The 115,343-nt window shown below is 31.4% G+C and carries 88 protein-coding genes (1 of these 88 running past the window's edge); 44 read left to right on the top strand and 44 right to left on the bottom strand.

Features of this window, described 5'->3' with window-relative positions:
• Both DIS18_RS14750 and rplS read right to left on the bottom strand, forming a co-directional pair.
• Positions 1–1,334: the 5' portion of an NADP-dependent isocitrate dehydrogenase gene (locus tag DIS18_RS14750; RefSeq protein WP_109353853.1), read on the bottom strand. Its footprint begins 877 nt before the window's first position; only the first 1,334 of its 2,211 coding nucleotides appear in the window; it begins with the start codon at positions 1,332–1,334; the stop codon falls past the left edge of the window.
• Between the two features lie 859 nt (positions 1,335–2,193).
• Complete coding sequence (gene rplS, locus DIS18_RS14745; RefSeq protein ID WP_109353852.1) at positions 2,194–2,544, bottom strand: 50S ribosomal protein L19; 351 nt, start codon at positions 2,542–2,544, stop codon at positions 2,194–2,196.
• A gap of 386 nt (positions 2,545–2,930) precedes the next feature.
• Here rplS and DIS18_RS14985 point away from each other — a divergent pair, with 386 nt between their 5' ends.
• Positions 2,931–3,098 (top strand): hypothetical protein, encoded by a 168-nt coding sequence (locus DIS18_RS14985; RefSeq protein WP_181364064.1) that lies wholly within the window; start codon positions 2,931–2,933, stop codon positions 3,096–3,098.
• Positions 3,099–3,143: 45 nt separating this feature from the next.
• Here the strand turns inward: DIS18_RS14985 and DIS18_RS14740 are convergent, their stop codons facing one another.
• The 3 genes from DIS18_RS14740 to pepT form a co-directional block, all read right to left on the bottom strand.
• Complete coding sequence (locus DIS18_RS14740) at positions 3,144–3,638, bottom strand: GyrI-like domain-containing protein (protein ID WP_109353851.1); 495 nt, start codon at positions 3,636–3,638, stop codon at positions 3,144–3,146.
• Positions 3,639–4,319: a tRNA (guanosine(37)-N1)-methyltransferase TrmD gene (gene trmD, locus DIS18_RS14735; protein ID WP_109353850.1), complete on the bottom strand. Its 681-nt coding sequence runs from the start codon at positions 4,317–4,319 to the stop codon at positions 3,639–3,641.
• A 155-nt stretch (positions 4,320–4,474) separates the two neighbouring features.
• Positions 4,475–5,722, bottom strand: coding sequence for a peptidase T (gene pepT, locus DIS18_RS14730; RefSeq protein WP_109353849.1), 1,248 nt, complete (start codon positions 5,720–5,722; stop codon positions 4,475–4,477).
• Between the two features lie 119 nt (positions 5,723–5,841).
• Here pepT and DIS18_RS14725 point away from each other — a divergent pair, with 119 nt between their 5' ends.
• A complete protein-coding gene (locus tag DIS18_RS14725; protein WP_109353848.1) occupies positions 5,842–6,873 on the top strand; it encodes a quinone-dependent dihydroorotate dehydrogenase in 1,032 nt (343 codons plus the stop codon).
• Between the two features lie 4 nt (positions 6,874–6,877).
• On the opposite strand, the gene DIS18_RS14720 is transcribed toward DIS18_RS14725, so the two are convergent.
• Positions 6,878–8,806 (bottom strand): T9SS-dependent choice-of-anchor J family protein, encoded by a 1,929-nt coding sequence (locus DIS18_RS14720; RefSeq protein WP_181364063.1) that lies wholly within the window; start codon positions 8,804–8,806, stop codon positions 6,878–6,880.
• 152 nt (positions 8,807–8,958) lie between these two features.
• The gene (locus tag DIS18_RS14715; protein WP_109353846.1) at positions 8,959–9,876 is read right to left on the bottom strand and encodes a T9SS type A sorting domain-containing protein; all 918 of its coding nucleotides are present in this window, start codon (positions 9,874–9,876) and stop codon (positions 8,959–8,961) included.
• Between the two features lie 110 nt (positions 9,877–9,986).
• Here DIS18_RS14715 and DIS18_RS14710 point away from each other — a divergent pair, with 110 nt between their 5' ends.
• The 6 genes from DIS18_RS14710 (at position 9,987) to DIS18_RS14685 (ending at position 15,809) form a co-directional block, all read left to right on the top strand.
• The gene (locus DIS18_RS14710; protein WP_109353845.1) at positions 9,987–10,850 is read left to right on the top strand and encodes a hydroxymethylglutaryl-CoA lyase; all 864 of its coding nucleotides are present in this window, start codon (positions 9,987–9,989) and stop codon (positions 10,848–10,850) included.
• Positions 10,851–11,052: 202 nt separating this feature from the next.
• Complete coding sequence (locus tag DIS18_RS14705) at positions 11,053–12,231, top strand: porin family protein (RefSeq protein ID WP_109353864.1); 1,179 nt, start codon at positions 11,053–11,055, stop codon at positions 12,229–12,231.
• Positions 12,232–12,417: 186 nt separating this feature from the next.
• Positions 12,418–12,945, top strand: a complete 528-nt coding sequence (locus tag DIS18_RS14700) for an FMN-binding protein (RefSeq protein ID WP_109353844.1) — start codon at positions 12,418–12,420, stop codon at positions 12,943–12,945.
• The gene (locus DIS18_RS14695) at positions 12,946–13,434 is read left to right on the top strand and encodes a hypothetical protein (protein ID WP_109353843.1); all 489 of its coding nucleotides are present in this window, start codon (positions 12,946–12,948) and stop codon (positions 13,432–13,434) included. It begins immediately after the preceding gene.
• An 87-nt stretch (positions 13,435–13,521) separates the two neighbouring features.
• Positions 13,522–14,994 carry an IMP dehydrogenase gene (guaB, locus tag DIS18_RS14690; protein ID WP_109353842.1) on the top strand — a complete coding sequence of 491 codons (1,473 nt, stop codon included), beginning with the start codon at positions 13,522–13,524 and terminating at the stop codon, positions 14,992–14,994.
• Between the two features lie 50 nt (positions 14,995–15,044).
• Positions 15,045–15,809 (top strand): DUF481 domain-containing protein, encoded by a 765-nt coding sequence (locus tag DIS18_RS14685; protein ID WP_109353841.1) that lies wholly within the window; start codon positions 15,045–15,047, stop codon positions 15,807–15,809.
• A 111-nt stretch (positions 15,810–15,920) separates the two neighbouring features.
• On the opposite strand, the gene DIS18_RS14680 is transcribed toward DIS18_RS14685, so the two are convergent.
• The 9 genes from DIS18_RS14680 to DIS18_RS14640 all read right to left on the bottom strand — a co-directional run bounded on the left by DIS18_RS14680 (position 15,921) and on the right by DIS18_RS14640 (position 24,274).
• Positions 15,921–16,478: a type 1 periplasmic binding fold superfamily protein gene (locus tag DIS18_RS14680; RefSeq protein ID WP_109353863.1), complete on the bottom strand. Its 558-nt coding sequence runs from the start codon at positions 16,476–16,478 to the stop codon at positions 15,921–15,923.
• A gap of 36 nt (positions 16,479–16,514) precedes the next feature.
• Positions 16,515–18,914, bottom strand: coding sequence for a TonB-dependent receptor (locus tag DIS18_RS14675; RefSeq protein ID WP_109353840.1), 2,400 nt, complete (start codon positions 18,912–18,914; stop codon positions 16,515–16,517).
• A gap of 30 nt (positions 18,915–18,944) precedes the next feature.
• Entirely contained in the window at positions 18,945–19,277 is a 333-nt protein-coding gene (locus DIS18_RS14670) for a hypothetical protein (RefSeq protein WP_109353839.1), read from the bottom strand.
• Positions 19,277–19,579 (bottom strand): DUF6787 family protein, encoded by a 303-nt coding sequence (locus DIS18_RS14665; RefSeq protein WP_109353838.1) that lies wholly within the window; start codon positions 19,577–19,579, stop codon positions 19,277–19,279. The genes DIS18_RS14670 and DIS18_RS14665 overlap by 1 nt, the downstream gene beginning before the upstream one ends.
• 35 nt (positions 19,580–19,614) lie before the next feature.
• Entirely contained in the window at positions 19,615–20,052 is a 438-nt protein-coding gene (locus DIS18_RS14660) for a DUF6146 family protein (RefSeq protein WP_109353837.1), read from the bottom strand.
• Between the two features lie 207 nt (positions 20,053–20,259).
• The gene (locus tag DIS18_RS14655) at positions 20,260–20,913 is read right to left on the bottom strand and encodes a DUF937 domain-containing protein (protein ID WP_109353836.1); all 654 of its coding nucleotides are present in this window, start codon (positions 20,911–20,913) and stop codon (positions 20,260–20,262) included.
• A 120-nt stretch (positions 20,914–21,033) separates the two neighbouring features.
• Complete coding sequence (locus DIS18_RS14650) at positions 21,034–21,984, bottom strand: D-2-hydroxyacid dehydrogenase (RefSeq protein ID WP_109353835.1); 951 nt, start codon at positions 21,982–21,984, stop codon at positions 21,034–21,036.
• A 91-nt stretch (positions 21,985–22,075) separates the two neighbouring features.
• Positions 22,076–23,140 (bottom strand): 3-phosphoserine/phosphohydroxythreonine transaminase, encoded by a 1,065-nt coding sequence (serC, locus tag DIS18_RS14645; RefSeq protein ID WP_109353834.1) that lies wholly within the window; start codon positions 23,138–23,140, stop codon positions 22,076–22,078.
• Between the two features lie 75 nt (positions 23,141–23,215).
• Complete coding sequence (locus tag DIS18_RS14640; RefSeq protein ID WP_109353862.1) at positions 23,216–24,274, bottom strand: acyl-CoA reductase; 1,059 nt, start codon at positions 24,272–24,274, stop codon at positions 23,216–23,218.
• Between the two features lie 98 nt (positions 24,275–24,372).
• Here DIS18_RS14640 and DIS18_RS14635 point away from each other — a divergent pair, with 98 nt between their 5' ends.
• Complete coding sequence (locus DIS18_RS14635; protein WP_109353833.1) at positions 24,373–24,726, top strand: 4Fe-4S dicluster domain-containing protein; 354 nt, start codon at positions 24,373–24,375, stop codon at positions 24,724–24,726.
• A gap of 53 nt (positions 24,727–24,779) precedes the next feature.
• Here DIS18_RS14635 and DIS18_RS14630 read toward each other — a convergent pair whose 3' ends face one another.
• Complete coding sequence (locus tag DIS18_RS14630; protein WP_109353832.1) at positions 24,780–26,321, bottom strand: hypothetical protein; 1,542 nt, start codon at positions 26,319–26,321, stop codon at positions 24,780–24,782.
• Between the two features lie 72 nt (positions 26,322–26,393).
• Positions 26,394–27,866, bottom strand: a complete 1,473-nt coding sequence (locus DIS18_RS14625) for a carboxypeptidase-like regulatory domain-containing protein (RefSeq protein WP_109353831.1) — start codon at positions 27,864–27,866, stop codon at positions 26,394–26,396.
• Between the two features lie 98 nt (positions 27,867–27,964).
• Between DIS18_RS14625 and ychF the strand changes: the two genes are divergently transcribed.
• The 7 genes from ychF (at position 27,965) to DIS18_RS14595 (ending at position 36,459) form a co-directional block, all read left to right on the top strand.
• Complete coding sequence (gene ychF, locus DIS18_RS14620) at positions 27,965–29,059, top strand: redox-regulated ATPase YchF (RefSeq protein WP_109353830.1); 1,095 nt, start codon at positions 27,965–27,967, stop codon at positions 29,057–29,059.
• Between the two features lie 100 nt (positions 29,060–29,159).
• Positions 29,160–29,612, top strand: coding sequence for an SRPBCC family protein (locus tag DIS18_RS14615; RefSeq protein WP_109353829.1), 453 nt, complete (start codon positions 29,160–29,162; stop codon positions 29,610–29,612).
• A gap of 84 nt (positions 29,613–29,696) precedes the next feature.
• Entirely contained in the window at positions 29,697–30,602 is a 906-nt protein-coding gene (locus tag DIS18_RS14610; protein ID WP_109353828.1) for a DMT family transporter, read from the top strand.
• A gap of 139 nt (positions 30,603–30,741) precedes the next feature.
• Positions 30,742–32,601 carry a DNA topoisomerase IV subunit B gene (locus tag DIS18_RS14605; protein ID WP_109353827.1) on the top strand — a complete coding sequence of 620 codons (1,860 nt, stop codon included), beginning with the start codon at positions 30,742–30,744 and terminating at the stop codon, positions 32,599–32,601.
• Positions 32,602–32,618: 17 nt separating this feature from the next.
• Entirely contained in the window at positions 32,619–32,750 is a 132-nt protein-coding gene (locus tag DIS18_RS15115; protein ID WP_281261091.1) for a hypothetical protein, read from the top strand.
• Between the two features lie 9 nt (positions 32,751–32,759).
• The gene (locus tag DIS18_RS14600) at positions 32,760–35,417 is read left to right on the top strand and encodes a DNA gyrase/topoisomerase IV subunit A (RefSeq protein ID WP_109353826.1); all 2,658 of its coding nucleotides are present in this window, start codon (positions 32,760–32,762) and stop codon (positions 35,415–35,417) included.
• 13 nt (positions 35,418–35,430) lie between these two features.
• The gene (locus tag DIS18_RS14595; protein ID WP_109353825.1) at positions 35,431–36,459 is read left to right on the top strand and encodes an endonuclease/exonuclease/phosphatase family protein; all 1,029 of its coding nucleotides are present in this window, start codon (positions 35,431–35,433) and stop codon (positions 36,457–36,459) included.
• Between the two features lie 6 nt (positions 36,460–36,465).
• On the opposite strand, the gene DIS18_RS14590 is transcribed toward DIS18_RS14595, so the two are convergent.
• The 3 genes from DIS18_RS14590 to DIS18_RS14580 all read right to left on the bottom strand — a co-directional run bounded on the left by DIS18_RS14590 (position 36,466) and on the right by DIS18_RS14580 (position 39,594).
• A complete protein-coding gene (locus DIS18_RS14590) occupies positions 36,466–36,807 on the bottom strand; it encodes a P-II family nitrogen regulator (protein ID WP_109353824.1) in 342 nt (113 codons plus the stop codon).
• A gap of 31 nt (positions 36,808–36,838) precedes the next feature.
• On the bottom strand, positions 36,839–38,092 hold the full coding sequence (locus tag DIS18_RS14585) for an ammonium transporter (RefSeq protein WP_109353823.1): 1,254 nt from the start codon (positions 38,090–38,092) through the stop codon (positions 36,839–36,841).
• A gap of 242 nt (positions 38,093–38,334) precedes the next feature.
• Positions 38,335–39,594: a carboxypeptidase-like regulatory domain-containing protein gene (locus tag DIS18_RS14580; protein ID WP_109353822.1), complete on the bottom strand. Its 1,260-nt coding sequence runs from the start codon at positions 39,592–39,594 to the stop codon at positions 38,335–38,337.
• Between the two features lie 355 nt (positions 39,595–39,949).
• On the opposite strand from DIS18_RS14580, the gene DIS18_RS14575 reads away from it, so the two are divergent.
• The 5 genes from DIS18_RS14575 (at position 39,950) to DIS18_RS14555 (ending at position 49,666) form a co-directional block, all read left to right on the top strand.
• Positions 39,950–40,594: a hypothetical protein gene (locus DIS18_RS14575; RefSeq protein ID WP_146191841.1), complete on the top strand. Its 645-nt coding sequence runs from the start codon at positions 39,950–39,952 to the stop codon at positions 40,592–40,594.
• Between the two features lie 121 nt (positions 40,595–40,715).
• On the top strand, positions 40,716–41,222 hold the full coding sequence (locus DIS18_RS14570; protein ID WP_181364062.1) for a T9SS type A sorting domain-containing protein: 507 nt from the start codon (positions 40,716–40,718) through the stop codon (positions 41,220–41,222).
• A 23-nt stretch (positions 41,223–41,245) separates the two neighbouring features.
• Entirely contained in the window at positions 41,246–43,471 is a 2,226-nt protein-coding gene (locus DIS18_RS14565; RefSeq protein ID WP_109353819.1) for an EMAP trimerization domain-containing protein, read from the top strand.
• A 25-nt stretch (positions 43,472–43,496) separates the two neighbouring features.
• A complete protein-coding gene (locus DIS18_RS14560; RefSeq protein WP_109353818.1) occupies positions 43,497–48,962 on the top strand; it encodes a T9SS type A sorting domain-containing protein in 5,466 nt (1,821 codons plus the stop codon).
• Complete coding sequence (locus tag DIS18_RS14555; RefSeq protein WP_109353817.1) at positions 48,959–49,666, top strand: hypothetical protein; 708 nt, start codon at positions 48,959–48,961, stop codon at positions 49,664–49,666. The genes DIS18_RS14560 and DIS18_RS14555 overlap by 4 nt, the downstream gene beginning before the upstream one ends.
• Before the next feature lies 1 nt (position 49,667).
• On the opposite strand, the gene DIS18_RS14550 is transcribed toward DIS18_RS14555, so the two are convergent.
• Positions 49,668–50,447, bottom strand: a complete 780-nt coding sequence (locus tag DIS18_RS14550) for a carboxylesterase family protein (protein WP_181364061.1) — start codon at positions 50,445–50,447, stop codon at positions 49,668–49,670.
• A gap of 133 nt (positions 50,448–50,580) precedes the next feature.
• Between DIS18_RS14550 and bshC the strand changes: the two genes are divergently transcribed.
• Entirely contained in the window at positions 50,581–52,182 is a 1,602-nt protein-coding gene (gene bshC / locus DIS18_RS14545; protein WP_109353815.1) for a bacillithiol biosynthesis cysteine-adding enzyme BshC, read from the top strand.
• 8 nt (positions 52,183–52,190) lie between these two features.
• On the opposite strand, the gene DIS18_RS14540 is transcribed toward bshC, so the two are convergent.
• Positions 52,191–54,038 carry a tetratricopeptide repeat protein gene (locus tag DIS18_RS14540; protein ID WP_109353814.1) on the bottom strand — a complete coding sequence of 616 codons (1,848 nt, stop codon included), beginning with the start codon at positions 54,036–54,038 and terminating at the stop codon, positions 52,191–52,193.
• Positions 54,039–54,385: 347 nt separating this feature from the next.
• Between DIS18_RS14540 and guaA the strand changes: the two genes are divergently transcribed.
• The 4 genes from guaA to DIS18_RS14520 all read left to right on the top strand — a co-directional run bounded on the left by guaA (position 54,386) and on the right by DIS18_RS14520 (position 58,952).
• Positions 54,386–55,921: a glutamine-hydrolyzing GMP synthase gene (guaA, locus tag DIS18_RS14535; protein WP_109353813.1), complete on the top strand. Its 1,536-nt coding sequence runs from the start codon at positions 54,386–54,388 to the stop codon at positions 55,919–55,921.
• A 278-nt stretch (positions 55,922–56,199) separates the two neighbouring features.
• Positions 56,200–58,134, top strand: coding sequence for an amino acid ABC transporter substrate-binding protein (locus DIS18_RS14530; RefSeq protein ID WP_109353812.1), 1,935 nt, complete (start codon positions 56,200–56,202; stop codon positions 58,132–58,134).
• Between the two features lie 41 nt (positions 58,135–58,175).
• Positions 58,176–58,718, top strand: coding sequence for a DUF922 domain-containing protein (locus tag DIS18_RS14525; protein WP_109353811.1), 543 nt, complete (start codon positions 58,176–58,178; stop codon positions 58,716–58,718).
• Positions 58,719–58,721: 3 nt separating this feature from the next.
• Positions 58,722–58,952 (top strand): DUF3820 family protein, encoded by a 231-nt coding sequence (locus DIS18_RS14520; RefSeq protein WP_109353810.1) that lies wholly within the window; start codon positions 58,722–58,724, stop codon positions 58,950–58,952.
• A gap of 48 nt (positions 58,953–59,000) precedes the next feature.
• On the opposite strand, the gene DIS18_RS14515 is transcribed toward DIS18_RS14520, so the two are convergent.
• Entirely contained in the window at positions 59,001–59,795 is a 795-nt protein-coding gene (locus DIS18_RS14515) for an energy transducer TonB (RefSeq protein ID WP_109353809.1), read from the bottom strand.
• A 183-nt stretch (positions 59,796–59,978) separates the two neighbouring features.
• Between DIS18_RS14515 and DIS18_RS14510 the strand changes: the two genes are divergently transcribed.
• On the top strand, positions 59,979–60,830 hold the full coding sequence (locus DIS18_RS14510) for a winged helix-turn-helix domain-containing protein (RefSeq protein WP_245925727.1): 852 nt from the start codon (positions 59,979–59,981) through the stop codon (positions 60,828–60,830).
• Between the two features lie 12 nt (positions 60,831–60,842).
• Here DIS18_RS14510 and DIS18_RS14505 read toward each other — a convergent pair whose 3' ends face one another.
• Both DIS18_RS14505 and DIS18_RS14500 read right to left on the bottom strand, forming a co-directional pair.
• On the bottom strand, positions 60,843–61,625 hold the full coding sequence (locus DIS18_RS14505) for a class I SAM-dependent methyltransferase (protein WP_109353808.1): 783 nt from the start codon (positions 61,623–61,625) through the stop codon (positions 60,843–60,845).
• 3 nt (positions 61,626–61,628) lie between these two features.
• A complete protein-coding gene (locus DIS18_RS14500; RefSeq protein ID WP_109353807.1) occupies positions 61,629–61,865 on the bottom strand; it encodes a hypothetical protein in 237 nt (78 codons plus the stop codon).
• A 251-nt stretch (positions 61,866–62,116) separates the two neighbouring features.
• Here DIS18_RS14500 and DIS18_RS14495 point away from each other — a divergent pair, with 251 nt between their 5' ends.
• The 6 genes from DIS18_RS14495 to DIS18_RS14470 all read left to right on the top strand — a co-directional run bounded on the left by DIS18_RS14495 (position 62,117) and on the right by DIS18_RS14470 (position 70,181).
• Positions 62,117–64,069 (top strand): peptidylprolyl isomerase, encoded by a 1,953-nt coding sequence (locus DIS18_RS14495; protein WP_109353806.1) that lies wholly within the window; start codon positions 62,117–62,119, stop codon positions 64,067–64,069.
• 3 nt (positions 64,070–64,072) lie between these two features.
• Positions 64,073–64,924 (top strand): peptidylprolyl isomerase, encoded by an 852-nt coding sequence (locus DIS18_RS14490; RefSeq protein WP_109353805.1) that lies wholly within the window; start codon positions 64,073–64,075, stop codon positions 64,922–64,924.
• Complete coding sequence (locus DIS18_RS14485; protein ID WP_109353804.1) at positions 64,887–66,338, top strand: peptidylprolyl isomerase; 1,452 nt, start codon at positions 64,887–64,889, stop codon at positions 66,336–66,338. Before DIS18_RS14490 ends, DIS18_RS14485 begins: the two co-directional genes overlap by 38 nt.
• Positions 66,339–66,344: 6 nt before the next feature.
• Positions 66,345–67,298: an AAA family ATPase gene (locus tag DIS18_RS14480; protein WP_109353803.1), complete on the top strand. Its 954-nt coding sequence runs from the start codon at positions 66,345–66,347 to the stop codon at positions 67,296–67,298.
• Positions 67,298–67,501 carry a hypothetical protein gene (locus DIS18_RS14475; RefSeq protein WP_109353802.1) on the top strand — a complete coding sequence of 68 codons (204 nt, stop codon included), beginning with the start codon at positions 67,298–67,300 and terminating at the stop codon, positions 67,499–67,501. Before DIS18_RS14480 ends, DIS18_RS14475 begins: the two co-directional genes overlap by 1 nt.
• 412 nt (positions 67,502–67,913) lie before the next feature.
• Positions 67,914–70,181 carry an aconitate hydratase gene (locus DIS18_RS14470; protein WP_109353801.1) on the top strand — a complete coding sequence of 756 codons (2,268 nt, stop codon included), beginning with the start codon at positions 67,914–67,916 and terminating at the stop codon, positions 70,179–70,181.
• Positions 70,182–70,765: 584 nt separating this feature from the next.
• On the opposite strand, the gene DIS18_RS14465 is transcribed toward DIS18_RS14470, so the two are convergent.
• Complete coding sequence (locus DIS18_RS14465; RefSeq protein ID WP_109353800.1) at positions 70,766–71,353, bottom strand: hypothetical protein; 588 nt, start codon at positions 71,351–71,353, stop codon at positions 70,766–70,768.
• A 179-nt stretch (positions 71,354–71,532) separates the two neighbouring features.
• Between DIS18_RS14465 and mazG the strand changes: the two genes are divergently transcribed.
• The gene (gene mazG, locus DIS18_RS14460; RefSeq protein ID WP_109353799.1) at positions 71,533–72,306 is read left to right on the top strand and encodes a nucleoside triphosphate pyrophosphohydrolase; all 774 of its coding nucleotides are present in this window, start codon (positions 71,533–71,535) and stop codon (positions 72,304–72,306) included.
• 241 nt (positions 72,307–72,547) lie between these two features.
• Positions 72,548–75,829, top strand: coding sequence for an Ig-like domain-containing protein (locus DIS18_RS14455; protein WP_109353798.1), 3,282 nt, complete (start codon positions 72,548–72,550; stop codon positions 75,827–75,829).
• A 26-nt stretch (positions 75,830–75,855) separates the two neighbouring features.
• On the opposite strand, the gene DIS18_RS14450 is transcribed toward DIS18_RS14455, so the two are convergent.
• From DIS18_RS14450 to DIS18_RS14400, 11 genes are all read right to left on the bottom strand, one after another.
• Positions 75,856–77,847 carry a DUF349 domain-containing protein gene (locus tag DIS18_RS14450; RefSeq protein WP_245925726.1) on the bottom strand — a complete coding sequence of 664 codons (1,992 nt, stop codon included), beginning with the start codon at positions 77,845–77,847 and terminating at the stop codon, positions 75,856–75,858.
• Positions 77,848–77,950: 103 nt separating this feature from the next.
• Entirely contained in the window at positions 77,951–78,691 is a 741-nt protein-coding gene (locus tag DIS18_RS14445; protein WP_109353860.1) for a shikimate dehydrogenase family protein, read from the bottom strand.
• Positions 78,688–79,704 carry a DUF368 domain-containing protein gene (locus tag DIS18_RS14440; RefSeq protein WP_109353796.1) on the bottom strand — a complete coding sequence of 339 codons (1,017 nt, stop codon included), beginning with the start codon at positions 79,702–79,704 and terminating at the stop codon, positions 78,688–78,690. Before DIS18_RS14440 ends, DIS18_RS14445 begins: the two co-directional genes overlap by 4 nt.
• Before the next feature lie 2 nt (positions 79,705–79,706).
• The gene (locus tag DIS18_RS14435; RefSeq protein ID WP_109353795.1) at positions 79,707–80,624 is read right to left on the bottom strand and encodes a polyprenyl-phosphate transporter; all 918 of its coding nucleotides are present in this window, start codon (positions 80,622–80,624) and stop codon (positions 79,707–79,709) included.
• A gap of 74 nt (positions 80,625–80,698) precedes the next feature.
• Entirely contained in the window at positions 80,699–82,090 is a 1,392-nt protein-coding gene (locus tag DIS18_RS14430) for a tetratricopeptide repeat protein (protein ID WP_109353794.1), read from the bottom strand.
• A gap of 157 nt (positions 82,091–82,247) precedes the next feature.
• Complete coding sequence (locus tag DIS18_RS14425; RefSeq protein ID WP_109353793.1) at positions 82,248–83,432, bottom strand: aspartate aminotransferase family protein; 1,185 nt, start codon at positions 83,430–83,432, stop codon at positions 82,248–82,250.
• 5 nt (positions 83,433–83,437) lie between these two features.
• A complete protein-coding gene (locus DIS18_RS14420; RefSeq protein WP_109353792.1) occupies positions 83,438–85,273 on the bottom strand; it encodes an OstA-like protein in 1,836 nt (611 codons plus the stop codon).
• A 113-nt stretch (positions 85,274–85,386) separates the two neighbouring features.
• Entirely contained in the window at positions 85,387–86,661 is a 1,275-nt protein-coding gene (locus tag DIS18_RS14415) for an adenylosuccinate synthase (protein WP_109353791.1), read from the bottom strand.
• Positions 86,662–86,669: 8 nt separating this feature from the next.
• Positions 86,670–87,128, bottom strand: a complete 459-nt coding sequence (locus tag DIS18_RS14410; protein WP_109353790.1) for a Fur family transcriptional regulator — start codon at positions 87,126–87,128, stop codon at positions 86,670–86,672.
• A 26-nt stretch (positions 87,129–87,154) separates the two neighbouring features.
• Entirely contained in the window at positions 87,155–89,380 is a 2,226-nt protein-coding gene (locus DIS18_RS14405) for a RelA/SpoT family protein (protein WP_109353789.1), read from the bottom strand.
• A gap of 57 nt (positions 89,381–89,437) precedes the next feature.
• Positions 89,438–90,025, bottom strand: coding sequence for a non-canonical purine NTP diphosphatase (locus DIS18_RS14400; protein WP_109353788.1), 588 nt, complete (start codon positions 90,023–90,025; stop codon positions 89,438–89,440).
• Positions 90,026–90,187: 162 nt separating this feature from the next.
• Between DIS18_RS14400 and DIS18_RS14395 the strand changes: the two genes are divergently transcribed.
• Positions 90,188–90,487 (top strand): HPF/RaiA family ribosome-associated protein, encoded by a 300-nt coding sequence (locus DIS18_RS14395; RefSeq protein ID WP_109353787.1) that lies wholly within the window; start codon positions 90,188–90,190, stop codon positions 90,485–90,487.
• Here the strand turns inward: DIS18_RS14395 and rlmH are convergent.
• Positions 90,484–90,957: a 23S rRNA (pseudouridine(1915)-N(3))-methyltransferase RlmH gene (gene rlmH / locus DIS18_RS14390; protein WP_109353786.1), complete on the bottom strand. Its 474-nt coding sequence runs from the start codon at positions 90,955–90,957 to the stop codon at positions 90,484–90,486. The two genes, DIS18_RS14395 and rlmH, sit on opposite strands and share 4 nt — an antisense overlap.
• Before the next feature lie 131 nt (positions 90,958–91,088).
• On the opposite strand from rlmH, the gene nadC reads away from it, so the two are divergent.
• The 3 genes from nadC to priA all read left to right on the top strand — a co-directional run bounded on the left by nadC (position 91,089) and on the right by priA (position 95,464).
• Positions 91,089–91,949 (top strand): carboxylating nicotinate-nucleotide diphosphorylase, encoded by an 861-nt coding sequence (gene nadC / locus DIS18_RS14385; RefSeq protein ID WP_109353785.1) that lies wholly within the window; start codon positions 91,089–91,091, stop codon positions 91,947–91,949.
• Positions 91,950–92,033: 84 nt separating this feature from the next.
• Complete coding sequence (locus DIS18_RS14380; protein WP_109353784.1) at positions 92,034–92,987, top strand: YihY/virulence factor BrkB family protein; 954 nt, start codon at positions 92,034–92,036, stop codon at positions 92,985–92,987.
• A gap of 23 nt (positions 92,988–93,010) precedes the next feature.
• Positions 93,011–95,464: a replication restart helicase PriA gene (priA, locus tag DIS18_RS14375; protein ID WP_109353783.1), complete on the top strand. Its 2,454-nt coding sequence runs from the start codon at positions 93,011–93,013 to the stop codon at positions 95,462–95,464.
• Positions 95,465–95,486: 22 nt separating this feature from the next.
• Here priA and DIS18_RS14370 read toward each other — a convergent pair whose 3' ends face one another.
• The gene (locus tag DIS18_RS14370; protein ID WP_019388305.1) at positions 95,487–96,182 is read right to left on the bottom strand and encodes a LytR/AlgR family response regulator transcription factor; all 696 of its coding nucleotides are present in this window, start codon (positions 96,180–96,182) and stop codon (positions 95,487–95,489) included.
• A gap of 199 nt (positions 96,183–96,381) precedes the next feature.
• Between DIS18_RS14370 and rpsF the strand changes: the two genes are divergently transcribed.
• The 5 genes from rpsF to hisS all read left to right on the top strand — a co-directional run bounded on the left by rpsF (position 96,382) and on the right by hisS (position 99,874).
• Positions 96,382–96,720 carry a 30S ribosomal protein S6 gene (rpsF, locus tag DIS18_RS14365; protein ID WP_109353782.1) on the top strand — a complete coding sequence of 113 codons (339 nt, stop codon included), beginning with the start codon at positions 96,382–96,384 and terminating at the stop codon, positions 96,718–96,720.
• A complete protein-coding gene (gene rpsR, locus DIS18_RS14360; RefSeq protein ID WP_181364065.1) occupies positions 96,720–97,019 on the top strand; it encodes a 30S ribosomal protein S18 in 300 nt (99 codons plus the stop codon). The genes rpsF and rpsR overlap by 1 nt, the downstream gene beginning before the upstream one ends.
• Before the next feature lie 13 nt (positions 97,020–97,032).
• Positions 97,033–97,479 carry a 50S ribosomal protein L9 gene (rplI, locus tag DIS18_RS14355; protein WP_109353780.1) on the top strand — a complete coding sequence of 149 codons (447 nt, stop codon included), beginning with the start codon at positions 97,033–97,035 and terminating at the stop codon, positions 97,477–97,479.
• Positions 97,480–97,552: 73 nt separating this feature from the next.
• Positions 97,553–98,023 carry a DUF6495 family protein gene (locus DIS18_RS14350; RefSeq protein ID WP_109353779.1) on the top strand — a complete coding sequence of 157 codons (471 nt, stop codon included), beginning with the start codon at positions 97,553–97,555 and terminating at the stop codon, positions 98,021–98,023.
• 198 nt (positions 98,024–98,221) lie between these two features.
• Positions 98,222–99,874 carry a histidine--tRNA ligase gene (hisS, locus tag DIS18_RS14345; protein WP_109353778.1) on the top strand — a complete coding sequence of 551 codons (1,653 nt, stop codon included), beginning with the start codon at positions 98,222–98,224 and terminating at the stop codon, positions 99,872–99,874.
• A 93-nt stretch (positions 99,875–99,967) separates the two neighbouring features.
• Here hisS and DIS18_RS14340 read toward each other — a convergent pair whose 3' ends face one another.
• From DIS18_RS14340 to DIS18_RS14325, 4 genes are all read right to left on the bottom strand, one after another.
• Complete coding sequence (locus tag DIS18_RS14340) at positions 99,968–103,180, bottom strand: LamG-like jellyroll fold domain-containing protein (protein ID WP_109353777.1); 3,213 nt, start codon at positions 103,178–103,180, stop codon at positions 99,968–99,970.
• A 150-nt stretch (positions 103,181–103,330) separates the two neighbouring features.
• A complete protein-coding gene (locus tag DIS18_RS14335; protein ID WP_109353776.1) occupies positions 103,331–106,540 on the bottom strand; it encodes a LamG-like jellyroll fold domain-containing protein in 3,210 nt (1,069 codons plus the stop codon).
• Between the two features lie 183 nt (positions 106,541–106,723).
• A complete protein-coding gene (locus tag DIS18_RS14330) occupies positions 106,724–114,517 on the bottom strand; it encodes a choice-of-anchor D domain-containing protein (RefSeq protein WP_109353775.1) in 7,794 nt (2,597 codons plus the stop codon).
• Between the two features lie 216 nt (positions 114,518–114,733).
• Positions 114,734–115,343: T9SS type A sorting domain-containing protein (locus DIS18_RS14325; protein ID WP_146191839.1), on the bottom strand; the 610-nt coding region annotated here is incomplete at its 5' end.

Here is a 115,343-nt window from a genome sequence, read left to right as displayed (position 1 = left end):
TGCATTAATACTTCACCAGATGCATCAATAACTTTTACTGTACCATTAGATGGAATTTCGAAAGTTTTATCATGAGATCCGTATTCTTCAGCTTTTTGAGCCATTAAACCAACATTAGGAACAGTTCCCATAGTTGTAGGATCAAAAGCACCATTTTCTTTACAGAAGTCTATTGTTGCAGCGTAAATTCCAGCATAACTACTATCAGGAATCACAGCTTTTGTATCTTGAAGTTTGCCTTCAGCATTCCACATTTGACCAGATGTACGAATCATGGCTGGCATAGAAGCATCAATAATAACGTCACTTGGTACGTGTAAATTAGTAATTCCTTTGTCAGAATTTACCATAGCTACTCCAGGGCCATTTTTGTAAGTTGCATCAATATCTGCTTCAATTTCAGTACGTTTTGCTTCTGGTAATTCTTGAATACGTTCTAATAAATTGCCTAAGCCAGAATTTACATTTACACCAAGTTCTTCAAGAGTTGCACCATGTTTAGAAAAAACATCTTTAAAGAATGCTTTTACTGCATGTCCAAAAATAATTGGGTCGCTCACTTTCATCATAGTACCTTTCATGTGTAACGAAAACAAAATACCTTTGTCTCTGGCATCAGCAACTTGCTTATCTAAAAAGCTAACTAAAGCTTTTTTATTCATCACTGTAGCATCAATAATTTCACCTTTAAGTAAAGCTAAATTATCTTTTAAAGTTGTAGTATTACCGTTAGCATCAGTATGTGTTATTTTAATTGTATTAGCATTAGGAAGCGTAACAGATTTTTCATTATGAGCAAAATCCCCATTACTCATAGTTGCTACATGTGTTTTAGAATCGCTAGACCATGCACCCATAGAATGTGGGTTCTTTTTAGCATAATTTTTAACTGCTTTAGGAGCACGTCTATCACTATTACCTTCACGTAAAACAGGATTTACAGCACTACCTTTGATTTTATCGTAACGCGCTTTAATGTCTTTATCAGTATCATTTTCAGCTTCATTTGGATAATCAGGAATATTAAAACCTTTTTCTTGTAATTCTTTTATGGCACTTTTTAATTGAGGTATAGAAGCACTAATATTAGGAAGCTTTACAATATTAGCCTCAGGTTTCTTAGCCAATTCACCAAGAATAGCTAAATCGTCTGGAACGCGTTGATCTTCAGTTAAAAAATCAGGAAAAACAGCTAAAATTCTTGCTGCTAATGAGATATCTTTAGTTTCAATATTAATCCCAGAAGATTTTACAAAAGATTGTACAATAGGTAATAAAGAACGCGTAGCTAAAGCTGGAGCTTCATCGGTTTTAGTATAAATGATTTTTGACATTAGTATTGCTTTTCGTATTAAGATTAAAGTGCTAAAAACTGTAAAAATCAGTAGATTGATTTTTAGCGATGCGAATATACAAAATTAGACTATGATAATAGCGTTTTTAAGTCTTCGAAAACGTTTTCGTTGGTTTAATTTGTTAGAATTGTAAAAAATTGGTAAACCAATAAGAATTTGATAAAAAATAACCTTTGAAGTTATAAAAAACAAAAGCCATATCCCTGCAGAATTTAATCTACTTTGATATGGCTTTCTTGAAATAACGCTGCGTGACCTAACTAGTATTTCTACTAGTGTTTGATTAGAATTTTCATCTAACCCTTTTCAGTTCAAGCTTTGTGCTACTTCAACGAAATATAATGGTAATTTTCAAAATGTATTGACTTATTACTATTACATTTCAGTTTAATTGTTTTCTTGATGCTAGTCACTCCCTCTTCACTTTCGTGTCAAAATTGCTATTAGCATTGCTCGCATTACAACATGCACTTTCGTTTCTGTTGCTTTTTTAAGCTTTCCATTATACTAGATTTCACCTGCTTGCGCATGTGACACTTTTTATAATGTCTTGGTTTCCTGATATCACACGCATACACGTGGCACATTGCAACCTCAAAAACAATTATATAAAGAACGTTACCTTATTTAGAAAATCATGTAAATTCGTTTTAAAGCGAAACCAACCAAAGGCTGTCATCATTTCTTTTGTAAATATAGCATCTCATTCTAAAAAAACAAATTTTTCAACCACTTAGATATCAACCACTTATAAACCATACTTATTAACTTTTGTTAATAAAAAAAGCCTTGAGAGATCTCAAGGCTTTTAAATACTGCAATTGCAGATATAATGTTATTAACGCATACGCTCAGTAATTCTGGCTTTTTTACCAGTAAGACCTCTAAAGTAGTAGATACGAGCTCTACGTACTTTACCACGTTTGTTAACTTCTATTTTTTGTAATGCAGGTAAATTAACTGGGAAGATACGCTCTACACCAATTGATCCTGACATTTTTCTAATTGTAAAAGTTTCTGAAGAACCAGATCCTCTTCTTTGAATAACTACACCTCTAAAAAACTGAGTACGTGTTTTATTACCCTCTTTAATTTCGTAAAATACAGTAATGGTATCACCAGCTGCAAATTCAGGTAAATCTTTTCTTGTTACAAATTCGTCTTGTACAAATTTTACTAAAGATTCCATATCTTTAAATTTAATTATAATTAATTCAGAACAACATTCACGATTCTCGCCAGAGGTTAACCCGAAATTGGGTGCAAAAATAACTATTAATTAATAATCTGCAACGTTTTATTTGTATTTTTTTGGGTGTTTCTTTTTGCTGGAATAAGTATAAGTTGTTTCATGTAAAGTGCAAGCAAAAAGTCAGGCTATCCGCTATATCTTTCTGCGAAGCAGTCCCGAACTTGTTTCAGGATCTATCTTATTAAATTAACATTAAGTTTCAATTAAAGTTAAATCTATATAAGGCTTCACACAAAGGATGCCGCTTCTATCCTTAACACAAATTTATATCATGTATCTTTAATATATTTAAATAAACAATTTAATTTGAGCTTAAAGTAGTAATGTACAATCCTACAGTTGAAGAATGGTTAGTTCTTGCAGCTGGTGTTTTTATTATTTTCTTAGTAGCTTTTTTAGTAACAAGATTTACTAAATATGGAGGAGGAAGTAATTATGGAATGACTGGTGATTTTGATGACGATTATCACGATTTTGATGACTTCGATTAATCATCCAAATAATCATAACGTCTTTCCTTAGTTCTCAATAAATATTTAATTCTTAACACGTGGCTTTATAGGTATCCAAACAGTTTCTTCAGAATCTGGATTATTGTTTTTGTATTTGGCTCCTAAAACATTAAAATGAGGTCTGTCATCCAATTCATATTCAGATTTTGGTAACCAATCCGAGTAAATATAAGTCATTAATGTGCCAATATTTTTTGCTAAACCTTTATATGTAAATACAGCATAGAGTCCAGATTCAACAGATAATTTTTTCATATTATCTGGAGCGTTTTCAAAATCAGAAACTTCTAAACATGCCCATTTAATGAATTCATTATTAGGATTGAAACTTTTAAAATAATGTTTCCCGTATATTAAAACTTCAAAAACATCATCAGTTATTTTTTTGCTTATATCGTTTCGCTTTGGCATAAAATCAGAAAACAAATCAAAAGTCTTATTATTGATTAAAGACATTGATATCGATTTTCCAACTAATTTTTTAGCTGTAATTTCTTTTAAAATTGGTTTTTCAGTCATTTAATTTTCGTCTAATAAATCTGGTCGTCTTTCTTTAGTTCTTAAATAAGCTTGCTCTTCACGCCACTTTTCAATTTCTGGTAAGTTGCCACCAAATAATAATTCAGGCACTTTCCATCCTTTGTATTCTCTAGGTTTAGTATAAATAGGAGGTGCTAATAAACCGTCTTGAAAAGAATCGGTTAGGGCAGAAGTTTCATTTCCTAACACGCCAGGTATTAACCTAATAACAGCATCACAAAGAACAGCGGCACCTAATTCGCCACCAGATAACACATAATCACCAATAGAAATTTCTCGGGTTATAAAATGATCCCGTACACGTTGGTCTACACCTTTATAATGCCCACATAAAATAATAATGTTTTCTTTTAAAGATATTTGGTTTGCAATACCTTGCTTTAAGGTTTCCCCATCTGGTGTCATATAAATTACTTCGTCATAGTTACGTTCTGCTTTTAAGGCAGAAATACATTTATCAATAGGCTCAACCATCATCACCATACCCGCGCCGCCACCAAATTGGGTGTCGTCAATAGACTTGTAATTATCAGAAGTATAATCTCTTAAGTTATGGAAATGGACTTCAACCAAACCTGCATCAATAGCACGTTTTAAAATAGATGCTTCAAATGGGCTTTTTAGTAATTCTGGTAAAACGGTTATAATATCTATGCGCATGTTATGTTTTTGTGATTATGAATTGCTATTTGGGAAATTTGAGGAATATTTTGAGAGGTTCGTTTAATGTTTTTATGGATATGCTTCGTTTTAATGACTTATATCCGACGTTAAACGAAGGTAGCTGAAAATTTTTACAAAGTCAAGTTTTTAAATTACTCCTTATCATCTTTTAAAGCCGTCAACTCCGCAATCTTACAAATAACTTCGGTGGCTTTAATCATACTTTCCACAGGAACATATTCATACCGCCCATGAAAATTATGCCCGCCAGCAAATATATTTGGACAAGGTAATCCCATATAACTGAGTTGAGATCCATCAGTACCACCTCTAATTGCCTTAATTAGTGGTTTAATACCTAATTGTTTCATAGCTTCTTCAGCAATATCAACAATATGCATTACAGGCTCTATTTTTTCACGCATATTAAAGTATTGATCTTTAATTTCTGTAGTTATCACTTCTCGACCGTATTGTCTGTTAAGTTCATTTGTCAACTTAATCATCACCTCTTTTCGGGCTTCAAAATGTTCCATATCATGGTCACGAATAATATATTCTAAAGTGGTTTCTTCAACATCACCATTTATATTATGCAAATGGAAAAAACCTTGATAACCTTCAGTATGCTCAGGAGTTTCCATTCTAGGTATAGAGTTAATAAACTCTGTTGCGATGTACATAGAATTAATCATTTTGTCTTTAGCGTAACCAGGATGGACTATTTTTCCTTTTACTTTAACTACAGCACCAGCAGCATTAAAATTTTCATATTCTAATTCTCCAATTTGACTACCATCCATAGTATAGGCCCAATCTGCTCCAAATTTTTCAACATCAAATTTATGTGCGCCCCTACCTATTTCTTCATCAGGTGTGAAACCCATTTTAATAGTACCGTGTTTAATTTCAGGATGGTTAATTAAATATTCCATAGCAGAAACAATCTCGCAAATACCTGCTTTATCATCGGCTCCTAAAAGCGTTGTACCATCTGTAGTAATTAAGGTTTGTCCTTTATATAATAGTAAGTCTTCAAAATAATCTGGTGATAGCACAATATTTTCCGCTTCATTTAGAATAATATCTTCTCCATTATATTCTTCAATAATTTGAGGTTTTACATTTGCTCCCGTAAAATCTGGAGAAGTATCAAAATGAGAAATAAAACCAATAGTTGGTACTTGGTGTTCAACATTACTAGGTAAAGTTGCCATAATATATGCGTTGCCATCAATACTTACATCTAGCATGCCAATAGCTTTTAGTTCTTCAGCTAACTTATTTGCTAAATCCCATTGCTTTTTTGTACTAGGAGTAGTATCTGAATTTGGATCGGATTCCGTATCTATAGTAACGTAACTTATAAAACGTTTTATAATGTGTTCTTTTGAAATCATATTAAAAGAATTGATAGCTATAATTGGTTGTAATTTACAATTATTAAGCGTTAACAAGTAAGCGCAACACAATTTTTTATTTACAAGATTTCAACTTATTTTTGCATGAAATAATACTGATGTACAAATCACTCCTTCGCCCTTTATTTTTTTCTTTCGATCCTGAAAAAATTCATCATTTTACATTTTCATTAGTAAAGTTTACATCAAAAATTCCAGGATTTAAAAATCTTTTTAGAAGCTTATATGTTGTTGAAGATGACAAACTAGAAAGAGAACTTTTTGGGCTCAAGTTTAAAAATCCAGTAGGTCTTGCTGCTGGTTTTGATAAAAATGCAGTATTGTATAACGAATTAGCAAATTTTGGGTTCGGTTTTATTGAAATAGGAACGGTAACACCAAAAGGGCAAGCAGGAAATCCTAAAAAACGCTTATTTAGATTAAAAGACGATAAGGGAATAATAAACCGAATGGGGTTTAACAATGATGGATTAGAATCGGCGATTGAGCAATTAAAGGCTAATAAAAGGAAATTGGTTATTGGTGGTAATATTGGAAAAAACACCAATACAAAACCAGAAGATTATACCAAAGATTATTTAGAGTGTTTTAAAGCATTACATCCTTATGTAGATTATTTTGTATTGAATGTAAGTTGCCCAAATGTTGGAAGTCACGCTAAATTGAATGATAAGGATTATCTTGAAGAGTTGATTGGTGCTGTACAAGAAGCAAATAATACTTTTGAAAAGCAAAAACCAATTCTCTTAAAAATAGCTCCAGATTTAAATAACAACCAATTAGATGAAATTATTGAGTTGGTCAAGGATACTAATCTTGATGGTGTTATAGCTAGTAATACATCTACTGATAGAACAGATTTAAAAGCCTCAAAAGAGCAACTAGAAACTATTGGTAATGGTGGTTTAAGTGGACAACCAATAAAAAATAAAAGTACCAAAGTAATCAAGTATCTTTCTGAAAAAAGCAATAAAGCATTCCCAATAATTGGAGTAGGAGGTATTCATTCTGCTGAGGATGCGTTAGAAAAACTTAATGCAGGAGCAGATTTAGTTCAAATTTATACTGGGTTTATTTATGAAGGACCAAGTTTAATTAAATCTATAAATAAGGCAATTCTAAATAACTAAGCGTTTACTTTATAATCTTTTTAATAACGCTTCTTTTGCCATTTGTTAACCTAAGTAAGTAAGTGCCTGAAGGAAGACTGCTAAAATCAATAGCATTATTTGTTAAGGTTCCGGCAGAAAAAGCTTGACCATATATATTAGAAATTTGATAAGTAGAAGGATTCTCTAAATCAATATTTTTCACATAAAGAATATCACCTTTAATAGGGTTTGGATATACTTTGTAAATATCATCAGATATAGCAGTATGGATCGTTTTTACTAAAATATTATCTATAGCAATATCACCTTCCCATCCATTACCTCTTACAGCTCTGAAACGCACTTTTATAGTCTCGTTTGCATAAGATGATAAATTAACAGATTTAGTTATAAAGTCATCACTTTGATTATTTTGTTGACTACCGTAAATAGGATCAATAACATCATTAACATAACCAGAGTCTGTTTTAATATCTACATGTAATTCTCCAATGTCTTTTCCAAACATATGGTATGCGAATTCCAATTCACTATTTTGATAGTTAACATCAATACAAGGCGAAATAAATTCAGTAACATCACCTGGTTGAGCACCAGAAGCCTCAGCGAATATGTATGTATTCAATTTGTTATCAGAATTCATGTAATTTAATGGACCAGTTTCTCCTGATTGTGTATTTCCAAAATTTGAATACCAATGGTAACCATGTCCTGAAACATCTTTACTTGTCCATCCATGTTTTTCAAGCATGTTAAAATCTTCAAAATTTTCATCTAAAAGATCCGTATGTGTACCCACTTTTATAAAGTTTGTAAACTTTTTTCTTATGGTTCTTGATTTGTTAGATACTGTCAGAACAACATCATATATACCAGAATCAAAAGTATGAGAAGGTTTTGCTGATGTATAATCTATATTTCCATCTCCATCAACATCCCATTTCCACTCTGTTACATTTTCACATGAGTTTTCAAAATTAACTGTTAACGATCCATCACAGGTTTCACTTTCATTTACAGTTATATTTGCGTTGAAAGATGGGCAAGACAAATAATTTTTTGTTGTCATATAAAACGCATACATTCTAGCTAATTGTTGTTCAGAAAAATGTGTTCTACAACTTTTTCTAGAGTACGACATCATATTATTTGTGTCTGGATTGTAAACATCACCATTAGCATCTGTTTCATTTCCAGTATAATCACAAGATGTATTAACTGTAGAGCTTTTTAATCTTGGGTCTGCTGGTGTATCACAAATACCATCACCATCAGTATCACAATTGCTACCATCAACTAATTCGGTAGTCATTTGATTGTTATCTGCTCCATGAGTATGTAATAATGAGAAAAAATGACCTAATTCGTGTGGTAAAGATGAACCATTGGTAGCACAGTTATTTTTCATAACAACTATATCGTTTCTACCAACATTATCACTGTATCCACAAATACTTTGATTAGATTCATTTTCTATGTAATCAGTGAAATACATATTGATTAGACCAGGAACGTAATGTGTTTCAGTAAAACTTTTTTCATCACCTCTTTGGAAATGACATAACTTGTCATCATTAATATATTCAACACCATCACACATAAAAAATTCTAGAAAAGCACCTTCGTAAATTGAATTTAAATTTGAAAAAGCTGCATCCAATTCAGACATACTTAAACCACCCGAACCATCAGAATTTCTGATAATATAAACTTTTACAGGTATAGAATTTAAAACATTAGTTGGTACTGTTCCTCTTGCTGATTTTGCTGCAAAAAAATCATTTTCGAATTTTTTTAATTGAGGCTTAATATTTTGGTAAAATGCTATTGATTTTGAAGATGTAGTATTACCACAAACAGATTCTTCTTTATTTTGAGAAAACGATGTGAATGCTATTGATAAAAATACCAATAACATGAAGAATTTAGGTTTGTAGGTTAATATATTCATTTGGGATGAAAACATTTATAATCAAATGTATACCGAAATGAACCTCTACTATAAAAAAAACGTTAAAATGTTAATTTAGTCGATTATTTAACATTTTAACGCCTTTAAAATTTACAATTTGATAATTGAATGCTTTGCAGCCTATTGTAAAATTAGTTGATTACAAGTTTTTGAGTATGGCTTGCTCCATTGTTATCTAGTAACTTAATTAGGTACATGCCTTTGTTCAAATTAGATAAATCTAAATCTAGTTTTGAAACATTATCGCTAACTGAAATTTGCTCCACAAGTTTTCCTAAAACACTAAAAACTTCAACAGTTTTAAGCTCTGTATTTTGAAGGTTTGAAATTGTAATATTACCACGAGTTGGATTAGGGTATATTTTTAAATTTTCAATGGATTTAATGTTTTCAGCACTTAAAGTAGAAGAATTATAAGTAAAAGTAACAGTAGCCATTCTATTTCCGTTTATTGGAAACCCTGAAACCATAGAAATTGGGTCTCTTGGAGTTGTAGGTGTATTAGTATGACTATAATTTGTTGCTGAATCTGTACCAGCATCGTAAGCAAACATATCCATGGAGAATGTCTCTTTCCAGCCGTTATTTATAGATGGGTTACCAGATCTCATATTAACACTATTTACAGCTATAAACCAATCTGGACTAGGTGCAACCATAGAAACTATTGTAACATAAGGAAATACCTCATTAATTACAACTCCATTAAGTGAAGCGCTACTATTGTTTCCTGCAAAAGGAGAAAAGGACTGTTTGGGTATTAATATAGCATTTGGGTTAGTGTTTATTTCATTTTCAAATGCAGTAGTACTTCCAGTTTCGGCAATATTTTTTATACCATCAGTCATTGGGGCGGCAACTCCAAATTCTAAAACTTCGTTTACATTTTCGTGGCTAGCACCAATTAAGGGAGACCAATGGGCATTAGAAGGTACTGATGTATGGTCAGTAGAGTTCCAAATAGTTGTTACTGAAATGTCATAACTAGCTGTTTGCCCAAAAGAAAAGGTACAAACAATCAATGACAAAAGAAATGTAATTTTTTTCATGTTATTTTTTTTGATGGATTAATATTATTAATACTATGTCGTAAATATTTTTTAAAACTTACAGTGATAAAAAATAATAGTATTTTTATCCTCATATTTAGTCTTAATGTATGTCAAAACCAATAAAAATTATTGAGTGTCCACGTGATGCTATGCAAGGTATAAAGCAATTTATTCCTTCTGATCAAAAGGTGCAATACATTCAGTCTTTATTAAGAGTTGGTTTTGATACAATTGATTTTGGAAGTTTTGTGTCTCCAAAAGCTATTCCTCAAATGGTTGATACAGCAGAGGTATTGTCAAAATTAGATTTAAGTAAAACGTCAAGTAAACTTTTAGCAATTATAGCAAATACTAGAGGAGCTAATGATGCATCAAAGCACAAAGAAATTGATTATTTAGGATATCCGTTTTCAATATCTGAAAACTTTCAAATGCGTAATACACACAAAACTATTGCACAATCTGTAATTACACTTTCAAAGATATTAGAAATAGCAGATAAATCCAATAAAGAAGTAGTTGTTTATATTTCCATGGGATTTGGTAACCCGTATGGAGACCCTTGGAATGTAGATATAGTAGGAGAGTGGACAGAAAAGCTGGCCAATATGGGCGTTAAAATATTATCACTTAGTGATACTGTTGGAACATCAAACCCCGAAAGTATTGATTATTTGTTTTCAAACTTAATCCCAAAATACCCAAATATCGAATTTGGAGCGCATCTACATACCACACCAACTACTTGGTTTGAAAAAGTGAAAGCCGCATATAAAGCAGGTTGTCATCGATTTGATGGTGCCATTCAAGGTTTTGGTGGCTGTCCTATGGCAAAAGACGAATTAACTGGAAATATGCCTACAGAAAAGCTGTTATCTTACTTTACTTCACAGCATAAAAACAATTTAAATGCTCTTAGTTTCGAAAGTGCTTATAATGAAGCTTCTAAAATTTTCAATCATTACCATTAAACTTTTCTTTTTTATTAATGTTAAATTTTCAGTTTTATTTAGAAATAAATAGTTGAAAAACAACACATTGTAAAACTCATAAATTCTTTATTTAAATTTAATCTAAATAAACTTTGTGTATTTAATTATGCGTTTTATATTTGCAACTTCAATTGAAATATTATTTATAATAAGTCTAAATAAAAACAACAAATCAAAAAAAATGAAGAAATTAACCTTACTTTTTTCAATCTTATTAGTATCACTTGCTAGTGCCCAAACTGTGCAAGATTCTATCACTTTCGATCCCCAAAAACAATTAAATGCCGCACAACGTATTCTTTCAGGAAACTATGGTAAAGCAGTTACTGTAGGTGCTTATGGCGAGTTAACTTATAATCAGCCAGAAGCTTTAAATGGCGAATTAGACATTCAACGTTTAGTATTGCTTTTTGGTTATAAATTTAACGACAAAACACAGTTTGTAACAGAACTAGAAGTAGAACATACCGTAGAACTTTTTGTAGAACAAGCTTTTGTAAATTATAATGTAGCACCAAATGTTAGTCTTCGTGGTGGTTTAATGCTAGTTCCTTTTGGTATTATAAATGAGTTTCATGAACCAACAACATTCAATGGAGTAGAAAGACCATCTGTAGATAATGTTATTATCCCAACCACTTGGAGAGAATTGGGTGTTGGTGTAACGGGGCGTTTTAATGAATTATCACTTGGGTATCAAGCCTATATTTTCAATGGTTTTAAATCTACATCTTTTGATGGAGAAGGTGGTGTAAACGGTGTTTTAAAAGGCTCAAACGGATTGCGTTCTGGCCGTCAAAAAGCTATTCAATCTACTGTAGATAGTCCAACACTTTCAATGAAATTTGATTATTATGGTATTCCAGGTCTGCGTTTAGGGCTTTCAGGATATTTTGGAGATACTCAAGCTGAAGATGATGTAGAAGAAATCGATGGTGCCAATATAGGTATCTCAATGGTAGGTATAGATGCGCGTTATGCATACCAACGTTTCACGGCACGTGGGCAGTATGTTCACGGTTCTTTATCGGGTACAGAAGCATATAATAATTTAACTGGTAGAGATTTAGGTAGTCAGCTACAAGGTTGGTATTTAGAGGCTGCATACAATTTGTTGCCTCAAGGTAAATCTCAACGTTTATTTGCCTTCGCTAGGTACGAGGAGTATGATACCCACGCAAAAACAGCAGGTAGTTTAGCAAGAAATGATGCCTATAACCGTAACGATTTAACAACAGGTTTAAGCTACCATATAGCACCAGGTGTTGTCTTAAAAGGAGATTATCAATTTAGAGACAATGCAGCTTCTGGAGGTGATGTAGCTAATAGATTAAACTTCGGAATCGGAGTTTGGTTCTAATATAATTTGGGCGTTACCCAAGGGTCGGGCTTTCGGCAGTCGCTCCCTCCTTAAGGTCGGGGAGCTTCAACAAATGCCTCAATCCCTAACGCACAAGTACAAAATGGCTTATTCGTAAATAATTATTACCAATAAGCTATTTGGCATTTTAATTGTTTAAAGAATAAAAAACAATACTTTTGCAACATGAATTTAAAACACGTTTCAATATTTATTCTAGCTTTAATTATGATGTCTTTTGGTTTGCCAAAAAATATCCAAAAAAAGGTAAATAAAGAAATTGTAAAAACTTATGGCATTGAAACCTTCGATTTTACCGAAGTTGTTATAGATTCAGAAGTAGCAAAAGATTTACCAGCAAAATTTGAAACTAATAATTTATTCAAAATTGAGGTAAATGGTAGTCTTTTAGGTTATGCCTATTTATCTAAAGCACCAAGTAAAACAGCACTCTTCGATTATTTAATATTGTTAGATAAAGATTTAATCGTCTTAAAATCAAAAGTTTTAATATACAGAGAAGAATATGGTGGAGAAATAGGAAGTACACGTTGGCTAAAACAATTTATAGGTAAAAAAGGAGGCGATGAGCTTAAACATGGCGAAAATATTATGGCCATATCTGGAGCAACCATTTCAGTGCGGTCTATGACAAATGCCATGAATGATTTTTTAAAGTCTTTAAAAATACTTCAAAGTAAAAATATTTTATAAATGCAGTTAAACGGATTAATATTTACGCTTCCTAGAGAGATTAAATTATTAATCGGTGCATTTGTAATCGTATTAAGTATAGGGTTTTATTCTGGTTTGTTATTTGTTGGCGAAACATCTTCTGCCAATCCAAATGGTATAGAAGAACATTATTTAGGCAATGAAGATGATGAAGATGCAGAGGTTATGCGTTTTAAAAAAAGTGACCAAGAAATGCTCACTTTAGTACATAATCATATTCTGTCAATGTCCATTATTTTCTTTTTGGTAGGCTTATTAGTTTCAATAACAAAACTCTCAAGGAAACTTAAAAATTTTTTAATAGTAGAGCCATTTGTATCAGTTATTCTAACATTTGGTGGACTTTATTTACTTTGGACTGGTGTTCTTTGGATGAAATATATAGTCATGATTTCTGGAATATTAATGACATTTACTTTTACAACATCTACATTTATAATTTTGAAACAATTATTTCAAAGAGAATAGTTTCCTTGTGGATTTCTTAACAAAAAAGAAACACTTTTATCTATTTTAAAATCGTATATTTGCACGCAATTATAATTGTAATTGCAAATGACTGCACACGAAAACAAAATAGTTGGAGAAGGTTTAACCTACGACGACGTTCTATTAGTCCCAGCTTTTTCTGAAGTTCTTCCAAGAGAAGTAAATATTCAAACAAAATTTACACGTAACATTACTATTAATGTACCCATTATATCCGCTGCTATGGATACGGTAACTGAAAGTAAAATGGCTATTGCCATGGCCCAAGAAGGAGGTATTGGTGTGTTACATAAAAATATGTCAATTGAAGCTCAGGCACAAAAAGTAAAAAAGGTTAAGCGTGCAGAAAGCGGTATGATTATAGATCCAGTTACTTTACCATTAAAAGCTAAGGTTAAACATGCCAAAAAGTATATGGCTGAGTATAGCATTGGAGGTATTCCAATAGTTGATGAAGAAGGAACTTTAAAAGGTATTGTTACTAATAGAGATTTACGTTTTGAGCATGATAATAAACGCCCAATTACGGAGGTGATGACCAGTGAAAATTTGGTTACTGCAGCAGTAGGAACGTCTTTAAAAGATGCAGAAACTATACTTCAACAGCATAAAATTGAAAAACTATTAATTGTAGATGATAATTTCAAATTATCTGGTTTAATAACGTTTAGAGATATAACTAAGCTTAGCCAAAAGCCAAATGCAAATAAAGATAAGTACGGGCGTTTAAGAGTTGCAGCAGCTATTGGAGTTACTGGTGATGCTGTAGATAGAGCAGAAGCGTTAGTGAAATCTGGTGTTGACGCTGTTATTATAGACACTGCTCATGGACACACTAAAGGTGTGGTTGAAGTTTTAAAGGAAGTGAAATCTAAATTTCCTAAGCTAGATGTTATAGTCGGAAATATTGCAACAGGAACAGCTGCTAAATATTTAGTTGAGGCTGGAGCGGATGCTGTAAAAGTGGGTATTGGTCCAGGTTCAATATGTACAACACGTGTAGTTGCGGGTGTTGGATTTCCGCAATTTTCTGCAGTGTTAGAAGTTGCTGCGGCTATAAAAGGTACTGGAGTTCCAGTAATTGCAGATGGAGGTATTCGTTATACAGGAGATATTCCAAAGGCCATTGCAGCTGGTGCAGATACGGTTATGTTAGGATCACTTTTAGCTGGAACTAAAGAGTCACCCGGAGAAACCATAATTTATGAAGGACGAAAGTTTAAGTCTTATCGTGGTATGGGTTCTGTTGAAGCTATGAAACAAGGTAGTAAAGACCGTTATTTTCAAGATGTTGAAGATGATATTAAAAAATTAGTACCCGAAGGTATTGTAGGTAGAGTGCCTTATAAAGGTGAATTAAATGAAAGTATTCATCAATTTGTTGGAGGCCTACGTGCAGGTATGGGCTATTGTGGAGCAAAAGATATCGAAGCACTTAAAGAAACCGGACAGTTTGTTAAGATTACTGCAAGCGGTATTAACGAAAGTCATCCACACGATGTAACCATTACTAAAGAATCGCCTAACTATTCTAGGTAAAAAGTATTTTCAGTTTTTTTATAAGCCGTAAATTTCGCATCAAAAATAGAATGAAAAAGTTTTTTCAGATATTTTTCTTGTTTCCTCTTTTGCTATCAGCTCAAATTAACGAAAGCGAAAACGATTCGCTTAATTTGAAAGCAAAACTTTCCCTAACTGGGTTTTGGCAGGATGGAAATGTAGAAACTTTAATTTTCAGAGCAAAATCTGATTTGAGTTTTAAGCCTTGGAAAAAATGGGTTTTCAAAACGCAAAATTCATATGTTTATCAAGAATTCGGAAAGGAAAAGGCTGATGAGGATATATTGAGCCTAAACTTTTTATATTTTAATCCTGAGAAGAAAATATATCCATTTGTTTTAGGTTTTGTAAGTACCAATTTTCGTAGAGAAATTGATTTGCGTTCTCTTTTAGGAGCAGGTATTAGTTTTCAAGTCATGAAAAATAAAAAAGATTGGCTTAAACTTTCTGTTTCAAGTGAATATGAGCAAACTAATTTTGAAAAGGTTAACTTTAATAAGTCAGAATATAATGGAGATTCCTCCATTAATACATTTCGTTCTACCATTTGGATTAATGGAAAATACTATTTATTTAAAAGCAAAGTCATATTAAGTCACGAAAATTACTTTCAGCCTTCTTTAGAAAAGGGTGATAATTTTAGATGGCGAGCTGATGTAGGTTTAGAATTGCCACTTTGGAAGTATTTAAACTTTAAAATAAACTATCTTCAGTCATTTGAAAGTTTAGTTATAGAAAACCAAAAACAACAAGATAGATTTTTAACTTTTGGTTTTACTTTAAAAAGCTATTAGGTATTCAAGGCATAAAAAATTCATGGTTTTTAACCTGAAAAATTTTAAAATAAAAAAACAACTAAATTAATTTAGTTGCTTTTTTATTAAACTGTATTACAAAATTAGATTCTACTGAACTTCAATTGAAAAAGTTACTTCAACATCTGTACTTCCTCCAGCATCAGAAGATGTGCCATTATTAGGTTTAGTAGGTTCATGCTTAAGTATTACTGTTATACTACCTGTTGCTGCAGATCCTGTGGCTATAGTAGTTTCTATACCAACAGGGTTTCCATTTCCATCAACGTCAGTTTTAGTAATAGTTAACCCAGCAGTATTTGAATAGAAGAACTCGTGCTCATCTGCTTCACCTTCAACTTCTTCGGTAATATCTTCAGCAGGATTTTCTGTAGCATTCCATAGTTTAATACCTCCAGTATATGTGGCATTTGCTGTAAGAGGTCCAGAAATATCATAAGTTCCATCTGCACCACCTTCACCATCTAAATCTGTAAAGGTTAGCGTAACTACATCAGTATTATCTGCATTATTGGTTAAAGTGTAAACTACTGTAGTAATTAATTCTTCTTCGCTGTCATGGTCATCACCATGTCCATCGTCGTCATTAGAGCAGCTTATAGCTAAGGTTGAAATAAAAAGTAAGGCTAATAATTTTATTGTTTTCATATTTTTTAATTTATAAGTATTCATGGTTTTTTTGTTTTAATAATTTATTTTAAGTTTTATGTTAAAATTTCTACCTAACTCATCAGCAAAATAGCGTAGTCTGTTTAAATGCTCTCTATATGAAACATTAAACAGATTTTCTACATTAAATGCTACGCTTAAGGTTTTTGTTTTAAATACCTTAAACTTAGCTGAGCTATTAAAATTGAAGAGGGTATAGGTAGCAGGTGTTGAGCTAATATTTACAAAAACATCTTGTTGTAGTGTAGCATCAAACGTGAAAAAATTATAATCTGGAAATCTATTTTGTTGTAATACAGTTTTTTGTGTTAAACCAATTGATAGTTGGTTTAGTTTTTCATTTGTATATGTTAATGAATTTGAAAAATTTGTAGCTGGCATATTAATAAGTGGAATATCATCTGATAAATTATCACCTCTTAATAAGCTTAAGCTACCAATGTAATATAAATTATTGGTAATTGTTTTGTTTACATCTACATCAACGCCAAAAATTTGCGCGTTGGTTTGATTGTATTCCCATACAGGAAATGCACCTCTAACTGTTGTTGTTGTACCTATTGGAATTAGCTGTATGAAATTAGAAATATATTTATAGTAAGGACTGATTGTAAAACCAAAATTTTGATTGCTTCGCTCCAAAGAAACTATAAACTTATTTGCTACTTCTTTTTCCATAGTTAATTGCCCAATTTCTATTCGGGCAGCACTATGGTGTAGCCCTTCACTAAATAATTCTGAAGGATTTGGCATTCTAGAAGCTAATCCATAGTTAAAAGTAAACTCAAAGTCGTTTCTCATGTGTCTTAAATACCCTAAGCTTGCCGATATATTATGAAATGAAAATTCAGGATTTGTTAAATACTCTGAAGATTCAATAATTCCAGAGTTAAATTCTGGGAATAATTCGTCGTAATTGTAAGTTTCATCCCAATCAGTAACTCTATACCTTTTAGAAGCTTCAATACGAGAAAAATCATATCTAAAACCAGTACTTATTTCTGAAAATAAATTTAAATTATAAGTTCCAATTGCATAAATGCCAAAGTCATATTTATCATAATCTGGAATTAAAGGACTCGTTCCTGTTCCAGAAATGGCATCATTTTGTTGATAACGCAATAGAAACCCAGTATTTAGTTTTAGATTTTCATAAGCATCTATTTTCAGATTAGGCTGAAATGATGTTGTAAATAACCTAAGGTCAACAACAGGTGTATTTGCTCTCTCACCACGTCTTAAATCAAACTCTTTACGTCTATTTATTTGAAAATCATACTGAAGTGTTAATTTCCCAAATTCTTTAAAACGCTTATAAGCTTCTATTTTTCCCAAATGGTGAAAAATGGATTGCTTAGGGTTGTCAATACTATGCGAAAAATTTGCAACATATTGAGGTTCGCCACTATTTATTGCTCTAACTAAATCATTAGTGTTGCCAATATGAGATGCTCTAAGAATACCCAATGTATTGTCTACAAAGCTATAATAAGCATCAAAACCTTTTTCAAAAGATTTAAAGCCAACTCTTACAGAAGTATTTATGCTTTTTAAACCGGTATTGCTTAGGTTGAATTTAGGAGACTTAAAATCGCCAAAGGTTTTGTAACTGCCTTGAAATTTAGTGTAAAAACCATTTTTATAGGTTTTTATAAGCTCCGAATTTATATTCCCTCCCCATCCGTTAGTGTTTAAAGACACAGAAGTACTTCCAAACAAACTGTCTTTTACAGCATAATTTTCTGGTCGAATTAAAATTAGTCCGCCAATGGCATCACTTCCATACATCAGTGAATTAGCACCTTTGATAACATCAATACGACCACTAGAATTTATATCAATATTTGGGGCATGTTCATCTCCCCATTCCTGATCAAAAAGGCGCACATTATTGTTAACAATTAAAAGTCTGCTGCTGTGTAACCCATGAATCATGGGTTTTACAATAGTATTTCCAGTATTTAAAGATGATACGCCACTAACAGTGTTTAAAACATCTCCTAATGATTTATCAGTAAAAGTTTCTATTTGTTTTTTTGAAACTGTTTGCTGAATTGAGGTTTTCTCATCTTTAGTATCTGCAGTTACTGTAATCTCTTTCAGTTCTTCTAAATGATGTTCCATATTAACCTCTTTGTAGGTGTCTCCATTAATGCCTACTTCTAAACGCTTAGTTTCACACCCAACGTGTGATATTACTAATACTAGTTTTCCATTACACAGGTTTTCAATGGTGAATTTACCATTAATATCTGCTGATGTATACGTGTTAGAAGTTTCATTATAAATGGTTGCACCAGACATAGGCGTGCCATCATGAAAGTCTTTTATTTCACCTAAAAGAGTATATGTACAATTTTGAGTATGGGCTAAGTTAAAAAAGCAAAGCGCCACAACCAATAAATAGTGTTTCATCGAATCGTGTTTTAATTTAAAATTTGAATTTTAAACTAAAACTGGTGGGCCCCTTAAAGAAAATGATAATGGTCGATGATTATTAAGAAATTTGTATGTTAAATAAGATACTTTATATGTATAATCAACTACTGTTGAATCATAATTGCTTAATACAGGTGTAAAATAATTGGTTATTTGAAATTTTTGAAATTCACAATCTAAATCGACTTTGTGGATATGAGTTGAATCATCACCAATACAAACTACATGTTCATGATGCTCAAAAACGTGAATTAATTTAACCGTTGAAGGAATCAATAGAGCAGAAACTAACAAGAATGTTAATAGTCTAAAAGCAATATGTTCCTTGTTCAAAGTCATTAATTTAAAAATCGTTTAAAACCAATTCTACGAAGCATTTTCTTTTCAAAATTCCAGAAAAATTTATGTTGACCAAATAGCCAACCAAAAAAAACAAGCAAAAATTGATAAACCACAAATAATAAGAGGATTCTAATAGTCCAATATCCGAAACTTGAGAAAGCTTCAGGAGTGATATTTAAAAAAGCGAGTATAGGTTTTCCTATATAGGATGCAGTTGATCCAGTTACAGCAAAAACAATTAGAATTACAACAATTTGCCAGTTGTGTTCTATGTTCCAACGCGCCTTTAATTTATCCACTTTTGCAATTTTTAAACAAAAATAAGTAAAGTCAATTAAATACGTGGTACAAATGGCCCTAATCTTTGATTATAGGTTAATTGAAAATAAATAAAATAGTTGTAAAGTACATAATTAACCTCGTAGCCATAATCTATATTCTGCTGATAGTCAATTTGTAGTTCATACAAATTTGTATTAAAGCGTTGTGGTTGTAAAACACGTTGATTCCATTCTATAACATATTGAAAATTTCTATTTTCTAAGAACGATTGAGAATAAAAACCTCTGGGTTGCGCTCTACTAGCTAACCAAAAATTAAACCCTGGTTCTATAATTATAATTTCGTATTCTACTTCTTCATTTACAATTTTAACTGTATCATTTTGCTTTAAACTTTCTAAACGTTCATCTTTTTTTGATGCTGTGTTTTTTGATGTATTACAATTGAATATAAAAACTGAAACGAGTAAGATGTAAATTAATTTTTTCATAATTGTTATTTTCTTTTTCAAATGTATATTACATCATCAATTTTAAAAATGAAGAATGAGTTAACTGTTAATTTCAATGAGTAAAATTGATTACTTACTTAATAAATTTACAAAAACCATTCCTTAAATATTGATTTAGAGCTAGTTTTAACAAAAAAAGCGTTGCATATATATACGCAACGCTTTTAAATTTATAATGGATAAGATTTATTTTCCTCCGAAAAGTCCACCTAGTAATCCTCCAAGACCACCTTTTCCTTTTGTTGCTTGACCTAATACCATTCCTGCAACATCATCAATAACGCTACCATCTCCATCACTATCTAACATTTTTTCAAGAAAGGTTTGCTCTTGAGTAACTGGACCGCTTTGACTAGCTCCTCCAAGTAATCCTCCAAGTAATCCACTTAAATCTCCTGCAGAACTAACATTATTTTGGCTAGCTTGTTTTCCTAAAACACCCATTAATATTGGAGCGGCAACTTTTAATACGTCTGCAACAGCACCAGTATCCATGCCAGATTTTTGTCCCAATACTTGCTCAACACCAGATCTTTTATTTCCTAATATATGACCTAATATTTTGCTGCCATCTTGTTTTACATTATCATCAACGCCACCACCAAATAAACCACCAAGATTATCCAAGATACTTCCGTTGTGTTTACCACTAATAGCTCCCATTAATCCTTCTGCTCCTTGAGGTGTAGAAGCATTACGTTCCATAGCTTTCATCAAAACTGGTAAAGCCATACTTAATAAGCCTCCCGTTTTTGCTTGGTCTTGTCCTGTTGAACCCGCTACTCCGCTAATAATAGTTTTTCCTAGGTCGCTGTTTAATAAATCTAAAATTCCTGACATGTTTTTTTTATGAATTAATTAATAATATTTATAAAAATTTGGAAGCTTAATGTACAAAAAAAGTCCCAACTTCTATAGTTAGGACTCGTTAATTCTATTTAGGTCACAATTTGCTTTATCTTATCCTAAGATGCTGATAATTTGTGATGCTAATTCTGTACCAATTCTATCTTGCGCTTCGTTAGTTGCTGCACCTGTATGAGGTGTTAGCGATAAAGCAGGATTCATTAATAATTGCATTTCCGGTTTTGGCTCTTTTTCAAAAACATCAAGAGCAGCTCTTGCTACTTTTCCACTTTCAATAGCTTTTACTAATGCAACTTCATTAAGAACACCACCACGCGCTGCGTTAGCTAAAATAACACCATCTTTCATCATGTTAAATTCAGCTTCATCAATAACATATTCTTTTTGAGCAGGAACGTGAAGTGTAATAAAATCTGCTTGTTTTAAAACGTCTTCTTTAGAAATTGTTTTAATATCAAAGCTTACTTTTTGCCCATCAAAGAAGTCTAATTCTAAATTAGCAGTTTCTAAAAACGGATCAAAAGCAACTACTTTCATACCAGCTCCAAGTGCTACTTTAGCTGTAGCTTGACCTATACGACCAAAACCTAAAACACCTAAAGTTTTTCCTTTAAGTTCGGTTCCTTTTGCGTAAGCTTTCTTTAAACCTTTAAAATTGCTATCTCCTTCAAGAGGCATTTCTCTATTAGCATTGTGTAGAAAACGCGCTAAACCGTATAAGTGCCCAAATACTAATTCTGCAACCGAATGCGAAGAAGCAGCAGGTGTATTAATTACACTGCGTCCTTGTTCTCTGGCGTATTCAACATCTATATTATCCATACCAACACCACCACGACCAATAATTTTTAATCCTGGGCAAGCATCAATCAAATCTTTACGAACTGTAGTTGCGCTACGAACCAATAAAACTGAAATATCATTTTCATTGATGTAGTTAATTAATTGTTCTTGCGCTACTGTTGTTGTACTTACGTTATAACCTGCCTTTTCTAAGGCATCAATACCGCTTTGAGAAATTCCGTCGTTTGCTAATACTTTCATTATATAAGTTAAAAGGTAAAAGTTAAAAGGTAAAAGTTTTGAAAACGATTAATATTTCAACTTTAAATTAAATTTTTATTTTATTTATTTTCTAAGCTTTACTTTCTAATTCACTCATTACTTCAACTAAAGCTTTTACACTATCAAGTGGTAAAGCATTATACATTGAAGCTCTATAACCACCAACACTTCTGTGTCCGTTTACACCACTAATACCAGCTTCTTTAAGCATAGCTTCAAAAGTGTCTTTTAAGTTTTCGTTTTCTAAAGTAAATGTTGCATTCATATTAGAACGGTCTTCTTTACTAGCAAAACCTTTGAATAATGGGTTTAAATCTACTTCAGAGTACATTAAGCGTGCTTTCTTTTCGTTTTCTTTTTCAATAGCTTGTATACCGCCTAGTCCTTTTAACCATTCTAAAGTTAACATAGTTGTATATACAGGAAATACCGGAGGCGTGTTAAACATACTTCCTTTACTAATGTGTACTTTATAATCCATCATTGATGGAATTTTACGAGATACTTTCCCTAAAATATCTTCTTTAACTACTACTAACGTAGTACCTGCTGGCCCCATGTTTTTTTGAGCTCCTGCATAGATTAAATCAAATTGAGAAAAATCTAATGAACGTGAAAAAATATCACTACTCATATCACAAACCAAAGGAATATTAGTTTGTGGAAATGATTTCATTTGAGTACCATAAATCGTATTGTTAGAAGTACAGTGGAAGTAATCATAATCCTCAGGAATTTCGTAACCTTTTGGAATATAATTATAGTTAGCGTTTTTTGAAGAACCTACTTCATAAACGTCATCATAAATTTTAGCTTCTTTGATGGCTTTATCTGCCCAAGCACCAGTATTTAAATAACCAGCTCTTTTTTCTAAAAGGTTTAATGCTACCATTAAGAATTGTGTACTTGCACCACCTTGTAAAAACAAAGCTTTATAGCCTTTGCCTTCTAAACCAAGAAGCTCTAAAGCCAAAGCTCTAGCGTTTTCCATAATATCAACAAAAGCTTTGCTTCTATGCGATATTTCTATTAGAGATAACCCGCTATTGTCCAAATCAACAACTGCTTGAGAAGCTTTTAATAATACTTCTGGTGGTAAAATACATGGTCCTGCACTAAAGTTATGTTTCTTCATTTTATAGTAAAATTTAAAGATGCAAAGTTCTTAATTAATTAAAGATTTATCGTTAAGAATTCAATAATTTTTTCGTCAAATTGATAATAAAAATTTAATGGAATCAACATCATCTGCATAATCCCAAAGTTGAGGTTTTTGAGTTGCCCCAAATGCGATTTCATTTTCTGTGAACCCATTTGAAACAATACATTGAATTTGGTCTTTTTTCGAATTTAAAACATCTTTTAATTCTGAATCATCTTCATAGTATTCATAAAAGAGTGTTGCAATAGGCGAAGCAAAGCTTTCATCTTCTTTAATCATGAAAAATCCATTTTCAAGCATGTCAAATTCACTCATTAAATACACTGCCTTGTTATAATCGTAATTGTTAGCATATTTTGCTTTTTCTACAATAGGATGCCAATGGTAAATAGCTTCAAAAAATTTATCAAACTTGTAGCCTTTTGGAACAAAGAGTTTAGACACATTTCTGCACCCTAATCCGTAGTATCTAAAAATATCTTCAGATAGGTTTTTTAAATCCTCATTAGTTTCATTTCCAGAAAGAATAGCAACTGAATTTCTGTTATTTCTTATTATAGAAGGTTTCCCTTTAAAGTAATATTCAAAATATCGTGCTGTATTATTACTTCCAGTAGCTATTACTGCATCAAAATTCTTGACTTTTTCTTCAGTAAATTCTATAGTTTCTTTAAATTGTGGTTCAACATATTTAAGATACTTAGCCAAAAAAGGTAAAAGATGTTTATCGTTGGAAGATTGTTTTACTAAAACATGATGACCTGAAATGAGCACCGATAAAAAATCATGAAAGCCTACCAAAGGTATATTACCTGCCATTATAATTGCTACATTCCTGGGATTTAAATCTTTAATAGAATATGGCTTTAACCAAGTTCTTAAATTATCAGTAGTTAAAGCATCAGACCACGATTTTAAAGCAAACGTAATATTATCATCAGTAAACCAGCCATTATGTTCTTTTGCAAGTTTTAGTTGGTGTTTAAAGCCATTGAAGAATATCTCGTTATGTTCAATATTATCTGCTTTTTGTATAACTTCATTAGAAAATTGCCTTAAAAAATCTCCTAATTTTACAAAAGCATCAATTCTTTCTTGTAAATGCATTCTGAATTTGGTTATGAATGGTTTTGGCTTTATTTTTGCAACTGCAAATTTAAGGAAACTCAAATAGAGTTCTTGAATTTTAAAAATAAAAAATTACTATGGCAATTATAATAACAGACGAATGTATAAATTGTGGTGCTTGCGAACCTGAGTGCCCAAATACAGCAATATATGAAGGTGCAGATGATTGGCGCTATAAAGACGGTACAAGCTTAGAAGGAACTGTAGTGCTTACTAATGGAACAGAGGTTGATGCTGATGAAGCACAAGAGCCTGTAAGTGATGAGCTTTACTACATTGTACCAGATAAATGTACAGAATGTAAAGGGTTTCATGATGAGCCACAATGTGCAGCTGTATGTCCAGTTGATTGTTGTGTACCAGATGAAGATGTTGTTGAAACAGAAGAAGAACTTCTAGCAAAACAACGTTTTATGCACCCAGACGGATAGATTGATAAAAACATTAATTTATAATTAAATCCTGAGCTTTAGCTCGGGATTTTTTATTCAAACTTTATTTTCACAAATCTCTGGTTCTTCAGGTTATCAATATCCTGACCAAACATTAAAAGCGTATTATCATCAATCCAATTATATAGCGAAGGTCTAATTGTAATACCTTCTAATTGATCATTTTTAATTAATAGTTGCCTATTATAATCACCTGTATTTAAATCAACATGGGTTGCCATAAATGCTCTGTCAAAATCTGTAAAATAATTAGCTAGTCTTCCTTTACTATGGTTAATATTTTTAGCATTGCAATTGTATAACAAAAACAATTTATCTTTTTTACAAACAGGATAGTAAGAGTTATATATTGGTACATTAGGTTTATCATTTCTTTTACCAATTTTATTGGCCCAAATTATATTTCCTTCATGGTCTAATCTAATAGCAGCTATATCATGATGATAATAGGTTATGGCGTAGTTATATGAGTAAGACCATACCTGTTCTGCAAGTACTAAAAGCTCATCGTTATCAAGTTTAATTGTTTGCTTAAGAATATAATTTTGGTCTGCACGTTTGCCTTCATTGTATTTAGCAATGGCCTTATTTTTCTTTTTCCCGTCTTCCATGAGTTTAGAGAAAAAATCTGAAGTATATTTATTATATTTTGATGATGTAACCTCGCCGTTACTAAGGTTGATTTTTGATGCATAAATACCATTCATAGCATATAAATCTTTCTCTGAATATAAGCCTGTTAAAGCTAATTCTTCATCATTAATAAGTGTTGTGTTTAAACTTCTTAAATGAACATTATCTGGTCTTATAGTAGTAAGTAAACCTAATTGATCATTTTTAATTTGATAAAGTTGAAATTCATATCGATGATTATTTTCATCATTTAAAACTTTATAAGAATCATATTTTTTACAAAGTATAAAAAGTTCATTTTTACTATTTGTGAATATCCTTCTATACGAAAGCACATCATTATTGTAAGGAAAACTGTAATAAGTACTTGTTTTTTCATTAAAGTCAGAATCGAAAGTTTGAATTCTTATTTTGGCTGTTTCTTTATTTTTATTAGGAATAGTATAAAAAAGAGTAATGGTGTTTTCATCATCACTAATCAAAAATCTACTCAATGAATTCCTTGCGTTTTTAGAATCATTTAAAACGGTAGTTATTATTTTTTTGGGACTAAGAGAGAAAGTCGTTAAATCAATATTTTGATAATAGTAAGTTTTTCCAGTATCAGTCAATAAATAAAAAACATGAACGATTTTATTTTTTAGTTTAGTTAAACCTAACGAGTTAAATTTTCCTTCGTAAGTTTCATTTTTTAAATTTATTTCTTTGTCAGAGGGTGTTAGGTCTAAGTTGAACTTCCTTAAAAACATATCATCACCTTGCCCAAATTTCCCTTCCGAGTATAAAATGTAATATCCATTTTCATCTTGCCCAATAATATCGACAGGAATTTGTCTTTTCTCATTTTTGAATATAGAACCGAATTCAACTTCTAGATTATTTTGCGCATTTATTATAAGGTTGCTTAAAATGACAAAGCATAAAAAAAGAGTTTTTTTCATAATCAAAGAAGAAAATTTATCAAAATTAGAGGCGTAAATATACTAACTTATACTGAATGAATATTATGCTTTTTAATCACTTTGAAACGTTTTCATTTCAGAGGATGGTTCAATAATTTGTTCATTATCCCAAATGGTTTTCTCAAATTTGCTTAGTTGTTTGTAAGGCACTACTTTTTTTTGTTTTATAGATTCAAAATCTGCTAAACTCAATTTGTTATTAGCGGTAAATAAAAGTTCTTCTTTATTTCTGTTATCACCCTCAATTTTAAAGCTGAAACTCACTTTATTTCTTGCTTTGCTGTTTTCAATAAATTTCACATCTCTATTTACATAGAAGTAACTTCCTGTTGTGCGTTTTAAGTATTTTGGATGGTAAATATTGCTGCTGTCTTTTTCAAATAAAAACGTTCCAGAGCATATGTTTTCAATGTATTTTATACCTAATATTAACCTTAAATTTAGTTTTTCGCCATGTCTGTTTTTATAGTATTTGTAATCAACGCGGGTTATGGCATAGGTGTCATCACTAATAAATAGTTTTCCTGTGTATTTAGCTTTTCCTTTTTTAGGTGTAAAGCTAATAATGTGTGTAAGCTCATTATTGTTATACGCCACATCTACATAAGTGTATTCGTAATAATCAAAAAGAAGTAATTTATTTAAAAATGAATTTTTATAAAACTGCGAGCGTTTAAAGAAAGACCGTGTTTCCTTATTTAAATAAGATGTTTCATATTCTTTTTTATTGTTTTCTTCAGAATTTTCATCTTTAAGCGACAAAGAGTCTTCAATTTTAAAAAGACCAGATTTTAATTTATATGTTTTAGTAGTATCAAGATATTTTAAAACAATTTTTTGTGATTTCTCTTGTATTTGTTCAATCGAAAAATCATTTTTATAATCTAATAACTGCGTTGCTTTATTTACTACAAGTTTACTGCTGTCCTTGTTAAACGTATAAAACTCACCTTTAAAATCTTCAAATTGAACGATGTCGCTTTCTCGGACTTTGTTTGAAAGTGCTTGTAAATCATTGTTTACAGATTCAAGATTCCTTTTTTTAACGTGTGAAGCTTTTTCAATTTCGAATTTTAAATTCTTAAAGTCTACATAATCTGTCGTCCTTCTAAATATATTGTATTTATTTAGGGTGCTTTTATAGTTTGAAGTAAGTCTGCTTTTTACTTTTGAGATTATAGAATCTGCGTTTGGGTTTTTGTTACTAATGTAAACCTCACCAAGTTCGTTAATGGCTTCATCAAGTTTTATTATAAAGTTTAAAGTTTTTATGTCTTCTAAACTCAATTCTTTGTTTTGATAGCCTAAGCAAGAGACGGATATTGTTTTAAGCGTTTCATTTTCAGTATTTATAGTGAAGTAGCCTTCTTCATTTGAAATCACACCACTATATTTTCCAGTTTTTATAGATGCATATTGAATAGGCACCCCTGTATTTTTATCAACAAGTTTTGCTGTTATATTTTGTGCATCTATATAAAAACAAGTGAGGCAGATAAATGTTAGGGTAAAAATATTTTTCATTCTAAATGGTTTATGTCTATCTAACGATTAAAGCATAAAATTGTTACAAAAAATAATAATGGAAATGACTACATTTGCACTCGCAAAATTAATTAATTATGAAAGCAGGTATCGTAGGATTACCAAACGTAGGAAAATCAACGTTGTTTAATTGTTTATCAAATGCAAAAGCGCAAAGTGCAAACTTTCCGTTTTGTACAATTGAACCAAACATAGGTGTAGTAAATGTTCCAGATCCACGATTAGAAAAGTTAGAAAGCTTAGTAAATCCAGAAAAAGTAATTCCAGCAACTGTTGAAATAGTTGATATTGCAGGATTAGTAAAAGGTGCAAGTAAAGGGGAAGGTTTAGGAAATCAATTCTTAGCTAATATTCGCGAGACTGATGCTATTCTTCATGTTTTAAGATGTTTTGATAATGATAATATTGTGCACGTAGATGGTAATGTAGATCCAATCAGGGATAAGGAAACTATCGATATGGAATTGCAACTTAAAGATTTAGAAACTACTGAAAAGAAGTTGGATAAAGTTAAGCGAGCTGCAAAAACAGGAAATAAAGAAGCTCAAAAAGAAGAGGCTGTCTTACTAAAAATAAAGACAGGATTAGAAGCTGGAACTTCAGTAAGAGCTTTAGAGTTTAGTGAAGATGATTATACTGATTTTGTTGTACCATCGCAATTCATAACAGATAAACCTGTCATGTATGTTTGTAATGTGGACGAAGGTGCCGCGGTTTCAGGAAACGATTATGTAGAGCAAGTAAAAGAAACTGTTAAAGACGAAAATGCAGAGGTTTTAGTATTGGCAGTAGGAACAGAAGCCGATATTAACGAGCTTGATGATTATGAAGAGCGCCAAATGTTTCTTCAAGATATTGGTTTAGAAGAGCCAGGATCTGCTAAATTAATTCGTTCAGCATATAAATTACTCAATCAGCAAACGTATTTTACTGCTGGTGTTAAAGAGGTTCGCGCTTGGACTGTAGATATAGGTGCAACGGCACCTCAAGCGGCAGGTGTTATCCATACCGATTTTGAAAAAGGATTTATTCGCGCTGAAGTTATTGGGTACGATGATTACGTATCTTTCGGAAGCGAAGCCAAAGTAAAAGAAGCCGGTAAAATGCGTGTAGAAGGTAAAAATTACATCGTGAAAGATGGTGACGTGATGCACTTCTTATTTAACGTTTAAGATTTCTAAAAATTTTATTTTTTTTGTGACTATCTGTTTTTTAGTGTGTCTTAATTTGAATAAAAGGCCCTAACCAACAACCACAATTATTTTAAAAGCTATGCCTTTAATACAAGTCCAAACGCATATTAATGCGGACTTACAAGTGTGCTTTGATTTGGCACGTAATATTGACTTTCATAAAGAATCTTTAAAACATACTGATGAATTACCTGTAGCTGGAAAAATTAGTGGCTTAATAGGAAAAGACGAATGGGTGAGTTGGGAAGCTAGACATCTAGGTTTTGTTCAACATTTAACATCTAAAATAACTGAGTTTGATAGCCCTAATTATTTTGTAGATGAAATGGTTTTTGGTGCTTTTAAATCATTTAGACATGAGCATATTTTTAAGAAAACTAAAGAAGGGACTTTAATGATTGATAAATTTTATTTTGAATCGCCTCTTGGGGTTTTAGGAAAGTTTGCAAATGTTATATTTCTTAAGCGTTATATGAGAAAACTTCTTGAAACAAGAAGTAAAGCACTTAAGACTAAAGCGGAATTAATTTAAGAAAAGCATTCTACTTCACTTTGGACATCGTAATTTTCATTTTTTAGTTCTGTTAAACTAAAAAGACCTGCCTAAATTCGTTTTATGCAAACGAATAAACAATTTTGGTATGGAATTCTAATAGGTGTATTGGGTATTGTTCTATTCTCGTCTAAAGCAGTAATGGTAAAACTAGCATATAATTATAAGGTTGATGCTATTAGTATTCTGCTTTTGCGCATGTTGTTTTCTTTTCCATTTTATATTGTTATTGCATTCATATACAGAAATCAAGAATCAGTAGATAAGCCAAATTCAAAGGATTATCTCTGGCTTTTGTTTTTCGGATTTGTAGGTTACTATTTAGCAAGCTATTTCGATTTTGTAGGGCTTATTTATATAAAAGCAAGTTTAGAGCGCATCATTTTATTTTTATATCCAACCATTGTACTTATTTTAAATAGACTCTTTTTAAAACAGCCCATAACAAAAAATCAAGCCTTTGCTATAGGTCTAACGTATTTAGGAATTGTTATTGCATTCTCAAACGAAGTTACCATTTCTGGAAAAGATACGTATTTAGGAGGATTCTTTATATTACTAAGTGCTATAACCTATGCATCCTATTTGGTAGGGAGCGGTTGGTTAATTCCAAAGTTTGGTATTATGAAATTTACAGCATATGCAATGATTATTTCATGTATTTGTGTGTTTATTCATTACAGCATGATAAGTAAAGTAAATCTTTTTAGTTTTTCATGGGAAGTTTACACATTAGGTTTTTTAATTGCTGTATTTGCAACTGTAATTCCCTCGTTTTTAGTTTCAGCTTCTATTAAAATGATTAGTTCTTCAAACTTTGCAATTGTAGCTGGTATTGGACCAATATCTACTATAATTTTAGCTGCAATTTTTCTAAATGAAAGGTTAACTTTATTGCAACTATTTGGTGCTTTGGTAGTTATATTGGGAATACTGTTAGTTTCTTTAAAGAAGACTGATAAGTGCTAGTTATATGTTCTCAACAAAATAGATTTATCATTGTTAATTACTTTGTAGGCTAGCTGTTTTATTTTTTCAAAGGTTGTACTATATTAGCGTGCTATCTTGTATTTTCACTAATAGAAAGCATAAAACCACTCTCTTTTTTATGGCTGAACAAACCAAATATACCGAAGATAATATCCGTTCATTAGATTGGAAAGAGCATATTCGTATGCGTCCTGGAATGTATATTGGCAAACTCGGAGATGGGTCTTCACCTGATGATGGTATCTATATTCTTCTTAAAGAGGTTTTAGATAACTCAATTGATGAGTTTGTAATGGGCGCTGGAAAAACCATTGAGATTTCTATACAAGGGAATAAAGTTATTGTTCGAGATTATGGGCGTGGTATTCCTTTAGGAAAAGTTGTAGATGTGGTTTCTAAAATGAATACAGGTGGGAAATACGATTCCAAAGCCTTTAAAAAATCTGTTGGTTTAAATGGTGTTGGTACAAAAGCTGTAAATGCGCTTTCAAATTATTTTAGAGTTGAATCAAATAGAGATGGTAAATCTGCTTCTGCCGAATTTGAGCAAGGTAACTTGACCAACCAAGATATGCTTGATGATACTACTCGAAGAAAAGGTACCAAAGTATCATTTGTTCCAGATGAAACCATATTTAAAAACTATAAGTATAGAAGTGAGTATGTTGTAAAAATGCTCAAAAACTATGTGTATTTAAACCCTGGTTTAACCATAGTTTTTAATGGTGAAAAATATTATAGCGAAAACGGTTTAAAAGATTTATTAGCAGAAAAAATAGCTGAAACGGATTTATTATACCCAATTATTCACTTACGTGGGGATGATATTGAAGTAGCTTTAACACACAGTAAAACACAATACAGCGAAGAGTATAATAGTTTTGTAAACGGACAAAATACTACGCAAGGAGGGACGCATTTAAATGCTTTTAGAGAATCTCTAGTTAGAACAATTCGAGAGTTCTATGGTAAAAATTATGATGCTTCAGATATAAGGAAATCTGTTGTAAGTGCTATTGCTATAAAAGTGATGGAGCCTGTTTTTGAAAGTCAAACAAAAACCAAATTAGGGTCAACAGATATGGGTGGTAACTTACCAACTGTTAGAACTTATATTAATGATTTCTTAAAAACGAATCTAGACAACTACTTACATAAAAATGCAGATACAGCAGAAAAAATTCAACGTAAAATACTGCAAGCAGAGCGAGAGAGAAAGGAGTTATCTGGAATTAGAAAACTAGCAAAAGATAGAGCAAAAAAGGCAAGCCTTCATAATAAAAAATTACGCGATTGCCGTGTGCATTTTGGAGATACTAAAAACGAAAGAAATTTAGAAACCACTTTATTTATTACTGAGGGAGATTCAGCTTCAGGTAGTATTACAAAATCACGAGATGTAAATACACAAGCAGTATTCAGTCTAAAAGGAAAACCATTAAATTGTTACGGACTAACAAAGAAAATAGTTTACGAAAACGAAGAGTTTAATTTATTACAGGCAGCTCTTAATATTGAAGAATCTCTTGAAGATTTACGCTATAACAATGTAGTAATAGCTACTGATGCCGATGTAGATGGGATGCACATTCGTTTATTGTTAATCACGTTCTTTTTACAGTTTTTTCCAGAAGTTATAAAAGAAGGGCATTTATATATTTTGCAAACCCCACTTTTTAGAGTTCGAAATAAAAAGGAAACTATATATTGTTATTCAGAGCAAGAAAGGAGAGATGCTATAGAAAAGTTAAAACCAAAACCAGAAATAACACGATTTAAAGGTTTAGGTGAAATATCCCCTGATGAATTCAAACATTTTATAGGAGATGATATTAGGTTAGATCCCATTATGTTGGATGATAATATGTCTATCGAAGAATTATTATCGTTCTACATGGGAAAAAACACACCAACACGTCAAGAATTTATAATTGATAACTTGAAGGTTGAGTTGGATTTAATAGAAGAAGACAAGTAAAACTAAACTAGATTATTATGTTATACACCAAAAACAAAAAGCTAAAGCAAAGGTCTTATGACTATTTGCACAAGCATGATGTAACATCTAAGGCAAAAAAACGTAGAAAAAAAGGAAGAACTTACCTTAACGGAAAACCAAAAAACTAAGAATCTTTAATGATTGAAGACCAAAACGACGATTTAACAAACGAACAAAACGAGCCTCAAGAAACCATTACCAGAGTTACTGGTATGTACAAAGATTGGTTTTTAGATTACGCATCGTATGTTATTTTAGAGCGTGCTGTACCAGCTATAGAAGATGGTTTTAAACCTGTACAACGCCGTATAATGCATTCTATGAAAGACCTTGATGATGGACGCTATAATAAAGTAGCAAACATTGTTGGTCATACTATGCAGTATCATCCACATGGTGATGCAAGTATAGCAGATGCTATGGTGCAAATTGGTCAGAAAGATTTATTAATTGATACCCAGGGAAACTGGGGGAATATCTTAACAGGAGATCGTGCTGCGGCCTCTCGTTATATTGAAGCGCGTATTTCAAAATTTGGACTAGATGTTGTTTACAATCCTAAAATTACAGAATGGCAAGCCAGTTATGATGGTCGTAGAAAAGAGCCTGTAAACCTTCCAGTAATGTTTCCTTTGCTTTTAGCACAAGGAGGCGAGGGTATTGCAGTAGGGTTATCAACTAAAATATTACCACATAATTTTATTGAACTTATTGATGCTTCAATAAAACATTTACAAGGAAAGCGTTTTATAATTTTGCCAGATTTCCCAACTGCTGGAATAGCTGATTTTTCAAATTATAATGATGGTAATAGAGGTGGTAAAGTTCGAGTTCGGGCTAAAATTTCTCAACTAGATAAAAACACTTTAGTGATTACTGAATTGCCTTTTGGAACAACAACATCTTCGTTAATTGATTCTATTTTAAAGGCGAATGATAAAGGTAAAATTAAAGTTAAAAAAATTGAAGATAATACTGCCGCTGAGGTTGAAATTTTAGTGCATCTTCCTTCAGGGTTATCACCAGATAAAACGATAGATGCATTATATGCTTTTACAAGTTGTGAATCGTCAATTTCGCCATTAGGATGTGTTATTGAAGATAATAAACCATTGTTTATTGGTGTATCTGAAATGTTACGTCGTTCAACAGATAATACGGTTCAGTTATTAAAACAAGAGCTTGAAATAAAACTTGGTGAACTTGAAGAACAATGGCATTTTGCTTCTTTAGAGCGTATTTTTATTGAAAATAGAATTTACCGAGATATTGAAGAAGAAGAAACTTGGGAAGGAGTAATTTCAGCAATTGATAAAGGTTTAAAACCTCATATAAAACATTTAAAACGTGCCATAACTACTGAAGATATTACACGTTTAACAGAAATACGAATCAAACGTATTTCTAAATTTGATATCGATAAAGCACAACAAAAAATTGATGCACTAGAAGAGCAAATAGCAGAAGTAAAACATCACTTAGCAAATCTTATTGATTACGCTATTGCTTACTTCCAAAGGCTTAAAAAAGAATATGGAGAAGGTAGAGAGCGTAAAACTGAAATTAGAACTTTTGATGATGTAGATGCAACAAAAGTGGTAATTAGAAATACTAAGTTATACGTAAACCGCGAAGAAGGTTTTATTGGTACATCTTTACGTAGAAACGAATATGTATGTGATTGTAGTGATATTGATGATATTATTGTGTTTACCAAAGAAGGTAAAATGATGGTTACTAAAGTGGGTTCTAAAACATTTATTGGTAAAGATATTATTCATGTTGCTGTGTTTAAGAAAAAAGATAAGCGTACTATTTATAATTTAATTTATCGTGATGGAAAAAAAGGACCTTCATATATAAAGCGTTTTGCTGTTACTAGTATGACTAGAGATAGAGAGTATGATTTAACCAATGGAAATAAAGGATCATTAAGTTTATATTTTTCAGCAAACCCTAATGGAGAAGCAGAAGTTGTTTCGATTAATTTAAGACAAGCAGGAAGTATTAAAAAGCTAAAATGGGATATTGATTTTGCTGATATTTTAATTAAAGCGCGTACGTCAAAAGGAAATTTAGTTACCAAATACCCTGTTAAGCGTGTTGAACTTAAAGAAAAAGGTGTATCTACCTTAAAGCCACGAAAAATTTGGTTTGATGATACGGTTCAGCGTTTAAATGTTGATGGTAGAGGAGAACTTATTGGCGAATTTAGAGGAGAAGATAAATTGTTGATAATTAATCAATCTGGAATACTTAAAACGGTTACACCAGAGGTAACGATGCATTTTGATGATGATATGATTGTTATGGAGAAATGGATTCCTAAAAAACCTATATCAGCTATTTATTTTAATGGTGAAAAAGAATTGTATTACGTAAAACGCTTTTTGATAGAGCAGGAAGGTAAAGAAGAATCTTTTATTTCAGATCATCCAAATTCGCAATTAGAAATTGTTTCTACCGATTGGAAACCTATGGCTGAAGTTATTTTTGCCAAGGAACGTGGGAAGGATAGAAAAGAAAACCTTGAAGTAAATCTCGAAGAGTTTATTGATATTAAAGGTGTTTCAGCACAAGGTAATCAACTTACAAAAGAAAGGGTCAATCAAGTCAATTTATTAGACCCTCTTCCGTTTGAAGCTCCAGAAGAAGTTCATGCAGATGAATTAGAAGTTGTTGATGAAAAAGAAGTTTCCACAGAAACTGCTAAAGGAGAAGCTAATAATTCTTCAGAAATAAATACTGACACAATTGATGATTCAGATGATGAAGGCCAAATAACATTATTCTAAAATAGCATTTAAGTTGTTCAATATAACTAAACTTAAAAAAAAGATAAGAAGTTTTTGTAGAGTTATTTCGGTTATACCTACTATTCTTTTAATACTAGGTTCTTTTTATATTATTGTTTCTGATGACCTTTTATCATTCATATTCTCTGTTATATTTCCCTTACTATTTATTTTAAATTTAATTTTTGGAATTTATTGGTTATTCAAAAAAAGTAAATACTCTGTTCTTGCATTAATTGGATTAATAATTTTCTTTTTTAAGTTTGATTCGTTTTTTCAGTTTAATAATGAAAATACAGATTCAGATAAAGAAAGTATATCTATAATGACATTTAATACCGAAAATTTCGGACTTGTAAGTGGTAATATTGTTAATGATAGATATAAACAAGTAATTGATTTTATTAATGCTCAAGATGTTGATGTTTTTGTTATTCAAGAGTTTTGGAATAAAGGCATGAAACCTTTTACTAAGTATCCATACTATTTTTTAGCTTACAGACAAGATATTGAAAAATCAACCCAGATAATATTTTCTAAATATCCTATTATAAATAAGCAATACATTGATTTTGATGGTACTAATAATAATGCCATGTATGCAGATATAGCATATAATGGAGAAATAATACGAATTTATAATTTACATCTAGAATCATATAGATTGGATGCTATTCATCAATTGAATAATCCTAAAAGTTATTCTGCTTTAGTTAAAAGGATAGGTAAAGCTGAAAAAACTAGAAAAGAACAAGCAATATTGGTTAAAAACCATATTGATAATTTTAATGGTAAAGCTATAATATGTGGTGATTTTAATGCAACACAATTTTCAACTTCCTACAATTTAATAAAAGGATCAAGAAAAGATTCTTTTATAGAATCGGGAAAAGGTTTTGGAACTACTTTTGAATTATATAAATACCCGTTTAGGTTGGATTATATTCTAGCAGATGACAATTTTGAAATAACATCTCACCAGAATTTTGAAGTAAAACTATCAGACCATGAACCAGTAATTGTAAAATTAACTCTAAATTAAGTTAATCTATTTAATTGCCTCACTTCCCCTAGTTCTAGTTCTAATTCTTATAGCTTCTTCAACATTGTATATAAAGATTTTACCATCACCAACACTAGCTTCAGAACTATTGTCTAAAATAGTATTGATACATGTTTCTAAATTATCATCACTTACAATACACATAATCATAATACGTGTTTTTAAGATCATTGATTGTTCTGTACCTCTATAACGTTCAGAGTAACTTTTTTGTAACCCAGTCCCTTTTACAGGTACAACTGTTAAACATGGTATTCCAGCTTCTTTTAACCCACGTTGAACAGCTTTTAATTTTGATGGTCTTATAATGGCTTCTACTTTTTTCATCTCAGTAATTTTAAAGTTTTATCTCAAATTTTTATTCAAAAGTGGTGTATGCTTCAACACCAAAAGAAACGGCATCAATTCCTGCATTTTCTTCTGATCTATTAACACGAATACCTATTGTTTTCTTCATAATTTTCATTACGATATATGTGACTACAAAAGAGAAAGTACCTATTACTAATACGCCAATAGTTTGAGTTATTAATAAATCTGTACCACCTCCAAAAAACAGACCATCTTCTGAAGCAAATAAACCTACAGCAATAGTTCCAAATAAGCCATTAACACCATGTACAGCAATGGCACCAACAGGATCATCAATTCTTATTTTATCAATAAATATTACCGCTACATCAACTAAAACTCCAGCAATCAAACCAATAATTATGGCTGAACCAGGTTCGAAAACATTACACCCAGCAGTAATTGCTACTAAACCAGCTAATACACCATTTATAGTCATTGTAATATCAATTTGCCCATATTTAAAGTAAGTGTAAATAATAGTTGAAATTCCACCAGCAGCTGAAGCTAAAAATGTATTTGTAGCTATATCACCAATTAATTCCCAATTACCTACAGCCCCTAGTGTAGATCCAGGGTTAAAAGCAAACCAACCAAACCATAATATAAAGCCACCAACAGCTGCAAGAGGTAAATTATGACCTGGAATAGCTACAGGTTTTCCATCTTGATCATACTTACCAAGACGAGCGCCTAAAACAATGGCAGCTGCCAATGCAGCAAAACCTCCCATAGCATGAACTGCAGCAGAACCTGCAAAATCATTAAAACCTCTTATAGCAAGCCACCCATTTGGGTTCCAAACCCAATTAGCAGCTAATGGATACATAATAGCGCAAAAAATGATAACATAAATAGCATAAGGCCAGACTTTCATTCGTTCTGCTACGGCCCCAGAAACTATTGATATTGCTGCAATAGCAAACCCTAATTGAATAAACCAAAATAGCTTGTTAGAAACGGTAAGTCCCAAACCTAAGTCACTTTCAATAATTCCCATATCAAAAGCAAACCACCCATTAGATGTTCCGTATGCTATTCCAAAACCAACAGCGTAAAATGCTAATCCACCAAATGTAATATCTATAATTACTTTGGCAATAATACTCATTGCATTTTTAGATCGAACAAAACCTGCCTCTAATAGAGCAAAGCCTCCTTCCATTAAAAATATAATTGCTGCACAAATTGAAACCCAAACGGTGTCAATTGCTGATATGAGCTCTTTTTGTTCAATTACAATTGCTGTTACTTCTTCCATTAATCTAGTGTTTTGTGGTTATTTAGTTTAGTTTTTTCTTGAAAAGATTGAGCAATATATGGAATATTAATAGGCATTTTTTTAGGTTTTCGCAAAAAATAAAGATGATATTTTATTTATGTGAATTTTAGAGGGATATGTATTATTGATTGAAAATAATTTAAAAAAAAACTCGAATCAGTATATAATTTCTACTGACTCGAGTTTGGAATATTGTTTAGCTTTCTTAAAAGAAAAGATGCTTAAGTACGCTTAAGTTGTTTCTGTATTTTTTTTATTGCAGATTCAATTGATTTTTCTGGCTCAATAATATTGTATGCGCCCCAGAATCTAGGGTCAGAAAAGCCAGAAGCTTTTTCGCTTAGTATAGTGGAAGGTCTAATTAGTTTGCTTCTTATTTTAGCAAGTTTAGCATCATGGATTTCCCAATCTGTAATTGCCATTTCGCTATTTAAAGTGTATGTATTATTAAATAATTTACCTTTCCAATTTACTTTAAATGTTAGAGAGATATTACTGTAGGCATAGTGCCATTTCCCATTGGTAGTTCTGTAGTTTACTCTATATGTGGCTTCAGTTGGATATACATCAACTTTTCTTGGTTTTTTTCTAACATACATCTGACTTGATAATTCTTTATTTGAAACATTTAAGCTGTAAACTGCATTAGTTAAAGCTAAAGTTCCTGCATCAATATATAGTTTGCCATAATAAAGAGGTTTCCCATTATCTTCTTTTTGTTTGAAATTAATAACATAAATTTGCCTGTTATTGATTTTAGTTGAATTACCAAAACTAAATGTATACAAAGGGATATCTTCTGCTGTAAAAATGAATTCAGGGTATTTTATAATATCTGTATATAAGTTACTAAATGGACCACCTTGTAATTTTAAAGCTAAAGTATCTAGCTTTGAATAGTCAGTATTCTTACGTGCCTTAATTAATTCAATATGATCATTTCTTAAATTATTATAGGGTTGTTTATGGATTTTAACAACAGCTTCAGAAAGCGATGCGTTTCTTCTTCTTTTTTTTATCGTCTCTCTATAAAAAGCAGTCATTAAAGTATTATTATTGTTGTAAATACTACTTTTCTTTTTGAGCGTTTCTTCAACAATTTCTTTAGCACCTTTTGTAGTTGTTGTAATACTAACTTCGTTTAACTTTGTAATAGCGGGTGAGAGAAGTATTTTTTCATGATTTTTAATTGAGGATAGTTTAACTTCTCTTTTTTTATACCCTAAATGAGAGATTGTAATACTGCCTTCTAAAAAAGTGTTTGGTATTTTTAAAAGAAAGTCTCCATCACTATTAGTTACTGTGCTTATATTAGAATCATTAATAACAATATCTGTAAAAACTAAAGGTGTTTTCGTGTCGCTATCAATAACCTTTCCTTCTAATTCTGTAAAGGTAGCATTTTGGGCTAAGGTTGAATTAAAGCAAAAACTAGAAAAGATTAAACACAACAGGATTCTGTAAAAGGCTGATTTTTTCATAACTTAAAGATTAATACAATTTAAGCTATAATATACTAAAAATAGTTTAATTAATTAATATACAGAGGGTTATTTTTTGTTCTTTAGTTAAAATGATATCGTCTTTTTACTCTTAGCATCCATAAATGCTAAACAATTTAAATGGACAAATGGTGGACATTAACGGTTTTATTTTTTTTATAAGGACTATATCAATACATTAGTATTGCCTAATAAAATAATATGCCAACCAACCCTTATATTGTTTTCATAGCTGTCTTGCTATGTTTTAAAGTCTTTTCTAAGCCTTTTTGTAGAATAGCTTCTGTTACTGGAAATAGCCTCAATTTTAATTTTAAAAATTATAAATCGTAATATGAAAAAACATTTACTTTTCGTCCTTTTTGTATTTACTTCTTTGTTTGGAATTTCTCAACAACTATATATGGAGTATGGTTCTACAATTTCTTCGTTTGATTATGAAAACTCTCAAGGACAACCTCTAGACAATTTACTTTCTAAGTCTAAATCCTATTTTGGGATGGGATATAGGCATACGTTAAATAAGGCTAAAACGATATTCTTAAGAGGTGGTGTTAATTATAATAATTATGGGGCTATTGGCAGTGAAAATAGTGTAGATAACTATTTTGAATGGGATGTAAGCTATTTAGGGATTAAAGGAGGAGCAGATATTAAATTATTCGAATATAATGATTTTAGATTTTTTGCTAACGGTTCAGTGGCATATGAGTTTTTAGTAAGAGGCACCCAAACCATTAATAACGATGTGTTCAATTTGGTAGGCGAACCTGAGTTTAACAACAACATTTTGTTTCTTAGAGCAGGAGTAAGTATGCAATACCCTATTTCTACAGGTACGGCTATTGTTGCAGGCTATAATTATGGGAGTTCAATATTGATAAATAGTGGGATTAGTGCAGAGAAATTAAATATTAATGCACATCAATTTGGTATTGGTTTTATTATCAATCTTCCTACATGTTATTGTGACTTTTAAGTAGATTATAGAGGCGGACAAATAATGGACACTCTAGTATATAAAGATTAATTACTCTAGTTTAGAGTATTGTAAAGTAACATTTGTTAAAATGATAAAAGAAAATTTGATAAAAAAAATTATGCTTTTGCTACTTATGATTTGTATTGTTCCGGTAATTCATGGACAATCAAAGACAAAAGGGAAGGCCTATAAAATCATACGCTCTAATGTTGGTGTTGGAGGCTCTAGTAAGACATTTCAAACCTCAAAAGGTACGTATGTTATAAGCCAGAGTATTGGTCAATCTAGTGTTATAGGAACATATACAAGTAATGGCTATTATTTAAGACAAGGGTTCCAGCAACCACACAAACGTATTAAAGTTATTAAAAGCACTTATAGTAGTTTGAGGGCCAAAGTTTATCCAAATCCTTTTGATTACAATATTCAAATTTCATTTAAGGAAAATGTATCTGAAGATATTAATATTGATGTTTACGATATTTCAGGAAAACTAGTCTTTTCAAAGAGTTTTTTACCTTCAAGAAAAATACAAATGAATCTCGAAAATTTGTCTTCGGGGGCATATACATTGAAAGCTATTTCAAACGGAAAGTTATTCAATTCAAAACTTATAAAAATATAGTACCAATTTAAAACCCAGCTGTTATGAAACGCATAATTACCCTAATTTTATTTTTATTTATTACTACAGGTGCCTTTGCACAAACTGATGGTATAACATATCAAGCTATAATTATTGGTCCCGATGCTTTAGAGTTGCCAGGAGTAGATTCAGAAGGAAATTATTTACCAACTACGGACGTAACAATTAAGTTTTCAATTATAGCACCAGGAAGTGGAGTGGTAGAATTTACAGAAATACAAAATACAACTACAGATGATTTTGGTAGAATAAATTTAATTATTGGTGCTGAAAATCATGATGATTTTGAGAAGATTGATTGGAATGGAGACCCTAAATCCTTAAAAGTTGAAGTTGACTTTAATAATGGCGATGGCTTTACGGATATGAGTATTGAGAAATTAACCTATGTGCCCTATGTAGCACATCGAGACATAACAGCTAGCGGTACTTTAGAGGTTGATGATAATACACTTCTAAATGGTGAGTTACAGGTTAACGGAGTTACTAACCTAGGAAGTACACTTAACGTACTTGGAAATAATACCTCTAACTTAACTGGAGACTTAAATGTTGATGGTGAAACCAACCTAAATAACACATTAAATGTTACAGGGCAGAGTGTTACAAATTTATCTGGTGCTTTAAATGTTGGAGATCCTTTGGTAGGGCCTCCAGATGGAGATCCTTTGGCGCCTACTACATTAAATGGATCGTTAACTGTTGTTGGAGAATCTACGTTTACGGGATTGGTTGCTGATGATTTGACCATTAATAACTCGACCGAGTTAAACGGAAGTGTGGATATTATTTCTGAAACTCAGGTTACAATTACTTCTAGTGTTCATACAGGTGACATTAGTTACACTAGTACAAATAATCGAAAAGATCAAGTAATTGGAGATGACCCAGGGGAAGAAAAAAATAATTATCCATTATTGGTTAAGGGTAGTACGCAGGGAATAGCAATTGAGGTTATTGGAACTAGGAGAAATGGAAATAATTTTGTCTCATTCTGGGATAAAGATGGTCAATGGGGAAGAATTGAAGGAGAAATACCATCAGAGTTTGGTAATAATGCAGATTATTTATTTGATCAAACATCATTAATATACGATACTGCTGATGCTACTATGGATTTAGTATTTCAGGGTTGGGATACAACTGTTGCAATTGCAGAAAATGTTGCTGCAGCTACTGCCTTTGCGCCTTGTGTTGGACCAATTCCTTGTGTAATGGGACCTCCTCCATCTTGGATTGTAAGTACCAAAGCTAAGTTGATTGCGGAAGGAATTAAAACAGCTATTGCGATTGCAAATGAAGTAGTGGCAATAAGGAATCTGGTAGTATATAATGAAAATAAGGATGAATTTAAAGGGGTTACATATGCTTCTGGCGCTGGAGATTATGCCGAATATTTAATGAGAGCAGATAATGGTGAAAAAATGACATATGGTGATATAATTGGTGTTAAGGGTGGTAAAATATCTAAAAACTTAGAGGGTGCAGAAAGAATTATGGTGGTTTCATACAAGCCTATTGTTTTGGGGAATATGCCTCAGCAAAATAAAGAGACAGACTATGAAAAAGTGGCGTTTATGGGGCAGGTACCTGTTAAGGTTTATGGGAAAGCTAATATTGGAGATTATATTATCCCTAGTGGTAAAAACGATGGTATTGGAATCGCAATACACCCATCTAAAATTAAAGTTAATCAAATTAAAGATATAGTAGGAACTGCATGGGGAGAAAATGGAATAGGATTTAATTTAATTAATGTTGCAGTTGGTTTAAATAGAAATGATAGTAGTTTAATTCTTGAAAACTTAGAGGCTAAAGTTAATGAACAAGCTGATGAGATTAATCATTTAAAAAGTCAAATTGAAGATATTTTGTCTAGTATTTCTAATTTAGAACAAGGCGGAACGATTGTAAGCAAAACAACCTCTGTTAACAATACAGATGGAGTTGTTAATTATCAAGATTATAGTAGTAGAAAACTTTCGGTTGTTGAGGCTCCAGAAACGGATATTATCTATTTTGAAATAACTAAACAAGATTTAGAAGAGGGGTTGGTACTAGCAGAAAAAATGATGAAAGATTCTGGACAGTATGAAAAGAATAAAGAGATTTTTGATAAACTTAAAAATGATAGCGCGTTTAAAGAACGTTTTATTACTGATTTACAAATAAAATTAGATAAGCAAATACATTATCATAAAGAAATAGATAAGAAAGGAGACCATTAAAAATTAGTTGATTTAAACTAACATTATGAAAAACAAAGTTTTACTTTCTCTATTTACTATGGTCTTTACAGTATCTGCTGTTTGGGCTCAAACAACAGCGATACCTGATGTTGCCTTTGAAAATTATCTTGAAACCCATGATGCTAATGGAAATATTGTTGATCTTGGTGATGATACTAGTTTAGGAGATGGTGTTGAAGCTAATGGTTTTGTACTAACCGATAGAATTAATGCAGCACTTGTATTAAGTATAGATAATTTAGGAATAAATAACCTTTCTGGGATTGAGTTTTTTTCTAGTTTAGAAACCTTAATTTGTAATGGTAATAATTTAACGAGTCTTGATGTTTCTAATAGTGCAAATTTAAAATCTTTGCTATGTGGTTCTAATCAATTATTAAGTATAAATGTAGCAGCAAATACTAATTTAGAAGATTTCGATTGTTCCGATAATCAGATTTCAATATTAAATATTACTAGTAATAGACAATTAACGAGTTTAGATTGTTCTAACAATAGAATCGCTGCGATAGATGTTAGTCAAAATACAGATTTAACATCATTGTCTATTTCAAATAACAGGATAAATACTTTAAATGTTGGTGTAAATACGAAATTAGAAAGTTTGTTTTCAACATCAAATCAAATAACCACATTAGATTTATCATCTAATACGAATTTAAAAATATTAGATGTCTCAAATAATTTCATTTCTAATTTAGATTTAAGTTCAATTAATGCTACAGTATGTCCCGACCCACAAACTGACCCTATTACTGCTTGCCAAGGACCTTCTTCAATTAATGTTTCAAATAATCAACTGGTATCATTAATTGTTGCGAATGGTTTCAATGATTTAGTTTCAATATTTACTTCTGAAAGAAATCCAGATTTGTTTTGTATTCAGATTGATGCAGGTTTTAGTCCAAATGCTAATTGGGCCAAAGATGATTGGACATATTATGCAGAAACTGTTTGTGATGATATTTATACCTATGTCCCCGATGATAATTTTGAAGATTATCTTGAAACCAATGGTTTGGGTGATGGAATTCCAAATAATAATTTTGCTTTAACATCTCAAATTGTGGGTGCAATAACTTTAAATATTGCTGGAGAAAATATAAAAGACCTAACAGGACTTGAGGGCTTTGAAAATCTAGAAGCATTGTATTGTTCTAATAACATTTTGCCTTCTCTGGATGTAACAGCAAATACAAAACTTACTATATTAGATTGTTCTTCGCAAGTACCTTATGTAGATACTGATGATGCTTCTAATAACTATTCATTCAATAGTTTGAATATAAGTAATAATGTAAACCTTTTAAATCTTAATTGTTCGGGAAATACTTTATCAACACTTGATATCTCTAATAATTTACTTTTAACAGATTTAGATTGTTCTGATAACGACATTGAAATATTAAATATTAGCTTACATCCAAACCTTGTAAATTTTTATTGTAATGATAATTCATTATTAACGCTAAATATTAACAACGGAAACAATGGTGTGTTAAATAATTTTAATGCAACTAATAATCCACAATTCTTATGTATTCAGGTTGATGATGAAAATAATATAGGAGCAAATTGGTTTAAAGACGGTAACGCATCGTATAGTGAAGGTTGTGGAACATATGTTCCAGACGATGCTTTTGAAAACTATCTTGAAAGCCTTGTTCCATCTTTAGGAGACGGTATAGCAAATAATAACTTTGTATCTACATTAGATGTTAATGCGTTTACTGGAACTTTAAATATAGCGAATCTAGGAATTTCAGATTTAACTGGAATTGAAGCATTTATAGCTTTGCAAGCATTAGATTGTTCTAATAATAACATAGAAAAATTAGATTTAACAACAAATGTAGGCTTAACAAGTGTAATTTGTAACGATAATGTATTAGAATTTGTAGATGTTAGAAATGGGAATAATACCAATATAGCCGTATTTAATGCTACAAATAATTCAAATTTGTTTTGCTTAAATGTTGATAGCCCAAATTATTCACAAAATGCAGCAGGATGGACGATTGATTCTATAGCAAATTATAATGATGATTGCGAAAACAATAGGTTTACAGCTATTCCTGATGATAATTTTGAGCAAGCTTTAATTGATTTAGGTTTAGATATAGCGCCTTTAGACGATCAAGTACTAACTGCCAATATAGAATACCTAACTTCATTAAATGTTAGTGGAAAAAGCATTGAAAGTCTTGAAGGTATTAAAGCATTTAGCTCTTTAACTGCGTTAGATTGTAGCGATAACTACTTAGATGAGTTGGATGTAAGTGGTATGCTTAACTTACAAGAACTGTATTGTGGTTCAAATTATTTTCTAACCAATAATATTGCCAATGTAAATGGGGTTTTGAATACTACTACAACGCCAAATTTAACAAAACTATTTTGTGCAGATAATAACCTAGCGGATTTGGATATCTCTCTAAATGCAAATTTAGAAATTCTTGATTGCTCTAATAATAGTTTAGATGTATTAGATATAAGCAATAACAATGATTTAATTGAAGTTAATTGTGATAATAATAGTATCTCAAACTTTATAAGTTACGCTACAGATAATTTTACATTGCAATTATTAAGTTGTAGTAATAATGAGTTATCAACTTTAGTAGCTAGTAGAAGTTTAGCATTGACTAATTTAAATTGTAGGTCTAATAGTTTAACCTCGCTAGATGTAATATCAAACGCTAATTTAGAGGTTCTTGATTTTTCTGATAACAAACTAACTGATGTAAATTTGTCTGCTACCATAGCTTTAATAGCACTTTCTGGATCTAATAATGAATTAACAGAGATAGACGATTTGTCCTCGGTAATTTTAGAGAGTTTAGTTTTAGATAATAATCAAATTAGTCAATTATCTTCGGTATTAAATAATTTGCCTTCCCTAAAATATCTATCAATCAACGATAATCAATTATCGGATTTGGATGCAAGTTTAAATATGAATTTAATTGAATTAAATGTTAGTAATAACGATTTAGCTAATTTACAAATACCTAATAATTTAAATCAACTTAAAACATTTAATTGTAGTAATAATGATATTGTTGGAGCTTTAGATTTAACCAGCATGGGTATTGGTGCTTGTCCTGAAAAAAATGCAAGAAATCCGTTAGATTTTTGTCCAGATGATATCACAATAAACGTATCAGGAAATCAACTAGAGTTTGTAAATATTCAAAATGGAATAAATAACGAGATATTAAGTTTTTCAGCAACTAATAACCCAAACCTAACCTGTATACAAGTAGATGATGTAAATAGTGTTCCAGCAAGTTGGCTGAAAGATGCAATAACCATGTACAGTTTAGATTGTAGATTTGGAGAAACCTACGTTCCTGATGATAATTTTGAACAAGCATTGATTAACTTGGGTTATGATACTGGTGCTCTAGATGATTATGTGCCTACAATAAATATAGAAGTCGTAACAATTTTGGATGTTAGCGCAAATGCCATTTCAGATTTTACAGGTATTGAGGATTTTACTGCTTTAGAAAATCTAGATTGCTCAAATAATGCTTTGAGTAACATAGATATTAGCAATAATGTAAACTTAACAGAAATCAATTGTTCTAATAATACACTATCAAGTTTAGATGTAACAGAAAACCCAAATATTATAAATCTATATATTTCCAATAACCAATTTACTGAATTTGACACGAGTTTAATCCCCTTGCTAGAGCGTTTTAATTGTGATGGGAATAGTATTCTAGCACTAAACTTTACAACAAATACTGCTCTTATAGATTTAAGTTGTGCATCAAACGTATTAGAAGTTTTAAACCTTCAGAATGGGCAAAATTCAAACATTTCAAATTTAAATGCTCAAAACAATCCCGATTTAAGTTGCATACAAACTGACGATGGTACAGCTCCAGCAGGTGTAACGTGGTTAAAAGATGCTACTACGGCATATAGTTTAGACTGTAGGTTTGGTGAAACCTATGTGCCCGATGATAATTTTGAACAGGCGTTAATTGATTTAGGTTTTGATACAGCGCCGTTAAATGATTATGTGCCAACTTCAAATATTAAAAATTTAACTTCTTTAAGTATAGTAGAAAAAGGTATTTCAGATTTAACAGGTATTGAAGATTTTGAATCACTTACAAGTCTGAATATTGAAGGTAATATTTTGTCAACCGTAGATTTAATTGAGAACGTATTATTAAATAATTTAAATGCATCAAACAATCAGTTTGCAACCATAGACATTTCTAATCTAACGGAATTGCGTGTTTTGGATGTATCAAATAATAGCTTATTAAGTATTAACACAAACTCCAATTTAGGTCTTACGACATTGAATATTTCATCTAATTTATTTACAACATTAGATGTAAGTTTGTTATTAGATTTAGAAAGACTTAATTGTTCTTCGAATCAGTTAGAAGCCTTAGATGTTACAGTTAATAATAAATTAGTAGAATTGTTTTGTTCGTCCAATGCGTTTACCCAAGATAAACTGAATATACAAAATGGCACAAATACAATATTGAGAAGGTTTAATGCATCAAATAACCCAGATTTAAGCTGTATTTTGGTAGATGACCCAGTTGCCGTGGTATCAAATATAAACGGATTTTATGATGATTGGTATAAAGATGCAACTACAAATTATCAATTAGTTTGTGATGATGCAGATAATGATGGTGTAGCCAATGAAGATGATTTATGTCCAGGAACTCCATTTGGTGAAGCTGTAGATTTATTTGGATGCCCTTTTTCGGTATTACCAAACGATAACTTTACTATTTTGATTACTGGGGAAACATGCTTAAACAATAACGATGGTAAAATAAATATAACTACTAAAGAATTTTATGAATATAAAGCGAGTTTAATAGGTGATGATTTTGATAGAAATTATGCGTTTACCAATGAAATAGATATTCTTAATCTGCTTGCAGGAACATACAGATTGTGTTTAACTTCTGATGAATTACCAAGCTTTGAACGTTGTTTTGATATTGTAATTAATCATCCAGAAAATTTAGAGGTTATTACAAGTAAAAGTGTAAACGGAAAGGTTTTAAGTATAAACATGTCTGGTAGCTCTAATTATAAAATAAACTTTAACGGCTTAGAATTTAAAACTTCTGAATCTCAAATGACTTTGCAGTTAGAAAGCGGTAAGAATACCATTAAAATTTCAACCGATAAACCCTGTCAGGGTTCATACAAAGAAAGCATTTTATTATCAAATAAAATGTTTGTACATCCTAACCCTTTTCAAAATGAATTTAATATTTACTTAGGCGCATTACAAGATGATATTGTTAATATTAGTGTATACTCTTATCTGGGGCAATTAGTTTATAATGAAGAAATTAAAAGAAAAGATGCAAGAAGTTTATCAGTTGATACTAATGATTTTAGTATTGGCCTTTACACTGTTTTTTTAACATCAAAATCATCAGTATCCATTTTTAAAATTGTTAAGAAATGAAAAAGATAGTTTATATATTTTGCTTAATTTTTTTAGTAATTTCTTGTAGTAATCCTTCTACTGTTGATCCGGACCCTAATAGTCTAGATCCAGAAGAACCTAGTCAAATAGACAGACTAACAGTGAACTTGCAGTTTCCTCACAAGGATGGATTATGTAATATTGGTGCTGATATTACACCAACAACAAGTACTGTTTTTTTTGAATGGGAAGCGAGTGATATTGCTGATAAATATAAAATTTTTATTACAAATTTAGTTAATGGAGCAACCATTGAAGATGAAACCACAGAGGATAAAATTGGTATTTTACTTGATAGAGCAACTCCATATTCGTGGTATGTAGAATCTGAACGCGGTTCCACAATCGCAGAAAGCGAAACTTGGAAATTCTACAACGCAGGCCCTGGAGTTCAAACCTATGCGCCTTTTTCTGCAGTTTTGAATGCGCCACAAATGGCAGCATCATTTATCGCTACTAGTGTTACATTGCAATGGACTGGGAGTGATGTTGATAATGATATTGAAGCTTATGATGTGTATTTTGGCACCAATAACAATCCAGATATTTTTGCAAGCGAAGTAATAAATAACCAAATAGATGTTTCTGTATCTTCAGGAACAACTTATTACTGGAAAATAGTAACTAAAGACTCAGTTGGTAATACTTCAGATTCTGAAATTTTTCAATTTAGAACTTTATAGGTTAATTCCAAATATCATTAACCAACCAATCAGCAGCGTCTTCAATATAACTCACATAACTACAAGGTTGAAGGTGAGTTAAATTAGGAGCAACAACAAATGTAATATCCGCACCAGCATCAATAGCTTGGTTTACCCAACCTTCAGTTAATTCTAAAGAAAACAGTTCATCATTTTCACCATGAATCACATACATAGGTGTTTCAATAAGTCTAGCAACGCCATTAGTAGTTGTGTTATATGAACTTGCAATTGGTATTGCTGCAGAAAAGACATTAGGTTGAACTTCTCCAGAGAACCAACTACCATTTCCACCAGCGCTATAACCCGTTACTACAATTTTATTTGGGTCAACAGGTAAATACGTTACTGCTAAATCAACAAGAGATAGAATTTGTTGTTGATTTATAAGGTCTTCCCAGAAAAAGCTACCAGCATTTGGACTTATAATTATAGCATCTAAGCTAGCGTATCCAGGTTCTATATAGCATGCTGTGGCTTTGTGGGCATCTGTATTATCTCCAGAGAAACCATGTAGAGCAATAATTAAAGGTCTGTTCCCCGAGGAATTATTAGGCATGATGACTCTAAAATCCCAAAGGAAATTACCAGTATTTAGTAATGAAACATCATTAATTCCTGCAGAAAGATTTAAGTTTTGGAAATCTGTTCTTACATCATCATATGTTCTATTAGTTGTATCATCAGAGCTATCATTACTACAGTTCATTACAAAAACTGAAAAGCATATTATGATTAATTTGATTTTAGTTGTATTCATAGTCATAGTTTGTTTAAGTAGAGTTTTAGTAAATTTAATCAAAATAATATAAAGTTATTTTAAGACTCTTAACGTAATTTTTAGATTTCTAAAAATAGAATAGCTGTATATTTACATGATTTTTAATTAAGGCATGAAACAAAATCATATAGCATTTAATAAAACTGGGTATTTCTCACCATTAATTTGTGATTATTTAGATGAGAAGTCTGAATTAAAATCGTTTTATAATCACTTTCCTAAGCTTGATAATTTTCAAAATCAGATTACTCAAAAAACAGAATCTTTTTCTTTGGAAAATAGAAGTATTTTAGTTTCTGCTTTAAGTAAACAATATCAAAATATAGATCTTTCAGATAAAACCAATCAAAATATCAAAAGTTTATCGTCAAAAAATACATTTACAATAGTTACAGGTCATCAACTCAATTTATTTACAGGTCCACTTTATTTTCTTTATAAAATAATATCAGCAATAAATTTATCTAATCAACTAAAACAACAATATCCACAACATAATTTTGTTCCAGTATATTGGATGGCTACTGAAGACCATGATTTTGAGGAGATTAATTATTTTAATTTTAAGGGCAAAAAATTTCAATGGAATAAAGAAGTAAGTGGAGCAGTTGGAGAACTTTCTACTGATGGTTTAGAAGAAGTTTTAGAGTTATTTTCTCAAGATTTAGGGAATAGTACAAATGCAAAAACATTAAAAAAACTTTTTAATCAGGCTTATGTAGAGCATGATAATCTTACAGATGCTACTCGTTTTTTAGCAAATGAATTATTTAAAGATTATGGTTTAGTTATAATCGATGGTAATGATAAAACTCTGAAGCGATTATTTGTTCCTTTTATTGAAACTGAATTGCTTAATAAAACATCTTTTAAAGCAGTTTCAGAAGCAAACGAGAAATTAGCTAGTATTTCTGAAGATTATAAGATTCAAGTTAACCCCAGAGAAATTAATCTTTTTTATTTAAATGAAGGTTTACGAGAACGCATTGTTTTTGAAACAGACACTTTTAAAGTATTAAATACCAATATTTCTTGGAGTAAAAATGAAATAAAGCAAGAACTGTCTGAGCACCCAGAAAGGTTCTCGCCAAATGTGATTATGCGTCCTTTGTATCAAGAAGTAATTTTGCCCAATTTATGCTATATAGGAGGCGGAGGAGAATTAGCTTATTGGATGCAATTAAAAGATTATTTTGATAAAGTTAAAATTGTATTTCCAATGTTATTATTAAGGAATTCAGTTTTGATTAAAAGTGAAAATCAATCAAAAAAACTTAAAAAATTAAATATTTCTGATAATGATATTTTTTTGAAAAGAGATGCTTTTATTAACAAGAAGGTTAGAGAAATTTCAAATATTGATATAGATTTTTCTAAACAAAAGAAGTATTTGACACAACAATTTGAAGATTTACATAAATTATCAGAACAAACAGATAAATCTTTTTTAGGAGCTGTAAAAGCTCAAGAAGTTAAACAACTAAAAGGTTTAGCTAATCTTGAAAAGCGATTATTAAAAGCACAAAAAAGGAAACTTCGTGATGAGGTTGAAAGAATGACAAAGATTAAGGATGAATTGTTTCCTAATGGTAGCCTCCAGGAAAGAAATATAAATTTTTCAGAACTATATTTAGAATATGGAGATAGCCTTATTGAAAACCTTATTGAAAGTTTAGAACCTCTAAATTCAGAATTCTTAATTTTAACTTGTTAAATATTAAATTAGAGATTTAAAACTAAATCTTGTAAAGAGTCTTCAGTAGAAATTCCGAGTTTTTTCCTTAGTCTGTAGCGAGCCTTTTTTATGCCTTCTGGCGAGATATTTAGAATATTAGCTATTTCTTTAGAAGATAAATTCATTTTCAACAATGCCATTAATCTAAGTTCATTTGAGGTTACATCAGGAAATTTGTGCTTTACATTGCTATTAAAATCTTTATGAACTTGTTCAAAATATTTGCTGAAGTTCTCCCAGTTATTATCATCTTTTAAGTCAAAATTAATTGTTCTTATAAGTTGATTAAAACCTTTTTGTGAATTATCTGATGTTTTAAATGCTTTAGCTTTTTGTTTTAAATCTTCTAAAACTTCATTCTTTTTAGCAAGATGTAAGGCATGTGTTGTTAGTTCTTTCTTTTTAAAATCTAGCTCTAAGTCTAGCTTTTCTTTTTCTATTTTACTCCGCTTTAGTTTTTGTCTTAGTGCGTATAGACCAATAAGAGTTAATAAAAAGCCTATTCCAAGAAGTACCTTGTATAAGGTGTCTATTTCTCCTTTTTGTTTTAAAAGATCAATTTCATTTTCTTGAAGCAAAATTTGTTGTTCTTTTTTTTCTGTTTCATAAACAGCTCTTAATTCTTCAATTTGCTTTGATTTTGTATCATTAAATACTGAGTCTTTAAGTTTCTTGTATTTTTTATAATCGTTAAGAGATAGTTTATATTTATTTAGTTTTTCATAAGTCAGAGAACGTTCATAATAGCCATCAGATAAATTATCAATAGACTTTATAGAATCTGCTAAATTGATTGTTTGCGTGTAGTAGTCTAATGCTTTTTTGTAATCTTTTTTACCATAATAAGCTGATCCTACATCGTTTAAATAAACTATATGATTATTTATAGAACCATATTTAGGATAAAATTTATTTGATTCAAAAAAATACTCCAAAGCTTTATCATAGTCTTTTTTTTCCAAATAAAGTGCTCCTATGTTTTCTAAAAAAAGCCCATTAACTCTTTCCATTCCTTCATTTTCGCTAATGTTTAAACCTTCTTTATAATAGAATAATGCCTTTTCATAATCCTCTAAATCATAGTATGTATTTCCTATTTCCATGTATGAAATAGACAGCCATCTTGGGTTATTTACCTCTTTAAACATTTCAATTCCTTTCTCTAGATAAGGAATAGCTTCTTTATAATTGTTTCTTAAAGTTTCTGTCCTACCAATTCCAATATTTATTATAGCTCTTTTTTGAATGTTTTTATTTTCTAGAGTATCTAAAGCTCTTAATGCATTAAATAATTGTATTGTAGCATTTTTATAATCCCCCTTATCCAAGTGTATAGTTGATTGTAATTGATGTACATCACTAATTCTTAGTCCGCTTTTTAACTCTTTTGCAATTTCAATTGATTGATTTGAAAGCTCTAGAGCTTTATCAAAATTGCCTTCTAAATTCTCAGCTTTTTGCCATCTATATAAAACACTAAAAACCCCTTCATTATCTTTTAACTCTGTATAAACTCTCTCTGATTTATCGTAGTAAAATTTAACTGAATCAATATTTCTATTTAAAGAATAGTAATAGCCTATATTTTTCAAAAAATTTGCTGCATCCTTTTTTGAGTTTATCAGCTTAGAAATAGTTAGCCCTTGATGTAAATAATAAAGTGTTTTTTTTGGATCAGTATCTTTGTAATAGAAGAACAAATTATGAGCAGTTTTTACTTTATCAATACTATTTTTCTGAATTTTAAAAACATTAATTAGGCTATCTATATTTTCTTCAGTTTGAGAGTATAAAATGCAAGGAAAAATGAGTAAAGATAATATGAGCTTTTTCATATTTGATTTTAGTTGGTTGATGTTAAAAATAACCAATTATTATTTCGAAATCAAGTACATGAAAATAAAATTATGATAATTATTATTTCATTTATTTTGGATAATAATATATAACTCTATGTTAGAAAATATTATGTGTGTCATGATTATCAAATTTAGTTAACGAGTTATTTATTGGTTTTCTTTATGATTTTTAGTTACCCATGTAACTGTAAGAAATAATGAAGTAGTTGGGAGAGGTAATGAGAGTTTTTGGTTTGAAGTTATTCACAAAAATATGTTTAAAATTAAGCTAAAAAAGAATGGTTCCTAATTCCTCATTATAAAATCAATTCCTATTTTTGCGCATGCAACATGACAAGGTATTAATTTTAGACTTCGGATCGCAATATACACAGCTTATTGCCCGTAGAGTTAGAGAACTCAACATTTACTCCGAAATACATCCATTTAATAAAATCCCAAAAAACATAGAAGAATACAAGGCAGTAATTCTTTCTGGTAGCCCAAACTCTGTAAGAGGAGAAGATGCTTTGCATCCAGACTTATCAGAGATTAGAGGAAAAAAACCAATGCTTGCCGTCTGTTACGGTGCACAGTATTTGGCTCATTTTTCGGGAGGCGAGGTTGCACCATCAAATACTAGAGAGTATGGGCGTGCTAATTTGTCTTTTATTCAAAAAGGAGAACCGTTTTTTGCAAGTATTTCTGAAGGTAGCCAAGTTTGGATGAGTCATAGTGATACTATAAAAGCACTGCCATCGCAAGCCACTTTATTAGCTAGTACAAACGACGTTGAAAATGCTGCTTACAAAATACAAGGAGAAACTACTTATGCAATACAATTTCACCCAGAAGTTTATCATTCTACTGACGGGAAACAATTACTAGAAAACTTTTTAGTAAGTATTGCTGGAATACATCAAGACTGGACACCAGATTCTTTTGTTGAAGAAACGGTTGAAGCCATTCAAAATAAAGTTGGAAACGATAAGGTTGTTTTAGGGCTTTCTGGAGGCGTAGATTCTACAGTTGCGGCGGTGTTGCTTAACAAGGCTATTGGGAAAAACTTATACTGCATTTTTGTAAATAATGGTTTGTTACGTAAGAATGAATTTGAAAGCGTACTGAATCAATACGAAGGTATGGGGCTTAATGTAAAAGGGGTTGATGCTTCAGATAGATTTTTAGATGCGTTAAAAGGTGTTGAAGATCCTGAGAAAAAACGTAAAGCTATTGGAAACGCTTTTATTGAAGTTTTTGATGATGAAGCGCACAAATTAGAAGATGTAAAATGGTTAGCACAGGGTACTATTTACCCTGATGTTATTGAGAGTGTTTCGGCAACTGGTGGTCCGTCAGCAACTATTAAGAGTCATCATAATGTGGGTGGATTACCTGACTTTATGAAACTTAAAATTGTAGAACCACTACGTGCTATTTTTAAAGATGAAGTAAGACGCGTTGGTGCTACTTTGGGTATTGATCCAGAATTGCTTGGTCGTCATCCATTTCCTGGTCCTGGATTAGGAATTCGTATTTTAGGAGATATTACAGCTGAAAAAGTGCGTATGCTCCAAGAGGTTGATTATATTTTTATTAAAGGGTTAAAAGACTGGGGATTATACGATAAGGTTTGGCAAGCAGGTGCTATGTTATTACCTGTAAACAGTGTAGGGGTAATGGGAGATGAGCGTACCTATGAGAAATGTGTTGCGTTAAGAGCTGTTGAAAGTACTGATGGTATGACTGCTGATTGGGTAAACTTACCTTATGAGTTTTTACAAAAGACATCTAACGATATAATAAACAAGGTGAAAGGCGTTAATAGAGTAGTATATGACATTAGTTCTAAGCCACCTGCCACCATAGAATGGGAATAGAAGCTTGAAATTTATAAGCGGATATTTAGATTGTGACTAAAAACTAATTTAGCGGATATGCCCGCGTTAGGGATAGCAGTGGATAGCCCACAGCCCGACGAAGGAGGTGCGAGGACTTGTAACGGATAGCCCGACCCTTTAGGGTAACGCCCAAATTTTTGGCATGTTATGTGCTTATGTTTAGAAAAATGATTTCGTTTTAGTCTTTTAATGAAGAATAGAACGTATATGATTTAGTAAGTAGGTTTTATTATATTTATACAGCAGATTACAACAACATGAAGAAATTTTTATTAGTACTTGTTTTAACTTTATTTTTTGGTTTTACTCAGGTTAATGCCCAAAATTTTAGCACACACCAAGTTAAACAAGGAGAAACTATTGAAGGTATTGCAAAGCGTTATTTTGTTACACCTTTTGATATTTATAAGTTGAATCCTGATGCTAAAAAAGAGTTAAAACCAAATACGGTTTTGATTATTCCAATTTCTAAATCAAAAAAGCCAAAAGTCACGGTAAATAAAGAGCTTCAAGGTTTTAAAGAGCACAAAACTAAGCGTAAAGAGACTCTTTATAGCTTAGCAAAAAAGTATAAAGTTACAGAGGATGATATAAAAAAATATAACAAGTTTTTGTATGCAAATCCGTTAAGAAAAGGTGATAAACTTCAAATCCCAAAATATAAAATTACTGAAATTATTGAGGAAGTTGCTACAACTAAAACCTACACGGTTTTGCCTAAAGAAGGGAAGTGGCGTATTGCTTATAAATTTGGTATTACTGTTGAGGAGCTTGAGGTTTTAAATCCGGATATGGCTGCCATTTTGAAGGAAGGAGACGTTGTTAATGTACCGAATTTAGAAGATGAAGCACAAAAAGAATTTGACGAACAATATAGTTATTATGAGGTTTTACCTAAAGAAGGTTTTTACCGTTTGAAACTAAAACTGGGGTTAGAGCAAGAAGCATTAGAAGCTTTGAATCCAGGTTTAAAAGAAACAGGTTTAAAGTCAGGTATGATTTTAAAAATACCGCTTTCTAATCCTATTGAAGGTTTGATTGATGATGAGTTTGAAGCAATAAACTTAACAAGTAAAATAGCAGATTACGATACTAAACATATTGTGGTAATGTTACCTTTTAGAATGCATCGTGTTGATTTTGATTCTATTAGTGATGCAAAAAAGAGTTTAAAGAAAGACCCTTATTTAAATGTTTCTTTGGATTTTCATTCGGGTGTTTTAATGGCTTTAGACTCTTTGAAATCTTTAGGTGTCTCTTTAAAAGTTGATGTTTATGATACGCGCTATGAAGTTAGTGAGGTTTCTAGAATTTTAAGAGAGAATGATTTTGAAAATGTTGATGCAGTTATTGGACCTTTAACACCAGCGAGTTTTAATAAAGTTGCTACAGAGTTAAGAAAATATAATGTTCCAGTAATTTCTCCTATTGGTACCAAATTGAAATTGCATGACAATGTTTTCCAGTCGAGGCCATCTAGTGATTTATTGAAGGATAGAGTTGTTAATTTTGTAAAATCTGATTCTTTAGTTGAAAACGTTATAATTATAGCTGACACCAAAACGGCCACTATTGCTAATTCGCTTAAACGTGATTTTAATTCAGCAAAATTAGTGCTTTCAAGAAAAAACAAAGATGGAAAGGATGAATTCTTTGTTACAAAAGAAGATATTGAGGGTGCATTAAAACCAGGAAAAAACATGGTTTTTTTAGAAACCAAAAATGAAGGTTACGCATCAAATGTAACAAGCGTTTTAGCATCTTTAAATAATAAGATTGATCCAGAATCTAATGAGAAAGCGCCAGAAATTATTTTGGTTACTACTAACAAAAATTCTGCTTTTGAAGGCGATCAAGTAAATAATACGCATTTATCAAACTTACAATTTCATTTTGCTACTGCTGCAAGAGAGTATAGTGAAAATGATAATAATGCTTTTGTTAAAAAATATGATAAACTTTATAATATAACCCCGAATAAAAGGGCTGTAAAAGGTTTTGATTTAACTATGGATGTGGTTTTAAGGTTGGTGTCTTCTGAAGATTTATACGCTTCGGTAATAAGTGCACCATTAACTGAATATGTTGAGAATAAGTTTGCTTACAAAAAGAAAATGTTTGGCGGTTATTATAACGATTCAGTTTATCTAGTGAGATTTCAAGATTTAACTATTGTTGAAGTAAAACAATAAGGTTTAAGGCTTTCCGTTTTACATGTTATAGCTTTTAATCTGTGGTTAGAATTCTTCTATTATTATGTTTTTTAGTTTTTGTTCAAAATGATGAACCTGTTCTTTCTTGGGATGCATCATATAAATTATCATGGTCTGATTTTAAAGCTGAACCGCCAGTTAGTGATAATGCTGCTGCTGTAACAGCATCTGGTATTACATTTGGGTTTTCAATTAGGCAAACTGACAAAAACCAAGTAGTTAGCTTTACTTCAGATGTTCATGCGCATTTTTATCCAGAACAATCATGGTATAAAATTGAAGTTGCAGATGATCATATTCTAGGTCATGAGCAATTGCATTTCGATATTACTGAATTATATGCTAGAAAATTTCGTTATCGCATTAGTCAATTAAATGTTTCTAATAGTATTAGAAAACAGTTAAAAAAGATTCATAATGATATAAATAAAGAATTGTCTCAATTACAAAACAAATATGATGATGAAACCGATTATTCTAGAAATTATGAATCTCAGGCTAAATGGAGAATTTTTATAGAAGCACAGCTTGAAAAGTTTTCAAAATTTAAATCATTAAATTGATTTATGCTTCCTGATAAACAATTTTTAATAGACTTGGCACATACAAAAATGCCATACGGAAAATATAAAGACCGTTACTTAATTGATTTACCTGAATATTACGTAGTGTGGTATCATAACAAAGGGTTTCCTAAAGGAAAGCTCGGAACCATGTTAGAGCAGGTTTATGAATTGAAATTGAATGGTTTGGAGGATTTAATCAGAAATATTAAGAAACAATATCCAAAAAGATAACAAATAAAAAGCCTTCATAATTTAAATATAAAGGCTTTTTGTTTTTAACTAACAACCCATTAAACCAAACGAGACTACTAATTCTTGATCTACTGTCTCACCTTCAGAATTTAAAGCAGGTATCCAACCTCCAGGAGTTTTAGTAATCAACCCTATCATTAATTCATCAATATTTGGATAACCTGAAGATCTATCTAGTCTAACATTATTAACAGCTCCATCTTTTGTGACATTAAAATATAATTTTGCTGGTTTTAACTTGTCTTCTGGTATGTTAGCTGTTGCATATTTAGTATGTTCTTTAAAATACTTAATAAGAGCATCTTTACCATAAATATACTGAGCTTGTGTTTCAGGTATAATAGTATAGTGTGGTGTTGAAATTCTTTCTATTAAATCAGATTTTAAACGATAATCCATTTCCATAACAAAGCTAGTTGAGTAATCAAGAGATTTTAGAAAGTTAATTTGATTATCAGTAAATGAGGCACCATTTCCGATTTCACTTTTATCTGTTCGTTTATCATTTTCAACTTTAATAAACTTTATAGAATTGATAGATTCTATATCGTTTATTTTGTTTTCATTAAAAATACTATTGATTGATGTAGCATTAATTAAATCTGCTTTTTTTATAGGGCTAAATCTTGGACTTATTTCATAGATGAAATCATCAAAACGTGTAGTTTTGCCTTCTATTTTTTCTAACTTCTTTTCAGTAGAAACTTCAATACTTGCAGTTTCTGGATTGTCTATTGTTTTATCTTTTTCATTAATAAAAGTAAATGCAACTAGACTTAATGTTGTAATAATAGCAAGTGATATTAGAATTGTTTTTTTCATAACTTTAGATGTAATGATTAATTTCTTCCAAATTTATATGAATTGATGTTTTGGCAGCGTAATAGAATGTAAATTAATGTAAATTTTGTGTAAAACATTATAAATTGTCATTTAATAGAATAGTTTTGTAATATGAGCTCCAGGTTGTTTAACATATTGCCATGTTTTTTTATATGCTTCTTTTTGTGTGTTGGGATAGCTAATGCTCAAAATACCTCAAATGATAAACATACAGAAGTAGCTTTACGTATGCTTGGGCATGAAATTTTACTTCGTGCTGGAGATAGCACTTCGAGAGTTTTGCCTATAACAAAAGAAAATAACCAATATAGAATTCAGTTTGAATCTGAATTTGTTTTTAGTTCTGATAATTTGGTTTCAATGGTTAATGGTATAGTTGAAAAAACGGGTATTGCAAGTAATTATATTGTTGAGGTTGAAGCGTGCAAAACAGCAGAGATTGTATATAGTTTTGAGATGAACTATTTGGCAAAATCCGATATTATCCCATGTAGCGGTAGAATTCAACCAAAATCATGTTATAATGTTTTATTTACAATTGTAGAAGGAGGTATTTTGAATAATGATTTAATTGGAACTTTTGATGATAATGAAAAACAATCAAATGCAGAATCTAGTTTCGGATTATATATTGGTGCTTTTGCTCTATTGCTAATAATGCTTTCAGGGTATTTTTTTATGCGAAAAAAATCTAATGAAGACATTGTAAACCCTAATGTAATAGCTTTAGGAGCATACCAATTTGATAAACATAATACAGAACTTATAATTGATCATCAAACAATAGAACTAACTAGTAAAGAAGCAGATTTGCTTCTTTTGTTATATAATTCAGCTAACACTACTGTAGAACGTGATGTGATTTTGAATATGGTTTGGGGAGATGAAGGAGATTATATTGGGAGAACTGTGGATGTTTTTATATCTAAATTAAGAAAGAAGTTAGAGTTTGATTCCAAGGTTAAAATTGTGAATGTACGTGGTGTAGGTTATAAACTTATAATGGATGCTTAGTGTTTTTTTGGTTTATTTTTTTCCACTAATAAAAAGATAATCACCTAAATTATTTTCATAAGATTGAATAATGTTATTAATTTCATTATTCTCTATATCTTTTTTTAGTTTTTCTAATCCGTTTTCTACTTCATCTTTATTTGCAAGTGATGAAAAAGAAGAAATCCCGTGTCTTATGGCAGCATCCAAGTAAAGTGATGGATTTTGTTTTCCACAGTATAAAAATAAATCTTTTAAATCAGGTTTAATAAAGTATGGTTCAGTTTTGATTTCTGAAAAACCAGCAAGAGTCATCGTTTTTTCAATAGTATCGAGAGAAGGCATTTGCTGCATAGAGTCCTCAAGCATTTTAGGGAAATAATGGTTTAACCAATAGCCTTTCATTTGTTTTGGAGTAGAGGTGAAAATCACAATATTAGTTTTAGGTTTTAAAACACGATATAATTCAGTAAAACTTTTTCCTAAATCTGTCCAGTGATGAATTGTTAAACTGCCAATAATCCCATCTAAGGTTTCAGTCTTTAATGTTATATTTTCTGCCTTTCCAAGTTTCCAATCAATATTTTTATTTTTCTGTTTTGCTTTTTTGAGCATTTCATCAGAAGGGTCAATACCAATAAATCTGTATCCATGTTTGTTAAATTCATTGGTGTAATTACCAGTGCCACAGCCAATGTCTAAATACAATCCAAACGCTTTTGGCTTTAGTTTTTTTAAAAGCTGTTCCGTTATATAAGGATCCGCAGAACGCGTTTCATTATAATTTATTCCAATAGTATCGTATTTGGCTTTCATATGTTAACCAGTATATATTTGGCCTCTATGAGGTTTCAAAGCATCTCTTATAGATTTCATTTTATCTTCAGAAACCACAAGAAAAGCTATTGAATGGAGCTCATTTAAATATTCAAAACCAGTAATTTTTATGTTTAACTTCTCTAATTCAATATACTCTTTTAAATGAATCTCGTGATGTTCTGCTATTTTATTAGCATTTGGTCCATGAAAATCCCAAATTAGTTTTAGTTTGCGCATGTATTTTTAGTATTATTTTTTTAGTCGAAATAATTACGAATAAAAACACTCAAATATAATTCAAATCATGTAATAATTACTTTTTTTAATCGTTAGCAAAACAACTTGTATTATAGGTTTATATTAGTATTTTTGTAACCGTTGAAAAAAAATTACTCCTACAAATAAGCTATTACTACTTAAGTTAATACTAACTAAAAATGTTTTTAGCGTAATTATATTTGATTAGAGTAAGCAATAAATTTTACCAAATGAAATTAAGATATTTAGTTACTTTATTTTTAACATGTTCTATGTTAAGCATGAACGGGCAATCAGTTGATAAAGATGTTCTTTTCACAGTTGCTGATGAACCAGTTTATGCTTCAGAATTTTTAAGAGTTTACAATAAAAATCTAGATTTAGTACAAGATGAATCTCAAAAAGATGTTGATGAATATTTAAAACTTTTTACAAACTACAAGCTAAAATTAAAAGAAGCTAAAAGTTTAAAGTTACATGAAAAATCGTCATATGTTAGAGAATTATCTAATTACAAAAAACAATTAGCAAAAAATTATATTACTGATTCTAAGGTTACAGATGATTTAGTTGAAGAGGCTTATGAGCGTATGTCTTATGAGGTTAATGCAAATCATATTTTGGTTAAAGTAAATGATAATGCAAAACCTAATGATACGTTAGCAGCTTATAATAAAATATTAAAATTAAGAGACAGAGTTTTAAAAGAAGGTTTTGAGAAGGTTAGAGCAGAAGTGCATAATGGACAAACAGTATATGGCGAAAAGTTAGGGTATTTTGGAGGTTTTAAAATGGTTTATAAGTTTGAAAGTGTTGCTTTTAATACAGAAGTAGGTGAGATTTCTAAACCTTTCAGAACCCGTTTTGGATATCATATAGTAAATGTTATAGATAAGCGTAAGTCTAGAGGAGAACGAACGGTTTCTCATATTATGGTTATTGAAAACAAAAGAGATTCTTTAGCCGAAAAACCTGAAGTTAGAATTCGCGAAATTTATAAAAAGTTAAATCAAGGTGAAGCTTTTGAGTCTTTAGCTAAACAGTTTTCAGATGATAAAAACTCTGCACCTAAAGGCGGTAAATTAAAACCTTTTGCTAGTGGTCAACTTAGGGCAAAAGAATTTGAAGATGTAGCTTTTAATTTAGAAAGTGAAGGTGAAGTTTCTGAACCATTTAAAACAGATTTTGGATGGCACATTGTTAAATTGAATAATAAAAAATCTGTAGCCTCTTTTGAAGCTATGAAGCCAGAACTAGTAGAAAAAGTTAAACGTGATAGTAGGTCTAAATTGATAGATGAAGCTCTGGTAAATAAATTAAAGAGTAAGTATAATATAAGTGATGAAGAACCAAATTTAGATTATTTCACTTCGATACTGAATGAGGATTATTTTAAGAGAACATGGAAACTACCAGCAGATTTTAAAGGAAAGCAGCCTTTAGTAAAAATAGGTAGTAAACAATTCTCTTATAATGATTTTGGTGTTTATTTAGTAAATACACAACGTAATACCCCTAAAAAGGAATCTTTAGAATCATTACTTTCTAAAAAGTATGATGCATTTTTAAATGATAATCTTATAAAATATCAAGAAGATAATTTAGAATTAGAAAATGAAGATTATGCACATATTGTAGCAGAATATAGAGATGGGTTATTACTTTTTGATTTAATGGAAAATACTATATGGAATACTGCAAAAACAGATTCAACAGCCATAAAACAATTTTACGAAGCTAACAAAGCTAATTATGTTAAACCAAAGCGAATAGATGCTGTTGTAGCATCTTCTGCTAAGCAAAAAACGCTAAAAAAGGTATCTAAGTTATTGAGTAAAAATATGCCTTTAGACAAAATAAAAACGCTTGTAAACAGTAAGGATAAAATCAATGTAATTTTTACATCTGGTATTATGGATGCAGAACATCAAGCGCTTCCTAAAGATTTTAATTTTAGAACAGGACTTTCTAAAATACAAAAGCATAATGATGCTTTTGTAATAATCAATGTAAAAAGTGTATTGCCTCAAGAGCAAAAAACATTTGAAGAATCTAAGGGGATGGTTATTAGCGATTATCAAAATCATAAAGAAAATAATTGGCTTAATGATTTAAGAGCAAAGTATCCTGTAGAAGTTAAAAAGGAAGTTCTTGCGAAAATAAAAACTCAACTAAAAAAATAAAGTGTGCGCATAAAGGTATTGTTAATATTAGCATTTGTTTTAATCTATTCATGTGATTTCATTAAGAAATCTGATGAGGGAACACCTATAGCTAGAGTTAATGAGAACTATCTTTATGAAGAGGATTTAAATGGCTTAGTTGCAGATGGCACTTCAAAAGAAGACAGCACGCTTTTAATTCAAAACTTTATAAAAAAATGGGCAACCCAACAACTTTTTATGGATGGTGCCAAGTTAAATTTAAGTGAGGGAAAACAAGAAGCTTTTGATAGATTGGTTGTTCAATACAAAAATGATCTATATACCAAAGCTTATATTGAAGCATTAGTAAAACGAAATATAGACACTGTTGTTTCTTTAAATGAAGCCGAGGCTTATTATACCAATAATAAAGAAGTTTTTAAGTTAAATGAAGAACTTTTAAAATTTCGTTATGTTCATGTAGACGAAAATATAATCAACTTTGGTGATATAAAAGAGCGTTTCAAGCGTTACAATGAAGATGATAGAAAAATTCTAGATTCTATTTCTATTCAGTTTAAATCTTATTCATATAACGATTCCATTTGGATAAAATTAAGTCAAGTCATTAAAAAAATTCCAGCTGTTACATCTGAAAATAAAAATGAACTGTTAAAAAAATCTAATTTTATACAACTCAAAGATTCATTAGGAGTATATTTGATGCAAATTAATGATGTTTTGGTTAGAAATGATACTGCACCACTAGAGTATGTAAAGCCAACAATCGACCATATAGTCACTAATAGGCGAAAACTAGAACTAATTAAAGAATTAGAAAAAGAGATTACAAAAGATGCCATTAAAAACAAACAATTTGAAATATATGATTAGCCTAAAGCAAATTCTTGCTTTATGTATTGCCTTTGCAACTGTAGGGATAGCTTCTGGTCAAGAAATTATTGAGGATGAAGTTAAAGAAGTTACCAAAAAAATAGACTCAGTTGATACCTCAAAAGCGATAAAAGTAGATGGAGTTGCAGCCGTAGTAGGTGATTTTATAGTTCTTGAATCTGATATTCAAAAAGAAAAAGAACAAATAAAAGCATCCGGAGGTTCAATTGAAGGTATAGAAGATTGCCAATTATTTGGTTTGATGCTAGAAAGAAAACTATATGCGCATCACGCTATTCAAGATAGTATTCCAGTTTCTGATTCTGAGATTCGAAAAAATGTAGATTATCAAATCCAACAATTCCTTCAGCAAACAAATGGATCTATGAAGCGTCTTTTGGAAATCTACAATAAAGATGATGAGCAAAGTTTTAGAGACGAAATGTTTGAAATAAACAAGTCTAACTTGTTAGCACAACGTATGCAAGCTAAGATTATTGAAGAAATTGAAATTACTCCAGAAGAAGTAAGAGCATTTTTTAACAAAATACCTGAAGATGAAAGACCAACTTTTGGCACAGAACTTAAAGTTGCTCAAATAGTTGCAGAACCTAAAATTTCGGATGAAGAAAATCAAAAAATCATTGATCGATTAAAACAATTTAAAGCAGATATTGTTGAGAAGGGTGCAAGTTTTCGTTCTAAGGCAGTTTTATATTCACAAGATCCAGGGTCAGCAAGCAAAGGTGGAAAGTATACGCTAAACAGAAAGCAACCAAGAATGGTTAAGGAGTTTAGGCAAGTTGCTTTCGCATTGCAAGAAGGTGAAGTATCAGAACCTTTCAAGACTGATTTTGGTTACCATATTATCACTTTAGAAAAAATAAGAGGTCAAGAATATGATGTAGCGCATATATTGTTAACACCTAAAGTTTCTAGTGAAGCTGTAGTTGAAGCTAAAGAACGTTTAGAAAATGTTAGAAACCGTATAGTTGCTGGCGATATTTCTTTTGCTGATGCTGCAAAAGAAGTGAGTGATGAAAAAGAAACAAAGAATGATGGCGGGCAATTAATTAACCCAACAACGCAAGATTATAATTTTGAGTTAACTAGAATGGATCCTGAGCTTTATGCTCAAATTCAGAACTTAAAAGATGAAGAAGTGAGTTTAGTGTTAAGAGAAGAAGACAGAACGGGAAAAGTGAAATTCAAAATATTAATGGTCACTGATAGAATTGACGAGCATAAAGCCGACTATGCACGTGACTATTTAAAAATTAAGGATTTAGCTTTAGAGGAAAAGAAAATTAAAGCTATAGAAAAATGGCAAGATGAAAAAATACTTGATACTTATGTAAAGATAAGTAAAGAGCATAGAACTTGTGATTTTTCTGGTAATTGGTTAAAAAAATAGTGCTCTATGTCTGATGTTACTGCCATTGAAGAATTTGTAAAAAAATTTAAGGGTTTAAAAACCGAAATTGCCAAGGTTATTATTGGGCAAGATGAGGTTGTAACCCAAATTTTAATATCAATATTTTCTGGCGGACACTCTTTATTAATTGGTGTTCCAGGTTTAGCAAAAACATTAATGGTTAATACTATTGCTCAAGCTTTAGGGTTAGACTTTAAACGTATTCAGTTTACACCAGATTTAATGCCTAGTGATATTTTAGGAAGCGAGATTCTTGATGAAGACCGTCACTTTAAATTTATAAAAGGTCCAATTTTTGCTAATATTATTTTAGCAGATGAGATTAACAGAACACCACCTAAAACGCAAGCTGCCTTATTAGAAGCTATGCAAGAACGAGCTGTAACTGTGGCTGGTCATCATTACAAATTAGATTTACCATATTTTGTTTTAGCAACTCAAAATCCAATTGAGCAAGAAGGAACATACCCTTTACCAGAAGCACAGTTAGACCGTTTTATGTTTGCTATTAATTTGGATTACCCAACTTATCAAGAAGAAGTTGATGTTGTAAAAGCAACCACAAGTGATAATAAACCAAAAGTAAACGCATTATTTTCTGCAAATCAAATAGTAGATTTTCAGCACCTAATTCGTCGTATTCCTGTTGCAGATAATGTTATAGAGTATGCAGTAGCTATGGTTGGGAAAACCAGACCAAATTCTGATGCAGCTGCAGAACTCGTACAAAGCTATTTAGATTGGGGTGCTGGCCCTAGAGCTTCGCAAAATTTAATTTTGGCGGCAAAAACGCATGCTGCTATAAATGGTAAATTTTCTCCAGATATTGAGAATGTGCAAGCGGTTGCTCAAAGCATCTTGCGCCACAGAATTATTAAAAACTACAAAGCAGAAGCAGAAGGTATTTCAGAAGAGCAGATTATAAAGAGTCTATTTTAATGAAATTCAAACAATTTGTTGTTCCTATAGTTATATTTCTTATTGGTTTAGCTGCAACTTATATTGGTGCTCTTCTAAAAATTATTCATTTTGAAATTGGTTTCTTAACAGGCAACATATTGATAACTATTGCAACTTTTTTAAAAGTTATTGCTGTAGTTTACACTATAATTATATTGGTTGTATTTTATTTTAGGGAATAGCTTAAAAATCATCATTAATTATAAGATAGAAACAGAAGCTGTTAATAAAGATTAGGTTAAAAAGAGTTTATATAAATAATAATCACCTTATCCATATCCAAAATTATTAAATTCATCTGTAAATTCATTTTGATTTCGATTTAGTTGATTAAATAATATTTGTCTATTATTAAATAATTAATTAAGATGCGAGTATTTAAAAGCTTTTTGGCTCTCTTTATTCTTTAGACTTATCAATTTAGTATATTTTTAATTATTAAATTATCATTTTGATAAAAAAACAACCTTAATATTCTCAGATATTAAATTATTCGAAAACGTTTTCGTAATTAACTTCATATTTTTTAATATCTCTTGATTTTTGTAGATTTGCTACACTTTTAAAAGAATTAAAAATCTTAAAATAATATATATGGCATTTGACATTGATATGATCAAAGGTGTGTACACCAAAATGGCAGATCGCGTAGACAAAGCACGTGAGATTGTTGGGAAACCATTAACTCTATCTGAAAAGATATTATATTCTCACCTTTGGGATGGTACACCTACAGAGGCATTTACAAGAGGAAAGGACTATGTAGATTTCGCACCAGACAGAATTGCATGTCAAGATGCAACAGCACAAATGGCATTATTGCAATTTATGCAAGCAGGAAAAAGTAAGGTTGCTGTACCAACAACAGTGCATTGTGATCACTTAATCCAAGCTAAAGAAGGCGCTGCAACAGATTTAAAACATGCTAATAATGTAAGTAGTGAGGTTTTTAATTTCTTAGAATCAGTATCTAATAAATATGGTATTGGTTTCTGGAAACCAGGAGCAGGTATTATTCACCAAGTAGTATTAGAAAATTATGCATTCCCAGGTGGGATGATGATTGGTACCGATTCACACACTGTAAATGCAGGTGGTTTAGGTATGGTTGCTATTGGTGTAGGTGGAGCTGATGCGGTAGATGTTATGGCAGGTATGGCTTGGGAGCTTAAATTCCCAAAACTAATAGGTGTGAAGTTAACAGGAAAGCTTTCTGGATGGACTGCACCAAAAGATGTCATTCTTAAAGTAGCAGAAATCCTTACTGTTAAAGGAGGAACAGGTGCTATTGTTGAATATTTCGGACCTGGAGCAACATCAATGTCTTGTACAGGAAAAGGAACCATTTGTAACATGGGAGCAGAAATAGGTGCAACAACATCTACTTTTGGGTATGATGAGTCTATGGAGCGTTACTTACGTGCTACAGATAGAGCAGATGTTGCTGATGCTGCTAATGCAGTAAAACAACACTTAACAGCTGATGCTGAAGTGTATGCTAATCCAGAGCAATATTTCGATCAAGTTATAGAAATTAATTTATCAGAATTAGGACCATTACTAAACGGACCTTTCACTCCAGATTTATCTACAGAAGTAGGTTCTGCAATGACTGAAAAAGCAAAGTCTAACGAGTGGCCTTTAAAAGTAGAGTGGGGTTTAATAGGTTCTTGTACAAACTCATCTTATGAGGATTTATCAAGAGCATCGTCTATTGCTCAACAAGCTTTAGATAAAGGATTAAAAATGAAGGCTGAATTAGGAATCAATCCAGGTTCAGAGCAAGTACGTTTCACAGCAGAGCGTGATGGTATTCTTGGGATTTTCGAAAACCTAGATGCTAAAATATTCACCAATGCATGCGGACCATGTATCGGGCAATGGGCAAGATATTCAGACCCAAAAAATGCACCAAAAAATAGTATTGTACATTCTTTTAACAGAAACTTTGCTAAGCGTGCTGATGGAAATCCAAATACACATGCCTTTGTAGCATCACCAGAATTAACAGCAGCTATTGCAGTTGCTGGTCGTTTAGACTTCAATCCATTAACTGATAAGTTAATTAATGAAGACGGGCAAGAAGTGATGTTCGATGAGCCAACAGGATGGGAATTACCTCCAAAAGGTTTCGCAGTAGATGATAATGGATATTTAGCACCAGAAGCAGATGGAAGTCATGTACAAGTTTCGGTAAAAGATGATTCAGAACGTTTACAATTATTAACACCATTCCAACCCATAGGCGGAGAAATAAATGGAGCAAAATTATTAATTAAAGCTTTCGGTAAATGTACAACCGACCATATTTCTATGGCAGGACCATGGTTACGTTTCAGAGGGCATCTAGATAATATTGCAAACAATACTTTAATTGGAGCAGTAAATGCCTTTGGACAAAAAACCAACTTCGTTAAAAACCAATTAACTGGAGAGTATGGCGGAGTTCCAGATACGGCAAGAGCTTATAAAGCTGCTGGTGTTAAGTCAATTGTAGTTGGAGATCATAACTACGGAGAAGGATCTTCCAGAGAGCATGCTGCAATGCAACCGCGTCATTTAGGAGTTGCTGCGGTAATCGTAAAGTCGTTTGCACGTATCCACGAAACAAACTTGAAGAAACAAGGTATGTTAGGTTTAACCTTTGCTAACGAAAGCGATTACGATTTAATCCAAGAGAACGATACATTTAACTTTATAGATTTAAATGAATTCGCTCCAGGAAAACAATTAACGCTAGAAGCAATTCATGAAGATGGATCAAAAGATCTTATCAAATTGAATCATACTTACAACGATTCGCAAATCGAGTGGTACCAAGAAGGTTCAGCACTTAATTTAATTAAGAAGCAAAACGCTTAAATTTCAAGCACATATATTTTAAAAATCCAGTCTGTAAAGGCTGGATTTTTTAGTTTATAATAATAATGTTTTGGGCGTTACCCTAAAGGGTCGGGCTTTCCGTTACAAGTCCTCGGTCGTGCCTCCCTGTGGGCTTTCCACTGCAATCCCTAACGCAGGTATATACTAGCTTTGTTTTTAAAATAAAAGTCGTTTTTTTTGAAAAAGTTCCTTTAACGTCCACTGTGTATGGCGTAGTGAGGCGCGCCTCACGAGTAGCCATAATTGCGCCTCATTAGCTATACACGCTGATGTGTGTAGTTTCGTGAGGAGTTCTCGTGGAATTGAATAAATATACGATAATTAAGTTGAGGCGTAATTAACAGTGGACGATGGTATGTAATTAGTGGAAAGGTAGCGTTTGCAAAACGCGATTCCACGTGCCGCAGGCAATTACATACCATCGTTGTTGTATATGGAAAGTTGCGAGTTTGTGTGCGAGGATTTTCCGAAGGAAAATCAGAAGCTAGCAAACAAAGCAACTAACATTGGTTTAGGGTAAAACTAGCAATTTTTTATATACGGTGTTGTACACAGTGTTTTTTTTAATATGCCCAACCTTCAATTACACCAACGTTTATCCAATTTTCTTTAATTTTTTGATAAATCACAATTTCTCCTCCATTATTACCATAATTAAAGGCAATTAAAGCATATTCTTTGTTTTCAGAATAAACAGGTCGAGACAACGATAAAGGAAAACTTCTCCATTTATTTTTGTAACTATTGTATTGCCTTATTTGTTTTTTTAATATTTTGATTTCGGATTTTTGAGTCAGATTGAGAGTGTTTTTTATTGTTTTAATATTAAGATATTCAGTGTTTTTAGCTAAATAAATATTATCTAATTCTTCTTCAGACCAATTCTTTAATTTTTGGTTTTCTGCTTTTTTGCACAATTCTTTTACAATTAAAGAGTCGGTCAGGATATTCGATTTATTGGGGTTCGATTTTTGCTCGTTTAATGATTCCATTCTATATTTTAAATCCCATTTCCCATTCTTAATATTGAATTTAAAAGGCTTTTCATAGACAATCTTTGATTTTCCAGTTATAGCTGCTTCTATTAGGCTTTGTGAAGAAATAGAAGTGTAAGAAAATGAAATTAATATGATTAAGAGTAGTCGATTCATATTGTGCACAATGTTTTTACGGATATGCGTCGTTTTAATGACTTATATCCGACGTTAAACGAAGTTATCATTTTTTTCTGACAAAATCAAGTTATAGATTATATTGGCAAGAGCCAATTTTTAAACAAATTACTCCTCATCCAAAACATCAAAATCGTATTTTTGAAAAAATTCCAAAAATGAACTCCAGACAAAATCAGTTAAAAGCTTTTGATAGATTATTAACCATTATGGACGAGTTGAGAGAGCAATGTCCGTGGGATAAAAAGCAAACTATGGAAACCTTACGCCACCTCACTATAGAAGAAACTTACGAACTTGGAGACGCTATTCTAGATAAAGATTTAGAAGAAGTTAAAAAAGAGTTAGGCGATGTGTTATTGCACATTGTGTTTTACGCTAGAATAGGTAGCGAAACCAATCATTTTGATATTGCTGATGTGTGTAATAGCATTTGCGAAAAACTAATAAACAGACACCCACATATTTACAGCGATGTAAAAGTAGAAAACGAAGACGATGTAAAACGCAATTGGGAAAGCCTAAAACTTAAAGAAGGCAAAACCAGTGTTTTAGAAGGCGTTCCAAAAAGTTTACCAGCTTTAGTAAAAGCCAACCGCATTCAAGAAAAAGTGGCTGGCGTTGGTTTTGATTGGGAAGAACCCAATCAAGTTTGGGAAAAAGTGGAGGAGGAGCTCAACGAATTTAAAACCGAAGTACAATCTGGTAACCAAGATAGAATGGAAAGTGAATTTGGAGATGTGATGTTTTCAATGGTAAACTACGCACGTTTTTTAAACATCAATCCAGAAAATGCACTAGAACGTACTAATAAAAAATTCTCAAAGCGTTTCCAATATCTAGAAAGTAAAGCCAAAGCTTTAAACAAACCACTTAAAGATATGACCCTAGCTGAAATGGATGTATTTTGGGAGGAAGCTAAAAAGTTATAGTCTTGTTTGTTATTCCGATAGCGTGAGGTAAGAGTGATGAGAAATCTCAAAAACAATACACATCATCATCAAATTTCTATCTGAATAATAAAAGCCCAAATTATTGGTTTTAAAATATTAAAAATTGGTATTAACCAAAGCGTCTTTAATCTTATTATCCTGTTTTTCGACTTAAAGATTTGCCTTTAACGCTAGTTTTGGAGTATCTTTAGTAAAAAAATAATCGCTATAATATTTCCTGATGTCTATTATAAAGTATAACACAATTATTGTGTTTTTATTATTTGCATGTAATTTATGTTGGTCTCAAAATGTGGCACCAACATTAACGGCTACTGGAAATCAACCATACTGCCCTAACACCCAAATAAATATTGTAACCGATTTTGATATTGTAGATCCGGACGATACAGAAATTGAGGCGCTTTTTATACAAATATCTACAGGATATGTTCAAGGTGAAGATAATTTATCGTTAACAGGAACCCATCCAAACATATTAACATCTTGGGATGCTACTCAAGGAAAATTAACACTCTTTGGTGTTGGATCTGCACTTGTAAGTTATGTAGATTTAATAGCAGCTACTGAATCTGTTGTTTTTCAAAGTTCTAATAACAACCCAATTGACAAAACATTTTCTATAACCATTGGAGATGCTAATTATTTACCATCTACAGATCATTATTACGAATATGTACCATCTATTGGTATTCTTTGGACATCTGCTAAAACAGCTGCAGAAAATAGGACTTATTTTGGTTTACAAGGTTATTTAGCAACCATTACATCAGCTGAAGAAGCTCAATTATCTGGAGAGCAAGCTGCAGGCGCAGGTTGGATTGGTGGAAGTGATGCAGCTACTGAAGGTGTATGGAGATGGGTTACTGGGCCAGAAACGGGTACTATTTTTTGGAATGGTTTATCTAATGGAAGTTCACCTAATTATGCATTCTGGAATACAGGAGAGCCTAATCAATCTGGTGATGAAGATTATGCGCATGTTACTGCCCCTGGTGTTGGAATACCGGGTTCTTGGAACGATTTAACTAATGCTGGAAATTCATCAGGAGCATATCAACCCAAAGGTTATATAGTAGAATATGGAGGCATGCCAGGTGATCCAGTTTTAAATATTTCAGCGAGTTCTAGTATATTCACTACATCTATTGTTAATACTATACCAGCTGCTAGATGTGGTAACGGAACAGTAAATCTTGAGGCAACAGCTTCTCAAGGCGATGTTTTATGGTTTGCGACATCAACTAGTAGTACACCAATTTTTAATGGACCAGTCTTTACAACACCAAGTTTGAGTGCATCAACTACATATTATGCTTTAGCTTCAATAAACGGATGTGTTAATGGCGAACGCATTCCTGTTACTGCTACAATTAATCCAATACCAACTATTAATTCTATAAATGATGATTTAATTTGTGAATCGGGTTCTGGAACGCTAACTGCTACAGCATCAGCAGGAACAATTAACTGGTACAATGCACCTACAGGAGGAATTCCAATAAATGCAGGAACATCCTTTACAACACCAAATCTAAATACGAATACAACTTATTATGTTGATGCTACATTAAATGGTTGTACAACAGCTTCAAGAACAGCAATAACTGTAACTGTGCAACAAACACTAATACCTACTACAACCAATTCTAATCAAATTTTTTGTGATATTGAACAAGCTACTACTTCAAATATAGTTGCAACTGGAAATAATGTTTTATGGTATGATGCAAATTCTGGTGGTACTCCAATAAGCAGTTCAGAATTATTGACAACTGGTATTTATTACGCAAGCCAAACTATAAATGGATGTGAAAGCTTAAATAGATTAGCTGTTAATATTACCATTAACGAAACAGTTGTGCTGCCGTCAACAATACCCAACTTAGATGCATGTGATACCATGTTAGATGGTGATGATTCTAATGGTTTTACAACTTTTGATTTAACTGAAAACGAAATCATTTTGCTAAACGGTAAGTCGGCTTCAGATTTTACATTTAATTATTTTGTTGATTCAGCTTATACCACACCAATTTCAACACCGTCAAATGCTTTTATAAATACCATTGTTAACGGACAACCTGTGTATGTTAGAATAGTAAATAATAATAACACTTTGTGTTTTACTGATACCTCTTTTAATATTGAAGTGAATGCATTACCAATAATTCAAAATACCATTATATTTAAAAACTGTGATGAAGATGGAACACCTGATGGGTTTGTTGATTTTAATTTAGAAGAAACTAATGCTATTATTACAAATAATAACAGTTCTAATCTTTCTTTTTCGTATTACTTATCGTTTAATGAAGCAGATACAGCAACTAATCCTATAGCTTCCATATTTAATAATCAAACAGCAAATACAGTATATTCTCGAATTGAAAATACTGACGGGTGCCATAGAGTCGGAACAATAAATTTAGAGGTTTCAACCACTTCTTTCCCTTCAAACTATTTAGAAGAATTAGAATCCTGTGATAGTGATGATAGTATAGATGGAATATCTACTTTTGATTTAACTCAAGTAACGCCATTATTTATTTCGCAATTTCCAACAGGTCAAAATTTGAGTGTACATTATTTTGAAAACTTAAATGATGCACAGTTAGAGCAAAATGAAATTTTAAATCAAAATAATTATTCCAATACTCAAACTTTTTCGCAAACACTCTACGTTCGTGTTGAAAGTGATGATAATGGAGAATGTTTTGGTATTGGACCGCATTTGGTTTTAATAGTGCACCCAAGACCTGAATTTGAGGTTGATAATTCTGCTATTTATTGTCTAGATAATAATCCAATTACATTAACAACTTTCAACCCTAAGGGTAATTATAGTTATGAATGGAGTGATAGTAACGGAAATATAGTTAGTAACATGTCTTTTGCTGAAGTTGTTTCTGGTGGCTCTTATACTGTTATTGCAACTTCAGATTTTGGCTGTGAATCCTTTCCAGTTACATTTTCTGTTGTTGAATCTGCAATTGCAGAAATAGATATAGATGATGTTACTATTGTAGAGCTTTCAGATAATAATAGTGTTACCATAAATAATGAAGCTAATAATTTAGGTATTGGAGATTATGAGTTTTCACTTAACGATATGAATGGACCTTATCAGAATGCACCTTATTTTGATAACATAGCTGCTGGATCTCATGTTATATATGTGAGAGACAAAAATGGATGTGGTGTAGTATCATTAGAAATCTTCATTTTAGGGTTTCCTAAGTTTTTTACACCAAATAATGATGGAGTGAATGATATATGGAAAATTGAAGGCTTAGGAACTGATTTTACAAATGCTTCAAAAATAAGCGTGTATAATCGTTATGGAAAACTAATTAAACAACTAAATGCAAAAAGTGGCACTTGGGATGGTACTTTTAATGGTCAGCAATTACCAGATTCTGATTATTGGTTTGTTGCAGAATTAGTTAAAAATTCAGGGAATACCTTAACGTACAGAGGGCATTTTAGTTTAGTTAGATAATTTTATAAGTTAAGTTTAATGAAAGATTAATAAAACGTTTTAATCTTTTGAAGTTTTGCATTCCATAATTCCAAAGATTCTCTATGCTTCTTAATATTTGTATGTACTTCTTTTACTAATGGATTATCTTCATCAACATTAGTAAAAAACTGTAAGTTGTTTTCCAATTGATTGATTTGTCCTTTTACTTCATCAATTTTTTTACGAATAAAATTGCGCTCGTTATCAAGATTTCTATTGTCCTCTGGATTATGAAGACTATCCAATTTGTTTTCATACTTAATCATTTCAGCTTCTGTTTTTTCTAGCTTTAATCCATTAAGTAAACTATCTATTGTTTTTTGAAATTTACCATCAATATAGCGTTTGTCGTTAGGAACTCTACCTAAAGCTTGCCATTGTTTGATTTGTTCTTTTATGGTTTCAACACCTTTATCCTTATCTTTTGGAAGTTCTAAATCTTTTAAGCTTTTTAGAAACTCATTCTTTTTGTTATAGGCTTCAACTTGTTCTTCGCTAGCCGTATTTCGCTTTGCGTGTACTCTGTCGAAATAAGCATTACAGGCTGATTTAAAACGTTTCCAAATTTTATCGCTGTCTTTTCTTGGAACATGACCAATTTTTTTCCAATCACTTTGAATTTTTTTCATCAAAGGAGTGATGGTTTCAAAATCATCACTATCCTTATTGTCTTCAGCAACTTTAATTAAATCTAATTTTAATTGTAAATTTTTGTACTGATCTTTTTTAAGATCTTTATAAAAAGAATTCTTTTTTCTGTTAAACGATCTTACAGCATCTTTAAATTTTGCCCAAGTAGCTTCGTTAACTTTTATTGGCACTTTACCAGCATTAAAAAAGGCTTCTCTTAAAGCTTCTACTTCTTTTATTTTCTTTTGTAAGCCACCATGAGACTTGTTTTCTTGAGTCGATATTTCTTCAATCTGAGAAATAATCTCTTGTTTTTTCTCAAGGTTTTTCTCGTAAATTTTATCTATTTCTTTGTAGTAGACTTGACGCTTATCGTTAATTGTTTTTGTAGCTACTTTAAAACGCTCCCAAATATTTTCACGATGCTCTCTTGCTACTGGACCAAGCTCTTCTTTCCACATTTTATGGAGCTCTTGAAGCTCTCTAAAAGCACGCATAGCATCATCATCTTTTGCTAACTCTTCAGCTCGTTCTATGATTAATAATTTCTTTTCTAAATTATGTTTAAAATCTAAGTCGCGTAACTCTCTATTGATATTTAAAAAATCATAGAAACGTTCAACATGATGGTGGTAGCTATTCCATGCATTGTTGTATTTATCTCTTGGAATTGGCCCTGTATTTCTCCAGCGTTCTTGTAATTCTTTAAAGTGTTTATAAGTGGTATTTATATTTTCTTCAACATTAATTAAACCTTTAAGCTCTTCAATAATTTCAAGCTTATCCGTTAGATTTTGTTTTAAGTTTTGTTCTAAGCTTTTGTAATGCTCATTAACTTTTTTGCGATATTCTCTGTAAGCATTTTTGAATCTTTTTTGAACAGGAGAGGAGTAGTAAAAATCTATTTCGTTACCACCGTCATTTATAAAATCCTCTTTCTTTTCATCAATTAAGGATTGAAATTTAGTTTTGAATTCCGAGTTAATATTATCAACATGCTTTTTTATGGCTTGAACTTTTTCTTTTGAAACAAGCTTCTCTAACTCAATCGCGAGCGCTTCTAAAGACATGGTGTCGTATTCTTTCACTTCAATTTTATGTCGGTCTTTGTTGCCCTCATCTTCTGCATCCTCAGCATTAGACTCTTCAATTTCATTAATAACTTCATCGTGTTCTTCAACAGGTTCAGAACTCTCAACAGGTGTGTCAGTGATAGTATTATCTGGTTCAGTAGATTCATCAGGAGTTTCAGCTTCATCAGTTGATGTAGTTTCAACACTTTGATTTTCGTTTAATTCTATGGAATTCTCTTTGGAACTGTTTTCTGCAGTTTCTTCTACTTCTTGAGATTTGTTAATATCAGACATTTTAAAAATGTTAAGGTTCGTCAAAATTACTTTCGACATTAAAGATACTAACAAGTATAGTAATTACAAAGTACTATAAGGTTTTAATTGCCATGATAAAGTTTTATTTAATATTCCAGATAGACCATGCTTTTTCTGCTTGAAACTCAAGCATTCCTAATCCGTTTATTATTGTAGCTTGATTTTCCTTTCCGTGTTTTAAGAATTTTGTTTCTTCTGGGTTGTATATTAAGTCGAAAAGAATATGTTTTTTACTTATACCTACATAAGGAATGTTAGGGCATTCTTCAATATCAGGAAAAGTACCAAGAGGTGTGCAATTGATGATAATTTGATGATTCGCAACATCAGTTTCAGTTAGCGTATTATATGAAAATCCAATACCTTCAGAAAGTGTTCTAGATACGTATTGATAAGTTATTCCCATTTCTTTTAAAGTATATGCAATAGCTTTACTTGCACCACCTGTTCCTAAAATTAATGCTTTTTTATGATGCGGTTTTATAAATGGTTTTAATGTTTTTTTAAATCCATAACAGTCTGTATTATAGCCTACTAAATTGCCTTTTTTTGTTATTTTAATCGTGTTAACAGCACCAATAGCTTTGGCTTTTTTATTGATTTTATCTAGATAAGGAATAACTTGCTCTTTATATGGAATGGTTACGTTTAGTCCTTTTAAGCCTTTCGTGTTTTTTATTATTGAAGGGAATAATTCTATATTTTCAATATCAAAATTATCGTAGGTTGTATGGTTTATATTTTCAGTTTCAAACTTTTCTTTAAAATAAGCTCTTGAAAATGAATAAGATATGTTTTTCCCTAGAAGACCTAGTTTATTCATGTAATTTTTCTTGTTTTTTTTCCGTACCATTCTAGTGCCAAAACTATCAAAATTCCCAATAAAATAAAACCAATTGCATAATAGGTTTCAGTATTTAAATCAGGTTTGTAACGTTGATAATTTTCTATAATTTTTTGGCCTGTAGAATCAAGAAGATAACTTCCATCTTCATTTATTTTATAAATTGTTTTTTTCCAAGGCCATACAACTCCTAAAGATCCTATTATAAATCCAATAATTGCCGATAGAGTAATACTTTTATAATGCTTTAAAATATAACTTAGGGCATGAGAGAATGTTACTAAACCAGTAACTGAACCTAATGTAAATACTACAAGAACTTTTAACATTCTCATACGTTCATTATTTTCAATAAAACTAAAATTGCCAATTAAGATATCTGAAAATGTATCGTACAAAGCATTTACAGAATCAACTAAAAGAAGCACGTAATTTCCGAGAAGAATAAGAATAAACGAACCAGAAAAACCTGGAAGTGTCATACCCGAAACACTAATGATACCACAGAAAAATACAAACCAAAGGTTATCGTTTTCTTTTGCAGGATTTAAAAAACTAATACCAACACCTAACACGATACCAATGGCTAAAGAAATATATGTTTTGTAATTCCAATCTTTAAAATCCTTATTGATGTAATAGATTGAGCCAATAATCATTCCGAAGAATACACTCCAAACAAATAGTTCGTAATGTTTTATAAGATAGTCTAAAACTTTAGAAACACTAAAATAGCTCACTATCATTCCAAAGAAAAGCAAGCTTAAAAACCTTCCATTTATATACCTATAAAAACTTTTAAACCGCCCATTAAAAAGTAATTTAAATGCAGTTCTATTCACTTTCCTTAGCGAATAAATAAATTCTTCATAAAAACCTGCAACAAATGCAACCACACCACCAGAAACACCGGGTACTTTGTTAGCTGCACCCATACCCAATCCTTTTAAGATTAGAAAAAGTTTATCAGTAAAAGTTCTGGTGCTTTCCATTTTTATTTTTTAGAGCCAAGTCTTTCTAGAATAAAAATAGTTAAAAAACCTAAGAGCATTAAAATTATAGCGTAAAGTAGTTGGCTCTCTCCAGCAAAGTTAAGCGGTGAGATGCTTTCTTGTAATAATGGTGATTTTATACCTTTGGAATTTGTATGCCATGTTAGAGTGTTTTTCCAAGGCCATACTTTATTTAAAGACCCAAAAATAAATCCTGTTAATAAAGCCAACGTTACATTATGATAATGCTTAAATAGCCATTTTAAAACATGACTAAAACTGAGCAAACCAACTAGAGCGCCAGTTACAAAAATGATTATTTTTTTTATGTCAATATCATGTATAGCATCACTAAGCGTTTTGTATGCCCCAAGAATAATTAGAATAAAAGATCCTGATATTCCTGGTAGTATCATGGCACAAATAGCTATTGCTCCAGCTAAAAATAAAAACCAAGGATTATCATTAGTTCCAAGAGAAGGTAGTTTGCTAATATAGAACGCAATGCCAGTTCCTATAATTAAAGCGATTATAGTAACGAGATTCCATTTTGTAATTTGCTTACCTACAAAATAGATACTAGCTACGATAAGGCCAAAAAAGAATGACCAAATTAGAATAGGGTGATGCTCAAGCAAATATTTTGCAAGCCTCATAAAAGATACAAAACTGATAACAATTCCAGATAAAAGGGCTAATAAGAAGTTGCCATTTGCTTGTTGCCAAAAAGCTTTAAAACCTTTGCTAAACAAGGTCTTGAAAAGCGAACCATTTATATTACTTATAGTGGTAATTAATTCTTCATAAATACCAGAAATAAAAGCTATGGTTCCTCCTGAAACACCAGGTACAGCATCAGCAGCCCCCATAGCTAATCCTTTAAAAGAAATAATTAAATAATCTCTTAGACTTCTTTGCATATCAAAATATTATGTGAAAGTCAAAGGTATTCATTTGACTACTAAAAAAAAATTAATCTAAGAAGAAGAAACGATTACCTGTTAATTTCTTTAAGTATATTTTTAACTAACAACTCTTGTGAAACTTTAGGAAAAAGCTCTTCAATTATAAAAGCATAATCTTCGTTATGCTTTAAGCCGTTTTTTAAATGAAAGGTAGCTTTATCAGTTTCTTTTAAAGTAAAAAATAACCCTGCTAAACGATATTCTAATTCAGCATTTTCTGGATAAAATTCTAAAGCTTGATCAAAGTTAGATACAGCTGCTTCAGGTTCTCCTAACTTTATTAATAAATCGCCACGAGACAACCAGGTGTTTAATTCATAATTACCTAACTCTAAAGTTTTTTTATACCCTCGCTCAGCTTCTTCATAAAACTTTAGTCGTTGATTAATTTGGGCGTATAATTTCCAATATGAAACATTTTCAGAATCAATATTTATAGCTTTGTTTATAAAGAAAAGTGCTTTTTGATAGTCTCCTTTTTTGTTATAGAACTTTGTGATAGCAATCCAGCCTTTATCTAGTAGTGGATCTTCATGAACCGTTCTGTCATAATATTGAAGCGCTAAATCTTGGTTATCAAGTTTTTCATGGCAGCTACCAATACGTAGTAAAGCAAAAGAGGTAGGTTCGTCTAAAGTTAATGTAATGGTGTAATTTTCTATAGCATCTTCATATCGTTTAAGCTGCTCAAGCACTTTTCCTCTTTCAAGATATGCACCAACAAAAGTATCATCAGATATTATTGCAAAGTCATACGATGTTAGTGCTTTATTGTAATCTTTTAAAGTAAAATATTGTTTTCCTAGTTGATGCCATGCTACTTCGCAATAAGGATTCTTATCTAAGAATACATTTAAATAAGAAATGGCTTCTTCATTTTGATTTAAAAATTCGAAACAATAAATGATATTATAGAGTGCTGAATAGTCGTTTATATCAGATTCTAAACATTTCATGAAATATGTTTTAGCATCTTCGTACTTATCAAGAAATAAATATTCCATACCAATTAAAGAATATAAATCAACTATATCAGTTGTTAGTTCCAATGCTTGCTTGAGTACCTCTATAGCTTGTTCATGATTATCTTTTTTTGAAAAAATATTAGCTTTTTGAATATATATTTCTTCATTACTAGAATCAATATTATGAAGTGTATCCAATAGTTTATCAGCTTCAGAAAGTTTATCTTCAAAGACATAAATCTCTACTTTGAAAAGTCTTAAGTTGATAGATGTTGGGTGTTGATCTAAACCTAATTTAATCGCTTTTTTAGCTAAGGCTATTTTACCTTGATTAAGGTAATAGTGAATGATGTTTTCAAATTCTTCAGAATCAAAGAACAAAACATGATTTGTTTTTAACATCGATTCAAACTTGGTAAGAGGCAAATTGTTGTTGTCATTATGACCAAACTCCATAAGCACATTTGTAAGTTTTCTACTCGAATAAATTTAAGCTTCTATTTGCTTTTGTGTTGGAGATTAAACAAATGTTTTTAACAAAGTAATCAACATTTGTGGCTTTTAAGAAGGATTTGATTGCTTCTATTTTGATTATCAGTATTTTGAGTAGAGTTTAGTGAGGTTGTATTGTATCTAAAATTCTCAAAATTATTTCACAACCTTTAGTTATTTCCTCTTTTGATATGGTTAGGGGAGGTGTTATTCTAACTGCTTTAGGTTCAAAAAGAAGCCAAAAAAGTATTAAACCTTCCTCTTGAGATTTTAAAATTAGAGTATTTGTAATTTCTGCAGAAGGCATTATGAGTGCTAACATTAGTCCTTTTCCTCTTATTTCCTTGATTAAAGAGTGCTTTAGTAATTTTCTGAGCAGTTGCTCTTTTTCAAGAGCATCTTTCATTAAATTACTTTTAGTAATTTCTTGTAGTGTAGCTAAGGCAGATGCTGCAATAACGGGATGCCCTCCAAAAGTTGTAATGTGTCCTAATTTAGGGTTGTCTTGTAATAAATCCATTAATTTGCTAGAAGCTGTAAAGGCTCCAATAGGCATACCACCACCTAATCCTTTCCCTGTAACTAGAATATCAGGAATACAGTTATAATTTTCAAAACCAAAAAGCGTTCCTGTTCTTCCTATACCTGGTTGGATTTCATCTAAAATTAATAAAGCATCAACTTCGTTACAACGCTTTTGTACTTTTTGTAGGTAATTATTTGAAGGAACGATAAACCCAGCACCACCTTGAATGGTTTCTAAAATAATACAAGCTGTTTTGCTAGTTATTTGGTTTAAATGGGCTTCATTGTTAAACTCAATAAATTTCACATTAGGTAAAAGTGGCCTGAAAGCTTGTTTGCGCTCTTCATACCCCATAACACTCATTGCTCCCATGGTGTTACCATGATATGCTTTGTTTGCAGCTATAATTTCACTTCTTCCTGTTACTCTTTTTGCTAATTTTAACGCACCTTCAATAGCTTCGGTTCCAGAATTTGTTAGATATGTTTTCTCTAAAGACTTTGGCAAATGTTTTGCTAGCAGCTTTGTGAGTTCTACAGCTGGTTTTTGGATGTATTCTCCATAAACCATAACATGCATATACTTATCTAATTGTTCTTTTATTGCATTAACTACTTTAGGATGATTGTGTCCTAAAGGACAAGCTGAAACACCAGCTACAAAATCTAAATACGCTTTTTTGTTAGTATCATAAATATATGAACCTTTAGCGTGTGAGATTTCCATAGCCAAAGGATGTGGCGTAGTTTGAGCTTGGTATTTTAGAAAATCAGCTTCCATTATAACTATTCCTCTATAACTGGTTTTGGTTTAGGAAGTTTACTTTGGTCGTGTGGACTAATTATTTTATTTTTTAGCAACCCTTTTCCTTTGTTATTAGAAGTTGTTTTTGGCAGATTTCTTGAAGCTTTAGATGGCAAATTCTTATTAGAATTGCTATCAGCTTTTTTTATTCTATCCAGCATATCTTTATCTACAAAATCCCCTTGAGGCACATAATCATCCAAACCTTTTATTTTTTTAAGCTCCAAAGGTGGGTCATCTTTAAATAAGTCTTCAACACTCCTTGGGCGTTCTTCTTCTCTCCAATCAAAACCTTTTAATATTCTTTCCTTTTCGGGAAATTGAGATTCAGGGTATAAATTTCCATCTACTTGATTAAAGCGTGTATATTCATCAATATCACCATTTTCGAATAAAATAGTAATACTTCCAGATTTAGACTTGTCTATTCCTATAAGTTCTTGTTTATCATTTCTAGCATAAAAAATGGATTGCGCATTTTTAGTAACATCAACTTGTCTCATTTGATTTTCATCATTAAAAAGACCAACCAAGCGTTTTCCAGAAATTTGATTGTATCCATCTTTACTTATAGTATCTCTACTTATAATAAAAGCATTTTCAAAAACAAGAAGTGAATCTATTTTTTCTGTTTCATTATTTGAAAGAAGATGGATAGTGTCTCCGGTCATTTGACTTTCTAAATTCCAAAGTATAGGTTTGCGTTTAACTGAGAATTTATCACCAGAAGTTAAAGTTGGAATATTTAATAATTTTGTAACTCCAGTTTTTTGATCTGAATGTATAGAATCAGATTTTCCGCTTAAATCTGTTTTAAAAATTTTAGCATTATAATATGCTCTAATGATTCTATTTTCTGGTTTGCCAGTAACCATAATTTTATCTGCGTGAATATATACGGAATCTTGCTCTTGCACTGTAATTGCTAAAGCACGTTTTGTGATGAATAAGGAATCTTTTTCTTCACCTTTAAAAACTTCAGCATAATGGCCTTTTACAATACTATTGTTAATGGTATCTGTAACTTTAATATTGTTAGTTGCAGAAGCAAAACTTGTATTATTATCAAAATATAAACTATCGCCCTCTATAATTCTATTATCATAGTCAATTCTAGCTTTTTTAATGGCATAACCTACTTTGTTCTGGGTATCGTAAAATCCCTTTTCACAATACGTTTTGCTAGTTTCTGTGGTTATTGTTGAAGGTCCAAAAAGGTAAGCAAATCCAGTATCTGAATAAAAATCAAAATAATCAGAATTGATGGTGGATTCTTCATTTACTAAAACCACATCTTCAACAAATTGATATTTTTTTTGATTCATGTAATATCTTCCTATTCTACTCGTAATAGTTCCTGAAGAATCTTTTACTACGGTACCTCCGCTTTTGTAAAAAGCTTGCTCTTTAGCTCTATCAAAATATAACGTATCAGAAGAAATTGTAGAATTAGGGTCTTTTAAAATAACATCTCCACTTGCAAAAGCAAATTCTGTAATACCACTATATTCAATATATTTTGAAGTCATATTGATTGTGTCGCCTTGTTTAAGGATAACATTTCCGTAAGCTTCAATAAAATTTTCTTTACTGTAATGAATTGCTTTGTCACACCATAAATTACTACCAGAATGTTCAATATGAACTTGTTCTGCATCATCTCGAGTTAAAATTTTTGCTCCAGGATAATTTTCTTCATCAATGGTTAATTTACCAGCATACTTAATTTGAATTTTCTTGCCAGATTGTGCTTGTAAAGAAATTGTCGATGCAAATCCAACTAACAGAATAAATAGTATAGTTTGTATTTTATTCAAAATGAAAAATGTTTGTCGCAAAAATAACGATTAATATCATGTTTAAGTATTTTGAAACAAAAAACGCTCCAAAATGTTTTGGAGCGTTTTTATATTTAGAAATTTTGAAAATATTATTTCCTAAAAATAGTCTGTTTTCTATCAGGACCAACAGAAACAATTGTAATAGGAATTTCAAGTTCTTTCTCTAAAAACGCTATATAATCGTTTAATGCTTTTGGCATTTGCGATGCTTCAGACATTTCTGTTAAATCCTCATTCCAACCGCTAAAGTCTGTATAAATAGGCTCTACATTTTCTGGCTCTATATTATATGGTAAGTGTTCAATTACATCACCTTTATATTTATATGCTGTACAAACTTTAAGCGTTTTAAAACCAGAAAGGACATCGCCTTTCATCATCATAAGTTGAGTAACACCATTTACTTGACATGCATATTTTAATGCTACTAAATCTAGCCAACCGCAACGTCTTGGTCTACCAGTAGTTGCACCAAACTCATTACCAACTTTAGCCATAGTTGCTCCATCTTCATCAAATAGCTCAGTAGGGAAGGGACCAGAGCCCACTCGCGTCGTATACGCTTTGAAAATTCCAAATACTTCACCAATTTTATTTGGTGCAACACCTAGACCAGTACAAGCACCTGCTGCTGTTGTGTTACTTGAAGTTACAAAAGGATAAGTACCAAAGTCTATATCTAATAAAGATCCTTGAGCACCTTCAGCTAAAATACTTTGTCCAGATTTTTGTGCTTGGTATATATATTCCTCAGAATCAATGAATTTTAAGGATTTTAGAATATTTACAGCTTTAAAAAACTCTTCTTCTAGTTCTTTTAAATCATATTCAATTTCAACATTATAATAAGCAATCATAGACTCATGCTTATCTGCTAAAGCTCTATAACGCTCTTTCCAATCACTTAGTTCTAAATCTCCAACACGGATACCATTTCTGCCCGTTTTATCCATATAAGTTGGACCAATACCTTTTAGGGTAGAACCAATTTTAGCTTTTCCTTTTGAAGCTTCACTAGCAGCATCTAGTAAACGATGAGTTGGTAAAATGATATGTGCTTTTCTAGAAATTAATAAAGATTTTCTGTAATCAACATCTTGTTCTTCTAATTTGTCTAGTTCTCCTTTAAAAATTACAGGATCTATAACTACACCATTTCCAACTAGGTTAGTAGCTTCATCATGAAATATTCCTGAAGGAATGGTATGAAGCACATGTTTTCTTCCGTTAAAAACTAAAGTATGTCCTGCATTTGGTCCTCCTTGAAAACGTGCAATAATATTGTAGTTTGAGGTAAGTACGTCAACAATTTTTCCTTTGCCTTCGTCACCCCATTGTAGTCCTAGTAGTAAATCTACTGCCATTGTAAAAATTAGTTATTGGTTGTTGATTTTCTATTTCCGTAGAAATAAAGCGAGTGGTTATTAATTTCGATATCGAAAACTTCTTCGATAGTTTTTTTTATAGATTGAATTCTTGGATCGCAAAATTCGATAACTTCACCAGTATCTGTTAGAATAACATGATCATGTTGTCTATCGAAATACGATTTTTCATAATGCGCTTGATTTTGACCAAATTGGTGTTTCCTAACCAAGCCACATTCTAAAAGTAATTCTATGGTATTGTATAAAGTAGCACGAGAAACACGATACTTTTTATTTTTCATATTAAGATATAAAGACTCTATATCAAAATGCTCATTGTTATTATAGATTTCTTGAAGTATAGCATAACGTTCGGGAGTTTTTCGGTGCCCGTTAGTTTCTAAAAAGCTAGTAAATACGCTTTTAACTATCTCTTGATTTTTCGAATCTGCCTTTTCGTCCATAATTTTCGTCGCAAATTTACACTTTTTTATACTCTTCTTACCTTATCTATACCATTAATTTTTTTAAGTTTTTCTAAAAGCTTTCTTATAATAGTATTATTTTTAACAAGTACATTAATTTTTCCAGAAAAAAGACCATCATTACTTTCAAAACTAATACTTTTCATATCCACATGCATATTTTCTGAAACTATACTTGTAATATCATTTACGAGACCAATATGATCAATTCCGGTTAACTCAATTTTTACTAAAAACTCCTGTTGCGTTGAATCAATCCATTTTGCAGGCATGATTCTGTAGGCATAATTAGATTGCAGACTAACAGCGTTTGGGCAATTTTTCTTATGCACTTTAATACCTTCATTTACAGTTAAAAACCCAAAAACACTATCTCCTGGTATTGGATTACAACAATTTGATAGTTTGTAATCTAGTTTTTCTTCTTCTTTACCAAAAACAAGAGAATCATATTTTACAGTAACTTCTTGTTTTTCTATTTCTTCCTTACTAACTGTTTGCTTTCTAGAAATTTTACTTTTAATAAAACTCATTAAAGCATTGCTTCTAGAAGAGGCATAGCTTTTTAGCATGGTATTATCAATAGTACCAATTCCAATTCTGTAAAAAAGATCTAAACTTGTTTTAAGCTTGAAATAGTTAACCATTTCATTAATGGAGCTTTCATCAAGTGTAATTTTAAGTTGTTTTAATTTACGACGAAGAATTTCTTTACCATCTTCACCTATTTGTTTTTTATTTTCTTTTAACGCAGATTTTATTTTACTTCTTGCACGCGCAGTTGTAGTATAATCTAACCAGTTTGGATTTGGTTTTATATTCTGTCCTGTTAAAATATCAACTTGATCTCCACTATTTAATTCATGGCTCAAAGGTTCAAGTTTTCCATTAACTTTTGCTCCTCGAGTTTTCATTCCAACTTCTGTATGAATACTAAATGCAAAATCAAGGGCAGTTGCACCTTTTGGAAGCGATTTTAAATCACCAGCCGGTGTGAAAACAAAAATTTCTTTGGAATATAAGTTTAGCTTAAATTGTTCAACAAAATCAACAGCATTCATGTCTGGATTTTCTAGCGCTTCTTGTAATCTGTTTATCCAACTTTCTAAATTATCTTCCTTGTCGCTCCCTTGTTTGTATTTGTAATGTGCTGCATAACCTTTTTCTGCAATTTCATGCATGCGCTCACTTCGAATTTGAACTTCAACCCATCTTCCTCTTGGTCCCATTACAGTAATATGTAAAGCTTCGTATCCTGTTGATTTTGGAGAGGAAATCCAGTCTCGTAGACGAATTGGGTTTGGTCTAAAATGGTCCGTTACAATAGAATAAATTTTCCAAGCAATAAATTTTTCATTTTGAGGGTCAGAATCACATTTGTAAATAATTCTTATGGCAAATTTGTCATAAACTTCATCAAAGGAAACACCTTGAGCAATCATTTTTTTTCTGATAGAAAAAATAGATTTTGGTCTTCCTTTTATTTGGTAACGAAGATTCTCTTTTTCTAAAGAGTTTTCTATAACGCCACTAAATTGAGCAATATATTTGTCCTGTTCTTCTTTGCTTTCTTTTATTTTCCCAAGAATATCATTGTAAACATCAGGTTCAGTATATTTTAAGCCTAAATCTTCAAGTTCAGTTTTTATGTTATATAGTCCTATTCTATGTGCTAAAGGTGCATATATATAAAGTGTTTCAGATGCTATTTTTACTTGCTTATCAGGACGCATAGAGTCCATAGTTTGCATGTTATGTAACCTATCAGCAATTTTTATAATAATAACCCTAACATCATCATTAAGTGTTAAGAGCATTTTACGGAAGTTCTCTGCTTGCAAAGACACATCCATATCTTTTTCTTTACTTAAAGAAGAAATTTTTGTGAGCCCATCAACAATAGTAGCTATGGTTTTACCAAACTTTTTTTCTATGTCTTTTATTTCGTAATCGGGACTATCTTCAACTACATCATGAAGAAGTGCAGAAGCGATTGAGGTGGCATCTAAACCAATTTCTTGAGCTACAATTTTAGCCACAGCTAATGGATGAAAAATATAGGCTTCACCAGATTTTCTCCTTTGGTCTTTATGCCCATCTAAAGCAATCTCAAAAGCGCTTCTTATAAGTTTTTTATCTTCTTTAGAAAGTGTGGTATAACTTACTTTAAGTAACTCTTTGTAGGCTTTAGCAATAGCTGCATTTTCTTTTTCTATAGCTTCCTCAATCATAGATTAAAAGTAACATAAAGAATGTTAACAGCCAACATGAAATTTAATTTTTTATTGCTAAATTTTTGGCTCCAGAGAATTTAGAAATTCAACAAGTTTTTTGATGGCTTTTCCTCTGTGTCCTATTTCATTTTTCAAACTTAAACTCATTTCTGCAAAAGTCATATTAAAAGTATCTGGTTTAAAAATGGGGTCGTAGCCAAAACCTTTTTGTCCATGTTTTATTTCTGTGATTTTTCCTTTACAAATACCAGTGAATGATTGCAGATTATTGTTTAAATGAAGCGCAATAACTGTTTTGAATTGCGCATTTCTATTTTTTTTATCAGATAAATCACTTAAAAGTTTATTCATATTATCGTTTGAATCTCTTTGATTTCCAGCATATCTTGCTGAATAAACACCTGGTGCACCATTTAACTCATCAACCTCTAAGCCAGTATCATCAGCAAAACAATCAAAGCCATAATGGACTTTTACATACTCAGCTTTTTGAATAGCATTACCTTCAATTGTGTTTTGTGTTTCAGGAATATCTTCAAAACAACCAATATCTTTTAAACTTAAAAGTTTAATGTTTGATGGTATTAATGTTTGAACTTCTTTGAGTTTATTTAGGTTGTTAGTGGCGAAAACGAGTTGCATGTATCATAAAATTTATACTTTCAAAAATACTATTTAATTAAAAAACATATAGAGTATTATAAGATGAAAAATTTATCATCTTTTTATGATTTTTGTTAGATTAAATTAATCAAAAAATCTGTATCTTAGAATTGAATTTAAACATTAAAAACGAGAATGATTATGACAGTAAATATTCAGTATGTAGGAGTAGATGTAAGTGAAACACTTTCAGTTTTCACAAAAGAAAAATTAGAAAAATTATTTAATAAATATGAATTTTTGATAAGTGCTTCTGTACACTTTAAGCAAGATGAAAAAGATCATAATAAAGGTAAAATTTGTAATATAGAATTAAGTTTACCTGGACCTCGAATTTTTGCAACCTCAAATGAACATAATTTTGAAGTATCAGTTAGAGAAACGATAAGTGATTTAGATAGACAAATAAAAAAGCGCAAGCAAGTTTATAAAACACATTAACGATGATGATAGGGCTCGTTCCTTAAAATAGTGAAGCCTCTATATAATTGCTCAATAAAAAATAAGCGAATCATTTGATGGGAAAATGTCATTTTTGATAATGATAATTTCCCATTTGCTTTTTTATAAACATCTTCAGAAAAGCCATATGGTCCACCAATTACAAAAACCAATTGCTTTATACCAGAATTCATATGTTTTTGTAAATAGCTTGAAAATGCTATTGAATCAAACTGTTTTCCACCTTCATCAAGTAGTATTATTGTATCGCTAGAATTAACTTTACTTAAAATAAGATCGCCCTCTTTCTTTTTTTGCTGTACTTTACTTAATTTTTTTGAGTTTTTTATATCTGGAATAATATCTAAAGAGAATTTTATATAGAAACCTAAACGTTTCATATAATCATCAATTAACAACATAAGTTGTTTATTATCAGTCTTACCAATTGCAATAAGTTTTATATTCATAAAAGCAAAATTACTATTCTGTATTTATGAATAATGCATTTAAATAAAGAAAAATTAAAAAATTCGTAAATGTAAAATTTAATTTAGTGAATCTATTTCTTATTTTTGTTCGGATTAACTAACAATATATTATGATTACACAAGAGCAGTTTGACACAGAAGTGAAGATGATTATTGAAAACGCTATAAGAGAAGATGTAGGAGATGGCGATCATAGTTCATTAGCTTGTATTCCAGCAAATGCAAGAGGTAAGGCTAAACTTTTAGTTAAGGATAAAGGTGTTATTGGCGGTGTGAATTTTGCTAAAAAAGTATTTGCATATGTTGATAAGAGTTTAAAATTAGATGTACGAATTCAAGATGGCTCTGAAGTCACTTTTGGAGATATAGTGATGTATGTTGAAGGACCTTCTCAATCTATTTTAAAGGCAGAACGTACAGTATTAAACGCTATGCAACGTATGAGTGCTATTGCAACAAAAACCAGAACGTTTGTTAATTTAATTGACGGTACAAAAACTAGAATTTTAGATACTAGAAAAACAACTCCAGGAATTCGTGTTTTAGAAAAATGGGCAGTTAAAATAGGTGGAGGTGAAAATCATAGATTCGCATTATATGATATGATTATGCTTAAAGATAATCATATTGATTTCGCTGGAGGTATTACAAAAGCTATTGAAACATCAAAGCAATATTTGAATGAAACTGGTAAAAACTTACAAATTATGGTTGAAGCTAGAGATTTATTTGAAGTTCAAGAAATATTAAATAACGATGGTGTTTACAGAATCTTGTTGGATAATTTTGATTACGAAGACACCAGAAAAGCGGTTAAGTTAATTGGTGATAAATGCTTAACAGAATCTTCAGGTAATATAAACGAAACCACTATTAGGCATTATGCAGAATGTGGTGTGAATTACATTTCTTGTGGCGCCTTAACGCATTCAGTTCATAACATGGATTTAAGTTTAAAAGCTGTAAAGTAATTTTATTCCATCTTAATACTTTTTATATTTAATAGACCATCTTTATTTTAATAACTTTGCTAATAGTTAAAACGCAAATTATTAATGCCAAAATCCTTTGAAGAAAAGCTTGATAAAATTCCAGTGATAAATATATTGGTGCGATTTTTTAAGCAATTAAAATTACCAGGCTTAGAAGGATTATCATTTTATGATTTAATTGAACTTTATATTACAGGTATAGTTAAAGGTGCATTAACAACAAGAGCAAGTGCTATTGCTTTTAGTTTTTTTACAGCAATTTTTCCGTTTTTATTATTTGTTTTAATCATTATTCCTTACGTACCTATTGATGATTTTAAAATTGAATTTTTGCAGTTCTTGGAATCTTTTTTACCACCAAGTACATCTGATTTTTTCTTTCAAAACATTTTTGAAAATATAGACCAGTCAGAACGTGGTGGGTTGTTGTCATCTGTTTTTATATTATCAATACTGCTAATGGCAAATGGAGTAAACGCTGTGTTTTCTGGTTTTGAAAATTCTTATCATGAACAATTAACAAGGAATGTTTTTAAACAATACATGTATGCTTTAAGTATAGCATTAATATTGGCTTTCTTACTTATTATTACTATTATAGTATTAGGGTACATTCAAATATATGTTGTTCAAGAATTACTTAATGCTCTTGAAAACAGAGGTTATGAAGTTGATTCAAGTGGTGTGTTTTGGACCAACGTTGTAAAGTATTTGTTTTTTGTAGTTATGGTATATATAGCCACAGCAACTTTATATTACTTTGGGACAAGAGAGGGTAAGGCATCTAAGTTCTTTTCCATTGGTGCTATTTTTACCACGTTGTTAATTATGTTAACATCGTATTTGTTTGGTATTTATATTGAGAACTTTGGTCAATATAACAAGCTTTATGGTTCCATTGGAGCTTTATTAATTTTGTTGTTTTACTTATGGCTTAATGCTAATATTTTGTTATTAGGTTACGAACTTAATGCATCACTTCAGTTTTTACGAAAGTATCCAAAAAAGGAAGAATAATTTTAAAATATTACTTTTAGCTTATGTCTTTCTTTATTGATGTTATTATTCCAATCCCTCTCCAAAAATTATTTACGTATAGGATTACAACTTCTGAAGCTGATTTTATAAAACCTGGGGTACGTGTTGCAGTGCCATTTGGAAAATCTAAAATTTATACGGGAATTGTATATAATGTTCATAGCAATGGGCCTACTGCTTATGAAGCTAAAGATATTCAACAGATATTAGATGAAACTCCCATTGTAAACAAAACGCAATTGAAACTTTGGGAATGGATTTCAAGTTACTATATGTGTACGTTAGGTGATGTTATGCGAGCAGCATTACCAAGTGCTTTTATTTTAGAAAGCGAAACAGTAATTACTAAAAACATAGTTGAGAATTTTGATGAATCTATTTTAAAAGATGATGAGTTTCTAGTTTTTGAAGCTTTACACCATCAATCAACTCTTAAAATTCATGATATTTCTAACATTTTGGATAAAAAAAATGTGCTTCCTGTAATTAAAAGATTAATTGAAAAAGAAGCCATTTCTGTTGAGGAAGAAGTTTATGAAAAGTATAAGCCTAAATTGGTACGCTATGTTAAATTACATTCCAATTTTACTTCAGATAAAGCACTTCACAATTTGTTAGACGAATTAAGTAGAGCGCCAAAGCAGCGAGATGTTGTGATGACGTTGTTTTCAATTTCCGCTAAAACAAAGAAACCAGTAAAAGTAAAAGATTTATCAGAAGAAAGTGATGTCTCTACATCCATAATAAAAGCTTTAGTTGATAAAGGTGTTTTAGAAGAATATCATATTCAAACGGATAGAGTTGAATATTCCGGTGAAGATACTGAAGCATCAAAACGACTTAATGAGTATCAAAAAACAGCTTTAAGTGAAATAAAAGCATCTTTTGAAAAGCACCAAGTTACTTTACTACACGGTGTAACGTCCTCAGGTAAAACTGAAGTGTATGTTAAGTTAATTGAAGATGTATTAAATGAAGGGAAACAGGTATTGTATTTACTTCCAGAAATAGCATTAACTACTCAATTAATTACAAGGCTTCAAAATTATTTTGGAGAACAAGTGGCTGTTTTTCATTCAAAATATTCAGTTCATGAGCGCGTTGAGGTCTGGAACAACGTTTTACATAATTCCGCGAAAGCGAAAATAATGTTAGGCGCGCGCTCATCTATATTTTTACCTTTTAATAATTTAGGGTTAATAATTGTTGATGAAGAGCACGAACAGTCTTTCAAGCAGTTTGATCCTGCTCCACGTTATCATGCCCGAGATACTGCAGTTGTTTTAGCTCATATGCATCATGCAAAAACGCTTTTAGGATCTGCTACACCCAGTTTGGAAAGTTATTTTAATGCGAAACAAAATAAGTATGGCTTTGTTGAAATTACAAAGCGATATAATGATGTGTTGATGCCAGATGTAGAGTTGGTGGATATTAAGGATAAGCTGAAGAAGAAACGCATGAAAGGGCATTTTAGCGATAGACTTATTGAAGAAATGACTGAAACATTACAAGATGGCAATCAAATTATTCTGTTTCAAAACCGACGTGGATTTTCGCCAATTGTAGAGTGTAAAACCTGTGGACATTCTCCACAGTGTCCGAATTGTGATGTAAGTTTAACGTATCATCAATACCGTAATCAATTGCGTTGTCATTATTGTGGATATAATGCTGCTATGATGCAAGATTGTGAAGCTTGTGGAAGTCAAGATTTAGACAACAAGGGTTTTGGTACAGAGCAAATAGAAGAGGAAGTAAAATTGTTGTTTCCTGAGCATAAAGTAGCTCGTATGGATTTGGATACCACAAGAGGTAAATATGGCTACGAAAAAATAATTACTGCATTAGAACAACAAGAGATTGATATTTTGGTTGGTACACAAATGCTAACCAAAGGCTTGGATTTTAGGAATGTAAAGTTAGTTGGTATTATGAATGCTGATAACATGCTAAATTTTCCAGACTTTAGAGCACACGAGCGTAGTTTTCAACTGATGTTACAGGTATCGGGTAGGGCAGGACGTACTCAAGAGCGAGGTAAAGTGTTGATTCAAACCTATAATCCACATCATAATATATTACAACAAGTATCTACCAATAATTATATTGATATGTTTAATGAGCAAATGAACGACAGATATAATTTTAAATATCCACCCGTTTATAAGCAAATAAAAATCACTTTAAAGCATAAGGATTATAATAGAGTAGAAACGGCTTCAATTTGGTACAGCAAATCTTTAAGACAAGTTTTTAAAGAACATGTTTTAGGGCCAGAATCTCCACCAATAGCTAGGATTAGAAATCAATTTCATAAAAACATTCTAGTAAAGATTCCAAAGCAGCAATCGTTAGCAAAAACGAAAGAAGCTATTATTAAAATAAATAATAGCTTCTTGAGTATAAAAGATTTTCGGTCGGTTAGAGTAATACTAAATGTCGATAACTTTTAAGTTTAATATTTTTGTTGTGTTTCTAAATATTATTTAGAGCATCAACTAATTGAGTCTTTTTGTTTCTACTTAAAGGAATTTCATAAGCGCCAACTTCAACATTTTTACTGTTAAATCTGTCAATCTTATCAAGATTCACGATATAAGATTTATGAATTCTTAAAAATTTCCCTTCTGGTAATTCAGCTTCAAAAGACTTCATTGTAGAAAGTACAACTAAGCTGTTTTCCTCAGTTACAAGTTTTACATAATCACCAAGAGCTTCAATCCATTTGATGTCCTTAATATAAACTTTACGTTTTTTAAGGTTACTTTTTACAAATATATGTTCGCCTTCTTCTTCATTAAAGTCTAAAGTCAATCTATGTTGCTCTAAAGCTTTATCTACAGAAGTGTTAAAACGCTCTCTTGTAATGGGTTTGTGTAAGTAATCGGTAGCATCATAATTAAATGCTTTAAAAGCATATTCGGTTTTACCGGTTACAAAGATAATTTGGGGTTTGTTGTTTAATACGTCTAAAAGTTCAAATCCATTCAATACTGGCATTTCAATATCGAGGAAAATTAAATCAACTTGATGCGTATTTAAACCATTTTTAGTTTCTAAAGCACTACTGTACTCTGCTATTAAGTTTAGAGATGGGTGATTCTCGACTAACTTAACAATAGAGAGACGTTGTATTGCTGAATCGTCTACTACTACACAGTTTAAAGTCATAACATTTTATATTATTTCGGTTAAGATATCGACAATAGTACGAATAATTCGGTCAAAAACCAAATTTCATCGTTAAAATGCTTATTTTAACATTTTATTAACATTTTAAATTGTCTAAATATTAGTATAAAAAAACGTTGCCAGAAATATAAATTATAATTATTTTTGCACCCAATTTTTAACAATAAAAACGATTTTTATGAATCATTATGAAACTGTTTTCATCTTAAATCCCGTTTTATCTGAAGATCAGATAAAGGAAACAGTAAAGAAATACGAAGATTTTCTTGTTTCGAACGGCGCTAAGATGGTATCAAAAGAAGATTGGGGGCTTAAAAAATTAGCTTATCCAATTCAAAACAAGAAAAGTGGCTTTTATCATTTATTTGAGTACACTGTACCTGGAGAAGTAATTAACCCTTTAGAAGTTGAGTTTAAACGTGATGAGCGTTTTATGCGTTATTTAACGGTTGCGTTAGATAAACACGCTATTTCTTGGGCAGAGAGAAGAAGAGAGAAACTTAAACAAAAAGCTTAATTATGTCATCAATAGAACAACAATCAAAAGGAAAAAAAGACGGTGAGATTAGATATTTAACACCGCTTAATATTGATACAAACAAGGCTAAGAAGTATTGTATGTTTCAAAAAACTGGAATCAAGTATGTAGATTACAAAGATCCAGATTTTTTAATGCGATTTATAAACGAGCAAGGTAAAATCTTACCAAGACGTTTAACAGGAACATCATTAAAGTATCAAAGAAAAGTAGCTGTAGCTGTAAAAAGAGCACGCCACTTAGCTTTAATGCCTTACGTAGGAGATTTATTAAAATAAAATACACATAACAATGGAACTTATATTAAAACAAGACGTTGAAAATTTAGGATTTAAAGACGATGTTGTAACAGTTAAGAACGGTTATGGTAGAAACTTTTTAATTCCTCAAGGACAAGCAATGTTAGCTACTCCTTCTGCTAAAAAAGTATTAGCAGAAAACTTAAAGCAACGTGCTTTTAAAGAAAAGAAAGTAGTTGATGATGCTAACAAAGTTGCTGAAGCAATTAAAGCATTAGAAATTAAAATACCTGCAAAAGTTGGTACGGGAGACAAATTATTTGGATCAGTAAACAATATTGATGTTGCAGCTGCTTTAGAAAAAGAAGGACAAGCAATTGATAAAAAATTCATTACAGTTACAACTGTAAAGCGTTTAGGTAAATATACTGCTGTAGTACGTTTACACAGAGAAGTATCAGTTGATTTAGATTTTGAAGTTATTGCTCAAGCAAAATAAACTTTAAAATAAAATATTTTAGAAGCCTCAACCTAGTTGGGGCTTTTTTTGTAAAATTATAAGATTTTAGTTTATGAAGTATTCTAGACTTACAAAAGAACAGTTTGAAGAGCTACACCAAGAGTTCATTAATTTTTTAGCAACTCAATCTATTACTCATGATGAGTGGACAAACCTTAAAGTTAATAAGCCTGAATTGGCTGAAACCGAGTTGGATGTATTTAGTGACTTAATTTGGGAAGGAGCACTTAACAAAGCTGAATATATAGAGCATTTTGCGCCACAGCATATGTATTTGTTTCATTTAGATGAAGCAAATATGCATGCTATAGTGGTTAATGTTAAGAATGAAGACATTGATATAACAACACAGGAAGGCTATAATTGGTTGCGCGAAAATTTGATGGATGACAATGTTGAGTTTTTGCAAGCTGATAAAGACTATAGTGAAGATAAAAACCTTGATAAATTTAAAATGATAGAACAAGGCGCCGTTATTACTAAAGGTGAATTGTATCAGTATTTTTATAAGTTGATAAATTAATTTGTCATTCAGAAAATGTTTTAGAGTAATTTTGGCTTATATTAAGTAGTACATTGTACTATATTATTAATATAAACTTTTATTTTTGTCATTCCGCACTTGATGCGGAATCCACTTTTAATTACGATGTCGCACAGAGTCTTTCGACTGCGCTCAAGATAAACTAAAGTCGAAGTGCTTATAAACTAAAAATATTACATGGCTCAAAAACCATCAATACCAAAAGGAACCAGAGATTTTAATCCTGAACAAGTCGCAAAACGAAACTATATTTTTAATACCATTCGTGGTGCTTTTGAAACTTTTGGATTTCAACCTATTGAAACACCTAGTTTTGAAAACTCGGATACGTTGATGGGGAAATATGGTGATGAAGGGGATAGACTGATTTTTAAGATTTTGAATTCTGGAGATTATTTCGACAAGATTAAAAATGGAATTTTATCTGCAATTAGAATAGGAGAGATGTTTTATCTGGAACTTTCTAAAGACGAAATTAATAGTATTGATTGGCTTCGTAGAGAATCTAGAAATCAGATTGTTCAAAATTTTTTAAAGGTTAGTAAACATGGAGGAAAGAATAGTATAAAAAATCTACCTCCTGATGATGTATTGGATTACATTATTTCTACAATCCATGGTAATTATAGAAATCTAGAGTCTTCACCAAGTGATGATGAACGTCAAAAAGTATTCGCAGATATATATGCTAATACTTTCTTAAATATTAAATCGAATAGCATAACGCCGTCAATTTCAGAAAAAGCCCTTCGTTACGATTTAACCGTGCCTTTTGCTCGTTACGTAGTACAACACCAAAACGAAATTGAATTTCCGTTTAAACGCTACCAAATACAACCAGTTTGGAGAGCTGATAGACCACAAAAGGGCCGTTTTAGAGAGTTTTTTCAATGTGATGCGGATGTAGTTGGAAGCAAATCGCTTTGGCAAGAGGTGGAGTTTATTCAATTATATGATACTGTTTTTTCAGCTTTAAAACTAGACGGTGTTACTATTAAAATAAATAATAGAAAAATACTTTCTGGTATTGCTGAAGTTATTGGTGCTTCTGATAAATTAATTGATTTTACGGTTGCCTTAGATAAACTTGATAAAATAGGAGAGGAGAAGGTAAAAGAAGAAATGCTTTCTAAAGGAATTTCTGAAGATGGAATTTCTAAACTACAGCCTTTATTTACATTGTCCGGGGCTTTTGAATCTCAAATTGAAAGTTTAAAAGGAATTTTATCCTCTTCGCAAGAAGGTCTAAAAGGTATAGAAGAGTTAAGTTTTATAAACAATGCTATTTCTGCATTAGGCTTATCAACATCTACATTGCAGTTGGACGTTACGTTGGCGCGCGGACTAAATTATTACACAGGTGCTATTTTTGAAGTATCTGCTCCAGAAACTGTAAAAATGGGTTCTATTGGTGGCGGTGGTCGTTATGATGACTTAACTGGTATTTTCGGAATGAAAAATGTAAGTGGCGTTGGGATTAGCTTTGGTTTGGATCGTATTTACTTAGTGCTTGAAGAATTAGGTTTATTTCCAGAAACAGTTACCAAAAATGTTGAAGTTCTTTTTATAAACTTTGGAGATAATGAAGCTTTATTTAGTTTAAAAGCCATTAAGCAATTGCGTTTACAAGGTATTAATGCCGAATTGTATCCTGATACTGCAAAAATGAAAAAACAAATGAATCATGCTAACAAGCGTCAAATTCCATTTGTAGTTTTAGTTGGAGACCAAGAAATAGAATCGAATACGTATACTCTGAAAAATATGATTTCTGGTGAACAAGATAAAGTTTCGCTAGAAACACTAATGTCTAAAATAAAGAAGTCCTGAAGGTCAGTTCAGGACTTGAAATAAGTTAATTATAAAGAAAGGTTTTGGTTGTTGTGACTAACTTCAAATAATTCAATTAATAGATTAACTTATTTATTTTATTAATACCTTTTTTGAAATCATTCCAAATTCAGTTTCTATTTTAAGAATATAATTACCAGTTTTAATTTGGTTAGCCTTGTATTCTATATGATTATTATTCGTGTTAGTTTGAAACTTGAATAAGGTTTGACCTAGTATATTAAACATTTCTACTGATTCTATTAATTTTGAAGCAGGATTGTTTATTACTATACTATTTTTTTCATTTGAAAAATAAACTTCTATTTGTTTATCTTCATTTTCTTCAGTGCTTAATGATGTTTGGTTTTTTGAAAAAGTTAACTCAAAACGATTTAAATATTGTCCAGACGTAAGATAGGTTTCGTATTTGCCTCCTCTTAAATCATGATAGATATTTAAATCTTTATCATGTAAATAGATCTCTAAATCATTAGGCGTGTTTTCTAATTTATCAATTACAATACTATTTAATCCATCCGTTTTGGTATGTATTCCTAATGGAATAATGGTTTGATCATTAATTTCATTTGTACCTTGAATAGTGAATTTTTCATTATTAATCATCCAATACATATCATCTACTTGGGTATCAATATATTTGGCATCGTACCCCCAATCATAATTCATAGTAGCGTTTTCATCTACCGTAATTAAAATTTGTCTGTGAAGTGTATTTACGGAGTTAAATCCTATTCTTAATTTCATTCTAGTATCATTACTTGTAGTAGTTTTACTAGCTTTAGTTTTTTTAGTGTTTGAAGACCTAGTGAACACAGAATTACTACCATCTTCTTTTTGAAATACACGCTGTGCATTATTAAATTTTATTGTACCACCAGTTTCAGCTGTAACGAAAAAACCTTGAGATACTGGTATATAACGCCCTGGTGTTTTTGTTGGCGTACCACCAGTTGCTACATCTGGATCTGTAGATCCTTTTGATGCTACAGGCACTCCGCCAGCCAAAGAATAAGTAGCATAACCACCTTGATATTCAGTTAAAACATGAGAACCTCCACCCCAGTGTTCCCAGAAGTATAATGTTCCATTTGTAGAACCTGGACCATCAATTGTTGCACCATTGTCTAAAATAAATTGAACGGCATCAATAGCTGAAGGATAAGGGTTTCCTACTAAATAATCATTACCAGAACTAATAGTTAAATTAATATCTCCGTTGTTAGGTTTTCCATTAAAAATATAGTTTTGAGTGTCTGAAATGTTCCCGTTTCCAGGACCTTTCATAGTAAAACCTTCTCCTACGAGCATGGTTCCGTTACTTCTAACATGTTGCCATGAAGCATAACTATCACTTATTCTATTACTATATTTCCATATCCAATAATCAGATACTGCTACAGGTGTATGAGTTCCATCATAACCTGAGCTTAAAAAACCAACGTTAGTTATTATATTAGGTATTTTGTAACTATTGTTATTTGTAGAGTTATTTGATGCTCCAACAGGTGATGACCAGTAGTTATATGTGTAAGTATCAGCAGTACCTTGTTGGTCTCTTTCAAGAACTCCAGCACTAGTTGCGTCTAAAGTACTTTCTTCTTCTTGTATAAGTTGTGATTCTCCTTCTAAATCAATTTCACCATCAAGTTTTATATACCAAGAATTAAATAGTCCAGAATCTCCATTCACTTCTAATTTACTTCCGCTATCTATAATTAATCCAACTGTTTTTCTATCAGAATCAATTTCCATATTTCCTTTAATTTGGATAATGGCACATTCTGGTGGGGTACTGTGAATATCCCATACATCTCCATGAACCCAATTGCTTGAATTGTCCCAATCTCCGCTACATGATTCTGTTGTAACGTACGGAAGAGGTGCTGTATATTCTTGATAGGTTCTCATGTTATTAAGATGTCCATCAATATTATTGTTAGATTCGTCTGGCGTATATCCAGTATCTATAATTCCCATTTTATAGTAAAGCTCTAAATCGCTCCATGCTAAACCTTCAATGTCTTTTGGAATAATAGTTCCTCTTACATTTCCTGAATTATTTTCAATTTCTTGATTTACCTGTCTGTGTAATTGATTTGTAGTAAGTGCTTTATTGTAAACGCGACATTCATAAATATCGCCTTCAAAATAATTATTATCTAATTGGGTATTTCTACCTATTTCAAAATCATGATCAGAGTTCCAAGTTGCTAAATTATTAAGCGTAGTACCTACTATTGATGCATTAGAATAGCTATAAACATTTTTACCGTTTAAATAAAGGTTTAAAGTACCAGAATTACCATCGTATTTAGCAGTTGCATGGTACCATATATTTTCACTTAATAATGTTGCAGGAAGTGCTGAAGTGTATATGCTTAAATCATTATCTGTTCTTACGAAAGCTCTTAGGTATTTATTAGAATCAACAAAAAGTCTGAAATTTCGCTGTCCCATTATCTCTCCGCCATCAGTTCCGCTGTCTAGTTTTATCCAAGACATCATAGTTATTTCTGATTTTCCTCCTAAAAAAGCAGGTCTATCCACATAATCGTTAACGCCATCAAAATCTAAAGTTTGAGGAATACAAAAACTAAAGTTACCTAATCCAGAACCATGAACAAAGTAGTCTGTACAGGTTGAACAATTTTGCCATAAAAAGGTAACACTTGTTATATAGTCTGGGTCTAAAAAATTAATACCAACCATAGCATCTGTACCAGCTACTGATGCACCATTAGCATCCACAACACCTGTTGCATTATTTGAAGTGTAAGATGGGGTAGCAGAATTTGTAAATGTTGGATAAATAGTACCACCTGAAGTAGTTGTTGCACTAATAGTATACATGTCTCCATGTCCTCCTCCTGCATTTACGTGCAATAAATCAAATGAAAGTGCGTAAATAGGCGAGCTAAATGTAATTGTACATGTGATTCCCGTGGATGAAAACCCACTTGTATAAAGATCTAGATATTCAGTTGTTGATCCGCTTGCGGATGTACCTACTTTTGGTGTTTGTCCGCCCCAATTACCTAAAGAAGCTGTTTCACCAGTAAAAGTTACTGTAAAATCTATTCCAGATCCATCTACATCAGTAAAAGTATTAGTTAAAGCTCCTGCAGCTAACCAATCAAACTCATTTGACATACTAGGACTAGTAGACCAATCTAAAGTAAAGTTCTCTCCACAACTAGGAGGACTATGTAATTGTGCAGCACTTTTTAATGTAAAAAGTATAGAACACAATACCATAAAACTTGTTATAGTAGTATTTTTCATAAATAGGTTATTTAGTTTTGGGGACTAAATGTTTTTTATTTCTTGGCTAATATACATAATTTTTTAAAATCATCGATTAAATGATTAAAAAATCAGTTGAAATACTATTTTTATTTAATTTTTTATCCCTAAGATAGTTTTAACTGTATTTTATTTTGATTTTATTAATACTTTCTTTGAAATATTTCCAAACTCTGTTTCAATTTTTAGTATGTAATTACCAGCCTTTATTTGGTTAGCATTATATTCAATATGATTATCATTGGTGTTGGTTTGAAATTTAAAAAGCGTTTGCCCTAAAATATTAAACATTTCTACGGATTCAATTAATTTTGAGGCAGGATTGTTTATTACAATGCTATTCTTTTCATTAGAAAAATAAACTTCAATTTGTTTGTTTTCATTTTCCTCTGTATCCAAAGTCATATTGCTGTTGGAAAAAACAATTTCAAAACGATCTATATAATGACCAGCAACAAGATATACTTCGTATTTATCTTGAGTTAAGTTTTTATATATGTTTAACTCTTTATCATGTAGATAGATGTTAAAACCATCTGGTGTATTTTCTAATTCGTCAATTTTTATACTATTAAAACCATCAGTTTTTGTATGTATTCCAAGAGGTATAACAGTTTCTTCGTCAATTTTATTAATACCTTGAATGATAAATTTTTGATTATTAATTAGCCAATACATATCATCAATTTGAGTATCTATATATTTTGAGTCGTATCCCCAATCATAACCTAGTGATGCATTTTCATCTACAGTAATTAGTAGTTGTCTCTGTAATGTATTCACAGAATTAAATCCTATTCTTAATTTCATTCTAGGGTCATTACCTTTGGATGCGTTGTTGTTTGTTTTGTCTCCTTTAAGATAAGCTGTATCTGTATTCTCTTCAATATGGAATACGCGTTGTGCATTGTTAAAATTAATAATTCCGTTGGTTTCTGCAGTAGTATAAAACCCTTGCCCAGTTGGAATATATCTACTTGGGACATCATCAGCAGTTCCTCCAGTAGACATAGCATCATTACTTAAACTATTTGATGCAGCAGGAACTCCGCCAGACAGTGAATAAGTGGCATAACCTCCTTGGTATTCACTGGCTATATGAGAGCCACCACCCCAATGTTTCCAGAAGTAAAGTGTACCATTTGTGGCTCCTCCTGTTTCAGAATTTGTCGATTTATTATCTTCAATAAATTTAATGGCATCAATTGCAGAAGGGTATGGATTACCTATTAAGTAGTCATTACCAGCAAATACTCTTAAATTAATATCACCATTATTTGGTTTTCCTTGAAGTGTGTAATTTTGTTCATCATGAATAGTACCAGTTCCAGGACCTTTCATTGTAAAACCTTCACCAACTATAATTTCTCCTGAACTTCTAACATGTTGCCATGATGAATAATCATCACTTAAGTTATTAGTGAATTTCCATATCCAATAATCAGCAATTGATAAAGGAACTGAAACACCATCATGACCGGTTGGTAAAAAATTTACGTTAGTAAATATATCTTTTACTGTATAGTTGTTATTGGAAGTTGAATTACTTATTTTACTGACTGGAGATGACCAATAATTATAGGTGAATTTATCAGCTGTTCCTTTTAAATCTTTTTCTAAAATTCCAGAACTGTTATCATCTAATGTGCTTTTTTCTGTTTGAATTAATTGTGAGTCATCATCTAAATCTAATGTACCATCTAGTTTTAAGTACCATGAATTATATAATGCAGAATTTTGATTTACTTTAAGCGTAGCACCATTATCTATTATAAGACCAGAAATATTTAAATCATCAGAGACTTCTAGGTTACCTTTTACCTGTATAATTGAGTAATCTGGAATTTTACTACTAATATCCCAAACATTACCATAAAGCCAATTATCAGAATTGGTTATACTTCCATTACATGTAGTGGTAGATACATAGGGTAGAGGTGCAGTAAAATCTTGATTTTCTTGGAATATGGACATATTATGCAACTTACCATGTGCATTAGCATCAGATAAGTCTGGAACAAAACCAGTATCAACATTTTTCATTTTGTAATATAGAATTAAATCACTCCATAACAGGTCCTCAATGTCTTTTGGTACTATTGTTCCTTTTACTTTACCATTATAATTTTCAATTTCTTGGTTTATTTGCTGGTGTAATTGATTTAAACTTAAAGCTTTATTAAATACTTTGCATTCATAAATCGAACCTTCAAAATAATTGTTTTTAAATTCTGTGTTTCTACCAATTTCAAAATCATAATTTGAATTCCATTCGTCAGTATCAATAATAGAGGAACCAATCAATGCATTATCAGAATAATTCCAAATACTATTTCCGTTTGAATATAGATTTAAAGTTCCTGTATTACTATCAAAGCTAAGAGCTAAGTGATACCAAAGGTTATCTTTTAAAATTATATCTGACAAATCAGGAGAGTTAATCTCAGTACCATTGTTAGTTTTTAAAAATGCATATAAGCGTTTATATGAATCTACATACATTCTAAAATTGCGTTGTCCAATAATATCGCCACCATCAAAATTTTCATCTAGTTTAACCCAAGACATCATTGTTACTTCAGTTTTACCACCAAGGAAAGTATCTCGACTTATAAAATCGTCAACACCATCAAAATCTAAAGTTTGTGGTGTACAAAAACTGATATTACCAATACCTGTAGCATGAAGTTCGTTAGCTGTACATGTATCACAATTTCCCCATAAAAAGGAAATACTTTTTATATGATTGTCATCAACATAATTTACACCAACTATTGAGTTTGTGCCAGAGGTTAAATTAGCCACGGCATTAACAATTCCTGTATTATTATTTGAAGTATAAGTAGGAGAAGTTGAATTTGTAAATTCTGGATAAATGGTGTTTCCATTTTTGTCTTTACCTGTAAATGTATATTTATCTCCTTTGGAGTTGGTTACATTTACATGATGAATATCAAATGATAATGCATAAATGGGTTTACTAAAAGTAATAGTACAAGTAATGCCTTCTTCTGAAAAACCATTAGTTAATAAATCAATGCCTTTGTATAAGTAACTAGATTGTGTTCCTACTTTTGGTGTTTGTCCAGACCAATAACCAAGGCTACTTGTTTCGCCTGTAAATTCAATAGTAATATCAATTCCTGAATTATCGACATTCATATAGGTGTTTGAGAGTGTTCCTGGTTGCCAGTATTGATCCTCACTAACTCTACTTGTAGTCCAATTTAAATCAAAATTTTGTCCGCATACTGGAGTAGTGTGCAGTTGAGCGTAGGTTTTTAGGCTACTAAAACAGAGAGAGCATACTATAATTATAGTAATAGCAAAATTCTTCATAAGTGGTGTTTAGTTTGGGGCTAAATATCTGATTTATGAAATATTTATATTTAGATAGCTAATATAGTGTTTTTTATTAAAAACATCGATAAAATGTTTAAAAAACCAGATTAAGTGTTATTTTCATACAAAAGCCCTAAACATTTGTTTAGGGCTTTTGTATGAAAACTGTAAGCTTTTTTATTAATCTATTAGTACTTTTTTCGAAATAGTACTATTTTCAGTTTTTAGTGTAATTATGTATACACCTGAATTCATTTTATTCGTTTTAAATTCAAGGTAACTTTCGTTATTGATACCATCATTTAAATTGAAAACCGATTGGCTTAAAATATTATGTAGTTCTATAGTCTGTATATTTATCAATTTAGGATTGTTTACAATAATGCTTTCTTTTTCATTTGAAAAGTAAACTTGTAAATCTAAATCCTCTTGATTTTCAGTGCTTAAAGAAGCATTGTTTGAAAAAGTAATTTCAAATCGGTCAGTATACTCTCCAGGAGTCAATACTACACTATATTTACTGTCTCTCAAGTTATGATATATGTTAAGCTCGTTATCATGCAAATAAATATTTTTGTTTGCATCAATGTTTTCTAAATTATCAATGCCTACTAAAGCTAATCCTTCTTTTGCAATTTTCATACTAAAAGGAATTTTTCTATCTGCATTAAAATCCTCAAAAGCTTGAATGATTAGTTTCGCATCTTGCAAATTCCAATACATATCCTCTTTATTACTTTCAATGAGTGTTGCTTCATAACCTAAATCAAAATCATCAGATGCGTTTTCATCCACACCTACTAATAATTGACGATGGTACCCATCTGGAGAATCAAACATTAATCTTATTTTTTCTCTAGTATCAGCATCATTTCTTGAAGCTACAGTATTCTGTTTTTTACCAGATTTATGGAAAACAGAACCTGTATTACTACCCGTAACTATTTCCTTTTGAAAAGCTCTTTGACTATTTCTAAATAAAATATTTCCTCCAATAATTGGTTGAGCTAAACCAGCTACACCACCATCATCAACTGCAGAGACAAAGAATCCTTGTCCAACAGCTATATATCTTTCTGGTTGTTTAGTACCAGATATGTAAGTTGCATTAATCCTTGCATCAGTAGAAATTGCTACTGTTCCACCTAATAGTGTATATACAGCATAACCACCTTGATAATCACTTAATACATGACTATTTATTGAGAAGTGATCCCAGAAATATAATGCCCCATTAATTACATTATTAGCATTATTTCCTCCATCTGCAGCACTTATATTATCTAAGATAAATTGATTTGCATCTAAAGCTGAAGGGTATGGGTTACCAACTAAATACTCATTATCTACAGTAATTGATAGACTAAAGTCTCCATTATTTGGTTGCCCTTGCATGATATAATTTTGATTTGATGTTAAAGTACCAGGTCCTTTCATTGTAAATCCTTCTCCAACAGATAAAGATCCTGTGCTTCTAACATGTTGCCATTGCGAATATTGATCATTAGCTCTATCAGAATATTTCCATATCCAATAATCAGCATTTTGAACTGGTGAAGCTGTTCCGTCATAACCAGATGTTAGGAAACCAACATTGCTTATTACATTAGCAACTGTATGGTTAGCATTACTAGTAGGAGCAACAGGAGAACACCAATAATTGTATAAGTAAGTGTTTGAGTATCCTTGTTGGTCTCTTTCTAAAGTTCCAGAACTACTAGTGTCAAAATCACTTTGGTTTGTTTGTACTAATTGCGATTCTCCTTCTAAATCAAGAGTGCCATCAATTTTTAAATAATGCGTAACCGTTAAACCAATACCTGTATTTAATGCAGTACTACCATTAACTTGTAAATCACCACTATTAATAATTAATCCTTGAACAGAAGAGTCTCTAGTTCTAACAGCTGTAGATGAAGCACCTAAATAAGTATCATGATTTATTTCAACAATGTTCCAATCAATGGGTGTTGTACCATCAATTATTGATAATGAGTTTGGTAAGGTTTGTACTGTATTATTTAACCAAGTAGCATCAGCATCCCACGAACCTGCACCTTGAGTTTGGTAAGGCAGAGGAGCTGTTTGATAATCTACTGTATTTAAATTTCTTAAAGCACCTTGATTACCATTTCCAGACATATCATCTGTGTTAGTATAAGTGTAAACAGACATTGGATAATAGGCTTCTAAATTACTCCATGGAATGGCACTTATTTCATTATTAGTTATGGTTGTTGGTATAACACTTCCTCGTATTTGTGCTATAATATTATTATCTGGATCTGGGAAATGTGTAATTTCAGATAATTCTTGATTCATAATATACCTTAATTGAGATGGAGTTAGGGCAATATTCCATACCCTTACTTCATCAATATTTCCAGCAAAATAAGCAGTAGTATTAGGGTCGTAACCATCCGCAGCTGCAATTAATGCTTTTCTTGATGTTGCTACTGGTGCAGCCAATGAAGATGCAGAAGTATCTGCTACACCATCAATATATAAAGTTGCTGTACCACCAGAATATATAACGGCAGTTTGATGCCATTCATTTTCAGGTATAGCTACTGAAGATGTTAGAGTTACTGCACCACCATTCCAAGACATTTCTAATCTTCCAGAACCGTTTATTCTGAAATCATAACCCTCGGTAAATGCAGCATCTCTTTTTGAAAATATAGAAGCATTTGTGGTACCTGCGTCTCTTTTAACCCAAGCAGAAATAGTAAAAGCACTTGTGTTTAAATCTAGGTTGTTTTCTATATCAATATAGTCAACAGTTCCATCAAAATAAACAGAGCGTTCTCTAATAATTTGTGGCGCATAACCAAATGTTATGTATTTTGTACTATTGAAGTTATAATCTGTTTCTAAGTTTCCACTTCCATCTGGAGTCATTACTCTATAGTCTGCTGTAGGATCAAAAATACCATTATCAGATATAAACATGTAGTAATTACCAGGAGGTGTAATATTTCTAATAGCACTTTGAGGTATTCTAACTTTACAAGAAGGAATATCACCTCCAGTTTCAACTACTTTCCATATACGTTGCATTGCTGTAAATGTAACAGGTGTAGTTAAGCCAGAAATTCCAGAACTCATATCAACACTTATAGTAGTTGCTGCAAGGTTTATGTCAATACCATTATTACCCCACACTAAATATTCTCTATCATTAAATGTTGTTGCGTTTCCATCTATATTAGCTTTATTAGTGTCATAAATATCAGTAAGACCTATTGTAAGAAATCCACTAGTTGGTCCAGATCCATCACTAAATTTATTTTCACTAGCCGATTGTGTTTGTAATAATTCTGTATCATCATCTCTACCAATACCTGCTATATCATAATTATACCCGCTATTAGCAGATGTATCCCATATTACATTACCTTGAGTATCTATATAATCTACATCATTTAATCTATCTGTTGTTGCACTACCACTTGCGTGTAACGTAACACCATTTTTTAAAGCTAAATAAGATTGAATTTTTTGTTGCCCTAAGGTTGAATTGTCTGATTTATAACTAATAACCTCAGTAATTTTTCCATCAACATAAGCATCAACATTTCCGTTTAATGAAAACCTTCCTACTCCTAAATAATATTGTTGATTTAAAAACTCGTAGAAATTTAAATCTACAGGAGTTCCTTGTGTTTGTGCTGTTGTATTATCTATTCTTTTACCGTTTTTATAAATTTCGGTACCAGTATGAGTAGCGTTCGATTTTACATTATAAATAATAACTTCATCAGTATAACTTTCTGTTGTACTTGTAAATGCTCTTCCCCATCCTTTTACAGTAGGTGTATTTGTTGGTACTGAACTAGACATGTGTGCAACAACTTCATTTGCAAATCTTGCAGAAATGTTACATAAGCCTAAACCTGTTCCATCTACTTGTGCAGACTCTTCTGAAACTCTACCAGCTAAAGGAACTTGTCTATTTGTACCTAAATAATCAATAGTATTATTAGACTTTATAACAACAAAGTAATCTTGAGCATTATAACCACCTTTACCTCTCATGTATTCGGTGTTCGACCTGTCAAATTCAATAACAGGGTTATAATTTATATTGTCGGTAGAATTATCTCTAAATGAAGGACTATTGGCAGTTAATCCATCAGCATCATTATCTAAAGCACTGTCTGACCAAGTATTGATATCAGCCCCGTCAGTTGATGTACCCCATTGAGAAGTAGCCTTTAGCCATAGTTTTAAATCTGAATTCATAGACCCAGGTCCTACAATTGGATCAGAAAATGCTACTATAGGGTCGGCGTAGATTAAAATGTTATCTACTGCTGCACCATCATCATTAGTTCCATCTCCATCTGATGCAAAAACAAATCGTACTTGTATTTCAGCTGAATCATCCAGAGTAGCAGGTAAAGTTATACTTGCAGTTTGAAAATAGTTAGCTATAGCCTGTGTCGTTGTGGTATCTCCAGTCCATCCATCAGAACCTGCAGATATTGCATCAACAATACCAGCACCATCATACCAATATGTACCACTACCTGATGCACCAAGAATTGTCCATGAAGACCAAATTCCTAATGTTCTTTTTCTGTATTCTACAATCATACCATCATCGTCATCTGCTTCCATATTAAAGCGTACATCGGCACTAAATAACATGTTGTAGTATCCTGAAGTAGAAATAATAGGGCTTTCAATTGTAGTATATGCGTTATTTGAATAATCATTATAGCTATTTGTATACCAGTAGCTTCCTTCTCCTATTTCTGATACTGTAGTTAATCCAGTTCCATAGGCCCAATTAGTTGAAGACCCTGTAGAAGCTGTCCATCCACCATTATTTTCATCAAAGTTTTCGTAGTAAATAGTGTGTTCTGGTAAAGGTAATGCGGCTACAACACCGGTACCTTGAATATCAAAATTGTATGGATTTTCATCACTATCATCATTTGCAATGCTAATAGTTGCAGTTCTTAATCCAGCTGCACTAGGATTAAATGTAATATTAAATGTTGTGCTACTACCTGCAGTAATTGTATTAGAAGGAATAGCAGTTACAGAGAAATCTGCTGCATGTGTTCCAGAAATAATGACATAAGGAGAAACACCAATTAAATTTAAGGTTGTTATTCCTGTATTATTTATTGTAAAAGTATTTGTAGCAGATGCTAGTGTATTTACATTACCAAAATCGGTGTCATCAGTTGTAGCTGGTGTTGTGTCTCCATCAGCAATAATAGTGGCGTTACCCTCAATATCTATTTCAGGACTACCAACAATACCTGTACCTTGTATATTAAAGGTATATGGGTTCTCATCACTATCATCATTAGCTATAGATAAACTAGCAGTTCTTAATCCAAGCGCACTTGGGTTAAAAGTAATATTGAAAGTTGTGCTACCACCTCCAGCAATAGAATTACCAGGAATAGCTGTTACAGAGAAATCTGCTGCATGAGCTCCAGATATAGTTACATAAGGAGATGCTCCGGTTAAATTTATTGTACCTGCACCAACATTTTGAACGGTAAATGTATTTACAATTGTTCCTGCTGCAATATCCGTACTACCAAAGTCAGTATCATCAGCTGTTGATGGAGTAATATCTCCATTTAAAATTGTAGTTGAGTTGCCTTGAATATTTATCTCTGGAGTAGCTCCAGATCCTTGTATGTTAAAGTTATACGGGTTTTCATCACTATCATTGTTAGCAATAGTTAAAGTAGCTGTTCTTAAACCAATAGCACTAGGAGTAAAAGTTATATCGAAAGTTGTATTACCTCCACCAGTAATAGAATTACCTGGAATGGCAGTTACAGAAAAATCTGCTGCATGAGTTCCGGTAATAGTTACATAAGGAGATGCTCCAGTTAAGTTAAGAGTACCAGTACCTGTATTTTCAATAGTAAATGTATTTATAACATTTCCTGCAACTAATACACTACCAAAGTCTGTGTCATCTGCAGCAGCAGGAGTAACGTCACCATCAACTATAGTAGTTGCATTACCAAGTATGTTGATTTCATGAGTTGTTCCTGTACCTTGAATATTAAAGTTATAAGGATCCTCATCACTATCATCATTAGCTATAGTTAAAGTAGCGGTTCTTAAGCCTACTGCACTTGGATTAAATGTAATATCAAAAGTTGTAGATCCACTAGCAGCAATAGAATTTGAAGGATTAGCGGTTACAGTAAAATCAGCGGCATGTGTTCCTGAAACAACTACGTAAGGTGATGCCCCAGTTAAACTTAAAGTACCAGTACCAGTGTTTTCAATTGTAAAAGTATTTACAACTGTACCGACAGCAATGTCTGCATTTCCAAAGTCTGTATCATCAGCAACTGCAGGTGTTGTGTCTCCATCTATAATGTTATTACCATTACCAGTAATGTTTATTTCTGGAAAAGGAACAGATGCAATTCCTTGAATTAAAATTTCATCAAATGCAGCTCCAACATCAGTTGCAGATCCATCCGAACCGAATATAAATCTAAATTGTACTTGTGCGTTTCCATCAAAACCAGCATTAAAAGCACTTAAATCCATATTTCTATTAATCCAGCCAGAACTATCACCAGACCAACCAACAGCATTATTGTTAATTCCATCAACATCAGCATCATTATACCAATTACCTCCAACTACGCCTAAGTCTGCCCAAGTTGTTCCATTATTTAGAGAATATTCAACTTGCATGCCATCCCAAGCAGCTTCAGTATTGTACCAAGCACTAAAATCAAAAGTAATATTAGTATATCCTACAGTACTAATTGTTGGACTAGTTACAGTAATAAATGTATTGTTATTGTAATTAGTGGTATATACTTGTGTGTAAAAATAGTTGCCAGTTGCTCCAGCTGTATGTGCAGCATTTGTTCCATTAACCCAAGCACCAGTTCCAGCACCTGTTGATGTAGGAGTCCAGCCTCCAGGACCAGAAGTGAAATCTTCAAAATATATAGCAGAAATACCAGAACCTTGGATGTCAAAGTTATAAGGGTTTTCATCGCTATCATCATTGGCAATACTAACAGTAGCAGTTCTTAAACCCGCTGCGCTAGGATTGAATGTAATTGTAAATGTTGTACTTCCACTTGCTGTAATTGGTGTAGATGGGTTAGCAGTTAATGTGAAATCCCCTGCATGTGCCCCAGTTATACTTACATAAGGGGAACCTCCTGTTAGATTTAAATTGGCGCCTCCAGTATTTTGTATTGTGAATGTATTGGCATTAGTTCCAGCTGTAACATCTACATTTCCAAAATCTGTATCGTCTATTCCAGATGGAGTAGTATCGCCATCTACGATGTTTGTTGCATTACCTTGTATGTTTATTTCTGGTTGCGGAGAAATACCTTGAATTAGTATTTCATCAAATGCGACACCAATATCTGTTACAGATCCATCAGACCCAAATATAAACCTAAATCGTACTTGAGCGTTTCCGTTAAAACCAGCGTTAAAAGCACTTAAATCCATATTTCTATTAATCCATCCAAAACTATCACCAGACCAGCCATCAGCGTTGTTATTAATTCCGTCAACATCGTTGTCATTATACCAGTTACCTCCAACAACACCTAAATCTGCCCATGTGGCTCCATTATTTAGGGAATATTCAACTTGCATGCCATCCCAGTTAGCTTCTGTATTATACCATGCATCAAAATCAAAAGTAATATTGGTATAGCCTACAGTACTAATTGTTGGACTTGTAACAATGATATAAGTATTACTATTATAATTAGTGGTGTACCTATTTGAATAGAAGTAGTTTCCAGTTGCTCCACCGGAATGTGCAGCATTTGTACCATTAATCCAAGCACCAGTACCTGAACCAGTTGAACTTACTGTCCATCCACCTGTGCCAGAAGTAAAGCTTTCAGAATAAATTGTTGATTGCGAAAACGCATGAGAGGAAAATAGAATACCTACTACAAGTATACTAGACCTTAATAAAAAAGTAATTTTTTTCATAAGAGGTTAAATTTTAGTTTGGGACTAATTATTTAAGCCTCAAATGTAAAATATAACTCCATGAAATACAAAAATAATCGATGAAATGCATATTTAATATGTAACTATTTGATATTTAGAATATTAAATATTTAAATTTTTGTAGTATTTTTTCTATATTTAATAGAAAAAGGGTTGAAAATAGATTCAACCCTTTTTAATTATTTTTTGGTTTGATTAATTTTTAATCAATCGTTTGTAAGTAGCATTTCCTGATTTTGAATTAATGATTTTGAATAAATAAGGCGCTTGCTCTAATTTATCTAAATCCTCAACAGTTATTTTACTATTGATACTTGAGTATTTTCTATCAATAACAAGTCTACCGTTTAAATCAAAGACTTTGATATTAAACTCACTATTAGCTAAACTCAAAGGAAGTTGAATTGTAATACTATCCTTGAACGGGTTAGGAATAACTGATATTCTCTCAAAACTTGATTCTTCAGTATCTAAAGTTGTTTGATCTGAACCATCACAATCTTGATCAATACCATCATTAATTACTTCTGGTGCTCCAGGGTAAATAGTATCATCACTATCATCACAATCAGTAACAGGTAACACAGTTGTTGTATAACCTACTCCAGGTGAATCACAAGACATTGTAGTTGAGTCAGCATAATTATCATTATCTGCATCTAAATACCATGTAGATTGTGGTGTTACAGTTAAGTTCAGTACATCATCAGCAGTACAACCATCATTAGTGATAGTAAGTGCAGATTGATTAGTTGTATAACTAGCACCGTTAGCAGCCCACACATAAGTTTCCCCAGAACAAATA

This window comes from Algibacter marinivivus, assembly GCF_003143755.1.
Classification (GTDB): domain Bacteria; phylum Bacteroidota; class Bacteroidia; order Flavobacteriales; family Flavobacteriaceae; genus Algibacter_B; species Algibacter_B marinivivus.
This window is presented reverse-complemented; position numbering and strand designations above follow the sequence as displayed.

Coding starts and splice junctions, on each gene's coding strand:
- rplS (WP_109353852.1), bottom strand. CDS start 2,544: ATGGAATCTTTAGTAAAATTTGTACAAGACGAATTTGTAACAAGAAAA.
- DIS18_RS14985 (WP_181364064.1), top strand. CDS start 2,931: ATGTACAATCCTACAGTTGAAGAATGGTTAGTTCTTGCAGCTGGTGTT.
- DIS18_RS14740 (WP_109353851.1), bottom strand. CDS start 3,638: ATGACTGAAAAACCAATTTTAAAAGAAATTACAGCTAAAAAATTAGTT.
- trmD (WP_109353850.1), bottom strand. CDS start 4,319: ATGCGCATAGATATTATAACCGTTTTACCAGAATTACTAAAAAGCCCA.
- pepT (WP_109353849.1), bottom strand. CDS start 5,722: ATGATTTCAAAAGAACACATTATAAAACGTTTTATAAGTTACGTTACT.
- DIS18_RS14725 (WP_109353848.1), top strand. CDS start 5,842: ATGTACAAATCACTCCTTCGCCCTTTATTTTTTTCTTTCGATCCTGAA.
- DIS18_RS14720 (WP_181364063.1), bottom strand. CDS start 8,806: ATGAATATATTAACCTACAAACCTAAATTCTTCATGTTATTGGTATTT.
- DIS18_RS14715 (WP_109353846.1), bottom strand. CDS start 9,876: ATGAAAAAAATTACATTTCTTTTGTCATTGATTGTTTGTACCTTTTCT.
- DIS18_RS14710 (WP_109353845.1), top strand. CDS start 9,987: ATGTCAAAACCAATAAAAATTATTGAGTGTCCACGTGATGCTATGCAA.
- DIS18_RS14705 (WP_109353864.1), top strand. CDS start 11,053: ATGAAGAAATTAACCTTACTTTTTTCAATCTTATTAGTATCACTTGCT.
- DIS18_RS14700 (WP_109353844.1), top strand. CDS start 12,418: ATGAATTTAAAACACGTTTCAATATTTATTCTAGCTTTAATTATGATG.
- DIS18_RS14695 (WP_109353843.1), top strand. CDS start 12,946: ATGCAGTTAAACGGATTAATATTTACGCTTCCTAGAGAGATTAAATTA.
- guaB (WP_109353842.1), top strand. CDS start 13,522: ATGACTGCACACGAAAACAAAATAGTTGGAGAAGGTTTAACCTACGAC.
- DIS18_RS14685 (WP_109353841.1), top strand. CDS start 15,045: ATGAAAAAGTTTTTTCAGATATTTTTCTTGTTTCCTCTTTTGCTATCA.
- DIS18_RS14680 (WP_109353863.1), bottom strand. CDS start 16,478: ATGAAAACAATAAAATTATTAGCCTTACTTTTTATTTCAACCTTAGCT.
- DIS18_RS14675 (WP_109353840.1), bottom strand. CDS start 18,914: ATGAAACACTATTTATTGGTTGTGGCGCTTTGCTTTTTTAACTTAGCC.
- DIS18_RS14670 (WP_109353839.1), bottom strand. CDS start 19,277: ATGACTTTGAACAAGGAACATATTGCTTTTAGACTATTAACATTCTTG.
- DIS18_RS14660 (WP_109353837.1), bottom strand. CDS start 20,052: ATGAAAAAATTAATTTACATCTTACTCGTTTCAGTTTTTATATTCAAT.
- DIS18_RS14655 (WP_109353836.1), bottom strand. CDS start 20,913: ATGTCAGGAATTTTAGATTTATTAAACAGCGACCTAGGAAAAACTATT.
- DIS18_RS14650 (WP_109353835.1), bottom strand. CDS start 21,984: ATGAAAGTATTAGCAAACGACGGAATTTCTCAAAGCGGTATTGATGCC.
- serC (WP_109353834.1), bottom strand. CDS start 23,140: ATGAAGAAACATAACTTTAGTGCAGGACCATGTATTTTACCACCAGAA.
- DIS18_RS14640 (WP_109353862.1), bottom strand. CDS start 24,274: ATGCATTTACAAGAAAGAATTGATGCTTTTGTAAAATTAGGAGATTTT.
- DIS18_RS14635 (WP_109353833.1), top strand. CDS start 24,373: ATGGCAATTATAATAACAGACGAATGTATAAATTGTGGTGCTTGCGAA.
- DIS18_RS14630 (WP_109353832.1), bottom strand. CDS start 26,321: ATGAAAAAAACTCTTTTTTTATGCTTTGTCATTTTAAGCAACCTTATA.
- DIS18_RS14625 (WP_109353831.1), bottom strand. CDS start 27,866: ATGAAAAATATTTTTACCCTAACATTTATCTGCCTCACTTGTTTTTAT.
- ychF (WP_109353830.1), top strand. CDS start 27,965: ATGAAAGCAGGTATCGTAGGATTACCAAACGTAGGAAAATCAACGTTG.
- DIS18_RS14615 (WP_109353829.1), top strand. CDS start 29,160: ATGCCTTTAATACAAGTCCAAACGCATATTAATGCGGACTTACAAGTG.
- DIS18_RS14610 (WP_109353828.1), top strand. CDS start 29,697: ATGCAAACGAATAAACAATTTTGGTATGGAATTCTAATAGGTGTATTG.
- DIS18_RS14605 (WP_109353827.1), top strand. CDS start 30,742: ATGGCTGAACAAACCAAATATACCGAAGATAATATCCGTTCATTAGAT.
- DIS18_RS15115 (WP_281261091.1), top strand. CDS start 32,619: ATGTTATACACCAAAAACAAAAAGCTAAAGCAAAGGTCTTATGACTAT.
- DIS18_RS14600 (WP_109353826.1), top strand. CDS start 32,760: ATGATTGAAGACCAAAACGACGATTTAACAAACGAACAAAACGAGCCT.
- DIS18_RS14590 (WP_109353824.1), bottom strand. CDS start 36,807: ATGAAAAAAGTAGAAGCCATTATAAGACCATCAAAATTAAAAGCTGTT.
- DIS18_RS14585 (WP_109353823.1), bottom strand. CDS start 38,092: ATGGAAGAAGTAACAGCAATTGTAATTGAACAAAAAGAGCTCATATCA.
- DIS18_RS14580 (WP_109353822.1), bottom strand. CDS start 39,594: ATGAAAAAATCAGCCTTTTACAGAATCCTGTTGTGTTTAATCTTTTCT.
- DIS18_RS14575 (WP_146191841.1), top strand. CDS start 39,950: ATGAAAAAACATTTACTTTTCGTCCTTTTTGTATTTACTTCTTTGTTT.
- DIS18_RS14570 (WP_181364062.1), top strand. CDS start 40,716: ATGCTTTTGCTACTTATGATTTGTATTGTTCCGGTAATTCATGGACAA.
- DIS18_RS14565 (WP_109353819.1), top strand. CDS start 41,246: ATGAAACGCATAATTACCCTAATTTTATTTTTATTTATTACTACAGGT.
- DIS18_RS14560 (WP_109353818.1), top strand. CDS start 43,497: ATGAAAAACAAAGTTTTACTTTCTCTATTTACTATGGTCTTTACAGTA.
- DIS18_RS14555 (WP_109353817.1), top strand. CDS start 48,959: ATGAAAAAGATAGTTTATATATTTTGCTTAATTTTTTTAGTAATTTCT.
- DIS18_RS14550 (WP_181364061.1), bottom strand. CDS start 50,447: ATGAATACAACTAAAATCAAATTAATCATAATATGCTTTTCAGTTTTT.
- bshC (WP_109353815.1), top strand. CDS start 50,581: ATGAAACAAAATCATATAGCATTTAATAAAACTGGGTATTTCTCACCA.
- DIS18_RS14540 (WP_109353814.1), bottom strand. CDS start 54,038: ATGAAAAAGCTCATATTATCTTTACTCATTTTTCCTTGCATTTTATAC.
- guaA (WP_109353813.1), top strand. CDS start 54,386: ATGCAACATGACAAGGTATTAATTTTAGACTTCGGATCGCAATATACA.
- DIS18_RS14530 (WP_109353812.1), top strand. CDS start 56,200: ATGAAGAAATTTTTATTAGTACTTGTTTTAACTTTATTTTTTGGTTTT.
- DIS18_RS14520 (WP_109353810.1), top strand. CDS start 58,722: ATGCTTCCTGATAAACAATTTTTAATAGACTTGGCACATACAAAAATG.
- DIS18_RS14515 (WP_109353809.1), bottom strand. CDS start 59,795: ATGAAAAAAACAATTCTAATATCACTTGCTATTATTACAACATTAAGT.
- DIS18_RS14505 (WP_109353808.1), bottom strand. CDS start 61,625: ATGAAAGCCAAATACGATACTATTGGAATAAATTATAATGAAACGCGT.
- DIS18_RS14500 (WP_109353807.1), bottom strand. CDS start 61,865: ATGCGCAAACTAAAACTAATTTGGGATTTTCATGGACCAAATGCTAAT.
- DIS18_RS14495 (WP_109353806.1), top strand. CDS start 62,117: ATGAAATTAAGATATTTAGTTACTTTATTTTTAACATGTTCTATGTTA.
- DIS18_RS14485 (WP_109353804.1), top strand. CDS start 64,887: ATGCCATTAAAAACAAACAATTTGAAATATATGATTAGCCTAAAGCAA.
- DIS18_RS14480 (WP_109353803.1), top strand. CDS start 66,345: ATGTCTGATGTTACTGCCATTGAAGAATTTGTAAAAAAATTTAAGGGT.
- DIS18_RS14475 (WP_109353802.1), top strand. CDS start 67,298: ATGAAATTCAAACAATTTGTTGTTCCTATAGTTATATTTCTTATTGGT.
- DIS18_RS14470 (WP_109353801.1), top strand. CDS start 67,914: ATGGCATTTGACATTGATATGATCAAAGGTGTGTACACCAAAATGGCA.
- DIS18_RS14465 (WP_109353800.1), bottom strand. CDS start 71,353: ATGAATCGACTACTCTTAATCATATTAATTTCATTTTCTTACACTTCT.
- mazG (WP_109353799.1), top strand. CDS start 71,533: ATGAACTCCAGACAAAATCAGTTAAAAGCTTTTGATAGATTATTAACC.
- DIS18_RS14455 (WP_109353798.1), top strand. CDS start 72,548: ATGTCTATTATAAAGTATAACACAATTATTGTGTTTTTATTATTTGCA.
- DIS18_RS14450 (WP_245925726.1), bottom strand. CDS start 77,847: ATGTCTGATATTAACAAATCTCAAGAAGTAGAAGAAACTGCAGAAAAC.
- DIS18_RS14445 (WP_109353860.1), bottom strand. CDS start 78,691: ATGAATAAACTAGGTCTTCTAGGGAAAAACATATCTTATTCATTTTCA.
- DIS18_RS14440 (WP_109353796.1), bottom strand. CDS start 79,704: ATGGAAAGCACCAGAACTTTTACTGATAAACTTTTTCTAATCTTAAAA.
- DIS18_RS14435 (WP_109353795.1), bottom strand. CDS start 80,624: ATGCAAAGAAGTCTAAGAGATTATTTAATTATTTCTTTTAAAGGATTA.
- DIS18_RS14430 (WP_109353794.1), bottom strand. CDS start 82,090: ATGGAGTTTGGTCATAATGACAACAACAATTTGCCTCTTACCAAGTTT.
- DIS18_RS14425 (WP_109353793.1), bottom strand. CDS start 83,432: ATGGAAGCTGATTTTCTAAAATACCAAGCTCAAACTACGCCACATCCT.
- DIS18_RS14415 (WP_109353791.1), bottom strand. CDS start 86,661: ATGGCAGTAGATTTACTACTAGGACTACAATGGGGTGACGAAGGCAAA.
- DIS18_RS14410 (WP_109353790.1), bottom strand. CDS start 87,128: ATGGACGAAAAGGCAGATTCGAAAAATCAAGAGATAGTTAAAAGCGTA.
- DIS18_RS14405 (WP_109353789.1), bottom strand. CDS start 89,380: ATGATTGAGGAAGCTATAGAAAAAGAAAATGCAGCTATTGCTAAAGCC.
- DIS18_RS14400 (WP_109353788.1), bottom strand. CDS start 90,025: ATGCAACTCGTTTTCGCCACTAACAACCTAAATAAACTCAAAGAAGTT.
- DIS18_RS14395 (WP_109353787.1), top strand. CDS start 90,188: ATGACAGTAAATATTCAGTATGTAGGAGTAGATGTAAGTGAAACACTT.
- rlmH (WP_109353786.1), bottom strand. CDS start 90,957: ATGAATATAAAACTTATTGCAATTGGTAAGACTGATAATAAACAACTT.
- nadC (WP_109353785.1), top strand. CDS start 91,089: ATGATTACACAAGAGCAGTTTGACACAGAAGTGAAGATGATTATTGAA.
- DIS18_RS14380 (WP_109353784.1), top strand. CDS start 92,034: ATGCCAAAATCCTTTGAAGAAAAGCTTGATAAAATTCCAGTGATAAAT.
- priA (WP_109353783.1), top strand. CDS start 93,011: ATGTCTTTCTTTATTGATGTTATTATTCCAATCCCTCTCCAAAAATTA.
- DIS18_RS14370 (WP_019388305.1), bottom strand. CDS start 96,182: ATGACTTTAAACTGTGTAGTAGTAGACGATTCAGCAATACAACGTCTC.
- rpsF (WP_109353782.1), top strand. CDS start 96,382: ATGAATCATTATGAAACTGTTTTCATCTTAAATCCCGTTTTATCTGAA.
- rplI (WP_109353780.1), top strand. CDS start 97,033: ATGGAACTTATATTAAAACAAGACGTTGAAAATTTAGGATTTAAAGAC.
- DIS18_RS14350 (WP_109353779.1), top strand. CDS start 97,553: ATGAAGTATTCTAGACTTACAAAAGAACAGTTTGAAGAGCTACACCAA.
- hisS (WP_109353778.1), top strand. CDS start 98,222: ATGGCTCAAAAACCATCAATACCAAAAGGAACCAGAGATTTTAATCCT.
- DIS18_RS14340 (WP_109353777.1), bottom strand. CDS start 103,180: ATGAAAAATACTACTATAACAAGTTTTATGGTATTGTGTTCTATACTT.
- DIS18_RS14335 (WP_109353776.1), bottom strand. CDS start 106,540: ATGAAGAATTTTGCTATTACTATAATTATAGTATGCTCTCTCTGTTTT.
- DIS18_RS14330 (WP_109353775.1), bottom strand. CDS start 114,517: ATGAAAAAAATTACTTTTTTATTAAGGTCTAGTATACTTGTAGTAGGT.